General features: G+C 74.2%; 111 protein-coding genes and 1 pseudogene (2 of these 112 running past the window's edge). 36 read left to right on the top strand and 76 right to left on the bottom strand.

Annotated features, from left to right (window positions below):
• Nucleotides 1–42, bottom strand: partial view of an alternative ribosome rescue aminoacyl-tRNA hydrolase ArfB gene (gene arfB, locus BLT72_RS04520; protein WP_091410549.1) — the beginning only. Its footprint begins 411 nt before the window's first position; only the first 42 of its 453 coding nucleotides appear in the window; its start codon is at nt 40–42; its stop codon lies beyond the left edge, outside the window.
• Between the two features lie 61 nt (nt 43–103).
• Between arfB and BLT72_RS04515 the strand changes: the two genes are divergently transcribed.
• The 3 genes from BLT72_RS04515 to BLT72_RS04505 all read left to right on the top strand — a co-directional run bounded on the left by BLT72_RS04515 (nt 104) and on the right by BLT72_RS04505 (nt 3311).
• Nucleotides 104–940: an Fpg/Nei family DNA glycosylase gene (locus BLT72_RS04515; protein ID WP_091410547.1), complete on the top strand. Its 837-nt coding sequence runs from the start codon at nt 104–106 to the stop codon at nt 938–940.
• Between the two features lie 81 nt (nt 941–1021).
• Nucleotides 1022–2539: a M15 family metallopeptidase gene (locus tag BLT72_RS04510; RefSeq protein ID WP_091410545.1), complete on the top strand. Its 1518-nt coding sequence runs from the start codon at nt 1022–1024 to the stop codon at nt 2537–2539.
• Between the two features lie 10 nt (nt 2540–2549).
• The gene (locus BLT72_RS04505) at nt 2550–3311 is read left to right on the top strand and encodes a hypothetical protein (protein WP_091410543.1); all 762 of its coding nucleotides are present in this window, start codon (nt 2550–2552) and stop codon (nt 3309–3311) included.
• Nucleotides 3312–3625: 314 nt separating this feature from the next.
• On the opposite strand, the gene BLT72_RS04500 is transcribed toward BLT72_RS04505, so the two are convergent.
• Nucleotides 3626–5056, bottom strand: a complete 1431-nt coding sequence (locus BLT72_RS04500) for an RNB domain-containing ribonuclease (RefSeq protein WP_091410541.1) — start codon at nt 5054–5056, stop codon at nt 3626–3628.
• A gap of 62 nt (nt 5057–5118) precedes the next feature.
• Nucleotides 5119–5952, bottom strand: a complete 834-nt coding sequence (locus BLT72_RS04495; RefSeq protein WP_091410539.1) for a zinc ribbon domain-containing protein — start codon at nt 5950–5952, stop codon at nt 5119–5121.
• A gap of 158 nt (nt 5953–6110) precedes the next feature.
• On the opposite strand from BLT72_RS04495, the gene BLT72_RS04490 reads away from it, so the two are divergent.
• Entirely contained in the window at nt 6111–7379 is a 1269-nt protein-coding gene (locus BLT72_RS04490; protein WP_091410537.1) for a multidrug effflux MFS transporter, read from the top strand.
• A gap of 39 nt (nt 7380–7418) precedes the next feature.
• On the opposite strand, the gene BLT72_RS04485 is transcribed toward BLT72_RS04490, so the two are convergent.
• Entirely contained in the window at nt 7419–7994 is a 576-nt protein-coding gene (locus BLT72_RS04485) for a histidine phosphatase family protein (RefSeq protein ID WP_091410535.1), read from the bottom strand.
• Nucleotides 7991–8884, bottom strand: a complete 894-nt coding sequence (locus tag BLT72_RS04480; RefSeq protein WP_091410533.1) for an acyltransferase domain-containing protein — start codon at nt 8882–8884, stop codon at nt 7991–7993. Before BLT72_RS04480 ends, BLT72_RS04485 begins: the two co-directional genes overlap by 4 nt.
• Nucleotides 8885–8959: 75 nt before the next feature.
• Here BLT72_RS04480 and BLT72_RS04475 point away from each other — a divergent pair, with 75 nt between their 5' ends.
• Complete coding sequence (locus tag BLT72_RS04475) at nt 8960–10453, top strand: aminopeptidase P family protein (RefSeq protein WP_091410530.1); 1494 nt, start codon at nt 8960–8962, stop codon at nt 10451–10453.
• Nucleotides 10454–10469: 16 nt separating this feature from the next.
• Here BLT72_RS04475 and BLT72_RS04470 read toward each other — a convergent pair whose 3' ends face one another.
• From BLT72_RS04470 to BLT72_RS04440, 7 genes are all read right to left on the bottom strand, one after another.
• Complete coding sequence (locus BLT72_RS04470) at nt 10470–11471, bottom strand: Rossmann-fold NAD(P)-binding domain-containing protein (RefSeq protein WP_091410527.1); 1002 nt, start codon at nt 11469–11471, stop codon at nt 10470–10472.
• Nucleotides 11471–12526 carry an aldo/keto reductase gene (locus tag BLT72_RS04465; RefSeq protein ID WP_091410524.1) on the bottom strand — a complete coding sequence of 352 codons (1056 nt, stop codon included), beginning with the start codon at nt 12524–12526 and terminating at the stop codon, nt 11471–11473. The genes BLT72_RS04470 and BLT72_RS04465 overlap by 1 nt, the downstream gene beginning before the upstream one ends.
• Nucleotides 12527–12599: 73 nt before the next feature.
• Entirely contained in the window at nt 12600–13010 is a 411-nt protein-coding gene (locus tag BLT72_RS04460) for a RidA family protein (RefSeq protein WP_091410522.1), read from the bottom strand.
• A gap of 29 nt (nt 13011–13039) precedes the next feature.
• On the bottom strand, nt 13040–13549 hold the full coding sequence (locus BLT72_RS04455; protein WP_091410520.1) for a YflT domain-containing protein: 510 nt from the start codon (nt 13547–13549) through the stop codon (nt 13040–13042).
• Nucleotides 13550–13708: 159 nt separating this feature from the next.
• Nucleotides 13709–15217, bottom strand: coding sequence for a D-alanyl-D-alanine carboxypeptidase/D-alanyl-D-alanine endopeptidase (gene dacB, locus BLT72_RS04450; protein WP_091410518.1), 1509 nt, complete (start codon nt 15215–15217; stop codon nt 13709–13711).
• Nucleotides 15218–15309: 92 nt separating this feature from the next.
• On the bottom strand, nt 15310–16002 hold the full coding sequence (locus BLT72_RS04445) for a VOC family protein (protein WP_231930327.1): 693 nt from the start codon (nt 16000–16002) through the stop codon (nt 15310–15312).
• Nucleotides 15989–17704 carry an IlvD/Edd family dehydratase gene (locus BLT72_RS04440; RefSeq protein ID WP_091410517.1) on the bottom strand — a complete coding sequence of 572 codons (1716 nt, stop codon included), beginning with the start codon at nt 17702–17704 and terminating at the stop codon, nt 15989–15991. The genes BLT72_RS04445 and BLT72_RS04440 overlap by 14 nt, the downstream gene beginning before the upstream one ends.
• A gap of 116 nt (nt 17705–17820) precedes the next feature.
• Here BLT72_RS04440 and BLT72_RS04435 point away from each other — a divergent pair, with 116 nt between their 5' ends.
• From BLT72_RS04435 to BLT72_RS04420, 4 genes are read left to right on the top strand one after another with little or no spacing between them, the layout of a single operon-like run.
• Nucleotides 17821–18840, top strand: coding sequence for a zinc-dependent alcohol dehydrogenase (locus tag BLT72_RS04435; RefSeq protein ID WP_091410515.1), 1020 nt, complete (start codon nt 17821–17823; stop codon nt 18838–18840).
• Nucleotides 18841–18899: 59 nt separating this feature from the next.
• Nucleotides 18900–20201 carry a magnesium transporter MgtE N-terminal domain-containing protein gene (locus BLT72_RS04430; protein WP_091410512.1) on the top strand — a complete coding sequence of 434 codons (1302 nt, stop codon included), beginning with the start codon at nt 18900–18902 and terminating at the stop codon, nt 20199–20201.
• A 58-nt stretch (nt 20202–20259) separates the two neighbouring features.
• Complete coding sequence (locus BLT72_RS04425; RefSeq protein WP_091416683.1) at nt 20260–20754, top strand: DUF1003 domain-containing protein; 495 nt, start codon at nt 20260–20262, stop codon at nt 20752–20754.
• A gap of 24 nt (nt 20755–20778) precedes the next feature.
• On the top strand, nt 20779–21957 hold the full coding sequence (locus BLT72_RS04420; RefSeq protein WP_091410510.1) for an Mrp/NBP35 family ATP-binding protein: 1179 nt from the start codon (nt 20779–20781) through the stop codon (nt 21955–21957).
• A gap of 47 nt (nt 21958–22004) precedes the next feature.
• On the opposite strand, the gene BLT72_RS04415 is transcribed toward BLT72_RS04420, so the two are convergent.
• From BLT72_RS04415 to BLT72_RS04390, 6 genes are all read right to left on the bottom strand, one after another.
• Nucleotides 22005–22433, bottom strand: a complete 429-nt coding sequence (locus BLT72_RS04415; RefSeq protein WP_091410508.1) for a sec-independent translocase — start codon at nt 22431–22433, stop codon at nt 22005–22007.
• Nucleotides 22434–22435: 2 nt separating this feature from the next.
• Nucleotides 22436–23953: a S1C family serine protease gene (locus BLT72_RS04410; protein ID WP_091410506.1), complete on the bottom strand. Its 1518-nt coding sequence runs from the start codon at nt 23951–23953 to the stop codon at nt 22436–22438.
• 4 nt (nt 23954–23957) lie between these two features.
• Nucleotides 23958–25460 carry a zf-HC2 domain-containing protein gene (locus BLT72_RS04405; protein ID WP_091410504.1) on the bottom strand — a complete coding sequence of 501 codons (1503 nt, stop codon included), beginning with the start codon at nt 25458–25460 and terminating at the stop codon, nt 23958–23960.
• Nucleotides 25457–26143 (bottom strand): RNA polymerase sigma factor SigE, encoded by a 687-nt coding sequence (gene sigE / locus BLT72_RS04400; RefSeq protein ID WP_091410502.1) that lies wholly within the window; start codon nt 26141–26143, stop codon nt 25457–25459. The genes BLT72_RS04405 and sigE overlap by 4 nt, the downstream gene beginning before the upstream one ends.
• Nucleotides 26144–26549: 406 nt before the next feature.
• Nucleotides 26550–27437: a 4-hydroxy-tetrahydrodipicolinate synthase gene (dapA, locus tag BLT72_RS04395; protein ID WP_197677199.1), complete on the bottom strand. Its 888-nt coding sequence runs from the start codon at nt 27435–27437 to the stop codon at nt 26550–26552.
• A gap of 44 nt (nt 27438–27481) precedes the next feature.
• The gene (locus tag BLT72_RS04390) at nt 27482–27709 is read right to left on the bottom strand and encodes a biotin/lipoyl-binding carrier protein (RefSeq protein WP_091410497.1); all 228 of its coding nucleotides are present in this window, start codon (nt 27707–27709) and stop codon (nt 27482–27484) included.
• Nucleotides 27710–27795: 86 nt separating this feature from the next.
• Here BLT72_RS04390 and BLT72_RS04385 point away from each other — a divergent pair, with 86 nt between their 5' ends.
• A complete protein-coding gene (locus tag BLT72_RS04385; RefSeq protein ID WP_091410495.1) occupies nt 27796–28455 on the top strand; it encodes an O-methyltransferase in 660 nt (219 codons plus the stop codon).
• A gap of 69 nt (nt 28456–28524) precedes the next feature.
• On the opposite strand, the gene glgC is transcribed toward BLT72_RS04385, so the two are convergent.
• Entirely contained in the window at nt 28525–29751 is a 1227-nt protein-coding gene (glgC, locus tag BLT72_RS04380) for a glucose-1-phosphate adenylyltransferase (RefSeq protein ID WP_091410492.1), read from the bottom strand.
• Between the two features lie 124 nt (nt 29752–29875).
• Here glgC and glgA point away from each other — a divergent pair, with 124 nt between their 5' ends.
• A complete protein-coding gene (gene glgA / locus BLT72_RS04375; RefSeq protein WP_091416680.1) occupies nt 29876–31054 on the top strand; it encodes a glycogen synthase in 1179 nt (392 codons plus the stop codon).
• A 141-nt stretch (nt 31055–31195) separates the two neighbouring features.
• On the opposite strand, the gene BLT72_RS04370 is transcribed toward glgA, so the two are convergent.
• Nucleotides 31196–31363 (bottom strand): DUF3117 domain-containing protein, encoded by a 168-nt coding sequence (locus tag BLT72_RS04370; protein ID WP_091410491.1) that lies wholly within the window; start codon nt 31361–31363, stop codon nt 31196–31198.
• Between the two features lie 128 nt (nt 31364–31491).
• On the opposite strand from BLT72_RS04370, the gene BLT72_RS04365 reads away from it, so the two are divergent.
• Nucleotides 31492–32286 (top strand): enoyl-CoA hydratase/isomerase family protein, encoded by a 795-nt coding sequence (locus tag BLT72_RS04365; RefSeq protein ID WP_091410488.1) that lies wholly within the window; start codon nt 31492–31494, stop codon nt 32284–32286.
• A 3-nt stretch (nt 32287–32289) separates the two neighbouring features.
• On the opposite strand, the gene BLT72_RS04360 is transcribed toward BLT72_RS04365, so the two are convergent.
• The 5 genes from BLT72_RS04360 to dapE all read right to left on the bottom strand — a co-directional run bounded on the left by BLT72_RS04360 (nt 32290) and on the right by dapE (nt 35673).
• On the bottom strand, nt 32290–32856 hold the full coding sequence (locus BLT72_RS04360; RefSeq protein WP_091410486.1) for a DNA-3-methyladenine glycosylase I: 567 nt from the start codon (nt 32854–32856) through the stop codon (nt 32290–32292).
• A complete protein-coding gene (locus BLT72_RS04355; RefSeq protein ID WP_091410483.1) occupies nt 32853–33335 on the bottom strand; it encodes an SRPBCC family protein in 483 nt (160 codons plus the stop codon). Before BLT72_RS04355 ends, BLT72_RS04360 begins: the two co-directional genes overlap by 4 nt.
• On the bottom strand, nt 33332–33718 hold the full coding sequence (locus BLT72_RS04350) for a DivIVA domain-containing protein (RefSeq protein WP_091410480.1): 387 nt from the start codon (nt 33716–33718) through the stop codon (nt 33332–33334). Before BLT72_RS04350 ends, BLT72_RS04355 begins: the two co-directional genes overlap by 4 nt.
• A 39-nt stretch (nt 33719–33757) precedes the next feature.
• A complete protein-coding gene (locus tag BLT72_RS04345; protein WP_091416676.1) occupies nt 33758–34471 on the bottom strand; it encodes an LOG family protein in 714 nt (237 codons plus the stop codon).
• A 128-nt stretch (nt 34472–34599) separates the two neighbouring features.
• Nucleotides 34600–35673: a succinyl-diaminopimelate desuccinylase gene (dapE, locus tag BLT72_RS04340; protein WP_091410476.1), complete on the bottom strand. Its 1074-nt coding sequence runs from the start codon at nt 35671–35673 to the stop codon at nt 34600–34602.
• A 65-nt stretch (nt 35674–35738) separates the two neighbouring features.
• Here dapE and dapD point away from each other — a divergent pair, with 65 nt between their 5' ends.
• Entirely contained in the window at nt 35739–36683 is a 945-nt protein-coding gene (gene dapD / locus BLT72_RS04335) for a 2,3,4,5-tetrahydropyridine-2,6-dicarboxylate N-succinyltransferase (protein WP_091410474.1), read from the top strand.
• Between the two features lie 2 nt (nt 36684–36685).
• Nucleotides 36686–37543 (top strand): hypothetical protein, encoded by an 858-nt coding sequence (locus BLT72_RS04330; RefSeq protein WP_091410472.1) that lies wholly within the window; start codon nt 36686–36688, stop codon nt 37541–37543.
• A 21-nt stretch (nt 37544–37564) separates the two neighbouring features.
• Here the strand turns inward: BLT72_RS04330 and dapC are convergent, their stop codons facing one another.
• Together dapC and fdxA are read right to left on the bottom strand one after the other, a co-directional pair.
• Nucleotides 37565–38656: a succinyldiaminopimelate transaminase gene (gene dapC / locus BLT72_RS04325; protein WP_197677198.1), complete on the bottom strand. Its 1092-nt coding sequence runs from the start codon at nt 38654–38656 to the stop codon at nt 37565–37567.
• Nucleotides 38657–38681: 25 nt separating this feature from the next.
• Nucleotides 38682–39008 carry a ferredoxin gene (fdxA, locus tag BLT72_RS04320; protein WP_091410470.1) on the bottom strand — a complete coding sequence of 109 codons (327 nt, stop codon included), beginning with the start codon at nt 39006–39008 and terminating at the stop codon, nt 38682–38684.
• 144 nt (nt 39009–39152) lie between these two features.
• Between fdxA and BLT72_RS04315 the strand changes: the two genes are divergently transcribed.
• On the top strand, nt 39153–40121 hold the full coding sequence (locus tag BLT72_RS04315; RefSeq protein WP_091410469.1) for a GNAT family N-acetyltransferase: 969 nt from the start codon (nt 39153–39155) through the stop codon (nt 40119–40121).
• A 108-nt stretch (nt 40122–40229) separates the two neighbouring features.
• Here BLT72_RS04315 and BLT72_RS04310 read toward each other — a convergent pair whose 3' ends face one another.
• From BLT72_RS04310 to BLT72_RS04255, 12 genes are all read right to left on the bottom strand, one after another.
• A complete protein-coding gene (locus BLT72_RS04310) occupies nt 40230–42023 on the bottom strand; it encodes a VanW family protein (RefSeq protein ID WP_091410467.1) in 1794 nt (597 codons plus the stop codon).
• A 92-nt stretch (nt 42024–42115) separates the two neighbouring features.
• Nucleotides 42116–43036: an N-acetyl-1-D-myo-inositol-2-amino-2-deoxy-alpha-D-glucopyranoside deacetylase gene (mshB, locus tag BLT72_RS04305; RefSeq protein ID WP_231930326.1), complete on the bottom strand. Its 921-nt coding sequence runs from the start codon at nt 43034–43036 to the stop codon at nt 42116–42118.
• A 37-nt stretch (nt 43037–43073) separates the two neighbouring features.
• Nucleotides 43074–44099 (bottom strand): ABC transporter ATP-binding protein, encoded by a 1026-nt coding sequence (locus tag BLT72_RS04300; protein ID WP_091410464.1) that lies wholly within the window; start codon nt 44097–44099, stop codon nt 43074–43076.
• Complete coding sequence (locus tag BLT72_RS04295) at nt 44096–45172, bottom strand: ABC transporter ATP-binding protein (RefSeq protein ID WP_172826176.1); 1077 nt, start codon at nt 45170–45172, stop codon at nt 44096–44098. Before BLT72_RS04295 ends, BLT72_RS04300 begins: the two co-directional genes overlap by 4 nt.
• Nucleotides 45173–45255: 83 nt before the next feature.
• The gene (locus BLT72_RS04290; protein WP_091410460.1) at nt 45256–46206 is read right to left on the bottom strand and encodes an ABC transporter permease; all 951 of its coding nucleotides are present in this window, start codon (nt 46204–46206) and stop codon (nt 45256–45258) included.
• Complete coding sequence (locus tag BLT72_RS04285) at nt 46199–47119, bottom strand: ABC transporter permease (protein WP_091410458.1); 921 nt, start codon at nt 47117–47119, stop codon at nt 46199–46201. The genes BLT72_RS04290 and BLT72_RS04285 overlap by 8 nt, the downstream gene beginning before the upstream one ends.
• Nucleotides 47120–47237: 118 nt before the next feature.
• Nucleotides 47238–48881 carry a peptide ABC transporter substrate-binding protein gene (locus tag BLT72_RS04280; RefSeq protein ID WP_091410455.1) on the bottom strand — a complete coding sequence of 548 codons (1644 nt, stop codon included), beginning with the start codon at nt 48879–48881 and terminating at the stop codon, nt 47238–47240.
• A 202-nt stretch (nt 48882–49083) separates the two neighbouring features.
• On the bottom strand, nt 49084–50559 hold the full coding sequence (locus BLT72_RS04275; protein ID WP_091410454.1) for an aminobutyraldehyde dehydrogenase: 1476 nt from the start codon (nt 50557–50559) through the stop codon (nt 49084–49086).
• Entirely contained in the window at nt 50556–51425 is an 870-nt protein-coding gene (locus BLT72_RS04270) for an ABC transporter permease (protein WP_091410452.1), read from the bottom strand. The genes BLT72_RS04275 and BLT72_RS04270 overlap by 4 nt, the downstream gene beginning before the upstream one ends.
• The gene (locus BLT72_RS04265; protein ID WP_231930323.1) at nt 51425–52363 is read right to left on the bottom strand and encodes an ABC transporter permease; all 939 of its coding nucleotides are present in this window, start codon (nt 52361–52363) and stop codon (nt 51425–51427) included. Before BLT72_RS04265 ends, BLT72_RS04270 begins: the two co-directional genes overlap by 1 nt.
• A complete protein-coding gene (locus BLT72_RS04260) occupies nt 52360–53520 on the bottom strand; it encodes an ABC transporter ATP-binding protein (RefSeq protein ID WP_091410450.1) in 1161 nt (386 codons plus the stop codon). The genes BLT72_RS04265 and BLT72_RS04260 overlap by 4 nt, the downstream gene beginning before the upstream one ends.
• Before the next feature lie 7 nt (nt 53521–53527).
• Entirely contained in the window at nt 53528–54745 is a 1218-nt protein-coding gene (locus tag BLT72_RS04255; RefSeq protein ID WP_197677197.1) for a polyamine ABC transporter substrate-binding protein, read from the bottom strand.
• A 189-nt stretch (nt 54746–54934) separates the two neighbouring features.
• On the opposite strand from BLT72_RS04255, the gene BLT72_RS04250 reads away from it, so the two are divergent.
• Together BLT72_RS04250 and BLT72_RS04245 are read left to right on the top strand one after the other, a co-directional pair.
• Entirely contained in the window at nt 54935–55498 is a 564-nt protein-coding gene (locus BLT72_RS04250; protein ID WP_231930322.1) for an Lrp/AsnC family transcriptional regulator, read from the top strand.
• Nucleotides 55495–56919 carry an aspartate aminotransferase family protein gene (locus tag BLT72_RS04245; RefSeq protein WP_091416659.1) on the top strand — a complete coding sequence of 475 codons (1425 nt, stop codon included), beginning with the start codon at nt 55495–55497 and terminating at the stop codon, nt 56917–56919. The genes BLT72_RS04250 and BLT72_RS04245 overlap by 4 nt, the downstream gene beginning before the upstream one ends.
• 19 nt (nt 56920–56938) lie before the next feature.
• On the opposite strand, the gene pepN is transcribed toward BLT72_RS04245, so the two are convergent.
• Nucleotides 56939–59425: an aminopeptidase N gene (gene pepN / locus BLT72_RS04240; protein WP_231930320.1), complete on the bottom strand. Its 2487-nt coding sequence runs from the start codon at nt 59423–59425 to the stop codon at nt 56939–56941.
• Nucleotides 59426–59456: 31 nt separating this feature from the next.
• The gene (aceB, locus tag BLT72_RS04235; RefSeq protein ID WP_091410448.1) at nt 59457–61076 is read right to left on the bottom strand and encodes a malate synthase A; all 1620 of its coding nucleotides are present in this window, start codon (nt 61074–61076) and stop codon (nt 59457–59459) included.
• A 91-nt stretch (nt 61077–61167) separates the two neighbouring features.
• On the opposite strand from aceB, the gene BLT72_RS04230 reads away from it, so the two are divergent.
• On the top strand, nt 61168–62364 hold the full coding sequence (locus tag BLT72_RS04230) for a GNAT family N-acetyltransferase (protein WP_172826020.1): 1197 nt from the start codon (nt 61168–61170) through the stop codon (nt 62362–62364).
• 141 nt (nt 62365–62505) lie between these two features.
• Complete coding sequence (locus tag BLT72_RS04225; protein WP_091410445.1) at nt 62506–62784, top strand: WhiB family transcriptional regulator; 279 nt, start codon at nt 62506–62508, stop codon at nt 62782–62784.
• Here BLT72_RS04225 and BLT72_RS22675 read toward each other — a convergent pair.
• The 3 genes from BLT72_RS22675 to BLT72_RS04210 form a co-directional block, all read right to left on the bottom strand.
• Nucleotides 62735–63391 carry a hypothetical protein gene (locus BLT72_RS22675; RefSeq protein ID WP_197677196.1) on the bottom strand — a complete coding sequence of 219 codons (657 nt, stop codon included), beginning with the start codon at nt 63389–63391 and terminating at the stop codon, nt 62735–62737. The two genes, BLT72_RS04225 and BLT72_RS22675, sit on opposite strands and share 50 nt — an antisense overlap.
• 141 nt (nt 63392–63532) lie before the next feature.
• Complete coding sequence (locus tag BLT72_RS04215; protein ID WP_091410441.1) at nt 63533–64564, bottom strand: zinc-dependent alcohol dehydrogenase family protein; 1032 nt, start codon at nt 64562–64564, stop codon at nt 63533–63535.
• 349 nt (nt 64565–64913) lie between these two features.
• The gene (locus tag BLT72_RS04210) at nt 64914–65258 is read right to left on the bottom strand and encodes a DUF1905 domain-containing protein (protein ID WP_172826019.1); all 345 of its coding nucleotides are present in this window, start codon (nt 65256–65258) and stop codon (nt 64914–64916) included.
• Between the two features lie 107 nt (nt 65259–65365).
• On the opposite strand from BLT72_RS04210, the gene BLT72_RS23415 reads away from it, so the two are divergent.
• The gene (locus tag BLT72_RS23415) at nt 65366–65878 is read left to right on the top strand and encodes a GNAT family N-acetyltransferase (RefSeq protein ID WP_342587388.1); all 513 of its coding nucleotides are present in this window, start codon (nt 65366–65368) and stop codon (nt 65876–65878) included.
• Nucleotides 65879–65983: 105 nt separating this feature from the next.
• On the opposite strand, the gene BLT72_RS04200 is transcribed toward BLT72_RS23415, so the two are convergent.
• The 3 genes from BLT72_RS04200 to BLT72_RS04190 form a co-directional block, all read right to left on the bottom strand.
• Nucleotides 65984–66418, bottom strand: coding sequence for a hypothetical protein (locus BLT72_RS04200; RefSeq protein WP_091410439.1), 435 nt, complete (start codon nt 66416–66418; stop codon nt 65984–65986).
• A 22-nt stretch (nt 66419–66440) separates the two neighbouring features.
• Nucleotides 66441–67514 carry a redox-regulated ATPase YchF gene (ychF, locus tag BLT72_RS04195; protein WP_091410437.1) on the bottom strand — a complete coding sequence of 358 codons (1074 nt, stop codon included), beginning with the start codon at nt 67512–67514 and terminating at the stop codon, nt 66441–66443.
• 87 nt (nt 67515–67601) lie between these two features.
• Complete coding sequence (locus BLT72_RS04190; RefSeq protein ID WP_091410435.1) at nt 67602–68885, bottom strand: M18 family aminopeptidase; 1284 nt, start codon at nt 68883–68885, stop codon at nt 67602–67604.
• 84 nt (nt 68886–68969) lie between these two features.
• On the opposite strand from BLT72_RS04190, the gene BLT72_RS04185 reads away from it, so the two are divergent.
• Nucleotides 68970–70592, top strand: a complete 1623-nt coding sequence (locus tag BLT72_RS04185; protein WP_091416651.1) for a DNA recombination protein RmuC — start codon at nt 68970–68972, stop codon at nt 70590–70592.
• Between the two features lie 36 nt (nt 70593–70628).
• Here the strand turns inward: BLT72_RS04185 and BLT72_RS04180 are convergent, their stop codons facing one another.
• On the bottom strand, nt 70629–72170 hold the full coding sequence (locus tag BLT72_RS04180; protein WP_091410434.1) for a DUF7507 domain-containing protein: 1542 nt from the start codon (nt 72168–72170) through the stop codon (nt 70629–70631).
• An 87-nt stretch (nt 72171–72257) separates the two neighbouring features.
• Nucleotides 72258–73259 carry a 4-hydroxy-3-methylbut-2-enyl diphosphate reductase gene (locus BLT72_RS04175; RefSeq protein ID WP_091410432.1) on the bottom strand — a complete coding sequence of 334 codons (1002 nt, stop codon included), beginning with the start codon at nt 73257–73259 and terminating at the stop codon, nt 72258–72260.
• An 81-nt stretch (nt 73260–73340) separates the two neighbouring features.
• Between BLT72_RS04175 and xseA the strand changes: the two genes are divergently transcribed.
• On the top strand, nt 73341–74573 hold the full coding sequence (gene xseA, locus BLT72_RS04170; RefSeq protein ID WP_091410431.1) for an exodeoxyribonuclease VII large subunit: 1233 nt from the start codon (nt 73341–73343) through the stop codon (nt 74571–74573).
• The gene (locus BLT72_RS04165) at nt 74570–74797 is read left to right on the top strand and encodes an exodeoxyribonuclease VII small subunit (protein WP_091410429.1); all 228 of its coding nucleotides are present in this window, start codon (nt 74570–74572) and stop codon (nt 74795–74797) included. Before xseA ends, BLT72_RS04165 begins: the two co-directional genes overlap by 4 nt.
• A gap of 14 nt (nt 74798–74811) precedes the next feature.
• Here the strand turns inward: BLT72_RS04165 and BLT72_RS22975 are convergent, their stop codons facing one another.
• The 9 genes from BLT72_RS22975 to BLT72_RS04125 all read right to left on the bottom strand — a co-directional run bounded on the left by BLT72_RS22975 (nt 74812) and on the right by BLT72_RS04125 (nt 81544).
• Nucleotides 74812–75081 carry a helix-turn-helix domain-containing protein gene (locus tag BLT72_RS22975; RefSeq protein WP_231930318.1) on the bottom strand — a complete coding sequence of 90 codons (270 nt, stop codon included), beginning with the start codon at nt 75079–75081 and terminating at the stop codon, nt 74812–74814.
• Nucleotides 75078–75809: an AraC family transcriptional regulator gene (locus BLT72_RS04160; protein WP_231930317.1), complete on the bottom strand. Its 732-nt coding sequence runs from the start codon at nt 75807–75809 to the stop codon at nt 75078–75080. Before BLT72_RS04160 ends, BLT72_RS22975 begins: the two co-directional genes overlap by 4 nt.
• 70 nt (nt 75810–75879) lie before the next feature.
• Nucleotides 75880–76434 (bottom strand): DUF4245 domain-containing protein, encoded by a 555-nt coding sequence (locus tag BLT72_RS04155; protein ID WP_091410427.1) that lies wholly within the window; start codon nt 76432–76434, stop codon nt 75880–75882.
• Between the two features lie 154 nt (nt 76435–76588).
• Complete coding sequence (locus BLT72_RS04150; protein ID WP_091410426.1) at nt 76589–77401, bottom strand: SDR family NAD(P)-dependent oxidoreductase; 813 nt, start codon at nt 77399–77401, stop codon at nt 76589–76591.
• A 43-nt stretch (nt 77402–77444) separates the two neighbouring features.
• On the bottom strand, nt 77445–78341 hold the full coding sequence (locus tag BLT72_RS04145) for an SDR family oxidoreductase (RefSeq protein ID WP_091410424.1): 897 nt from the start codon (nt 78339–78341) through the stop codon (nt 77445–77447).
• Between the two features lie 50 nt (nt 78342–78391).
• Nucleotides 78392–79342 (bottom strand): SDR family NAD(P)-dependent oxidoreductase, encoded by a 951-nt coding sequence (locus BLT72_RS04140; protein WP_197677194.1) that lies wholly within the window; start codon nt 79340–79342, stop codon nt 78392–78394.
• Nucleotides 79343–79380: 38 nt separating this feature from the next.
• On the bottom strand, nt 79381–80166 hold the full coding sequence (locus BLT72_RS04135; RefSeq protein WP_091410421.1) for a DUF3618 domain-containing protein: 786 nt from the start codon (nt 80164–80166) through the stop codon (nt 79381–79383).
• Complete coding sequence (locus BLT72_RS04130; protein WP_091410419.1) at nt 80163–80603, bottom strand: phage holin family protein; 441 nt, start codon at nt 80601–80603, stop codon at nt 80163–80165. Before BLT72_RS04130 ends, BLT72_RS04135 begins: the two co-directional genes overlap by 4 nt.
• Nucleotides 80600–81544, bottom strand: coding sequence for a hypothetical protein (locus tag BLT72_RS04125; protein ID WP_091410417.1), 945 nt, complete (start codon nt 81542–81544; stop codon nt 80600–80602). Before BLT72_RS04125 ends, BLT72_RS04130 begins: the two co-directional genes overlap by 4 nt.
• 379 nt (nt 81545–81923) lie before the next feature.
• Here BLT72_RS04125 and BLT72_RS04120 point away from each other — a divergent pair, with 379 nt between their 5' ends.
• Both BLT72_RS04120 and BLT72_RS04115 read left to right on the top strand, forming a co-directional pair.
• Complete coding sequence (locus BLT72_RS04120; protein ID WP_091410416.1) at nt 81924–82826, top strand: sigma-70 family RNA polymerase sigma factor; 903 nt, start codon at nt 81924–81926, stop codon at nt 82824–82826.
• An 873-nt stretch (nt 82827–83699) separates the two neighbouring features.
• A complete protein-coding gene (locus BLT72_RS04115) occupies nt 83700–85094 on the top strand; it encodes a class II fumarate hydratase (RefSeq protein ID WP_091416648.1) in 1395 nt (464 codons plus the stop codon).
• A 246-nt stretch (nt 85095–85340) separates the two neighbouring features.
• On the opposite strand, the gene BLT72_RS04110 is transcribed toward BLT72_RS04115, so the two are convergent.
• From BLT72_RS04110 to phoH2, 5 genes are all read right to left on the bottom strand, one after another.
• Nucleotides 85341–85754 carry a VOC family protein gene (locus BLT72_RS04110; RefSeq protein WP_091410414.1) on the bottom strand — a complete coding sequence of 138 codons (414 nt, stop codon included), beginning with the start codon at nt 85752–85754 and terminating at the stop codon, nt 85341–85343.
• Between the two features lie 80 nt (nt 85755–85834).
• Nucleotides 85835–87346, bottom strand: a complete 1512-nt coding sequence (gene arfA, locus BLT72_RS04105; RefSeq protein WP_091410411.1) for an arabinosylfuranosidase ArfA — start codon at nt 87344–87346, stop codon at nt 85835–85837.
• 97 nt (nt 87347–87443) lie between these two features.
• Nucleotides 87444–88484: a LacI family DNA-binding transcriptional regulator gene (locus BLT72_RS04100; RefSeq protein ID WP_091410410.1), complete on the bottom strand. Its 1041-nt coding sequence runs from the start codon at nt 88482–88484 to the stop codon at nt 87444–87446.
• A gap of 109 nt (nt 88485–88593) precedes the next feature.
• Nucleotides 88594–89409, bottom strand: coding sequence for an aggregation-promoting factor C-terminal-like domain-containing protein (locus tag BLT72_RS04095; RefSeq protein ID WP_091410407.1), 816 nt, complete (start codon nt 89407–89409; stop codon nt 88594–88596).
• Between the two features lie 75 nt (nt 89410–89484).
• Nucleotides 89485–90783, bottom strand: a complete 1299-nt coding sequence (phoH2, locus tag BLT72_RS04090; protein WP_091410405.1) for an RNA 5'-3' helicase PhoH2 — start codon at nt 90781–90783, stop codon at nt 89485–89487.
• A 267-nt stretch (nt 90784–91050) separates the two neighbouring features.
• On the opposite strand from phoH2, the gene BLT72_RS04085 reads away from it, so the two are divergent.
• Nucleotides 91051–91599, top strand: a complete 549-nt coding sequence (locus tag BLT72_RS04085; protein ID WP_231930316.1) for a GyrI-like domain-containing protein — start codon at nt 91051–91053, stop codon at nt 91597–91599.
• Nucleotides 91600–91640: 41 nt separating this feature from the next.
• Here BLT72_RS04085 and BLT72_RS04080 read toward each other — a convergent pair whose 3' ends face one another.
• A complete protein-coding gene (locus tag BLT72_RS04080) occupies nt 91641–92306 on the bottom strand; it encodes a response regulator transcription factor (protein WP_091410401.1) in 666 nt (221 codons plus the stop codon).
• A 139-nt stretch (nt 92307–92445) separates the two neighbouring features.
• Here BLT72_RS04080 and BLT72_RS04075 point away from each other — a divergent pair, with 139 nt between their 5' ends.
• Nucleotides 92446–92724 (top strand): GlsB/YeaQ/YmgE family stress response membrane protein, encoded by a 279-nt coding sequence (locus tag BLT72_RS04075; protein WP_091410399.1) that lies wholly within the window; start codon nt 92446–92448, stop codon nt 92722–92724.
• Nucleotides 92725–92898: 174 nt separating this feature from the next.
• On the top strand, nt 92899–94227 hold the full coding sequence (locus BLT72_RS04070) for an FAD-dependent oxidoreductase (RefSeq protein WP_091410397.1): 1329 nt from the start codon (nt 92899–92901) through the stop codon (nt 94225–94227).
• On the opposite strand, the gene BLT72_RS04065 is transcribed toward BLT72_RS04070, so the two are convergent.
• The 4 genes from BLT72_RS04065 to BLT72_RS04050 all read right to left on the bottom strand — a co-directional run bounded on the left by BLT72_RS04065 (nt 94220) and on the right by BLT72_RS04050 (nt 98597).
• A complete protein-coding gene (locus BLT72_RS04065; RefSeq protein ID WP_091410394.1) occupies nt 94220–95122 on the bottom strand; it encodes an NAD(P)-dependent oxidoreductase in 903 nt (300 codons plus the stop codon). The genes BLT72_RS04070 and BLT72_RS04065 overlap by 8 nt on opposite strands.
• A gap of 9 nt (nt 95123–95131) precedes the next feature.
• Nucleotides 95132–96619 carry a four-carbon acid sugar kinase family protein gene (locus BLT72_RS04060; protein WP_091410393.1) on the bottom strand — a complete coding sequence of 496 codons (1488 nt, stop codon included), beginning with the start codon at nt 96617–96619 and terminating at the stop codon, nt 95132–95134.
• Nucleotides 96620–96627: 8 nt separating this feature from the next.
• Entirely contained in the window at nt 96628–97578 is a 951-nt protein-coding gene (locus BLT72_RS04055; protein ID WP_091410391.1) for a sugar phosphate isomerase/epimerase family protein, read from the bottom strand.
• A gap of 71 nt (nt 97579–97649) precedes the next feature.
• The gene (locus BLT72_RS04050) at nt 97650–98597 is read right to left on the bottom strand and encodes a 3-hydroxyacyl-CoA dehydrogenase family protein (RefSeq protein WP_091410389.1); all 948 of its coding nucleotides are present in this window, start codon (nt 98595–98597) and stop codon (nt 97650–97652) included.
• 152 nt (nt 98598–98749) lie between these two features.
• On the opposite strand from BLT72_RS04050, the gene BLT72_RS04045 reads away from it, so the two are divergent.
• Both BLT72_RS04045 and BLT72_RS04040 read left to right on the top strand, forming a co-directional pair.
• On the top strand, nt 98750–100003 hold the full coding sequence (locus BLT72_RS04045) for a kynureninase (RefSeq protein ID WP_231930315.1): 1254 nt from the start codon (nt 98750–98752) through the stop codon (nt 100001–100003).
• Between the two features lie 5 nt (nt 100004–100008).
• Entirely contained in the window at nt 100009–101181 is a 1173-nt protein-coding gene (locus BLT72_RS04040) for a WD40 repeat domain-containing protein (RefSeq protein WP_091410387.1), read from the top strand.
• Nucleotides 101182–101193: 12 nt separating this feature from the next.
• On the opposite strand, the gene BLT72_RS04035 is transcribed toward BLT72_RS04040, so the two are convergent.
• Nucleotides 101194–101985, bottom strand: coding sequence for an isoprenyl transferase (locus BLT72_RS04035; protein WP_091416641.1), 792 nt, complete (start codon nt 101983–101985; stop codon nt 101194–101196).
• Between the two features lie 162 nt (nt 101986–102147).
• On the opposite strand from BLT72_RS04035, the gene trhA reads away from it, so the two are divergent.
• Nucleotides 102148–102879 carry a PAQR family membrane homeostasis protein TrhA gene (gene trhA / locus BLT72_RS04030; protein WP_091410385.1) on the top strand — a complete coding sequence of 244 codons (732 nt, stop codon included), beginning with the start codon at nt 102148–102150 and terminating at the stop codon, nt 102877–102879.
• Between the two features lie 15 nt (nt 102880–102894).
• On the opposite strand, the gene BLT72_RS04025 is transcribed toward trhA, so the two are convergent.
• Nucleotides 102895–104892, bottom strand: a complete 1998-nt coding sequence (locus BLT72_RS04025; protein ID WP_091410383.1) for a thioredoxin domain-containing protein — start codon at nt 104890–104892, stop codon at nt 102895–102897.
• A 219-nt stretch (nt 104893–105111) separates the two neighbouring features.
• On the opposite strand from BLT72_RS04025, the gene BLT72_RS04020 reads away from it, so the two are divergent.
• Together BLT72_RS04020 and BLT72_RS23470 are read left to right on the top strand one after the other, a co-directional pair.
• Nucleotides 105112–105930: a class II glutamine amidotransferase gene (locus BLT72_RS04020; RefSeq protein ID WP_091410381.1), complete on the top strand. Its 819-nt coding sequence runs from the start codon at nt 105112–105114 to the stop codon at nt 105928–105930.
• An 87-nt stretch (nt 105931–106017) separates the two neighbouring features.
• Nucleotides 106018–106224, top strand: a pseudogene (locus BLT72_RS23470) (glutaminase); the annotation flags it as partial.
• A gap of 180 nt (nt 106225–106404) precedes the next feature.
• On the opposite strand, the gene BLT72_RS04010 reads toward BLT72_RS23470, so the two are convergent.
• Nucleotides 106405–106908, bottom strand: a complete 504-nt coding sequence (locus BLT72_RS04010) for a MarR family winged helix-turn-helix transcriptional regulator (RefSeq protein ID WP_197677193.1) — start codon at nt 106906–106908, stop codon at nt 106405–106407.
• Between the two features lie 168 nt (nt 106909–107076).
• On the opposite strand from BLT72_RS04010, the gene BLT72_RS04005 reads away from it, so the two are divergent.
• On the top strand, nt 107077–107433 hold the full coding sequence (locus tag BLT72_RS04005; protein WP_197677192.1) for a nuclear transport factor 2 family protein: 357 nt from the start codon (nt 107077–107079) through the stop codon (nt 107431–107433).
• Nucleotides 107434–107465: 32 nt separating this feature from the next.
• On the opposite strand, the gene BLT72_RS04000 is transcribed toward BLT72_RS04005, so the two are convergent.
• From BLT72_RS04000 to mca, 3 genes are all read right to left on the bottom strand, one after another.
• Nucleotides 107466–108596 carry a CPBP family intramembrane glutamic endopeptidase gene (locus BLT72_RS04000; RefSeq protein WP_157720295.1) on the bottom strand — a complete coding sequence of 377 codons (1131 nt, stop codon included), beginning with the start codon at nt 108594–108596 and terminating at the stop codon, nt 107466–107468.
• 130 nt (nt 108597–108726) lie between these two features.
• Nucleotides 108727–108999, bottom strand: coding sequence for a hypothetical protein (locus BLT72_RS03995; protein ID WP_091410376.1), 273 nt, complete (start codon nt 108997–108999; stop codon nt 108727–108729).
• Nucleotides 109000–109027: 28 nt separating this feature from the next.
• Nucleotides 109028–109972 (bottom strand): mycothiol conjugate amidase Mca, encoded by a 945-nt coding sequence (mca, locus tag BLT72_RS03990; RefSeq protein ID WP_091410374.1) that lies wholly within the window; start codon nt 109970–109972, stop codon nt 109028–109030.
• A 99-nt stretch (nt 109973–110071) separates the two neighbouring features.
• Between mca and BLT72_RS03985 the strand changes: the two genes are divergently transcribed.
• Together BLT72_RS03985 and greA are read left to right on the top strand one after the other, a co-directional pair.
• Nucleotides 110072–110467, top strand: a complete 396-nt coding sequence (locus BLT72_RS03985; RefSeq protein ID WP_157720294.1) for a DUF4307 domain-containing protein — start codon at nt 110072–110074, stop codon at nt 110465–110467.
• 70 nt (nt 110468–110537) lie between these two features.
• The gene (gene greA / locus BLT72_RS03980; RefSeq protein WP_091410370.1) at nt 110538–111047 is read left to right on the top strand and encodes a transcription elongation factor GreA; all 510 of its coding nucleotides are present in this window, start codon (nt 110538–110540) and stop codon (nt 111045–111047) included.
• An 81-nt stretch (nt 111048–111128) separates the two neighbouring features.
• Here the strand turns inward: greA and BLT72_RS03975 are convergent, their stop codons facing one another.
• Both BLT72_RS03975 and BLT72_RS03970 read right to left on the bottom strand, forming a co-directional pair.
• Entirely contained in the window at nt 111129–111533 is a 405-nt protein-coding gene (locus BLT72_RS03975; protein ID WP_091410368.1) for a DUF2089 domain-containing protein, read from the bottom strand.
• A protein-coding gene (locus tag BLT72_RS03970) for a hypothetical protein (RefSeq protein WP_231930314.1) crosses the window boundary here: on the bottom strand, nt 111530–111864 show its 3' portion. 649 nt of this gene lie beyond the right edge of the window; only the last 335 of its 984 coding nucleotides appear in the window; its start codon lies off the right edge, out of view; the stop codon is at nt 111530–111532. Before BLT72_RS03970 ends, BLT72_RS03975 begins: the two co-directional genes overlap by 4 nt.

Here is a 111864-nt window from a genome sequence, read left to right as displayed (position 1 = left end):
CACGAAGTCCGCGGTCACCTCGAGCGGTCCGTCGGCAGCCATGCCCGCGAGCCTAGCCAGCGCACGCCGACCGCTCTTGCCCGTGCCGGGCAGACTGACGGCCGTGCCCGAGCTGCCCGAGGTCGAGAGTGCCCGCGCCACCGTGGAGCGGGCCGGGCTGCACCGCCGCATCGTCCAGGTCGACGACACCGACACCTGGGAGTGCCGGCCGCACCCGCCCGGCGAGATCCGCGCGGCCCTGCTCGGCCGCTCGCTGACCGGCGCCTTCCGCCGGGGCAAGTCGATGTGGTGCGAGACGTCGGGCCTCGGCCGGTCGCGCACGCCGGGGCCCGTGCTGGGGCTGCACCTGGGGATGAGCGGCCGGATCCTGGTCACCGGCCCTGACGGCACGCTGACCGAGGGCGGCGACTGGCTCGGCGGCCGCTACGGCCAGGGCGGGGAGGAGCCCGGCCGGAAGGCCGTGTGGGACCGCTTCACCCTGACCTTCGCCGACGGCGGCACGTTGCGGCTGTTCGACAAGCGACGGCTCGGCCGGGTCCGGCTCGACCCGGACACCAGCGCGCTCGGCCCGGACGCCGAGCTGGTCGACGCGGCGGAGCTGGCCGCCCGGCTCCGGCGCGGCCGGTCCCCGGTGAAGGCTCGCCTGCTGGACCAGTCCGTCGTCGCCGGCGTCGGGAACCTGCTGGCCGACGAGACCCTGTGGCAGGCGCGGCTGTCGCCCCGCCGGCCGGTGGACGAGCTGACCGACGCCGAGCTGGACCGGCTGCACGACGCGCTGCACACCGCGACGCGGGCGGCGATCGACCAGGGCGGGGTGCACACCGGCGAGGTGATCCCCTTCCGGGGAGCCGGCCGGCACTGCCCGCGGTGCGGCGCGGAGATGGTCCGGGACACCGTCGGCGGACGCACCACCTGGTGGTGCCCGGCCGAGCAGCGCTGAGCGCTCCCCGTGACCGCTGACCCGTCCCGGCGGCACGGGTTACGATCCTCGGACTCGGGTCCCGCTAGCCGAAGGCCTCCCATGCAGTTGCAGCCCTCCCCCGGGCGGCGGCGCGTCGCGCTGCTCGCCACCGCCCTCGCCGGACTGCTCGTGCTCGCGCCCTCGGGTGCCCACGCCGACACCCCCGCCCCGGCCCCGGCCCCGGCGCTGACGCCGACCGCTAGCCCCAGCCCGTCGGGGACCCCGACGAGCGGCACGCCCGGCTCCGGGTCCCCCACGCCGTCGGCGTCGCGGTCCACGCCCAGCACCACCCCCGGCGCCACGCCGTCGACGACCCCCGCTCCGCCCGTGGCCGCGAGCCCGGCGCCCACCGGCGCGGCGAGGCCCGCACCCGCCCGGCCCGCCGCCGCGGCACGCGCGGCGGCCGGGGACGTCGCGGTCAGCCTCCGGGTCAGCCCCAGCGGCAGCCCGGTCGCCGGGCGCTTCTTCCAGGACGTCGGTCGCTACGCCTTCACCGGCACCGCGACCGCGCTGCCGGCCGGCAGCAGCATCGCCGTCTACCAGCGTCCGGCCAGCCGCACGACGTGGACCCGCGTCTCCAGCGCGGCCGTGGTGGACGGGTCCTTCTCGTCCGCGCGACCGGTCACCTCGATGGGGTCGTTCGTCTTCGTGGCCACCACGGGTGGCGCGCCCGGCAGTGGCGACGAGGTGCGCAGCGCCGAGGTCCGCGTGCAGGTCGTCGACTCGACCGTCAGCCTCGGCAGGCCCCCGGCCAGGGTGGACTCCCTCAAGAACCCCACGCTGAACGGGTCCGTCGTGCCGGCGCGCCAGGGCGTCGACGTGCACCTCGACGTGAAGGTGGGCAGCCGGTTCCGGCTCCACACCACGGCGCGGACCGACGCCGCCGGACGGTTCAGGGCCACGTTCTCCTACGGCCAGGGCAAGCTCGCGGGCTACCCGGTGCGGGCCACCACCAAGGCCCCGAACCGGGACCGCTGGGAGATCAGCGGCAGCCGCACGGTCCAGCGCGTCGCCGTGCTCAACGCCGTCGTCCACAAGACCACGGCCGCCGAGGTGGCCAAGACGTACCGCAAGGGCTGCCCGGTCGGCCGCTCGAAGCTCAGCACCATCACCATGAACTACTACGGCCGGGACAAGGTGATGCACCGCGGGATGCTGGTCATCCGGACCGACCTCGTGGCGGAGATCGAGCGCAGCTTCGGCAAGGGCCTGAGCGCCCGCTTCCCCATCGCCAAGATGAACAACCCCAACGTCTACGGCGGCAACGACCCGAAGCAGATGGCGGCGAACAACACCAGCGGGTTCAACTGCCGCAAGGTGGTCGGCAACCCGTACGCGCAGTCCCCGCACTCCTACGGGATCGCCATCGACGTCGACACCGTGCAGAACCCGTACCGCGACTCGACGGGCAGGTGGTGGCCGGCCAACGGGAAGTCCTACATCGACCGCACCCCGCTGCGCTTCGGCATGCTGGGCACGAAGTCCGCGCTGACCAGGCAGCTGCGCTCCGACGGCTTCTTCTGGGGCGGTCTGTGGAACCCGGGCCGGGACTACCAGCACTTCGAGTACCGGCGATGAGCGACCGCCGGTGAGCCGCCGGGGACGGGCCGCGCTGGCGGCGGCGTCGCTCGTGCTGATCGCCGGCTGCACGGCGGGACCGGCGGGACCGGCGGGACCGGCGGGACCGGCGCCCGCCCCACGTCCGTCACCGGCTCCGGCGTCGGCGTCGGGGCCGGCGACGGCGGCCTACAGCACCGCCGACCCGGCGCCCGAGCCCACGACCACCAACACCCTGCCGCCCCCGCCCGCACCCAGCGGGCCCGCGCCCTCGACGGCCGGCGACCTGGCGGCAGCGGCTCTGCCCGTGCCGGCCGGCTGGCGGACCGTCGCGCTGGAGGGCAGCACCGAGGAGGGTTTCGAGGGCAACGGCAGCTGGGTGCACGCCCGGGACCCCCGCTACGCCGCCCAGGACGCGATCACCATCGGCTGCGCCGACGTGACCCGCGACGACTACCCCGACCCGGTGGCCGCCCTGGAGGGCAACTACACCGACGGCGACGGCGCGCCGGGGGTGGGGCTGGCCCTGGACTTCGCCGACGAGGCGGCCGCGGCCGCCTACTGGGAGCGCTACACCGCGCAGGTCGCGGCGTGCCGCACCCTGGACGAGCCGGTGCGGACCGCGCTGGTCGAGGGCCTGCCGGGTCTCGTCGACCGCCGCACCTACCCCGACGGCGAGTGGACCGAGGTCGGCCGGCGCAGCCGGGCGCGGGTCACCCTCGTCATCCTCAGCGACCCCGGCCACCGGATGAGCCGGGCGCAGGCCCGGCTCCTTCTCGACCAACTGGCCTGACCCGCCCGGACGGTGCGCGGCCCGCTCCCCAGGCCGGGCGCGGTCCTGCGCGCCGTCGCCGCTCTGTCCACTATTGGACATGTCCGACAGTGGACAACCCGGTTGCTTGAAGCGTCGGTTCGTGCTGCGTAGTGTTCTTCTCAGCGGGGCGAGGGGATGAACCCCCGAGCTTCCTCTCGCCCCGCCCTCCTCCGCCCGTCGGAGCTCCGCTCCGGACCGACGGGCCCCTGATCTGGCGTCTCTGGGGAGGGACAGCCTGCAGCCCCCGCCCGCCAGGCGGGGGCTGCGCCGTTCCCCGGACCCGGGCCCGCCGCTCAGCCGGCGCGTTCGAAGACGACGGCGCCCGTCGCGAGGTCGGCCGAGACCAGCCGCACCTCGATCTCCTGCCCGAGCGGCAGCCCCTCGCCCCGGACCCGGGCCTCGACGGCGGGGTCGGCGACCACCACGGTGCCGTGCCGCCGCTGCTCGTCTACGTCGACGACCGTGGCCGTGAACACTTCCCCGACCCGGGGCGCGAGGAGGACCACCTCGACGAGGTCCAGCACCGCCCGCTCGTACTTCTTGGCCCGGCGGTCGGCGACGGCCATCTCCTGCGGGAGCGCCGGCAGCGCCTCGCGCACCCAGCCCGGCACCGGGGTCCCGGCGCAGAGCGAGAGGCACACCTCGCCGACGTAGCGGTCGACCAGCCGGCGCAGCGGCGCCGTGCAGTGGGCGTAGTCGGTGGCCAGTGCGGAGTGCTCGGCGTCGGGCGGCACGTCGCCGTCGAACGCGCGGTAGCCCGCGCCGCGGAAGAGCGTGGTGCACGCGTTGAGCATGGCTGCGTGCGCGGGACGGGCGGGGTCGAGGCTCCGCACGAACTCGGGGTAGTCCAGCTCGGCCGGCCAAGTGATCCGCAGCGCCTTCGCGGTGGCCCGCAGCGTGCGCAGCGCCCCCGGGCCGGCCGGCGGCATGCTGCGGACGACGCCCACCTGGCCGTAGAGCATCAGGTGCGCGGCCGCCATCCCGGTGAGCAGCGAGATCTGCGCGTTCCAGCCCTCGACCGGCAGCGGGGCGCGGAACTCCAGCCGCCAGCCGCCCTCGTCCGGCACGATCTCCTGCTCGGGCAGCGGCAGGCTGACCCCGCCGCGCTCGCGCTCGCGCTGCTCACGCCAGCGGCCGACCTCCGCCAGCAGGGCGAGCGCCTCCCGCGGCGAGCCGCCGTCGATCTCGGCCTGCGCCTGGGCGTAGTCGAGCTGCTCGCGGCTGCGGACGCGGGCCCGGACCACCTCCGCGTCGGTCATCCGGCCGTGCGCGTCGAGCCGCAGCGTCCACAGCAGGGCCGGCCGCAGCTGGTCGGGCAGCAGGCTCGCCGCCCCCTCGCTGAGCACGGGCGGGTGCAGCGGGATCCGGCGGTCGGGGGCGTAGAGGGTCATCCCGCGGCGGTGGGCCTCGCGGTCGACCGGGTCGCCGGCCCGGACGAAGCCGGCGACGTCGGCGATGGCGTAGGAGACGACGAAGCCGTCCCCGTCCCGGGCGAGGTGCAGGGCCTGGTCCAGGTCCCGCGCCCCCGGGGGGTCGATGGTCACCAGCTCGAGGTCGGTGCGGTCCAGCGCGGGCAGCGACGCGGCGGCCACGGCGGCCTGCGCGGCGTCGACGACGTCCGCCGGGAAGGCCTCCGGCACCTCCAGCTCGGCCCGGATGCGGGCGAGGCCGGCGGCCAGCTCGGGCGGCACCACCCCGGGCAGGTCGACCTTGCGGGCAGGCATGGGCTGACCCTACAAGGACGGCCGCCCGCGCCGACCGGCGCCGGCGGCGACCGCGCCGGGGCTCAGAGCCCCGACTCGGCCGTCCGCACCAGGATCCGTCCGCACTCCTCGCAGCGCAGCACCTCGTCGGCCGGCGCCGCGGAGAAGCCCCGCAGGTCCGCGGCGTTGATGTCGAGCTGGCAGCCGGTGCACCGGCGCCGGCGGAGCTCGGCGGCGCCGACGCCGGAGTGGCTGGCGCCGATCTTGTCGTAGAGCGTCAGCAGCGCCGGCGGCAGGACGCCGGCGATCTCGTCCCGCACCTGCTGGCGGTCCGCGGCCTGGGCCGCGAGCTCACGCAGCTGGGTCGCCCGCTTGGCCTCGAGCGTGGCCAGCTGCCCGTCGATCTCCGCGGCCTCCCGGCGCAGCCGCTCCCGGTCGGAGGTGGCGGTCTCGAGCTGCTCCATGACGGCGAGCTCGGCCTCCTCCAGCGTGTCGATCCGCCGCTTGAGGTGGGCGACCTCGTCGACCAGCGAGCTGAGCGCCTTCGGGTCGGCGACGGAGCCGTCGGCGATCCGGTGCTGGTTGCGGTTCAGCCGCTCGCGGACCGGCTCCAGCTCGTTCTCCGCGCGGTCCTGGTCGCGCTGCAGGTCCGACACCGCGGTGTCGGCACCGACGAGGTCCGAGGCGAGCCGGCGGCGGGCGTCCTCCAGCCGGGCGATTTCGGCGTGCTCGGGCAGCGTGCGCCGCCGGTGCGCCAGCTGGGCGAGGGCGGTGTCGACCCCCTGCAGGTCGAGCAGGCGCTGCTGGTCCCCCTGGTCGGCTCTGATGGTGTGCTCCCTCCGTGCGCGGCGACCCGCACGGGTCCCGCTGGCCGCCCAGCCTATCCGCGGGGGTCCCGCGCCCGGGCAGCACCGCACGAGATCGTGGCGGTGCTCCCGGAATGAACCGGCGGATGGTGGAGTTCACCCATCAGGTCCACCTCCCCGGCTGCCGGGGACGAGGGCCACCTGCTCTCCTTGGTCACACCGTCGTGCGCCGTCAGACGAGCTCCCGAGCTCTACCGAAGGACGCCCGCATGACCTCCGTCGCCGAACCGCTGACCACCACCGACGCCGTCACCACCGCCGGCACGCCCGCCACCCGCTACGTGGGCCGTCGCTACCTCCAGCTCGTGCTGGTGCTGGGCGCGCTCAGCGCCATCGGCCCGCTGACCATCGACGCCTACCTGCCCGCGCTCCCGGCGCTCAGCGCGCAGATGGGTGCGACCGACTCGCAGGCGCAGCTGACCATCACCGGACTGCTGCTGGGCCTCGGCCTGGGCCAGCTGCTGGTCGGCCCGCTGTCCGACGCCGTCGGCCGCCGCAAGCCGCTCCTCATCGGGCTGGCGGCGCACGGGGTGACCTCGCTGCTCTGCGCGGTGGCCCCGTCGATCACCATGCTGGCCGTCACCCGCACCCTGCAGGGCCTGGCCGGTGCGGCCGTGGCCGTGGTCTCGATGGCCGTGGTCCGCGACCTCTTCAGCGGCATCAAGGCCGCCCAGCTGCTCTCCCGGCTGATGCTCGTCGTGGGCGTCGCGCCGATCCTGGCGCCGTCGATCGGCAGCGCGCTGCTGTCCTTCACCTCGTGGCGCGGGATCTTCGTCGTGCTCGCCGCGGTCGCCGTCGGCCTCTTCGTGCTGGCGCTGGTCGCACTGCCGGAGACGCTGCCCGTCGTGCGCCGCCAGCCGAGCAACGTCCTGGGCTCGCTGCGGGCCTACCGGGGGCTGTTCACCGACCGGCTGTTCGTGATCATGGTGCTGGTCTCCGGCCTGATGTTCGCCACCCTCTTCGCCTACATCTCGGGTGCGCCGTTCATCCTGCAGGAGCTGTACGGGCTCAGCCCGGCGCAGTTCGGGGTGGCCTTCAGCGCCAACGCCCTCGGCCTCGTCGTGATGACCCAGGTGAACCCGCTGCTCATCAAGCGCTACAGCCCGGTCCGGGTGCTGCTGGCCTCGGTCACCATCTCCACGGCCGGCGCCGCCGCCCTCGTCGTCACGACGGCGACCGGGTTCGGTGGCTTCCTCGGCTTCATGGTGCCGCTGTTCTTCGTGGTCTCGGCCGCCGGCCTGTCGTTCCCGAACGCCCCGGCCATCGCGCTGAACCGGCACGGCGAGGCGGCCGGCAGCGCCGCCGCCCTGCTGGGGTCGGCGCAGTTCATGATCGGCGGGGCCATCGCCCCTCTGGTCGGTGCCCTGGCCAACGGCACCCCGGTGCCGATGGCGGGCGTCATCCTGGGGGCCAGCACGCTCGCCCTCGTGCTGTTCCTGACCGCCCGGCGCGCGCTGGACTCCGTCTCCTACGAGTGACGTGCCAGCCCGCCCCCTGAGCCCGCAGAACGCCGGGTCTCAGGGGCGGGCGTTCCAGCGCTCGAGGGCCGGCTGACCCTTCTCCTCGCCCAGCACCGAGACGGTGCTGGTGTCCAGGGGGAAGTGCACGCCGAGGGTGAGGTCGAAGCCGAGCCAGCGCATCGCCAGCGCCCGCAGGCTGTGGCCGTGGGCGAAGCAGATGGCCCGCTCGACGCCGGAGTCCCGGACCCGCTGGACGACGCGGTCGAGCCGGTCCGCGACCTGCTGGGCCGTCTCCCCGCCCGGGGCCGGGTGGCTCCAGATGGTCCAGTCCGGCACGTCCTCCTGGATCTCCGGGCTCGTCAGGCCCTCGTAGTCGCCGTACGCCCACTCCGCCAGGTCCTCGTCCAGCCGCGGCTCGTGGGCGCCGGTGAAGCCGGCCAGCGCGGCGGTGTCGCGGGCGCGGCGGCGGGGGCTCGACAGCACCAGCCCGAAGTCCGCGGGGTGGAGGTGCCCGACCAGCGCTTTCGCCTGCTGCTCACCGCGCTCGGTCAGCGGCAGGTCGGTCACCGACGTGTGCCGGCCGTTGGCGCTCCACTCGGTCTCGCCGTGCCGGACGACGTACAGCTCGGTCACCGGGCCACCGCTGCCGCCATCGGCAGCCGGCCGTCGCGGACCGACCAGCGGCCGCCGGACGCCCAGCGGTCGAGGATGGCCCGCTGGAGGCTGGTCTCCCGGGGCAGCGCAGCCCGGTCCACCACCCCGCGACGGGCGAAGCAGAAGAACAGCGCGTCGTCGTCCCCGGGCATGGGCTCACCGTACAGGCGCCACCGGGACTGGAAACGGGCCATGTTCGACGCCGGGTCGAGGGCGGCGGCCAGGGCCGGGTCGAGCAGCCAGCTGCGGCACCAGAAGTCCGTGACCGGGCGGTCGGGGAAGTGCGTCGGGAAGAACTCCGCCGCCCGGGCGAACGACGCGTCGACGGCCGCCGGGTCCAGCGGCCCGGAGCGCGGGATGTGGGTGGAGCAGACCCGGCCCTCCGCCAGCACCTCGAGGTTGAACTGCAGCCGGCCCAGCCAGTACAGCGAGCCGCTCCAGGTGTGCGCCAGCCAGCCGTGGGTGTGCAGGCCGAACACCCCGAAGGTCAGCCGGTGCACGAGCAGCTGCTGTCCCAGCTCGCGCAGGGTGGCCGCGCTCACGTCGTCGGGGACGCCGCGGCTGCGGTGGAACGCGACCAGGTCGGGCTCGGTGACGACCAGCGCCCACAGGGCCAGCACGCCGACGCCGTACCGGTCGGCGTCCCCGTCGTAGCCCGGGAACGGGTCGCGGTCGGGCTCCCCCGGGAAGCGGCCCACCGTCCGCCGCAGCGCCTCCGCCAGCCGGTCCACCTCGGCCACGGCGGCGGGGTCGCGGGCGACGACCGCGGCGCTGCGGACGGCGTCGGCCACGTCGTCCGGGCGCAGCCCCAGGCGGGCCAGCCGGTCGTCCAGATCGGGGGCGTCGAGCACCGTGCGCGCGTCCTGCATCCGCCCACCCTAGGGACGCCTCAGCCGGCGCCCGTGACCGGGACCGGCGTCGGGGCTGGTGCGATGATGAGCGCCATGAGCGACCGCCAGCCCACCCTGCCCAACCGCCAGACCCCGTTCTCCGAGGCGTTCAAGCAGTTCATCGCCCAGGGTTGGGCCCCGCACGACCCGGTGCTGCCGGCACCGCTGCCCGCGGCCGGGCCCGCCCGCGCCCGGCGCGACGCCGTCAGCGCCCAGTTCCCGGGCGAGCGCCTGGTGGTGCCGGCCGGTGGGCTCAAGATCCGCTCCAACGACACCGACTTCCGGTACCGGCCGCACTCGGCCTTCGCCCACCTGACGGGACTGGGCACCGACCGCGAGCCCGACGCCGTCCTGGTGCTGGAGCCGACGGACGCCGGGCACGAGGCCACGCTGTACTTCAAGCCGCGCGCCCCACGCGACTCCGCCGAGTTCTACGCCGACGCCCGCCACGGCGAGATGTGGGTGGGCAAGCGGCCCTCCCTGGAGGAGCTGGCCGCCCTCTGCGGGGTGGACTGCGCCCCCGTCGAGGAGCTGCCCGACCGGATCCGCAAGGACGCCGGCACGATCCCCGTCCGGGTGGTGACCGGGGTCGCCGACGGCGAGCTGGCCGAGGTGCTGGCCGAGATCCGGGCCGGGCTCGACGCCGAGGCCGCCGAGGCCGTCGCCGCCGCCGACACCGAGCTGGTCGTCGCCCTCAGCGAGCTGCGGCTGACCAAGGACGGCTACGAGATCGAGCAGATGCGCGAGGCGTGCCGGCAGACCGCCGACGGGTTCGCCGCCGTCGTGGCCGACCTGCCCGAGGCGGTCCGCCGCGGCCGGGGCGAGCGCTGGGTCGAGGGCGTCTTCGGGCTGCACGCCCGGCACGTCGGCAACGCGGCCGGCTACGACACCATCGCCGCCTCCGGCGAGCACGCCTGCACGCTGCACTGGATCCGCAACGACGGCGACCTCCGCCCGCAGGACCTGCTGCTGCTCGACGCCGGCGTCGAGCTCGACAGCCTCTACACCGCCGACGTGACCCGCACGCTGCCCGTCTCGGGCACCTTCTCCCCCGCCCAGCGGCGCGTCTACGAGGCCGTGCTGGAGGCCCAGGAGGCCGGGATCGCGGCGGCGCAGCCGGGCGCGACGTTCTCCGACGTGCACAAGGCGGCCGTGGCCGTCATCGCCCGGCACCTGGAGGCGTGGGGTCTGCTGCCCGTGACGGCGGAGGAGTCGCTCGGCGAGGAGGGTGGCCAGCACCGCCGGTGGATGGTGCACGGCACCTCCCACCACCTGGGGATCGACGTCCACGACTGCGCGCAGGCCCGCAACGAGCGCTACCGGCAGGGGACGCTCGAGGCCGGCATGGTGCTGACCGTCGAGCCCGGGCTCTACTTCAAGGGCGACGACGAGCTGGTGCCCGACGAGCTGCGCGGCATCGGGGTCCGGATCGAGGACGACATCCTCATCACCGCGGACGGCAACGAGAACCTGTCCGCCGGCCTGCCCCGGACCGCCGACGACGTCGAGGCCTGGATGGCCGACGTGTGGGCGGGGCGCCGGGCCTGACCGCCGGCCGTCCCCCTCAGCGGCGCCAGGCGCGGAGGATGCCCTGCTCGCGCTCGACGAAGTCGGCCGCCTCCGTGGAGCCGGCGGCCTCGGCCGCGCGCCAGGTGTCGTGCGCCGTCTCCACCGCGGGCCGGAAGGCCAGCCCGGCCGCCGCGGCCCGGCGCGAGTCGACCGCGTCCTGGCAGATCTGGTCCTCCGGGTACCAGAGCGGCCGGTCCTCCTCGTCGACGTCGATCAGCTGGCCGCGGAGCAGCTTCTCGTGCGGGACGACGACCAGCTCGACGTCGTCAGGTCCGGCCCCGACCGCCTCCAGGCACGCCCGGAGCACCTCCGCCAGGGTGTCCGGCCGGCCCGGGCCGACGGTGTTGAACGTGCCGCCCCGGCCCGCCTCCAGCATCGCCGTCGACCACCGGGCGATGTCGCGGGCGTCGGAGTACTGCACGGTCCGCGACGGGTCGCCCGGCACCAGCACCCGGCGCGGGAGCCGGCCGTCGCGGGCCCCGGCGAGCCGCAGCGGCCAGTAGCTGAAGCGGGTGGTCCGGGGGCCGACCATGATCCCGACCCGCGGGAACAGCGCGACGCCGTCGAACTCCTCGGTGACCGCGGCCTCGCCGGCGAGCTTGGCCAGCGAGCGCTCCTGCAACCGGTCGGTGCCCGGCTCGACGCCCGCCGCGCGCACGGGCGCGTCCTCGTCCGGCACGGCCGGCCCGCCCGGTGCGTAGACGCTCATCCCGGACACGTAGGCGTAGCCGCCGACCGCCCCGGACAGCAGCCGGGCCGTCGTGCGGAGGGCGGGTGCCCCGGGCGTCGTGTCGTTGAAGGTGTCGAAGACGCCGTCCCACTCCCGGCCCCGGAGCGCCGACAGGTCGCCCTGCCGGTCGCCCTGCAGGACCTCGACGCCGTCGACCGGCGCCGTCCCGGAGCGGCTGAGGACGGTGACCTCGTGACCGGCGGCCAGCGCCTCCGCGACCGCGTGGTAGCCCAGGAACCCGCCGCCACCCAGGACCAGCAGCCGCATCAGTCGTCCCACCCGGCGACCGGGGCGCCGGTGACGGCCGCCTGCCGCAGGTCGTCGTCGGAGAAGAGCGGGTAGGGGAACGCCGGCTCCGGCGCGCTGGCACGGTCCAGCCGGGAGGTCTGCTCGGGGCTCAGCTCCACCTCCAGGGCCGCGACGTTCGCGGTCAGCTGGTCCTCGGTGCGGGCCCCGACCAGGACGGTGCCGACGCCCGGCCGCCGGGTCAGCCAGGCCAGCGCCACCTGCGCCGGCGGGCGCCCGACCTCGGCCGCGACCTCCCGCAGCACGTCGAGGACGGCGAAGTTCCGCTCGGTGAACTTGGAGTCGCCGAACGGGTTGGGCCCGCCGAGGCGTCCGTCCGCGGGCTGCGGCGGCGTGCCCCGCTCGTACTTGCCGGCGAGGAAGCCGCCGGCCAGCGGGCTCCACGGCACGACGCCCATCCCCAGCGCGCGGGCGGCCGGCACGTGCTCGCGCTCCACCGTGCGCTCGACGAGGGAGTACTCGACCTGCAGGCCCACCGGAGCGGGCAGCCCGTGGGCCTGCGCCAGCGTGGCGACCCGGGTGGCGAACCAGGCGGGCAGGTCCGAGAAGCCGTAGTAGCGGATCTTGCCCGCCCGCACGAGGTCGGTGAGGGCCTGCAGCACCTCCTCGGCGGGGGTGACCCGGTCCCAGACGTGCAGCCAGTAGAGGTCGACGTAGTCGGTGCCGAGCCGGCGCAGCGACCCCTCCAGGGCCCGGACCAGGTTCTTGCGGCCGGCCCCGCCGGCCAGCGGGTTCGCCCCGTCGGACCGGAAGCCGTACTTGGTGGCCAGCACCACCCGGTCCCGGAGACCGCGCTCGGCCAGCAGCCGGCCGAGCAGCTCCTCGCTGCGGCCGCCGGAGTAGACGTCGGCGGTGTCGACGGCGTTGCCGCCCGCGTCGACGTAGGCGTGCAGGATCCGCGCGGACGCGTCGTCGCCCGAGCCCCAGTCGTCGTTGCCGAGCGTCATGGCGCCGAGGGTCAGCGGGCTGACGGGGAGGCCGGACCGGCCGAGGGTCCGCAGGGAGGTCAGGGGCACGGGCCGATCGTGCCACCGGGCACCGCACCGGACCAGGTCGGGCCGTGACCGCCCTCGACGCGGTGCCGGCGGTTCAGGCCCGGTCGTCCCCGTCCGCGGCGACCACGGCGTCCGCCTCGATCTCGACCAGCAGCGCCGGGTCGATCAGCCGGGAGACCTCGACCATCGTGGCGGCGGGCCGGATGTCGGCGAACACCTCGCCGTGCACCTGCCCCACCTCGGGCCAGCGGTCGATGTCGGTCACGTAGATCCGGGTGCGGACGACGTCGGACAGCCGCGCGCCGGCCTGCTCGAGGGCCAGCGCGACCCGGCGCAGCGCCTCCCGGGTCTGGGCGGCGACGTCGTCGCCCCCGACCGCTCCCCCGCCGTCGGCAGCGGCCGTGGTCCCGGCGACGAGCACGAGGTCGCCGACGCGCACGGCGCGGGAGTAGCCGACGACGTCCTCCCAGGGCCCGCCGGAGGAGACCAGGCGCCGTCCGCTCATCCGGTCACCGTGCTCGTGGTCCTGGTCGCCTACTCGAAGGCGGCCGCGCGGGCGCCGGGCAGTTTCAGCAGCATCTCCCGCGCCTGGGCGGCGGCCTTGTGCTCGCAGAGCACCTCGTACTTGGTGGCGACGGTCTGCGTCACCGAGGTGAAGTCCCGTCGACCCCGCGACATGGCGTAGCCGATGGCGGCGAAACCCATGCCGAGCAGGACCCCGATGGCCAGCGACGACAGCAGCAGCACCAGGAAGCTCTGCACACCGGGCACGAAGATCAGCAGCACCAGGGCGACCAGCAGACCGGTGGACACGCCGGACTGGACCCCGCCCAGCAGGACGGTGCTCCAGGTGCGCCGGCCCAGCACCCGCTCGACCGACTTCAGGTCGGTCCCGACGATGGCGAGGTTCTGCACCTCGAACTTCTCGTCGGCGAGGTAGTCCACGGCCTTCTGCGCGTCGGCGTAGCTGGAGTAGATCCCGACCGACTGGGGGAACTGCAGCTCGAAGATCGAGCCGAGGGTGCGTTGCTGCGGGATGCTCATGGGCTCTCCAGGCTTCGAGGGAGTGCGAGGGGTCGACCCCTCGGGGGCACTGCGGCTGTCCGCACCAAATCTAGCCCCCGCACCAGGAGCGCAGCGAGATCAGGATGGCCCCGGGGGCCAGGAGCCCCGTCGCGTCCGCGTGGAGCGAGGACAGACCCCTCAGCGCCAGCCCGCCAGGGTCACGACGAGGGTGTTCTCCACCGGTCGCGGGGAGGCGCCGCGGTGGTTGCTGATCATGGCGAAGACGTAGCGCCGGCCGTCGCGGCCCCGGACGTACCCGCTGAGCGCGGTGACCCCGGTGAGCGTGCCGGTCTTGGCGTGGGCGTTGCCGGCCGCCCGGGTGCCGTTCATCCGCGCCCGCAGCGTGCCGCCGACCATCCGGCGGCGGTCCCCGGCCACCGGCAGCGCCCGGTCGAAGGCGGCGAACCACGGCTCCCGCCGCACCTTGACCAGGGTGGTGGCCAGCGCGCGGGCGGTCACCGTGTTGCGCCGGGTGAGGCCGGAGCCGTCGGTCAGCGCGACCCCGCGCATCGGCACGCCGAGGCTGCGCAGGTAGGCCCTGGTGATCTTGAGCCCGGCCGGCCAGCTGCCCGGCCGGCCGGACCGGGCCGCCATCGCCTTGGTCAGGGCCTCGGCGTGCATGTTGTTGCTCAGCTTCAGGAAGGGCACGAGGAGGTCCGACAGCTTCATCGAGGTGTCCCGGGCCAGCCGGGTCCGCTGGCTGGTCAGGGCGGTGACCACCAACGTCTCGCCCTCGACGGCGACGCCGGCCCTGGCCAGCTCGGCGCGGAACACGGCGGCCGCGTACAGCTCCGGCCGGTGCACCGTGATCAGCGTGCTCGCCCGGCCGCGGCCCAGCGGCACCCGGCCCGAGACGGTGATCGTGCCCGAGCCGTGGCTCCGCCGGGCCGAGAACGTGCTGGAGCTGGAGGAGGAGCCGGTCGTCGTCTTGTTGACGATCTTCACGTACCGCGCCGCCGACGCCGGCGTCGTGGTGATCCTGGCCTTGCCGCCGCGCTGGCCCGGCGCGTAGTTCACCAGGACCGTCCCCGCGTCGAGGTCGGCGTTCGGCGCCACCGTGAGCGCGGAGATCTCCGCCGCGTAGTAGTCGTCGGCGTAGCCGGTGGACCAGCCGGGGTTGTAGCGCTGCGCGTCGAAGAAGGTGACGTCCACGGCGAGCGGCCCGGCGACCCGGGTGATGCCCGCCTTCCGCACCTGCCGGGCGAGGGAGCGGTAGTCCTGCTCCCGGGTCGTCGGGTCGCCGTAGCCCTTGAGGTAGAGCCGGCCCCGGACCGTGCCCTTGACCACCGGGCCGCGGCGGAAGACCTCGGTCGTGAAGCGGTAGGACGGGCCGAGCGTGTGCAGCGCGGCGGCGGCGGTCAGCGACTTGGTGTTCGAGGCGGGGATCAGCGCCCGGCCGCCGGAGCGGTCGTACAGCGTGGCCCCGCTGGTGGCGTCGAGCACCACCGTGGCGCTGGACGCCTGCCGGACGCGGGAGTCCGACATCACCGCGGTGAGCTTGCGCGCCAGGGCCGGGTCGGGCGAGGCGGCGGCGGCCGGGGTGGCGGTGCCGGCAGCCAGGGCCACCGCGGCCGCCCCGGCGACGAGCACGGCGAGCAGCCGGCGCGCGCCGGCACGGGTGGGCGGGGACGGACGGCTGGTGCGCACGGACACTCCTGTGGTCGACCCCGAGGGCCCTCACGGTATCCAGGGGTGTCAACCCCGTCGCCGCCCGGCGCAGGCCGGCCGGCCCGCGCCGGCTACTCGACGTCGACGCAGAACTCGTTGCCGTCGGGGTCGGCCAGCACGTCCCAGCGGATGTCGTCGTCCGCCGCCCGCAGCAGGGTGGCGCCGGCCGCGAGGGCGTCGCGGGTGTCGCCCCAGAGGTCCCAGTGGATGCGGTTCTTGACGGTCTTCGGCTCCGGGACGACCTGGAACACGAGGTCCCACGGCATGCCCGGGACCCCCTCCAGCCAGCAGAAGTCGCCGCCGTCGGCCGGGTGCTCCACCCCGACGCCGAACAGGTCCCCCCACCAGCGGGCGATCCGCTCCGGGTCGGGGCTGTCGACCGCCAGCTCGTACAGCCGGTACCGCGGCAGCCGGTCAGGTTCCCGGACGAACGCGCACAGCTCGCCGCCCTCCGGGTCGGTCATCAGGGTCCAGCGGAAGCTGTCGGCGTCGACCACCTGCGCCCCCAGCCCGACGAGGTCGTCGACCGCGCGGACGTGCACGTCGAGGTGCACCCGCTGCTTCACCGTGACCGGCTCCGGCACCTGGTTCACCCACAGCGTGTGCTCGGGCACCCCGTCGACCAGCAGCGCGTTGTCCCCGCGCCGCTCCGCCGCCAGGCCCAGGGCGCTGGCCCAGAACCCGCTCATCCGGCCGGCGTCCACGGCGTCGACGCACAGGTCCTTGTACCGCAGCCGTCCGGCCGGCACCTCAGTGCGACTCACGGCTCACCTCCGATCCGCTCCGGCCGACCAGGAAGTCGAGATCGGCCCCGCGGTCAGCCTGCAGCACGTGGTCGACGTAGAGGCGCTCCCACCCGCGGAGCGGCTGGGCGTAGGCGGCGGTGGAGGCCTCGGACGGCAGCCGCGCCGCCCACACGTCCGGGTCCACCTCGGCGTCGAGCGTCCGGGCCGGCACGTCGAGGACGACGACGTCGCCGGTCCGCAGCCGGCCCAGCGGCCCGCCGGCCGCCGCCTCGGGTGCGACGTGCAGCACCACCGTCCCGTAGGCGGTGCCGCTCATCCGGGCGTCGCTGATCCGCACCATGTCGCGGACCCCCTGCTGCACCAGCCGGCGCGGGATGGGCAGGTTGCCCACCTCCGGCATCCCGGGGTAGCCGCGCGGTCCGCAGCCGCGGAGCACCAGCACCGAGTCGGCGGTGACGTCCAGGTCGGGGTCCTCCAGGCGGGCGTGCGCGTCCTCGATGCTGTCGAAGACGACGGCCGGCCCACGGTGCACCAGCAGCGCCGGTGACGCGGCGGCGGGCTTGATGATCGCGCCGTCGGGCGCCAGGTTCCCGTGCAGCACGGCGATCCCGGCCGCCTCGATCAGCGGGGCGTGCCGCGGGGTGATGACGTCGGCGTCCCAGACGGGCTGGTCGGCCAGGGTGTCGACGAACCGCTCGCCCGTCACCGTCACCGCCTCCGGTGCCAGCAGGTCCGCGACCTCCGCCAGCGCGGCCCGCAGCCCGCCGGCCCGGTGGAAGTCGTCCATCAGGTGCCGGCCCGAGGGCTGCAGGTCGACCAGCAGCGGCACGGCGTGGCCGATCCGGTCGAAGTCGTCCAGCTCCAGCGGGACGCCCAGCCGGCCGGCCAGGGCCAGCAGGTGCACGACGGCGTTCGTCGAGCCCCCCACCGCGGCCAGCGTGACGATGGCGTTGTGGAAGGCCGCGGCGCTCAGCACGGCGCTCGGCCGGTGGTCCCGGTGCACCAGGTCGACGGCCAGCCGGCCGGTCGCGTGGGCGAGGGTCAGCAGCCGGGCGTCCGCGGCCGGGGTGCCCGCGAAGCCGGGCAGGGTCATGCCCAGCGCCTCGGCCAGGCAGGCCATCGTCGACGCGGTGCCCATGGTGTTGCAGTGGCCCTTGCTGCGGATCATCGACGACTCCGAGGCCGTGAACTCGCGGGCGGCGAGCGTGCCCGCCCGGACCTCCTCCGACAGCCGCCAGACGTCGGTGCCGCAGCCGAGCGGCTGGCCCCGGAAGGTGCCGGTCAGCATCGGGCCGCCCGGCACGACGACGGCCGGCAGGTCCACCGACGCCGCCGCCATCAACAGGGCGGGGATCGTCTTGTCGCAGCCGCCCAGCAGCACGACGCCGTCGACCGGGTTGGCCCGCAGCATCTCCTCGATGGCCATGGCTGCCAGGTTGCGCCAGAGCATCGCGGTCGGGCGCACCAGCGTCTCCCCCAGCGACATCACCGGCAGGTTGTGCGGCACCCCGCCGGCCGCCCAGACTCCGGCCTTGACCGACGCCGCCACCTCGTCCAGGTGGGCGTTGCACGGGGTGAGGTCGGAGGCGGTGTTGGCGATGGCGATGTGCGGGCGGCCGTCGAAGGAGTCCTCCGGCGTGCCCCGCCGCATCCAGGCCCGGTGGATGTAGGCGTCCCGGACGTTGCCGCCCGCGTCGCTGTACCAGGCGTCGCTGCGCATCCCCGCACCCTAGTGGGGTCCGGGCCGGTCCGGGGCGGCCGGCACGACGACCGCCGGGCCCCGGCGTCGGGACCTCGGCCGGCACCGTGCCCCGGCGCGGCCCCTAGGATGCGCGCATGCGGGCCCTGCTGATGACCGCCCCTGGCCGGGCCGAGGTGGGCGAGGTGCCCGCGCCGCGCGCCCACGGCGGTGAGGTCGTGGTCGAGGTGGAACGGGCCGGCGTCTGCGGCACCGACGTCGAGCTCTTCCACGGCAGCCTGGCCTACATCGCCGACGGGGCGACCCGCTACCCGATCCGGCCCGGCCACGAGTGGTGCGGCCGGGTCCGCGCGCTGGGCGCCGGCGTCGACCGCGGCTGGCTGGGCCGCCGGGTGGTCGGCGACACCATGCTGGGCTGCGGTCGCTGCGCGCGCTGCCGGGCCGGCCGTCACCACGTCTGCGCGGACCGGACCGAGATCGGCGTCCGCGGTGACCAGCCCGGTGCGCTGGCCGAGCGGCTGGCCCTGCCCGCGTCGGCCCTGCACCCCATCCCGGAGGAGCTGACGCCGGCGGCCGGCGCCCTGGTGGAGCCGGGCGGCGGCGCGCTGCGGGCCGTCCGCGCCGCGCACCTCGAGGGCGGCGAGCGGGTCCTGGTGCTGGGCGCGGGGACGATCGGGCTGCTGGCCGCCGCCTTCGCCGCTGTGCACGGGGCCTCGGTGGTGGTGGCGGACCCGCGGCCGGAGGCGCTCGCCCTCGCCGCCCGTTTCGGGGCGGAAGGCGTCGACCCCGCCGACCTCACCGAGGAGTCGGCCTTCCGCGCGGTCATCGACGCCAGCACCGGCGCTCCCAGCCCGGCGGCGGCGGTCCGGCTGGCCGAGCCCGCCGGCCACGTCGTGCTGATCGGGCTCGCGGCCACCCCCAGCACGCTGGACAGCCGCGACCTCGTCTACAAGGACCTGCGGGTGACGGCGGTGCTCGGCGCCTCCTCCGGGCTCGAGGGCGCGATCGCCTGGTACACCGCCGGCGAGGTCGTGCCCGACCCGCTCGTCGCGGCCGTGGTCGGGCTCGACGGCGTGCCCGCGGTGCTGGCCGGCGAACGGCCGGCCGGTGCCGGGCCGGGACCCAAGGTGCACGTCGACCCGCACCGGCGGGCCTGACGCGCGGCCGGGTCCGGGCCGTTCCGGGGGCACGGTCGCGGCTGGTTGATAATCGTCGCGTGGCACCCTCCAGCGCGACCTCGGTCTTCATCTCCCGCATCCGGGGTCTGCCGGTGCTCGACGGGGCCGGGGACCAGGCCGGGAAGGTCCGCGACGTCGTCATCCAGCGGCGGGCCGCCGGCCGACCGCCCCGGGTGAAGGGCCTGGTCGTCGAGTCCTTCGCCAAGCACCGCATCTTCGTCCCGATGGCCTGGATCACCCGCGTCGACGCCGTCCAGGTGGTCATCACCGGACCGGTCAACACCCGGCGCTTCGAGCGCCGCGAGTCCGAGATGCTCGTCATCGACGACCTGTTCGACCTCACCGTCCAGCGGCTGGACCAGCCCGGCCCGGCCGTGATCTTCGACGTGGCGATGCGCTCCGTGCGCAGCCACGACTGGGTGCTGTCGGAGGTGGCGCTGCGCGAGGTGGTCAAGGCGTCGCGCTTCGCCCGGCGCGGGCACACCGCCATCGTCGACTGGTCCGAGGTCGACATGCTCCGGGTGGAGCACGCGCAGGGCACCGAGCAGCTCATCGCGGCGATGGAGGACATGAAGCCGGCCGACGTGGCCCGGGAGCTGCACGACATGTCCCCGGAGCGGCGGACCGAGATCGCCTCGGCGCTGGACGACGGCCGGCTCGCCGACGCGCTCGAGGAGCTGCCGGAGGACGAGCAGGTCGCGCTGATCACCGTGCTCGACACCGACCGGGCCGCGGACGTGCTCGAGGAGATGGACCGGGACGACGCCGCGGACCTGATCGCCGAACTGGCCCCCGAGCTGGCCGAGATCCTGCTGGCCCGGATGGAGCCCGAGGACGCCAAGGACGTCCGCCGGCTGCTCAACTACGCCGAGTTCACCGCGGGCGGGATGATGACGCCCGAGCCCCTCGTCCTGCCGCCGGACGCGACGGTCGCCGAGGCGCTGGCCCGCGTCCGGGACGCCGAGCTGACCCCGGCGCTGGCCTGCATGGTCTACGTCTGCCGCTCGCCGCTGGAGACCCCGACCGGCCGCTTCATCGGCGCCGTGCACTTCCAGCGGCTGCTCCGGGAACCTCCCTCGACCCTGGTGTCGTCGCTCCTCGACAGCGACCTGGAACCGCTGACGGCGGCGGCGAACCTGCACGAGGTGAGCCGCTACTTCGCCACCTACAACCTGGTCAACGCCCCGGTCATCGACGCCGAGCACCGCTTGATCGGTGCGGTCACCGTCGACGACGTGCTGGACCACGTCCTGCCCGAGGACTGGCGCGGCACCCAGCTGGACTCCCAGTCCGCCGTCAGCCCCGCCGCCGGCCGCGAGGTGAGCCGTGGCCAGGGCTGACCGGGCCTCGCAGCGCCTCAACACCCCCGGGGCCCGGCGCCGGTTCGAGCTGCCGAGCATGGACTTCGACCGGGACGCCTTCGGCCAGTTCGCGGAGGGCTTCGCCCGGTTCATGGGCACGGCCCGCTTCCTGGCCTGGATGTCGGTCATCGTCGCCGTCTGGGTGCTGTGGAACGTGCCGATCGGGCCGGACCGTCCCCGGTTCGACCCCTTCCCCTTCATCTTCTTGACCCTGGTGCTGTCGTTGCAGGCCTCCTACGCGGCGCCGCTGATCCTGCTGGCGCAGAACCGTCAGGAGGCCCGGGACCGGGTGGGCCGTGACGCCGACCGGGAGCAGGCGGCGCAGAGCCGGGCCGACATGGACTTCCTGGCCCGGGAGATCGCCAGCCTGCGGAACTCGGTCGGCGAGCTGGCCACCCGCGACTACGTCCGCTCCGAGCTGCGGTCCGAGCTGCGGTCGATGCTGGCCGAGCTGGACGCCGCGGAGGACGGTCGCGACGGCCACCAGGGCCGGCTGAGCAGTCCCACCCACCCGGACCGGCGGGAGCGCTGACGACGCTCGCCTAGGCTGGGGGGCATGCTCGACGCCCAGACGCCTGTTCTCGACCACCCCCTGCTGCCCCCGGTCCGCGAGGCCCTCACCCGCGTCGACGACCCCGAGATCAAGAAGCCGATCACCGAGCTCGGGATGGTGGCCGCGGTCGAGGTGGACGCCGCCGGTCACGTCCGCGTCGAGGTGCTGCTGACGGTGTCGGGCTGCCCGATGAAGGACACGCTGACCCGTGAGGTCACCGCTGCGGTGTCCGCCGTCGAGGGCGTCACCGGGGTCCGGGTGGACCTCGGGGTGATGAGCGACGCGCAGCGGGTGGCGCTCCGCGAGCAGCTCAAGGGTGGCCAGACCGACCGCGAGATCCCGTTCGCCCTCCCCGGCTCGCTGACCAAGGTGATCGCCGTCGCCTCGGGCAAGGGCGGCGTCGGCAAGTCCTCGGTGACGGTCAACCTCGCCCTGTCGCTGGCCGCGGCCGGGCGGAGCGTCGGGCTGCTGGACGCCGACATCTACGGCCACTCGGTGCCGGCCATGCTCGGCATCGCCGACGCCAAGCCCACCTCGGTGGAGGACATGATCCTGCCGGTGCCCAGCCAGGGGCTCAAGGTGATGTCGATCGGCATGCTCAAGCCGCGGCGCGACCAGGTGATCGCCTGGCGCGGGCCCATCCTCGACCGCGCGCTCACCCAGATGCTGGCCGACGTGTACTGGGGGGACCTGGACTACCTGCTGCTGGACCTGCCGCCCGGGACCGGTGACGTGGCCATCTCGCTGGGCCAGAAGCTGCCGAACGCCGAGGTCCTCGTGGTCACGACGCCGCAGGCCGCGGCCGCCGAGGTGGCCGAGCGGGCCGGCACGATGGCGTCGATGATGAACCAGCGCGTGATCGGCGTGGTGGAGAACATGTCCTACCTGGCCGTCACCTGCCCGCACTGCGGGGAGGAGCAGCGGCACGAGGTCTTCGGCCACGGCGGTGGCCAGGACACCGCCGACGGGCTCACCACCCGGCTGGGCTACGACGTCCCGCTGCTGGCGCAGATCCCGCTCGACCCCCGGCTGCGGGCGGGCGGCGACGAGGGCCTGCCCGTCGTCAGCACCGCCCCCGACCAGCCGTCGGCGCGGGCGCTGGCCGAGCTGGCCACCGGGCTCGACCGGCGCGGTCGCGGCCTGCTGGGCCGCCAGCTGGGGCTCGCCCCCGCCGGTCGCTGACGACGGCTCCGCCCGGCTCCCGGGAGTCCCGGGGCGGGCGGTCCGGCTCAGGTCGCGTCGGAGTCGAACGGGGTGAGCACGCGGGCCGGGCCGGCCGCGGCCCCGGCCATCTCCGGCTCCTCGCCCTTGACGCCGTTGATCGCGTCGGCGACGTCGGAGGGCTCCCCGCTCACCGTCGCGGACACGTCGCTGATCTCGGCCTTGACGTCGGCGACGATGGGCTGGACGTCGTCCAGCAGGTGCTTCTGGATGAACGACTTGGGGTTCAGGTCCCGCAGGTCCACGTCCTCGAACCCGGGGCCCAGCTCCTTGGTGATCTGCTCCTGGGCGGTGCCGGCGATGGTCCGGACGTACTGGACGACGCGGGCCGCCTTGCGGGCCAGGTCGGGCAGCCGGTCGGGGCCGAACAGCACCACGGCGATGACCAGCAGGAGCAGGAACTCGGGCCCGTTGATGTCGAGCAGCATCGGCGTCATGCTCACCCCTCCTTGCTGCCCAGCGTGACCCTGGCCGACCGGTCGGCCGAGCCGCGAGTGTAGTCGAGCACGACCGCCTGGCCCGGCCGTCGCGTGCGGATCGTGACGATCAGCTCCTCCATGGTCCGCACCCGCTGGTCGTCGATCCGGGTGACCACGTCCCCCTGCCGCAGCCCCGCGTCGTCGGCGGGGCCGCCGGACTCGACGGTCTGCAGCTGGACGCCCGAGCTGGTGTCCTGCACGGTCGCCCCGATGACGGGGTAGCTGGCCTTGCCCTTCTCCGCGAGCTGCCGGCCGATCTGGCGGGCCTGGTCGACGGGGATGGCGAAGCCGAGCCCGATGTTGCCGGTCTGGCCCTGGCTGGACCCGAGGGTGAGGATCGCGGAGTTCACGCCGATCACGCGTCCGGCGGCGTCGACCAGCGGCCCGCCCGAGTTGCCGGGGTTGATCGGGGCGTCGGTCTGGATGGCGTTGATGTAGGCGGTCGGGGCGTCGGCGTCCGAGCCGCCGTTGACGACGACGGGCCGGTCCTGCGCGCTCACGATGCCCTGGGTGACGGTGCCGGGCAGGCCCAGCGGGGCGCCGACCGCGATGACCGGCTGGCCCACCTCGATGGCCTCGGAGTCACCGAACGGCAGCGGCTCGAGGTCCTCGGAGGCCCGGACCTTGATGACGGCCAGGTCGTAGGAGGGGCTGCGGCCCACCAGGGTGGCGTTCTGCCGACGGCCGTCGGAGAAGACGACGCGGATCCGGTCGCCGTCGGCGGCCCCGGCCACGACGTGGTTGTTGGTCATGATCCGGCCGGCGGTGTCGAGCACGAACCCGGACCCCGTCGAGCTGCCGGTCTGGATCATCACGGTGCCGGGCAGCACCCGCTTGGCGACCTCGACGGTGTCCGCCTGGGCCGGCGGCGCCGGCAGCGGGCGGGCGCTGCCGCTGGTGCCCGGGTCGGCCGGGGCGCTGGTCGCGACCGTCGGGCCGGCCGTGCCGCGGCCGGCGAGCAGCGAGCCGCCGTAGCCGGCCGCACCGCCGACCAGCAGGGCGGTCAGGGCGGCGAGGGCGAGGACCGGCCACAGCCGGCTGCGGCGCCGGGCCGCAGGGCCGGGGAGCGCCGTCGAGCCGGCGCCCGCTGGTGGGGAGAACGGCGGCGGCGGCCCCCAGGCCTGCGGACCGGACGAGGACGGCGGACCCCACGGGGGCGGTGCTGCGGCGTAGGGGGACGGCACGGGAGCCTGGGTCGGCTGGGTGTCGAAGCCGGGCCCGCGCGGCGTCCAGGCGTCCGGGCGGCTCCACTCCCCCACCGGCAGCGGTGCGGTGTCCGCGCCGGCGTCGGTGTCGGCGTGCGGGTCGGTCGCGGCGGTCTGCGGCGTCGCGCCGGGCAGCGGCGGCGGGGCCGGCTCCGGGGCGGGCGGGCGGCCGAACGGGGCCCAGTACTGCTCGTCGGGAGGCGGACCCTGCGGTGCGGGGTCTCCGGGGCGGGGGCCGCCGGAGCTGCTGCCCGGCGGGGTGTTCTCGCCCAATGACCTAGCCCTTCATGTCGGCCAGCAGCGTTCCCCAGCCCTCGCGGATGCGCCCCATCGTAGTGCGCTCCTGCGACGGCTCGTGGGGCAACGAGGCCACGGCGGCGGCCAGCAGGGTGCTGGGTCCGTCGGTGGCCACGGTGAAGACCCGGTCCCCCGACTGCCAGCTGGCCAGGCTGGCCGGACCGGTCCGGGTCCAGGCCCCGAGGGTGGTGTCCCACGACGAGCCGTCCGGTCCGGTGGCGAGGGCGCCGCGCTGCTCGTGCACGCTCACGGTCGAGACGCCGTCGCTGTAGACCAGGTGCACCGCACCCGGCTCGGCCGCCCCGTCGCTGCGCAGCCGGACGAGCGCCAGCCCGGCCAGCCGCTCGTCGCAGGACCAGCCCTCCTGGGCGAGCGCGGGCGCGTTCGAGAGGGTCAGCGTCGTGCTGGCCGCGACCACACCGGCACGCTGGGGCAGGGGGGCCAGCTCCGCGGCGGGCGGGTCCACCTCGACCACGGCGAAGCCGGCCGCGACCAGCGGCCCACCGTCCGCGTCGAACGTCTGCTGGGCCAGCAGCAGGCCGGTGGCCTCGTCGACCCACCAGCGGGCGGCGGGGGTGCCGTCAGCGCGGGTGGCCTGGACGACGGCGGCGGGGCGGCCCGCGGCCTGCCCGTCGGACCAGCCCTCGAGCCGGTGGTGGGAGGCCAGCAGGTCCACGGCGCTGTCGTCGGGCAGCCGACCCGGTCCTGGGGCGGGGGTCGTGCTGCTCGCGACCGCGTCGCCGTCGGCGTCGAGGACCTCGGCGGTGCTGCCCTGGCCCGGCACGGCACGGACCAGGACGGTCGCGGCCACGGTCCCGGCGGCGCTGCGGGAGCGGACGTCCTGGACGCCCCGGTAGCCGACCTGGTCGACCGCCCGCAGGGCGCGGCGGAGCACGCCGGCCGCGGTGACGGCGTCGATGGTGCGGCTCCCGGTGACGGCCGGCGCCCGCCCGCCGACCGGGGCGCGACCGGTGAGGTCGGCCGGGTCGGCGCTGACCACCGCACCGACGGCCGGGTCCACGAGCGGGAGCTGGGCGAGGGTGGCGCCGAGGTCGGCCTGCGCCCGCACCGCCGGGTCGGCGACGGGGGTGAGGGCTGCGGCGGGCGCGGCCACCCAGCCGAGGGCACCGGCCCCCACGACACTGGTGCCGACGGCGAGCGCGGCGGCCGCACGGAGACGGCGGACCCGGCGACGGCTGGTCAGCGTGCCGCGGCGGGTGCGGCGGAAGGGCCGGCACCACAGCGGCGCCCGCGCCTCCGCGCCGGCGATGAGGACCAGTCGCTGCGCGAGGTCGTGCGGGGCCTCGGACGAGGTCCGGCGCCGCAGCGACTCCCGGAGCCGACGGAGCTCGGCGACGTCGTCCCGGCAGGGGGTGCAGTGCACCAGGTGCACGAGCAGCCGCTCCCGGCGCGCGGGCGGCAGCGAGCCGTCGACGAGCGCGGAGCGGTCCTCGGCGAGGGGACGGCAGGGCCGGCGGGTCACCCGACGCGCTCCCGTTCCGCCCGGCCGCGACGCTCGCCGCGGGCCGGTGCGGCCTCGCCCCGCTCCACCTCCACACCGAGGTACCGGCCGCGCTCCCCGGTGGGGCGGCGGTGGGCCAGGGCGGCGCGGAGCTGCGAGCGCCCGCGGTGGATGCGGCTGCGGACGGTGCCGATCTTGATGTCGAGGACCTCGCTGATCTCGTCGTAGCTCAGCCCCTCGATGTCGCAGAGCACGACGGCCGCCCGGAAGTCCGGGGACAGCGCGGCCAGGGCGGCGGCGACGTCGTGGTCGAGGTCGGCGTCGGCGAGCTGCTCGGACGGGGTGGGCCAGCTGCTGGGCAGCCGCTCCTCGGAGCCGTCGGCCATGCCGTCGAAGCGGATCTTCTGCCGGCGGCGGGCGCCGTCCAGGAAGAGGTTCGTGGTGATCCGGTGGATCCAGCCCTCGAAGGTGCCGGGCTGGAAGCGGTGCAGGGAGCGGAAGACGCGGACGAAGACGTCCTGCGTCAGGTCCTCGGCGTCGTGCGCGTTGCCGGTCAACCGGTAGGCCAGGCGGTACACGCGGGCGCTGTGGTCGCGGACGACCTCCTCCCAGGTGGGCGGGGTCCAGACGGGTGGCTCGGCGTCGGAGGTCGCGTCGACCGGCGGCTGCCACTGCTCCGGGTCGGGAGCGGGCCACTGAGCCATGGGGACGACCTCCTTGCGGCCGGGACGGCCACGTTCGGGCCTTCCAGTCTGACCCTCGTTCCTGGCATCCCGCTGGCCGAAGCCTGTGAACGACCTGTGCACCCGTCCCACCTCCCGGTGGCAGAACGCCGTCCAGGACCGGGGCGTTCCCGTCCCCCGCGGTGTCGGTGCCCGGTGGGACGATCTTCCCGCTCGGCGGCCGGCGTCGCCACCCTGCCGCGCGCCGGGCGGAGCCCGTCCCCCACGTCACACCCCGTCGGTGGACTTCACACCCCGGGCAACGGGGGCGGGGACCACCGCAGGGGTGTGAAGTGGGGGACGGACCGGGGCGGGGCGGGGGGGTGGGGCGGGGCGGGCACTGACGGGGGCGACGCGGCGTCGAGCGGGGCGTGGGCGCCGCCCGGGGTCAGACCGGCAGGCCGGCAGCCTCGAGGGCGCGGGCGAGGGCGGCGGTCTCCTCGGCGGTGGCGGGCACCAGGGGCGCGCGCAGGCCGCCGACGGGACGGCCCTGCAGGGCGAGCCCGGCCTTGACGAGGATGACGCCCTGGGTGGCGAAGACGCCGGTGAAGATCGGCAGCAGGCGGCGGTGCCACGCCAGCGCGCCGGCGACGTCCCCGGCGAGGTAGGCCTCGATCATCGCCCGGGTGCCCAGCGCGCTGAAGTGGGTCGAGGTGCCGACGACGCCGACGGCCCCGACCGCGAGCAGCGGGAGGGTCATCGGGTCGTCACCGGAGTAGTAGGCCAGGCCCGTGGCCGCGACCACGGCCGAGCTGGCGACCGGGTCGCCGGTGGCGTCCTTGACCGCGATGACGCGCTCGTGCTCGGCCAGCCGCAGCAGGGTGTCGCGGGCCAGCGGGACGGCGGCGCGGCCAGGGTGGTCGTACAGCATGACGGGCCGGTCGGTCGCGTCGGCGACGGTCCGGAAGTGCTCCAGCAGCCCGGCCTGCGGCGGACGCGAGTAGTACGGCGTGACGACGAGCAGGCCGTGCGCGCCCACCTCGGCGGCCTGCCGGGCCAGCTCGACGGTGTGCGCGGTGGAGAAGGTGCCGACCCCCGTCAGGACGGAGGCCCGGTCGCCGACGGCGTCCAGGACGACGCGGAGCAGCTCGGCCTTCTCGGCGTCGGTGGTGGTCGGGGACTCCCCCGTGGTGCCGCTGATGACCAGCCCGTCGTTCCGCAGGTCGTCGACGAGGTAGGTGGCCAGCGCGGCGGCCGCGTCCAGGTCCAGGGCGCCGTCGGCCCGGAAGGGCGTCACCATGGCGGTCAGCAGACGGCCGAACGGCGGCGTAGGCATGGTCGTCATCCTAGGGTCAGCGCACCCCGGCGGGGTGGAGCCGCTCAGCGCCCGTCGGGGGCGATGACCACCAGCGGGTCGCCGTCGTTCACCACGTCACCGGCGGCGACGACGATCTCCGCCACCGCGCCGGACACCTCGGCCAGCACCGGGATCTCCATCTTCATCGACTCGAGGATGACCACCGGGTCCTCCGCGCTCACCCGCTGGCCGACGGCGACCTCCACCTTCATCACGGCGGCCACCAGCTCGGCGACGACGGTATGGCTCATGAGCCCCATCGTAGGGTGAGCGACGCCTCGTCCGGACCGCCCGGCGGCGGAGTGGAGGCGGTCCGGATGTCGCTAGGGTGAGGCCCGTGACCGCGTCAGGCAAGACCTCCCCCAAGACTGCCCCGAAGCCGGCGACCTGGGCCTACGCCGAGGACTTCGTCGTCGAGCCGGAGGCGGCCACGGCCGCCCGCGAGGCCGCCGTCCCGCTGGGCATCACCTCCGTCGGGCGCGGCTCCGCCGCGACGCTGACACTCCTGGCCCGCGCCGTCCAGGCCCGCCACGTGGTGGAGATCGGCACCGGCGCGGGCGTGTCCGGGCTGGCGCTGTTCGCCGGCATGCGGCCCGACGGCATCCTGACCAGCGTCGACACCGAACCGGCCCACCAGCAGGCGGCGCGGAAGGCGTTCCTCTCGGTGGGCGTGCCCACCCAGCGGTTCCGGCTGATCAGCGGGGACGCGCTGAACGTGCTCCCCCGGCTGAGCGACGGCGCCTACGACCTCGTCTTCGTCGACGGCGACCCGATGGAGTACCCCGAGTACGTCGAGCAGGGCATCCGGCTGCTGCGGCACGGCGGGCTGATCGCGCTCGACAACGCCCTGCTGGGTGACCGCATCGCCGACCCGGGCCAGAACGACGAGGAGACCGAGTCGGTCCGCGCCGCGCTGGAGCTGCTCCGCGACCACGAGGACCTCGTCACCACCCTGCTGCCCGTCGGCGACGGGCTGCTGGTCGCCGCCAAGCGCTGAGCCGGCTCGCGCCCTGAGCCTGTCCCCGCGCCCTGAGCCGGCCGCGGTGGTCGGCCCAGGCCGCGGCGGTCAGCTCTTCTCGACCTTGACACCCTTGCCGACGACGGTGATCCCGGCCTCGGAGACGGTGAAGCCCCGGTCGAGGTCGTCCTGGCTGTTGACGCCGATCTTGGCGCCGTCGGCCACGACGACGTTCTTGTCGAGGATGGCGTTGCGGACGATGGCCTTCTGGCCGATCCGCACGTTGCTGAGCAGCACGGACCGGTCGACCTTCGAGTTCTCGGCCACCCGCACGTTCGGGGACAGCACCGAGCTCTCGATCGAACCGCCGGAGATGATGCAGCCCGGGCTCACCACCGAGTCCAGGGCGAGGCCGCGCAGGGTGAACTTGGCGCCGGGCATCTGGACCGGGTAGGTGGAGATGGGCCAGTCGAGGTTGTAGAGGTTGAAGACGGGGTCGACCGACACGAGGTCCATGTGGGCCTCGTGGTAGGCGTCGATCGTCCCGACGTCGCGCCAGTAGGCCCGGTCCCGATCGGTCGTGCCCGGCACCTCGTTGCTCATGAAGTCGTAGACCTGGGCGTCGCCGGCGTTCACGAACGCCGGGATGATGTCCCCGCCCATGTCGTGCCGGGACGTCTCCAGCGCGGCGTCGCTCGTCAGGGCGTCGATCAGCGCCCGCGTCGAGAAGATGTAGTTGCCCATCGACGCGAACGAGGACTCCGGGTCGTCGGCCAGCCCGGGCGGGTCGGCCGGCTTCTCCAGGAACCGGTCGATCTTGGCGTCGGTGCCGGCGTCGATCACGCCGAACGCGCTCGCCTGGTTCCTCGGCACCCGGATCGCCGCCACCGTGCAGCCCAGGCCGCCGGCGATGTGCGCGTCCAGCATCTGCTCGACGTCCATCCGGTAGATGTTGTCGGCGCCGAACACCACGACGTAGTCGGGCTGCTCGTCCCGGATCAGGTTCATCGACTGGAAGATCGCGTCGGCGCTGCCCTGGTACCAGCGCGGGCCCAGCCGCTGCTGCGCGGGGACCGGGGTGACGTAGTTGCCGAGCAGCGTGGACATCCGCCAGGTGAGGGAGATGTGCCGGTCGAGCGAGTGCGACTTGTACTGGGTGAGCACGGCGATCTGCCGCATCCCGGCGTTGACGAGGTTGGACAGCACGTAGTCGATCAGCCGGTAGGTCCCGCCGAAGGGGACCGCGGGCTTGGCCCGGTCCATCGTCAGCGGCATCAGCCGCTTCCCTTCTCCACCGGCCAGGACGATCGAGAGCACCTTCGCACGCGCTGCCATGGGGAGAAACCTAGGGTGTGGCTCCGGACACCGACAAGGGGGCCCTCCCCGGGATCGTGCTCCTGACCAGCGCGGAGGCCGCTGTGCGACGATGCGCAGCATGAGGCCTGCCAGCGACGACCGGTTGTCCATCTCCCTGCTCACCCGGGAGTACCCACCGACCATCTACGGCGGCGCGGGCGTGCACGTCGCCCAGCTGGTCCCGCAGCTGCGGAAGCTCGTGGACGTCGACGTGCAGTGCATGGGCGAGCCGCGCGAGGGCGCCACGGCGCACCCGGAGACCTACCCGCCGGGGGCCAACGCGGCGCTGCGGGTGTTCGGCGCGGACCTGGCGATGGCCGCGGCGGTGCCGGACGTCGACCTCGTGCACTCCCACACCTGGTACGCCAACCTGGCCGGGCACCTGGCGGGGCTGTTCCACGACATCCCGCACGTGGTGAGCGCCCACTCCCTCGAGCCGCACCGGCCCTGGAAGGCCGAGCAGCTGGGTGGCGGCTACCAGCTCTCCTCGTGGGCCGAGCGGACCGCCTTCGAGGGCGCGGACGCCGTGATCGCGGTCAGCGAGGGGATGCGCTCCGACACCCTCGACTCCTACCGCGACCTGGACCCGGCGAAGGTGCACGTCGTCCGCAACGGCATCGACACCGACGAGTTCGCCCCCGACCCCGGCACGGACGTGGTGACCGGGCTGGGCATCGACCTGGACCGCCCGTCCGTGGTCTTCGTGGGTCGGATCACCCGCCAGAAGGGCCTCATCCACCTCGTCCGGGCCGCCGAGCAGCTCGACCCGGGCACCCAGCTGGTGCTGCTGGCCGGCGCGCCGGACACCCCGGAGATCGCCGCCCAGATCGGCGAGGCGTTCGCGCAGGTGCAGGCCCGCCGCGGCGACGTCATCTGGGTCGAGGAGATGCTCCCCCGCGCCTCGGTCCGGCAGGTGCTGTCGCACGCCACCGTCTTCGCCTGCCCCTCGGTGTACGAGCCGCTGGGCATCGTCAACCTGGAGGCGATGGCCTGCGAGACCGCCGTCGTCGCGTCCGCGGTGGGCGGGATCCCGGAGGTCGTCGTCGACGGCGAGACCGGCTACCTCGTCCCCTACGACCCGGCCCAGGCCGGCGACCCGGCCTTCGTCGCCTCGTTCGAGACCGCGCTGGCGGAGCGGATCAACGCCCTGACCGCCGACCGGTCCACCGCGGACGCCTTCGGCCTCGCCGGCCGGCAGCGCTGCATCGACGAGTTCAGCTGGGCCAAGATCGCCGCCGAGACCGTCGACGTCTACCGGCAGGCCCAGCGCGCGCACGGCTGAGCAGGACCACGACCCGGTCCGCGTCCGAGCGGAGCGCGGACCGACGAGCCCGCCCAGCGCAGACGACGAGGGTCCCGCTGCACTCAGCAGCGAGACCCTCGTCGTCGGTTCCTCACGGGCGGTGCGCCCGTGCGGTCTGGCCTATCCGACCACTTCCTTGAGCGCTCCGGCGAGCTCCTGCGCCTCGCCCGCGTTGAGCTCCACGACGAGCCGGCCGCCACCTTCCAGCGGCACACGCATGACGATCCCCCGTCCTTCTTTGGTGACCTCCATGGGGCCGTCACCAGTCCGCGGCTTCATTGCAGCCATCGCGCATCCTTCTCTGTCGTGATCCGGCGTTTGTGTCCATTGTCGCAGCATCGCCGCCGTTCCCGCCGCGTCGGGGGCCCGTCCGCCGCGCGTCGGGGGCGTCGGAACTGGACCGTTACAGTGCGGCCATGACGACGTCCGGCCTGCGGCTCGAGGTGTCCGACGGGGTCGGCACCCTCACCTTCGACCGCCCGGAGGCGCTCAACGCGCTCGACCTGGCGACCAAGACCGCGCTGCTCGCCGGCCTGGGGGAGCTGGCCGCCGACGAGGGCGTCCGGTGCGTCGTCCTGACCGGGACCGGCCGGGCGTTCTGCGTCGGCCAGGACCTCCGGGAGCACGTCGCCGGGCTCACCGCCGGCACCCCCGAGGACGTCTGGCGCACCGTGCCGGAGCACTACAACCCGATCGCGCTGGCCCTGCACACGCTGGACAAGCCGGTCGTCGCGGCCGTCAACGGGGTGGCGGCGGGCGCGGGCGCGTCGCTGGCCTTCCTCGCCGACCTGCGGGTGGTCGCGGCCTCCGCCAGCTTCACCCTCGCCTTCGCCGGCGTCGGGCTCAGCGCCGACACCGGCGCCTCGTGGACGCTCCCCCGGCTGGTGGGGCCCACCCGCGCCCTGGACCTGCTGTACAGCGGACGCCGGGTGGGTGCGGAGGAGGCGCTGGCCATCGGACTGGCGACCGAGGTGGTCGCCGACGAGGACTTCGCGGAGCACGTGCAGCAGCTCGCCGCCCGGTTGGCGGCCGGGCCGACCCTGGCCTTCGGCACCATGCGGCGAGCCGTCGCGGCGGCCGCCGGGCAGCCGCTGGCCGCCGCCCTGGAGACCGAGGCCGAGGGGATGCGCCGCACCGGCGCCTCGGCCGACCACCGGGCGGCCGTGGAGGCGTTCCTGGCCAGGCGCCCGGCGTCGTTCAGCGGTCGATGACGCTCAGCCCTCGATGACCACGCTGCAGCCCTGGACGTGGTCGTCGACCAGCCCGACGGCCTGCATCAGCGCGTAGGCGGTGGTCGGCCCGACGAACCGGATCCCGTGCGCCTTCAGGGCCTTGGCCAGCGCCGCCGACGCCGGGGTGCTCGCCGGCACCTGGTCGGGGGCGGGCCGCGGTCGGTCCGGCTGCCGGTAGCCCAGCACGAGCTCGGCGAACTCCGCCCCCAGGGCGTCGACGACGCGGGCGTTGGCCACCGCCGCCTCGATCTTCGCCCGGTTGCGGACGATGCCCGGATCGGCCATCAGCCGCTCGACGTCGGCCTCGCCGAACCCCGCGACGACGGCCGGGTCGAAGCCGGCGAACGCCTGCCGGAACCCCTCCCGCTTGCGCAGGATCGTGATCCAGGCCAGCCCGGACTGGAAGGCCTCCAGTGTCAGCCGTTCGTAGAGCCCGCTGACGCTGGTGACCGGTCGCCCCCACTCGTCGTCGTGGTAGGCCAGGTAGTCGGGCGCCCCCAGCGCCCAGGCGCAGCGCAGCCGGCCGTCCGGGCCGGGCAGCACGCTCACGCCCGGCGCTCCGCCCGCGGCACCTCGGCGACCGCGGCCAGCCGGCGCAGGCTCCAGCCGAGACCGAGCCGCATCAGCGGCAGCGCGAGCCCCACGAGCCGGTTGGGCAGCGGCCCACCCGGGACGGTGAACAGCTCCACCGCGCGCACCCGTGTCCGGCCACCGTCCGCGGTCAGCCGGAAGACGCCCTCGCCGGTGAAGCAGGGGCCGAGGTGCAGCACCTCGAGCTCGGCGACGCCGTCGGCCGGCGGGGACCAGCCCGTGACGACGAAGCGGTCGAGCAGTCCGGCGGGGAGCCGGCCCAGCCAGAACCCGGACAGCGCCGTGACGCGCACCCCGAGGCCGGCGTCGCGCGCGCTCAGCACCCGCAGCGTGGTGAGGGGGATCCAGCGCGCCTGGCCGTACCAGTCGACCAGCTCGTCCCAGACCCGCTCGAGCGGGGCGCCGACCTCGGTGGCGACCTCCAGGCGGGTGCTCACGCCGGCCCGACGAGCGGCGGCGGGGCGGGCGGCGGCGACCCCGGCTCCAGCCGCCCGTCGGCCAGGACCGGGCCGGTCCGGAACCCGTCCGTCGCGGGGCCGGTCCGGTCGGGCCCGGTCAGCTGCGCGATCCGGGCGTCCCGCTCGGCGATCTCGGTGGCCAGCCGTTCCAGCAGCTCGTCCACCTGGCCCATCGCGTAGCCGCGGAGGGCGGTGCCGAAGCGGGCTCCGCGGACGTCGTCGGCCCCCAGCGGACCCTCAGGCAGCTGCTGGCGGAAGACGTCCTCGACCGGGTCCCTGCTCATCTCACCCACGCCTCCCGCTGCTGCCACCGCCGCGACCCCGAGGGCGGCGACGGCCACCACGGCGATGATCCACTCCATGTCCTGATCGTGCCAGACGGCACCGACAGGACGCCGTCCTCAGCCGCCCGAGCGGCCGGCGGCGACCAGGGCGACGGCCTCGTCGAGGTCGTCGGTCAGCTGGAGCAGGTCGAGGTCGCGCTGGGCCACCGAACCGTGGCGCAGCGCGGTGTCGCGGAACCAGTCGAGCAGCCCCTGCCAGTAGGACGAGCCGAACAGCACGACCGGGAAGGACGTCACCTTCTGGGTCTGGACCAGGGTGAGCGCCTCGAACAGCTCGTCGAGGGTGCCGAAGCCGCCGGGCATCACCACGAACCCCTGCGCGTACTTGACGAACATCGTCTTGCGGGCGAAGAAGTAGCGGAAGTTGATCCCGAGGTTCACGTGGCGGTTGAGCCCGGACTCGAAGGGCAGCTCGATGCCGAGGCCGACCGACACCCCGCCGGCCTCCGCGGCCCCCTTGTTGGCGGCCTCCATGATCCCGGGCCCGCCGCCGGTGATCACGGCCAGGCCGGTCTCCGCGAGCCGGCGACCGAGCTGCTCGGCGGCGGCGTAGCTCGGGTCGTCCGAGGACGTCCGGGCGGAGCCGAAGACGGCGACGGCCGGGCCGAGCTCGGCCAGCGTGCCGAAGCCCTCGACGAACTCGGACTGGATGCGGAGCACCCTCCAGGGGTCGGTGTGCAGCCAGCTGGCCGAACCCTGGCTGTCCAGCAGCCGCTGGTCGGTGGTGGTGTCGGGCACCTGCTCGCCCGCGCGCAGCACCGGCCCCTGCATGTAGCGCTCTCGCTCGTTCAGCACGCCGTCAGCCTAGGTCGCGCCCGCGCCCGCAGTGCCTCGGCAGCGACGCGTGAACCGGTGGTGACCGGACGCACCACCCGTGCAGGCGTTCCGCCGGGGCGGGGTCAGGACAGCCAGCGGACCAGGGCGTCGCGGCAGGCGACGACCTCGTCGCCCGGGCAGAACTCGTCGTCGGCGTGGGCCTTGCCGGGATCGCCGGGGCCGAAGTTGACCGCCGGGACGCCGCGGGCGCTGAACCGGGCGACGTCGGTCCAGCCGAACTTGGCGCTGGGCTCGCCGCCGACGGCGGCCAGGAACTCCGCGGCCGCCGGCTGGTCCAGCCCGGGCCGGGCGCCGGGCGCGACGTCGGTGACCCGGACCGGGAAGCCGTCGAGCACCTGCCGGACGTAGGCCTCCGCCTGCGCGGGCGACTTGTCGGGGGCGAAGCGGTAGTTGACCTCGACGTCGCAGCGGTCGGGGATGACGTTGCCCGCGATGCCGCCGCTGATCCCGACGGCGTTGAGCCCCTCCCGGTAGGTCAGCCCGTCGACCACGACCTCCTGCGCCTGGTGGGCGGCGAGGGCCTGCAGCACCGCGCCGGCGTCGTGGACGGCGTTGTGCCCCTTCCAGGACCGGGCGGAGTGGGCGGCGACGCCGGTCAGCTCGACCACCACCCGCATGGTGCCCTGGCAGCCGCCCTCGATGCGCGCGTTCGACGGCTCGCCCAGCACGGCGAACACGCCGTCGAGGTGCTCCGGGTGCTCCGCGGCCAGCCGGTTGAGCCCGTTCCTGGCCTCCTCGACCTCCTCGTTGTCGTAGAAGAGCCAGGTGACGTCGCGGCTCGGGGCGGTCAGCGCCACCGCGGCCGAGAGCTGGGCCGCCACCCCGCCCTTCATGTCGCAGGCCCCGCGGCCGTGCACCAGGGTCCGGCCGTCCTCCTCGGTCACCCGTGACGGCACGTTGCCGGCGATCGGGACGGTGTCCAGGTGGCCGGCGATGACGACGCGCTCGGCGCGGCCCAGCTCCGTCCGGGCGACGACGACGTTCCCGGTCCGGCTGACCCGCAGGTGCGGGTAGGGGGTCAGCGCCTGCTCGACGAGGTCGGCGACCGCCTGCTCGTCGCCGCTGACCGAGGGCACGTCGACCAGCCGGCGGAGGAGGTCGACGGGGTCGCCCTCGAGGTCCAGGGGGGTAGCCATCCCGGCACCCTACGCGCCGCCCGCGGGCTCAGGGGCCTGTCAGGCCCCCCGGTACGCTTCCCGCCATGACCGACGCCGCCGCCGCCGCCGCCCGCCCCGCCTGGGGCTGGGGACTGGCCACCGTGCACACCTCCGGGCAGGTGCTGGACACCTGGTTCCCCTCCCCCGCGCTCGGCTCGCCGGGTGCCGAGGAGGCACCGGGCTCGCTGCGCTCCGCCGAGTCCGCCGACGAGGTCCGCGGCACGCGCACCGAGGTGGTGCGGGTCGTCGCCGACCTCGACGCCGCTCCCGCCGGCGCCGCCGACGTCTACCTCCGGCTGCACCTGCTCAGCCACCGCCTGGTGACGCCGCGCAGCATCAACCTGGACGGCGTCTTCGGCCTGCTGCCCAACGTCGTCTGGACCAGCGCCGGCCCCTGCGCCGTCGAGGGCTTCGAGACCGTCCGCGCCGCGCTGCGGGCCCGGCACGGCCACGTCACCGTCTTCGGGGTCGACAAGTTCCCCCGGATGGTCGACTACGTGCTGCCGGCCGGCGTCCGGATCGCCGACGCCGACCGCGTCCGCCTGGGGGCCCACCTCGCCGCCGGCACGACCGTCATGCACGAGGGCTTCGTCAACTACAACGCCGGCACCCTGGGCAGCTCGATGGTCGAGGGCCGGATCTCCGCCGGGGTGGTGGTCGGCGCCGACTCCGACGTGGGCGGCGGCGCCTCCATCATGGGCACGCTGTCCGGCGGCGGCACCGAGGTGATCAGCCTCGGCGAGCGCTGCCTCGTCGGCGCCAACGCCGGGATCGGCATCGGGCTGGGCGACGACTGCGTCGTCGAGGCCGGGCTCTACGTCACCGCCGGCACCAAGGTCACGCTGCCGGACGGCCACGTCGTGAAGGCCCGCACCCTGTCCGGAGAGCCGAACCTGCTGTTCCTGCGGAACTCCGTCACCGGGGCCATCGAGGTCCGGCGTCGCCAGGGCGTCGGGGTGGAGCTGAACCAGGCCCTGCACGCCAACTGAGCGTGGCCACCCGACCGACGGCCCTCGGGCTGGGCTGCCTCGTCGTCGCCGTGGTGCTGGTGGCCGCGGCCGCCGTGGCGGGCTTCACCGCGCTCCGCGACCGGGGGGCGACGCCGCCGGTCCCCGGGCAGCAGCGCTGCGTCGCGACCGCCGGCGACCGCTCGGTGGCCCTCGACCTGGAGCAGGCGCGGCTCACCGCGATCATCGTCGGGCTGTCGGTGCGGCGGGGGCTGGCGCCGCGCGCCGCCTCCATCGCGATGGCGACGGTCTACCAGGAGACCGGCATCCGCAACCTCGACGGCGGCGACCGCGACTCGGTGGGCCTCTTCCAGCAGCGGCCGTCGCAGGGCTGGGGCTCGCCCGAGGAGCTGCAGGACCCCTACTACGCGACCGGGAAGTTCTACGACGCCCTGGTGAAGGTCGACGGCTGGCAGAGCGGCGACATCAACGACGTCGCGCAGGCCGTGCAGCGCAGCGGCTACCCCGAGGCGTACCGCGACCACGAGGCCGACGCCCGGGTGCTGGCCAGCGCGCTGACCGGCCAGTCCGCCGCGGCGTTCAGCTGCCTGGACCGGCAGGAGGCCGACGGGGACGCCGCAGCGCTCGCGGACTCGCTCACCCAGACGTTCGGGGAGGTCCGCCCGGCGCGGGAGGGCCGGGTGGTCACCGTCCAGGCCCGCAGCGACGCGCTGGCCTGGGCCTACGCCGGCCACGCCGTGGCGAACGCGGCGTCCTCGGGGGTCGTGGAGGTGCAGACGCTGGGGCGGGTGTGGCGGGCCAGTGGCCAGGACCTGCCGCGCTGGGCCGAGGCGGCCACGCCGGCGCCCCGGCCGCGCACGGTCACCATCACCGTGCGCTGAGTCCCGGCGACCCGGCCGGGCTCAGCCCAGCAGGCGACGGGCCGCCGCCCCGACGCGCTCGTCGGTCGCGGTCAGCGCCACCCGGACGTGCCGCCCGGCGGCGGTGCCGTAGAAGTCGCCGGGGGCCACCAGGACGCCGTGACCGGCGAGCAGCTCGACGGAGTCGCGGCCGTCCTCGTCGCGGGTGGCCCACAGGTACAGCCCGGCCTCGGAGTGCTCGACCCGGAAGCCCGCGGCCTCCAGCGCCGGCCGGAGCACCTGCCGGCGCGCGGCGTAGCGGGCCCGCTGCTCGGCGACGTGGGCGTCGTCGGCCAGCAGCACGGTCATCGCGTCCTGGACCGGCCGGGGCACGATCATCCCGGCGTGCTTGCGGACGGCCAGCAGCTCGGCCACGAGCGCGGGGTCACCGGCGACGAACCCGGCCCGGTAGCCGGCGAGGTTGGACCGCTTGGACAGCGAGTGCAGGGCCAGCAGCCCGTGGTGGTCGCCACCGCTGACGGACGGGTGCAGCACCGAGACCGGCTCCGCCTCCCAGCCGAACTCGCCGTAGCACTCGTCGGAGGCGACCACGGCCCCGCGCTCCCGGGCCCAGGCCACGCGCTCGGCCAGCACCGCGGGCGCCAGCACCTCACCGGTCGGGTTGGACGGGGAGTTGAGCCAGACCAGGGCCGGGCGCTCGTCGCCGAGCACGGACAGGTCGTCGACGGCCCGGGTCCGGCAGCCCGCCATCGTGGCGCCGACCAGGTAGGTCGGGTACGCGGTCGTCGGCAGCACCACCAGGTCCTCGGGACCGAGGCCCAGCAGGGTGGGCAGCCAGGCGACGAGCTCCTTGGTGCCGATCACCGGCAGGGCGGCCGCCGGCGGCACCGTCGCCCCCCAGCGTCGCGCGAGGTAGCCGGCCATGGCGTCGCGCAGCTCGGGCGTGCCGGCGGTCTGCGGGTAGCCGGGGCTGTCCGCCGCCCCGGCCAGCGCCTGCCGGCCGAGGGCCGGGGTGGGGTCGACGGGGGTGCCGACCGAGAGGTCGACCAGGCCGTCGGGGTGGGCGGCGGCGCGGGCCTTGGCGGCGGCCAGGGTGTCCCACGGGAAGTCGGGCAGCCCGGCCGCCAGGCTCACGACGCGTCCCCGGTGCGGGCAGGCCTCACTCGGCCTGCTCCTGCGGGGGGAGCGCCTCGATGAGCGGGTGGTCCTTCTCGATGACGCCCATCTTGGCGGCGCCACCGGGCGAGCCGAGGTCGTTGAAGAACTCGACGTTCGCGTTGTAGTAGGGCTTCCACTCCTCGGGCGTGTCGTCCTCGTAGAAGATCGCCTCCACCGGGCAGACCGGCTCGCAGGCCCCGCAGTCGACGCACTCGTCGGGGTGGATGTAGAGCATCCGCTTCCCCTCGTAGATGCAGTCGACGGGACACTCCTCGACGCAGGCCCGGTCCTTCAGGTCCACACAGGGCTGGGCGATGACGTACGTCACGAGGTCACTCCTAGGTCGTCCCGGCGGGTCAGGCCGGAGGTCGTGCCGGATCTGGGCGGTGCGGCGGCGGGCCGCGCTCGCCCGCCTAGTATCGCCTCCCCGGGCGCAGGCCCTCCACTGAGGCTGACCTACGGAACGGACGCCATGCCCGCTGACGACCCCCTCGCCCCCGCCGCCCCCGGCCAGCGCTGGGTCGTCCGGCACCGGCTGCCGGACGGCTCGGCGACGGACGTCACCGGCTGGGTGGACCAGCTCGCCCCGGGGCACGTGCACCTCGGCACCGCCGACGGGCAGCGGCACGTCGTCGACCGGTCGACGGTGCTGGCGGCCCGCCGCGCCCCGGCTGCCGCGGGTGGGCCGCCACCGGAGCGGACCAGCGCCGACGAGCTGGAGCACCTGTCGGTCCCCGGCTGGCTGGCGCTCGCCGAACCGCTCGGGGAGTGGACGCTGCGCGCGGGCGGCGGCTTCACGGGTCGGGCGAACAGCTGCCACGCGGTGGGCGACCCCGGCGTCGACGTCGCCGAGGCGGCCCGGCGGGTGGTGGCGCACGCGGCGGCGCACGGCATCCCCCCGCTGGCCTCCGTCGTCGACGGCGGCGAGCCGGAGGCGGCCCTGCGGGGTCTCGGCTGGGTGGACGCCTACGTCCCGACCGACGTGCTGGCCGTCCGGCTGGCCGACCTGCTGGGGACCGCCCCGCCCGACGCGCGGGCCCGGGTCACCCTCGACCTCGAGGTGGGGTGGTGGAACGCGTACGGCGAGAGCCGCCCGAACGACGCCGACCCGGGCCTGCTGCGGCTCGTGCTGGCCGGGCACCCACCCCGCGCGTTCGGCTCCACCGGTGACCCGGCCCGGCCCACGGCGATCGGGCGCGGGCACCTCAGCGGGGCGTGGCTCGGCTGCGCGGCCCTGTGGACGCGCCCCGAGGACCGGCGGCAGGGGCTGGCGACGGCGGTGCTGCGCCGGCTGGGGCACTGGGCCGCCCGGCACGGGGCCCGCTACGCCTACCTGCAGGTGGCCACCGCCAACGCCGAGGCCCACGCGGCCTACGAGCGGCTCGGTTTCCGCCGGCACCACGCCTACCGCTACCTCGCGCCGCCTCGCACCGCGGCCTGAGCCACGCACCGGGGCCTGAGCCGAGCACCGCGCCCTGAGCCTGTCGAAGGCCCTTCGACGAGCTCAGGGAACGGAGCCACTCGACAGGCTCGGGGAACGGAGCAGGGCTCAGCCGCAGCGGATCCGGTCGGTCGGGCCGTAGCGCCAGGAGAAGTTCTCCCGCTTGGCGACCTCGCCGTCGCGGTAGAACAGCCGCGCGTAGGTGACGTCGAAGCCCTGCGCCGGTGCCTGCGGCTCGCAGGAGCCCGAGGTGTCGGTGAGGTCGCGGCCGCTGGTGAAGTTGGACTTGGCGGGCGTCGTCGACTCGACCTTGTCCCAGGTCTTGGTCGACCACATCTTCACCGTGATCGAGCCGCGGCTGCTGCCGGTGGCCTTCACCGTGCCGGCCTGGACCAGGATCCCGTACTTCGTGTCGTTGGTGAAGCGGAGGTCCAGGTCGGGCCAGGCGACCGTCGCCTCGCGGCCCGGCGGGTACCGGTCGATGTAGAGGGTGTGGGGCTGGTGCTCGACGTCCTTCAGCCCGGCGAAGAACATCGCGTTGTAGGTGGTGGTGGCGCTCTGGGAGACGCCGCCGCCCAGCTCGCGCTTGAACTTGCCGCCCGAGATGATGAAGCCCTCGGTGAAGCCGTTGGCCGCGGTGCGCTCGCCGACCACCTCGTTGAGCGAGAACGTCTCGCCCGGCTTCAGCACCGTGCCGTTGATCAGCTCGGCCGCCCGGCCGATGTTGACGTTGCGGTACTCGGCGTAGGGGAAGTAGGTGGTGTACTCCCCCGTCACCTCCCTGATGCCGAGCTTCTCGGCGTCGGCGGTGGTGAACTCCGCCTTCGCCCCGCCGAGCTCGACGTCGGCCGTCCGCTCGTCGCCGGACCTCGTCAGCACGGGCTCGACGGCGGCGGCCAGCGCCTTGGCGCTGACCGTCGTGCCGTCGACGGCGGGCACGACCACCGGCTTGCCGCCCGAGATCTTCACGGTGGCGTCGCGCGGCCTGCTCAGCTCGACCTCGTCGACGGCGTCGTCGGCGGCCTCGCGCAGGGCGCCGGCGTCGAGGGAGGGCTGCAGACCGCCGTCCTGGGCGCGGAACGTGAGAGCCTTCGCGATCATGGCCGGCGTCACCGTGAAGTCGCCGGCCCCGCCCGCCTCGACGGTCACCGGACCGGAGACGGCCGGCTCCGCGTACTCCGCGCGGACCTTCTCGGCCTCCGCCGTGGTGACCAGCGGCGCGCTGACCTCGGCCGGCAGCTCCACCGGCTGAGCGCCCAGGTAGCCGTCGTGGACCGCCTGGACGGCCCCCTCGCGGTCCACCGCCAGCCCCTCCGCCGCCTTCGTGAGCTCGACGTCGGTGCCGTCGTAGGCCAGCCGGGCGTCGGCTGGTTCCCGGTCCAGGCCCTCGGCCGTGGCGGCGACGGCGGCCGCGAGAGCGCCCTCGTCGACGGCGGCGACCGCCCGGGTGGGCGAGCCGCCGGTCAGCACGCGCCAGATCGCGCGGGGGTCGAGGCTGCGTCCGCCCGCCGCCCGCAGGCTGGCGTCGACGTCGAGGGCCAGGCCGGCCTCGCGCGGGTCGAGGCTGGCGTCCTGGCCACCGGCGCGCAGCTCGAGGGGCGCGGTCGAGCGCGGGCCCAGCTCAGCCGTCAGCCGCTCCGCCGCCGCGGCGGTGCTGAGCCCGCCGACGTCGACGCCCGAGACCACGGCGTTGCGGGGCAGCCGGTCCCCGGCGACCAGGTACCCGACGACGTAGAGCACCAGCAGCACGGCGGCGAGCCCGCCGAGCGCGAGCAGGGCGGTGCGCCGGCCCCGTCCGTGGCCGCCGGCCGGGTCCTGAGCCGGGCCCGGGCCCGGGCCCGGCACGGCCGGTCGGGTCGTCGTCTCGTCGAGGCCGGGGTCGTCGGGGATGGTGCTGCTCAAGGTCTACCTCGGGTCGGACGGCGGGCGGGCGCCCCGCATCCTACGTGAGCGCCCTGACCAGACCCGCCCTGCGGCGAGCCCGCCGGCCCGGGTCAGACCAGGCCGACGAAGAGGTCGTCGGCCGGGGCGCCGGTCTCGGGGAAGGGCGTCCCGGCCACGAAGCGGTAGTGCTCGGTGGCCCACATCGCGTGGCCGAGCACCGCCGTCCCGGCGAAGAAGGGTCCGTCCTCGGTGATCTGCGTGGCGTGCGCCCGCATGGCGGCCAGCTTCGCCGCCACGTGCTCCTCGCTGGTGATCTCGGCCACGATGCCCTCGTCCTCGGGACCGGTGTCCGGGTCGTCCGGCTCCAGGCCCCAGTCGGCGAAGCTCTCGGTGTCGCCCGCGGCCCGGAGCCGGGCCACGGCCTCCCGCAGCCGGGCGCGGCTCATCGTGTTCCACAGCACGCGCGGGATCGACCACGCCGCACCGAGGTCGGGGCGGTAGGACGGCATCCCGGCCAGCAGGTAGCCGTACATCGCGACCCGGTGGGCCTGCACGTGGTCCGGGTGGCCGTAGGCGCCGTCCTCGTCGTAGGTGACCAGCACGTGCGGGCGCCGGTCGCGGATCAGCGGCACGAGCTCGTTGGTCGCCTCGAGCAGGTCGGCCGTCCAGAACGTGCCGTCGCGGAGCACGTCGCGGGCGACGGCCTTCCGCTGCTCGTCGTAGGCCATGCCGGAGTCGCGGAACCGGTAGTCCCCGCCGAGGCGGACGAAGTCGGTGATGCCGAGCGCCGCCATGGCCCGCTCGAGCTCGGCCAGCCGGGTGGGGCCGAGGTCGTCGTCGTGCTCGGCCCCGAGGTGCTCGAGCTCGGGGACGAGGACCTCGCCCTCCTCGCCGAGGGTGCAGGTCACCAGGGTGACACCCGCGCCCTCCGCGGCGTAGCGGGCCATGGTGACCCCGTTGCCGATCGTCTCGTCGTCGGGGTGGGCGTGGACCAGCATCAGCCGCCGGTCCGCCGTCGCGGTCGCAGTCACGGCCCACACCCTAGACCGAGCGGGACACCGTCCCGGGCTAGACCGGGCGGGACTCCGTCCCGACCAGCGCGAGCGGGGCCGCGTAGTGGCAGGCGGAGTCGTGCGCCGACACCCCGTCCGGCCGGGCCTCCAGCAGCGGCACGTCGGTGGTGCAGCGCTCCTGGGCCTTGAAGCACCGGGTGTGGAAGCGGCAGCCGGACGGCGGGTTGGCCGGGCTCGGGACGTCGCCGACCAGCTTGATCTGCTTCCGGAGCCCGCGCAGCGTCGGGTCGGGCACCGGCACCGCGGAGAGCAGCGCCTGCGTGTAGGGGTGCGTGGGCCGGTTGTAGATCTGGTCCTCGTCGCCGATCTCCACCATGCTGCCCAGGTACATCACCGCCACCCGGTCCGAGATGTGCCGGACGACCGACAGGTCGTGGGCGATGAAGACGTAGGCCAGCCCCAGCTCGTCCTGCAGCCGCTCGAGCAGGTTCACCACCTGGGCCTGCACCGAGACGTCCAGCGCGGAGACCGGCTCGTCGCAGATCAGCACCTTCGGGTTCAGCGCGACCCCGCGGGCGATGCCGATCCGCTGCCGCTGGCCGCCCGAGAACTGGTGCGGGTAGCGGTTGATGTGCTCGGGGTTGAGCCCGACGAGGTCGAGCAGGTCCTGGACGCGCCGCCGCCGGCCGCCCTTGGGGACGACGTCGGGGTGGATCTCGAAGGGCTCACCGATGATGTCGCCGACGGTCTTGCGGGGGTTCAACGACGTGTAGGGGTCCTGGAAGACGATCTGGATGTCGCGGCGGAGCCGGCGCATCGCGCTGCCGCGCTGGGCGTACATGTCGACGCCGTCGAAGGTGAGCTTGCCGGCCGTCGGCTCCTCGAGCCGCATGAGCATCCGCCCGAGGGTCGACTTCCCGCAGCCCGACTCGCCCACGACGCCCAGCGTCTCGCCCCTGCGCAGCTCGAACGAGACGCCGTCGACCGCCTTGACGTGCCCCACGGTCCGGCGCAGCACGCCCGCCCTGATCGGGTAGTGCTTGACCAGGCCCTCCGCCTGGAGGATCACCTCGTTGCTCATGCCGTCCCTCCGTCGACGCCGGTCTGCACGCCCGGCTCGGTGGCCCCGTCGTCCACGAGCACCTCGCCGTCGATCTCCCGCCTGGTCTGCTGGGCCGTGCCGGCGAGCACGTCCTCGGCGAAGTGGCAGGCACTGCGCCGGTGGTGGCCGATCACCCGCAGCTCCGGGGGCGGGTCCACGCGGCAGACGTCCTGGGCGTACCGGCACCGGGGGTTGAACGAGCAGCCGGCCGGGATCCGCATCAGGTTCGGCGGCAGGCCGCCGATCGCCGCCAGCTCCTGCCCCTTCTGGTCGAGCCGCGGGATGCTCTCCAGCAGACCCTTCGAGTACGGGTGCGCGGGGCGTCCGTAGAGGTCGAAGACGTCCGCGTGCTCGACGATCCGTCCGGCGTACATGACGGCGATCCGGTCGGCGACGTCCGCGACCACGCCCAGGTCGTGGGTGATCAGGATGAGCCCCATCCGGCGCTCCTCCTGCAGCTCCTTGAGCAGGTCCATGATCTGGGCCTGCACGGTGACGTCGAGGGCGGTGGTCGGCTCGTCGGCGATCAGCACCGCCGGGTCGAGGGCGATGGCCATCGCGATCATGATGCGCTGCCGCATGCCGCCGGAGAACTGGTGCGGGTAGGCCTTGACCCGCTGCCGGGCGCCGGGGATCTGCACCCGCTCCATCAGCCGGATGGCCTGCTCCTGGGCGTCGGACTTGTTCAGCCCGCGGTGCTTCCGGAACATCTCGGCGATCTGCCAGCCCACCGTGAAGACCGGGTTGAGCGAGCTCAGGGCGTCCTGGAAGACCATCGAGATCTCCGGTCCGCGGACCTGGCGCCGCCGCTCCTCGGGCATGGTCAGCAGGTCCTCCCCGCAGTAGCAGATCTCGCCGCCGGTGACGAACCCCGGCGGGGAGTCGAGGATGCCCATCACGGCCTGCGCGGTGACGGACTTGCCCGACCCCGACTCACCGAGGATCGCGAGCGTCTCGCCCTCGTGCAGGGCGAACGAGACGCCGTTGATCGCCTTCGCGACGCCCTCCCGGGTGCGGAACTCCACCTGGAGGTCGGCGACGTCGAGCAGCAGGCCGTCCTGGGCCTGCCAGCGCTGCTGCTGACCGGCCTCGAGGCGGTCGGGGGTGACGGCGGAGGACACGCGGGCCTCGTTTCTCAGCGGAGCTTGGGGTCGAGGGCGTCGCGGACCGCGTCGCCCAGCATGATGAACGCGAGCACGGTCAGGGACAGGAAGATGCTGGGGAACAGCAGCATGTGCGGGGCCACCCGGATCAACCCGATCGCCGACGCGTCGGAGATCGCGGTGCCCCAGGAGATCGCCGGCGGCTGCAGCCCGATGCCCAGGAAGGACAGGGTCGCCTCGGCGGCGATGTACACGCCCAGGTTGATCGTCGACACGATGATCACCGGGGCGAGGGCGTTGGGCAGGATGTGCCGGAAGATGATCCGGCTGTTGTTGGCGCCCAGCGCCCGGGCCGCCTGCACGTAGTCGTTCGGCTTCACCTGCAGCACGCTCGAGCGCATCAGCCGGGCGATGTTGGGCCAGCCGAGCAGCGCGATGAACGCCACGATCTTCAGCACCTGCAGGATCAGCGGGGTGTCGAGGTCGTTCGGGAAGGTGAAGAGGAACAGGATGCCGCCCAGCAGCAGCGGCAGGGCGAAGAAGATCTCCCCGATCCGGGCCAGCAGGGCGTCCAGCCAGCCACCCCGGTAGCCGGCGACGAGGCCGACGGCCCCGCCGAGCAGCGTCGTCGCCAGGGTCGACAGGACACCGACGAGGATCGAGGCGCGGGCGCCGTAGATCGTCCGGGCGTAGACGTCGTAGCCCTGGCTGTCGAAGCCGAACAGCCCGCCGCTGAGCGACGGCTTCTCGCGGGCCCGGTTGAGGTCGGCACTGGTCGGGTCGGTCGAGGTGAACAGCTGCGGCACGGCCGCCATCACCACGAACAGCAGGATCAGCACCGCGGCGATCCAGAACAGGGGGTTGCGGCGGAGCTCGCCCCAGGCGCTCGCCCACAGGGAGTGCCCGCGGACGGCGCCGGCCGGCTGGACCGTCGCCGCCTCCTGGGCGGGTCCGCCGCCTCCGCTCAGGCTGACGTCAGTCATTGCTGATCCTCGGGTCCAGGACGCCGTACAGGATGTCGACGAGCAGGTTGGCCAGCAGGAAGATCACGACGAGCACCGTCACCGCGCCGACGACGGAGGTGCCGTCGCGCTGGGCGATGCTGCGGAAGATGAAGCCGCCGACGCCGTTGATGTTGAAGATCCGCTCGGTGACGATGGCGCCGCCCATCAGCGCGCCCAGGTCGGCACCGACGAAGGTGATCACCGGGATGAGGGAGTTGCGCAGGGTGTGCACGCCCACGATGCGGCCCTGGGTCAGGCCCTTCGCCCGGGCGGTCCGCACGTAGTCGGAGCGGAGGTTCTCGGCGACGTTGCCCCGGGTCAGCCGCGCGACGTAGGCGACCGAGGTCGAGCCCAGCACCAGGGCGGGCAGGATCAGCTGGTCGATGGTGCCCTGGGTCGCGGTGATCGGGAACCAGCCGAGCTGGACGCCGAACACCAGCTGGGCGAGGGCACCGATGACGAAGATCGGGATGGAGATGACGACGAGGGTGCTGACCAGCACGAGGTTGTCCAGGAAGCCACCCCGCCGGATCCCCGTCAGCACGCCGGCGACCACGCCCACGACCAGCTCGAACGCCACCGCCATCAGCGCCAGCGTGATCGTGGTCGGGTACCGCTCGATGAGCTCGGCGGCGACGCTGTTGCCGAAGAAGTTGGTGCCGAGGTCACCCTGGAGCAGCTTGCCCATGTAGAAGCCGTACTGGACGAGCAGCGGCTGGTCGAGGTGGTACTCGGCGGTGAAGGCCTGGGCGTAGGCCGGGGAGCAGGGCCGCTCACCGCACCGCCCGGAGAGGGGGTCGCCGGTGGCGAACACCATCGCGAAGATCAGGAACGTCGTCCCGAGCGCTACGGGGATCATCTGCAGCAGCCGGCGGATGATGAACTTGCCCATGGGTCTCCCCTCGTCTCAGTCAGGTTAGAAGACAGGACGCGCGCCGCGCCCGCCACCCTGCTCGCCCCCGAGCAGGGGTGAGGGGGCCGGCGCGAGCGCCGGCCCCCTCGACCACAGGTCAGACGTGCTTGATGGCGGTGAGGTCGACGACCCCGAAGGCGTTCATCTTCACGTTCGTGACGTTCGTGGAGTAGCCGGCCTGGAAGGACCGGTTCCACAGCGGCGCGGTCGGGAAGTCCGCGGCCAGGGTGGCCTCCGCCTGCTGGTACAGGGTGTTGGCCTCGTCGACCGACGGCGCGGCCGCAGCCTGGGCCAGCTCGTCGTCGAACTTGGCGCTCGAGTAGCGGGCGTAGTTGGAGTCCGCCCCGGTGCCGTAGATCGGCGCCAGGAAGTTCTCGATCGAGGGGTAGTCCTGCTGCCACGCGTTGCGGAAGATGCCCTTGATCTCGTCGTTCTCGAGCTTGTTGTTGTAGGTCGCGAAGTCGACGACGGGGGTGGCGACGACCTCGATGCCGAGGGTGTTCTTGATGGAGTTGGCGACCGCCTCGCTCCACTGCTTGTTGTTGGCGCCGTCGGCGTTGTAGCTCATCGTCAGCGTGCCGTCGTAACCACCGGCCGCCGTGAACATCTCCTTGGCCTTGGCGGCGTCGAAGGTGCAGGCCTCACCGCACTGGCCGGCCTTGTAGCCGTCGACCGTGGGGGGCACCCAGCCGTCGGCCTTCTGCACCGAGCCGTTGAAGATCTGCTTGATGATCAGGTCGCGGTCGATCGCCATCGAGATGGACTTGCGCAGCTCCGGGCTGGCCTTGAGCTTGTCGTCGGCCGGGGAGAACGTGACCCACGTGTTGCCGCCGACCGGCTGGTCGATGAAGCGGTTCTCCAGCTCGGTCTTGTAGGCGTCGCCCACGAGCCGGTCGGACGGGACCTGCTCGACGTAGTCCAGCTGGTTGCCCAGCAGGTCGTTGTAGGCCGCGGTCGGGTCGGAGTAGATCCGGTAGTTGACCTTGTCGACGCTCGGCTTGTACTGGCCGCCGTAGTTCGGGTTCTTCTCGAGCACGATGTTGGTCGCGGTGTTCTCGGTGATCATGAAGGGGCCGGCGCCGATCGGGGCCTTCTCCTGGTCCTTCGCCCCGGTCCCGGTGAAGAACGAGTCCGGCAGCGGTGCGAACGCGCTGTAGCCGAGGCGCACGGGGAGGTTCGAGACCTTCTCCGTGGTCTGGATGGTGAAGGTGGCGTCGTCGACGACCTTCAGGCCGGTGAGGGTCTTGGCCTTGTCCACGCCCTTGCAGTCGGTCGTGTTGATGTCGGCGTAGCCCGCGAAGGGGGTGAAGAAGTAGTTGGCGTCCTGGCCGTTGGCGCAGTTGGCGGAGTAGTTCCAGGCGTCGACGAAGTTCTTGGCCTTGACGTCGGTGCCGTCGGAGAACTTGTAGCCGGCCTTCAGCTTGACGGTGAAGGTCTGGTTGTCCGTGGTCTCGATGCTGTCCGCGATGTCGTTCTCGGGGGCCGCGGTCTCGGTGTTGTAGTGCACCAGCCGGGCTGCGATGGCGTCGAGGACGTTGCCGCCGCAGGTCTCGCTCGTCAGACCGGGCAGCAGACCCTTCTGAGGCGTGCAGCCCTGGATGGAGATCTCACCTCCGGTCGTGCCGGCGGCCTGGCTCGAGCCGGCGTCCGGTGTGGTGCTGCCTCCGCCACCGCACGCGGTCGCCAGCAGGGCGATCGACGTGAGGGATGCGGCGGCCAGTGCGCGAGTTCGTGCTCGCATGGTCTACCTCCAGGAAGTTGCGCTCTCGTGGTGCGCGGCGAGGGTGGGTCGGATCCCGACCCACACGATGGACAAGTCTTAGGTGACAAAACTGCTAACTGCAAGTTGTGTCGCCGTCACCCGCTGGACACGCAACATGATTGTGACGTCGCCTCCGGGGACGACGAAGCCACGCCCTACCCGCGAGTAGCTTCCGTCCGGCTCAGGGCGTGGGGTCGGCGAAGACCGTCCGGTGCCAGGCCTTCCGGGCCGCCCCGGAGCGGTCCAGGGCGACGTGCTTGACGGTGGTGTGCTCGGCCAGCGCGTAGGCCGACATGTCCTTGCCGAAGCCGGACGCCCCCACCCCGCCGTGCGGCATCTCCGAGAAGATCGGGATGTGGTCGTTGACCCAGACGGTACCCGCGTGGAGCTCGGCCGACGCCCGCAGCGCCCGACCGAGGTCGCGTGTCCAGGCCGAGGCCGCGAGGCCGTAGGGGCTGTCGTCGGCCAGCGCGAGGCCCTCGTCGTCGGTGTCGAAGCCCAGCACCGCGAGCACCGGGCCGAAGACCTCCTCCTGCACCAGCGGGGAGCGCTGGTCCGCTCCCGTGACCAGCGTCGGGGCGGACCAGAAGCCCGCCGCCAGGTCGCCGCCGGGCAGGGCCGCGCCCGCCCGGACCGTGGCGCCGTCCGCCCGGGCCGCGGCGACCATCCCGGCCACCTTCTCGCGGTGCCGGGCGCTGGACAGCGGTCCGAGGTCGGTGCCGGGGTCGCACGGGTCGCCCAGCCGGATCCCGGCGTAGAGGTCGGCGACGCCCTCGACGAAGGCGTCGAGCAGCGAGTGGTGCACGTAGGCGCGGGTCGCGGCCGTGCAGTCCTGACCGGAGTTGATCAACGAGCCGGCGACGGCACCGTGCACGGCGGCCTCGAGGTTGGCGTCGTCGAAGACCACGAAGGGGGCCTTGCCGCCCAGCTCGAGGTGCACGCGGGCGCCCCGCTCCGCGCAGACGGCCATCACCTGCCGGCCGACGGCCGTGGAGCCGGTGAACGAGACCATGGCCACCCGCGGGTCCCCGACGAGGGCCCGACCCGCCTCCGCGCCGGTGCCCGCGACCACCTGCAGCACGCCGTCGGGGAAGCCCACCGCCGTGGCGGCGTCGGCGAGCAGGACCGCGGTCAAGGGGGTGATCTCGGCGGGCTTCAGCACCACGGTGTTGCCCGCTGCCAGGGCGGGCAGCACCTTCCAGCCGGCCATCTGCAGCGGGTAGTTCCAGGGCGCGACCGAGCCGACCACCCCCAGCGGCTCCCGCCGCGTCATCGACGTGTGGTCGGGGGAGTACTCCCCCGCCGCGCTGGCGTCCAGCACCCGGGCGGCGCCGGCGAAGAAGGCGGTGTTGTCGATGGTGCCCGGGACGTCGAACCCGGTGCTGAGCCGCAGCGGTTTGCCGGTCTGGGCGGTCTCGACCGCCGCCAGCTCGTCGGCGCGGCGGCGCAGCTCGGCGGCGAGCGCGTGCAGCAGGTCCGAGCGCTCACCCGGCGTCGTCCGCGACCAGGCCCCGAAGGCGGCGGCGGCCCGGCCGACCGCGGCGTCGACGTCGGCCGCGGTGGCCAGCGGGTAGCGCACCAGGGTCCGGCCGGTCGCCGGGTCGAGGACGGCGAAGTCCTCCCCGGAGCCGCCCCTCGGGACGCCGGCAACGCTCACCGGGCGGCTCGCCGGTCGCCGATCGCCCGGCCGGCGATGGTGACCACCAGGGCGATCAGCAGCATGGCCGTGCCCACCACGTTGATCTGCGGCGGCAGAGCCTTCTTCGCGGCCCCCCAGACGTACATCGGGAAGGTCACCTCCGAGCCCGAGTTGAAGTTGGTGATGATGAAGTCGTCGAACGACAGCGAGAACGACAGCAGCGCGGCCGCGACGACGCCGGGCAGGATCAGGGGGAAGGTGATCCGCCAGAACGTCTGCCAGCGGTCGGCGTAGAGGTCCTGCGCCGCCTGCTCCAGCCGCGGGTCCAGGCCCACCAGCCGGGCCTTGACCGTGACGACGACGAAGCTCATGCAGAACACGGTGTGGGCGATGAAGATCGTGGCCTGGCCCAGCGGGAAGCCCATCCCGACGAACAGGACGAGCAGCGAGGAGCCCGCCACCACCTCGGGGGTGGCCATCGGCACGAAGATCAGCACGTTCGCGAGGCCCTTGCCGCGGAACTCGTGGCGCACCAGGGCGAAGGCCGCGAGGGTGCCGAGGACGACCGCGGCCAGCGTCGACAGCAGCGCGATCTTGATGCTGAGGACCAGCGAGGCGCACAGGCCCTCGACGCTGCACGGGTTGGCCCAGGCGTCGACGGAGAACTCGTTCCAGGTGTAGTTGAACGAGCCCTCGGGGGCGTTGAAGCTGAACACCACGACGACGACGATCGGCACGAAGAGGTAGGCCAGCGCCGCGAGCCCGACGAAGGTGACCAGGTGGTCGCGGACCCAGCGGCTGGCGCGTCCCCGCCGACGGGGGGCGGGCGGGGCCGGGTCGGCCGGGGAGCCGGGCCGCGCGGCGGGACGGGTGAGCACAGCCATCAGACGAGGTCCTCCGTACCCGCGCGGCGCACGTAGTAGACGACGAGCGCGACGATCGCGACCATCAGAGAGATCGAGAGGGCCGCGGCGTGGTTGTAGTCGCGGACCCGCAGGAACAGTGCGTCGATGACGTTGCCGGCCATCGACTCGCGCATCGAGCCGAGGAACGTGGCGTTGACGTAGTCCCCGGTCGCCGGGATGAACGTCAGCAGGGTGCCGGAGACCACGCCGGGCAGGGACAGCGGCCAGGTGATCTTCCAGAACCCCTGCCAGGCGCTGGCGTAGAGGTCGCCCGACGCCTGGATCAGCGACCGGTCCTGCCCGGCCAGCGACGCGTACAGCGGCAGCGTCATGAAGGGCAGGAAGTTGTAGGTGAGGCCCAGGATGACCGCCAGCGGGGTGGCCAGCACCCGGCCGTCACTGGTCAGCCCGACGCCGTCGGTGAGGAAGAGGACACCGCTGCCGCGGAGCGCCGCGACCACCCAGCCGTCGTCGGCCAGCACCGTCGTCCAGGCCAGCGTGCGGATCAGGAAGCTGGTGAAGAACGGCGCGACGATGAGCACCAGCAGCACGGGCCGCCACCGGTCGCCGACCTTGAACGCGATCGTGTACGCCAGCGGGTACGCGATGAGCAGCGCCAGCACCGTCGCGGTCGCGGCGTAGAGGAACGAGCGCAGGAACTGCGGCCAGTAGTCGACCCAGACCGCGACGTAGTTCCCGAAGGCCCAGTCGAAGGTGTAGCCCTCCTCCAGGCCGCCGGAGGTCAGCGAGCTGTTGAGCTGGCTGAGCAGCGGGAGCAGGAAGAACACCACCAGCGCCAGGCCCAGCGGGAGCAGCAGGAAGTACGGCGTCAACCGGCCCGAGCGGGTGGCCGCCTCCGGCGCCGGGCCGGCGGTCTGGCCCAGCACCGGCCCGGCCGGTGCGCCCGCCACGCTCACGAGGCGGTCTCCGCGGCGTCCGCCTCGATCCAGGCGCCCTCGTGCAGCCCGAACGTGTGGTCGGGGTGCCAGTGCACGCTGACCCGGTCGCCCACCCGGCGCAGCTCGGTGGAGCTGTTCTGGCTGAACACCGTCAGCTCCTCCTCGGGGTCGGCGAGGGACTGCACGACGTACTGGGTGGAGACCCCGATGAAGGAGGCGTCGATGATCTGGCCGTCGATGGTGTTCGTGCCGGCCGGGGCGTGCCCGAGCTCGGCCATCGAGATCTTCTCCGGGCGGACGCCGGCCTCGACGGCCGTGCCGGTGGCGCTCAGCCGGGCCGCCGGCATGGTCAGCCGGACCCCGTGGAAGTCCAGCACGACGGTGGTGGCGTCCCGGCTGGTCACGTGGACGCTGAGCAGGTTCGACTGGCCGAGGAAGCCGGCGACGAACGCGGTCCGGGGGTTCTCGTAGAGGTCGACGGGCGCGCCGATCTGCTCGACCCTGCCCTTGTTCAGCACGGCGATGGTGTCGGCCATCGTCATGGCCTCCTCCTGGTCGTGCGTCACGTGCACGAAGGTGATGCCCACCTCGGTCTGGATCCGCTTCAGCTCCAGCTGCAGCTGGCGGCGGAGCTTGAGGTCCAGCGCGCCCAGCGGCTCGTCGAGCAGCAGCACCTTCGGCTTGTTGACCAGGGCGCGGATGACGGCGATCCGCTGCTGCTGGCCACCGGACAGCTGGGTCGGTCGCCGCTTCGCCAGGTGCTGCATCTCGACCAGCTCGAGCATCTCCCCCACCCGGGCGTCGATGTTCTTCTCCTTGCGGCGCCGCAGTCCGAAGGCCACGTTCTCGAAGATCGTCATGTGCGGGAACAGCGCGTAGCTCTGGAAGACGGTGTTGACGGGCCGCTGGTGCGGACGGAGGTGAGCGATGTCGGCACCGCCGATCCGGATCTCGCCCGCGGTCGGCTCCTCGAGCCCGGCCACGAGGCGCAACGTCGTGGTCTTCCCGCAGCCGGAGGGCCCCAGCAGGGCGAAGAAGCTGCCCTCGGGGATGGTGAGGTCGATGTCGTCGACGGCCGCGAACGTCCCGTAGTGCTTGCGCAGGCCGCGGATGTCGAGGCCGTTGTCGCTCTGGGTGGCGCCGTCGGTGCGCGGCGGCGTCTGGGTGGCGGTCATCGGCGGGTCACGCGCCGGTCAGCTTCGCGAAGGCTCGGTTGCATCGGTTCTCCTCTTCCTCGGTCAGGCCCATGAAGACCTGCGCCTTGCTCAGCGTCTGCTCGTCGGGGAACACCAGGGGGTCCTCGAGCAGCTCGGGGTCGTAGTCCGCCATCGCCTCGGCGACCCCGGTCACCGGGGTGATGTAGTTGATCCAGTCCTCGGACTGCGTCGCGATCTCGGGGTCGAAGTAGTGGTTCACCAGCGCCTCGGCGTTCTTCTTCCGCGGGCTGCGGATGGGCGCGACGAAGTTGTCGCTCCAGATCGTGCAGCCGGCCTCGGGGACGACGAAGCCCAGCTCGGGGCTGTCGGCCTGCAGGCTCACCACGTCGCCGGTCCAGCCGACGCAGGCGGCGACGTTGCCCTGCGCGAGGTCGGACCCGTAGTCGTTGCCGGTGAAGCGGCGGATCTGCCCGGAGTCGACGGCGTCCTGCAGCTTGGCGATCGCCTTGTCGAACTGCTCGAAGGTGAAGTCCTCGATGCTGTAGCCGAGGTCCATCATCGTCAGCCCGACGGTGTCCCGCATCTCGGTGAGGAGGGTGACCTTCCCGCGCAGGGCCGGGTCGGTGAGCAGCTGGTCCATCGACGTGATCTCGCGCCCGCCGGCGGCCGCGGGGTTGACCGCGATGCCCGCCAGACCCGACTGCCAGGTGATGGAGTACTTCCGGCCGGGGTCGAAGCTGACGTCACGCAGCTCGGGGCGGAGGTTGGCCAGGTTCGGGATGTTGGCGTGGTCGAACTCGGTCAGGAAGCCGAGCCGGATCAGCTTGCCGACCATCCAGTCGGTCACGACGAAGAGGTCGGCGCCGATCGCCTGGCCGCCGGTGAGCTGCGGCTGGATCTTCGCGAAGTACTCGTCGTTGTCGTTGACGTCCTCGGTGTAGGCCACCTCGATGCCGGTCTTCTCGGTGAACCGCTGGAGCGTGGTGGGCTCGTCGGAGTCCTCCTCCGCGACGTCGATGTAGAACGGCCAGTTCGACCAGTTGAGCGTCTTGTCGGTGTCGGAGACGTCGGCGACCGGCGTGTACTCCGTCACCTTGATGCCCGGCACGCCGCACGCGGCCAGCGCCGCCGCCGTCCCGGCGAGGCCCGCGCCCCGCAGGAAGCCCCGGCGTCCGAGCGGCACCGCACCCCGCAGCCGTCGTCCCGGTCGCAGGCCGCCGCCGGCCGTGCCCGATCCGCTCACCCGATCTCCTCGTCGTCTGCCACTCCCCCGCGGGCTGACCACCGGCGCGACACCACTCCCGCGTGGTCGCCACCGACTCGTACGTTTATCGCAGCCAGAATGCCTGATGGCAAGCGATTCGGTGTTGCATTCGTGTTTCTGCTGCGGATCCCCTTGCCGACGCCGACGGGGCCTTGACATGATCGAGGGGTGACCACCCTCGGCGCCGGGCGCCTGGACCCGGGCCAGCGCAGGCCCGAGGCCTTCGCGGGACCGCCGGCAGCGCTCGCGCCGGTGCCCGCCCGCGGCGACGGCGACCGCGCGCCCGTCCAGCTCGACGCCATCAGCAAGGCGATCGTCGAGCAGCTGCAGCAGGACGGCCGCCGCTCCTACGCCAAGATCGCCGCCGCCGTGGGGCTGTCCGAGGCCGCCGTCCGGCAGCGGGTCGCCCGGCTCACCGAGGCCGGGGTGATGCAGATCGTCGCCGTGACGAACCCGCTCCAGCTGGGCTTCCGCCGGCAGGCGATGCTCGGCATCAAGGCCGAGGGCAGGCTCGACCCGATCGTCGAGGCGCTGAGCGCCCTGCCCGAGGTCGACTACGTCGTCGTCACCGCCGGCTCGTTCGACGTGCTCGCCGAGGTGGTGTGCGAGGACGACGACCACCTGCTGGCGCTCCTGGAGGACCAGATCCGCACCATCCCCGGTGTCCGCGCGACCGAGTCCTTCGTCTATCTCAAGCTGTCCAAGCAGACCTACCAGTGGGGGACCCGATGACCAGCCCGAACCCGACGCTCGACGGCGTCACCGACCACTACAGCGCCGACGAACCGGTGCACGAGGGGCGCAGCGGGAACGCCGCCGACCACCTGTGGATGCACTTCACCCGGATGTCCGGCTACGCCGACAAGCCGGTCCCGACGATCGAGCGCGGTGAGGGCGCCTACATCTGGGACACCAACGGCAAGAAGTACCTGGACGCCCTGTCCGGCCTGTTCGTCGTGCAGGCCGGCCACGGTCGCGCGGAGCTGGCCGAGGCGATGGCCGCGCAGGCGCGCAAGCTCGCGTTCTTCCCGATCTGGTCCTACGCGCACCCGGCCGCCGTCGAGCTGGCGGACCGGCTCGCGGCCGAGGCGCCGGGCGACCTCAACAAGGTCTTCTTCTCCTCCGGGGGCGGTGAGTCGGTGGAGACCGCCTGGAAGGTGGCCAAGCAGTACTTCAAGCTGACCGGCCGACCGGGCAAGTACAAGGTGATCTCGCGGGCCATCGCTTACCACGGCACCACGCAGGGCGCCCTCTCGATCACCGGCGTCCCGCCGTTCAAGGCGCCGTTCGAGCCGCTCGTCCCGGGCAGCCACCGGGTGCCGAACACCAACTTCTACCGGGCGCCGGACCTGGTGTCGCACGACGAGAAGGTGTTCGGCCGCTGGGCGGCCGACCGCATCGAGGAGGCGATCCTCGCCGAGGGCCCGGACACCGTCGCGGCCGTCTTCGTCGAGCCGGTGCAGAACGCCGGCGGCTGCTTCCCGCCGCCGCCCGGGTACTTCGAGCGGGTCCGCGAGATCTGCGACCAGTACGACGTGCTGCTCGTCTCCGACGAGGTCATCTGCGCCTACGGCCGGCTGGGCACCATGTTCGGGGCGCAGAAGTACGGCTACCAGCCCGACATCATCACCAGCGCCAAGGGCCTCACCTCCGGCTACTCCCCGCTGGGCGCCGCGATCATCTCGGACCGGATCTTCGAGCCCTTCGGGAAGGGCGACACCGTCTTCCCGCACGGCTACACCTTCGGCGGGCACCCGGTCTCCTGCGCGGTGGCGCTGGCCAACCTCGACCTCTTCGAGCGGGAGGACCTGCTGGGCAACGTGCAGCGGAACGAGAACGCGTTCCGCACCACCCTGGAGAAGCTGCTGGACCTGCCGATCGTGGGCGACGTCCGCGGCGACGGCTACTTCTACGGCGTCGAGCTGGTCAAGGACAAGAACACCAAGGAGACCTTCGACGCCGCCGAGTCCGAGCGCATCCTGCGCGGCTACGTCTCGGGCGCCCTGTACGAGAACGGGCTCTACTGCCGCGCCGACGACCGGGGCGACCCCGTCGTCCAGGTGGCGCCGATGCTCACCTCCGGCCAGGAGGTCTTCGACCAGATCGAGCAGACGCTGCGGCACGTGCTCACCGAGGCCTGGAAGCTGGTCTGACCGGGGCGGCTCGGGGGCGTCAGCCCGCGAACCGCTCCAGGGAGGCGACGGCGCGGCGCAGCAGGTCGAGCCCGTCGACCACCTCGCGCCGGACCGGGTCGGGCAGGTCGCCGGCCAGCGCCCGCTCGGCGAGGGCGACCGTGCGCGCGTCGGCCGCCAGGTGGGGGAAGGCGAGGCCGGCGACGCGGCCCAGGGCCCAGCCCCGGCGGAACTCCGCCGTCGCGCCGATCTCGGCGAAGTAGCGTTCGACGTAGGGCGCGGTCAGCTCCTCCTGACCGGCCCGGAAGAACCCCTCCGCGGTCGCGTAGACCTCGTAGGCGCTGACCTCCGACGGCTGGGTGAGCAACCGCCAGGCCTCCTCCTTCGCGGCCGCCGTCGGTCGTGCGGCGCGGGCCCGGGCGGCGTGCACCGCGGCCGAGGACGAGCTGTCCTGCGCCAGGGTCCGGTCGAGCACCGCGTCGTCGCCGGTCAGCTCGACGAGCCGCTCGACGACCGTCCAGGTGAGCTCGCTGTCCAGGGCCAGACCCGGTGGCAGGTCGTGGCCGGCGGCCCAGGCGCGGAGCCGGTCGACGTCGGCGGACGAGGCCACCGCCTGCCGGAAGCCCGCGAGCTGCCGGTCGGAGCCGGCCGGGCTGCTGTCCACGACGGCGAGCGCCAGCGCGTGCAGCCGCGCCAGCCGTTCCGGCCGTTCCGCGACCGGGCTGTACGGGCCGGCGAGGGCGCTGGTGGCGCCCAGCACCACGGTGACGAGCACCTCGGGCTGGACCCCGGCCAGGGACGCGGTGACCAGGTCGAGCGCGACGGCGGGGTCCAGGGTCGCGTCCCGGACGGCGTCGCGGACCGCGTTGTGCACGACGACGAGCACGGCCTCGTCCTCGACCGTCGGCAGCACGGCGGCGACGTCGGACCAGCCGTCGGCGCCGAACCGGACCCGTGCCCAGGTGGCGTCCGTGCCGTCCGGGACCACGAGCACCGTGCCGTCCGGGACGGCGATCGGCGCCGCGTCCCCGCGCAGCACCAGGTCCACGAGCGGGGTGACCGCACCCGCGGCGTCGACCCCGGCGACCGTGAGGGCGTGCGGCCGCGGCGAGGGTCCGCCGTCGGGCCCCGTGACGGTGACGACGGCGCCGGTCGCGGCCGGGGCGACGTCCAGCGTGTCCATCCCCGCGGTCCGGAGCCAGGCCGCCGCCCAGGCCTCGAGGTCGACGGCGCCGGCATCGGTCCAGCAGGCGATGAGCTCGGCGAACTCCGCGTTGCCGAAGGCGTGCCGGGTGAAGTAGGTGCGCAGCCCGGCCACGAACACGTCGTCCCCGAGGTAGGCGACGAGCTGGCGCAGCACCGCCGCCCCCTTGGCGTAGCTGATGCCGTCGAAGTCCTGCAGGGCGGCGGCCGCGTCGACCGCCCCCGTCCCGGCGACCGGGTGGGTGCTGGGCGCCTGGTCGGCCACGGCGCCCCAGTTCTTGCGGCGGATGCCGAACTCGGTCCACACCGGGTAGCGGGTGGCGTCGGTGCAGCAGCGGTGCCCCATGTACTCGGCGAACGACTCGTTGAGCCACAGGTCGTCCCACCAGCGCATGGTCACGAGGTCGCCGAACCACTGGTGCGCCATCTCGTGCGCGATGACGCTCGCCCGGCCCGCCCGCTCGGCGTCGGTGGCGCGGCCGCGGTAGACGAAGCTGTCCCGGAAGGTCACGCAGCCGGGGTTCTCCATGGCGCCGGCGTTGAAGTCGGGCACGAAGGCCTGGTGGTACTCCCCGAAGGGGTAGCGGACGCCGAAGAGCCGGTGGTAGAAGTCGAAGCTGCGGGCGGTCACCTCGACCAGGTCTGGCGCCTCGGCCTCGAGCTCGCGGCGCAGCGACGCCCGGACGTGGAAGCCCAGCTCGATGCCGTCGTGCTCGGCCGTCACCGACGCGTAGGGGCCGGCGACCAGGGTGACGAAGTAGGTCGACAGCGGCTCGGGCGGCACCAGCGTCCAGCGCCCGGGGCCGGCGGGCTCGCTGGGTCCGTTGCCCAGCACCGTCCACTCCGGCGGCGCGGTGACGGCGAAGCGGTAGCGGGCCTTGAGGTCGGGCTGGTCGAAGCAGGCGAACCAGCGGGGGGCGGCGTCCAGGAAGGACATGGCGTAGAGGTAGGTCGCGCCGTCGGCAGGGTCGACGTGGCGGTGCAGGCCCTCGCCGTCGCTGGAGTACGCCATCCGGCCCGCGACGACCAGGGTGTTCTCCGCCGCCAGCCCGTCGAGGGCGAGCCGGCCCGCCTGCCACCGCTCCGGCGGGACCGGCCGGCCGTTCAGCGTGGCCTCGGTGAGCTCCTCCCCGCGGAAGTCCACGAAGGTCTCCGGCGCGCGGCTGGAGAACCGCAGCGTCGTGCGCGAGCCGAAGGTGGCTGCGTCGGGTGCCGTCAGGTCCAGCTCGACCTCGACGGCGTCGACGGTCAGGGCCGCCGCGCGCGTCTCGGCCTCGGTGCGGCGCAGGCTGGGGTAGCGGCGGGTGGGCGACGGGGTCGTCACGGGGTTGCTCCTCGTCGCCGGGACGTCCGCGTCAGCGGACGGCTCCGGCGAGGTAGTGGTCGTAGGCGTAGGTGGTGAAGAACTGCGGCCAGTCCGGCGTCAGGCAGGTGACCTCGACGACGTCCTGGGCCGCGTCGACCAGGCGGGTGGTCCGCTCGTCCGCGCCGGAGCGCAGCCGGTCGGCCTCCTCGCCGAGCAGCGCGCGCACCAGCCCGGTGGTGATCGTGGTGCCGTCGTCGGTGGTCGCGCCGTGCCGGATCCAGTGCCAGAGCTGCATGCGGGAGATCTCGACGGTGGCCGCGTCCTCCATCAGGTGGTCGATCGCGACGGCACCCGCGCCGCCGACCCACGCCGCCAGGTACTCCAGGCTGACCCGGATGTTGGTGCGGACCCCCGCCAGGGTGATGGCCCCGCCGGCGCTCGCGACGTCGAGCAGGTCGGCCGCGACGACGTCGACGTCGTCCCGCTGCTTCTCCAGCTGGTGGGGACGGTCGCCCAGGACCGCGGTGAAGGCGTCCGTGCAGGTCTGGACGAGGGCCGGGTGCGCGACCCAGGAGCCGTCGAAGCCGGCCCGGGCCTCCCGCGTCTTGTCGGCCGTCGTCTTGTCCAGGGCCGCCGCCGTCGCCTCCGGATCCGCCTTGCTGGGCACGAAAGCGGCCATCCCGCCGATCGCGTGGGCGCCGCGCGCGTGGCAGGTCTTGACCAGCAGGCTCGCGTAGGCGGCCATGAACGGCGAGGTCATCGTGACCTGGCTGCGGTCGGGGAGCAGGTGGTCGTCGTCCTCGGCGAAGTTCTTGATCAAGGAGAAAATGTAGTCCCAGCGGCCGGCGTTGAGCCCGGCGGAGTGGTCACGGAGCTCGTAGAGGAACTCCTCCATCTCGAACGCGGCGGGCGTGGTCTCCACCAGGCACGTGGCCCGGATCGTCCCGTAGGGGATCTCCAGCCGGTCCTGGGCGGTGGTGAAGACGTCGTTCCACAGCCGCGCCTCGAGGTGGGACTCCATCTTGGGCAGGTAGAAGTAGGGGCCCGCACCGTTGGTGATCAAGGTCTGGGCGTTGTGGAAGAAGTAGAGGCCGAAGTCGACCAGGCCGGCCGGGACCGGCCGCCCGTCCAGGGTCAGGTGCCGCTCGTCGAGGTGCCAGCCGCGCGGACGGACCATGATCGTCGGCGTGGTGGGGCCGACCTCGTAGCGCCGGCCGTTGCCGTCGGTGAAGTCGACCTGGCGGCGGATGGCGTCGTAGAGGTTCACCTGGCCGTCGACGACGTTGAACCAGGTGGGCGCGGTGGCGTCCTCGAAGTCGGCCATCCAGGCCTTGGCGCCGGAGTTGAGGGCGTTGATCGTCATCTTCCGCGACGTGGGGCCGGTCATCTCGGTGCGCCGGTCCTCCAGGCCGGGTGCAGGCGGCGCGACCCGCCAGCCGCGGTCCTCGCGGACCGAGGCCGTGTCGGCCAGGAAACCCAGGCCGGCGCCGGGGTGCCCGGCGGCGTAGCGGTCGGCGCGGGCCTGCAGCAGGGCGTCGCGTCGCGGACCGAAGCGGCGGGTCAGCTCGGCCACGAAGTCGAGGGCGTCCGCGGTCAGGATCTCGTCGAAGCGGGGTAGCAGCTCCCCGTGCACCTCGAGCGCGGCCGCGGGCGGAGTGGGGGTGGACATGCGGGCTCCGATCTCCGGGCGGACGACGCCGTCGGGACGCCCAGTCTGGCAGCCGCCGTGCCGGGAGGGCGAGGACGGGCATGATGAGGCGATGACACCGACTGTCCGCCGCCTCGGTCCCGACGACGCCGAGGTGTCCCGCCGCCTCGGCTGGGAGGCGTTCGGCTTCCCCTCCCCCGTCCCGGAGGGCGCACCCGGGCCGGACGGTCCCGGCCAGGCCCGCTTCGGCGCGTTCGACCAGGACGGCGCCCTGGTGGCGCGGATGGTGGACCGGAGCTACCACTCCTGCTTCGGCGGGGCGCTGGTGCCCACCAGCGGGATCGCCGGCGTCACCGTGGCGGCGGAGGCGCGCAGCCGTGGGGCGCTGACCCCGCTGTTCCACACCACCCTCGGGCACGCCCGGGAGCGCGGAGCGGTGATCTCCACGTTGTTCCCGACCGCGCCAGGCATCTACCGGCGCTTCGGCTACGAGCTGGTGGCCGACTTCGCCACCGTCCACGTGCCCACGGCGGCCCTGGCCGCGGTGGCCACCCCGACCTCGACGACGACCCGCCGAGCCCGGGTCGAGGACCTCGAGGCCGTCCGGGCCGTCTACGACGCCTGGGCGCTGGAGCAGGACGGCCCGCTGCACCGGCGCGGCGTGAGCTTCGACGACAGCGCCGCCGAGGTGTTCGAGCACACCGGCGTCACCCTGGCCGTCGACGAGGCCGGGGCGGTGGTCGGCTACGCCTCCTGGAACCGCGGCCAGGGCTACGGCGAGCAGGCAGCCCTGGAGGTGAGCGACCTCATCGCCCGGACCGTCGACGGCTACCGGGCCCTGCTGCGCGTGCTCGGCAGCTTCGCCACGGTGACGCCGACCACGAAGATCGACACCTCCGGCGACGACCTCGCACGTCTGGTGCTGCCGTCGCTGGCCTGGGCGGTGCACGACAGCTCGCCCTACATGCTGCGCGTCCTCGACGTCCCGGGCGCCCTGACCGCCCGGCGGTACGCCCCGTCGCTGCGGACCTCGCTGGACGTGGCGGTGACCGGTGACCTGCTGGGCTTCGTCGACGGCGCCTACCGGGTGGAGGTGGCGGACGGGGAGGCGCGCTGCACCCGCCTGGACCGGCCGGCCGAGGACGTCCGGACCCTCAGCACCCGCGGGCTGTCGCTGCTCTACGCCGGAGCCCAGTCCTCGGCCAACCTCCGGGCCAGCGGCCACCTGACCGGCGGCGACCGGGCCGAGGACGCGGACTGGGACGCCCTCTGCGGCGGCCGGCAGCGGCACATCCGCGACTACTTCTGACCGGAGCGGCGGAACCTGAGGATGCGGTTGAACTCTTGAGCCAAGCCTGAGGCTGATCCGCGCCCGCCTGCAGTCCTTCTGGAGGTGCGGCTCCGAACCTAGTTCACACAGAGCTCGGGGCCACACAGGAAGGACTCCCCCATGACCGTCATGTACCGCGAAGACTGGGCCACCGCCGCCAACTGCCGGGGCACCGGCGACGTGCTGTTCGCCGAGGGGGCCGCCCAGCGCCGGGTGCGGGTCCTCTGCGAGGACTGCCCGGTGCGCCGGGAGTGCCTCGCCGAGGCCCTCGACGACCGCATCGAGTGGGGGGTCTGGGGTGGCATGACCGAGCGCGAGCGCCGCGCCCTGCTGCGCCGCCGGCCCGACGTCACGTCCTGGCGCCAGGTGCTCCTCGACGACGCCGCCACCACCCGCTGACCCGTCCTCCCGCACCGGCCCGGCGTCCGAGCTGCAGCTCCCGCCGGTCCCCCAGCAGCACCCGGCGCGCTCCGGGTGCGGCACCTCCGGACCCGTCGTCGCCCGCCTCGTCGGGACGCGGCACCCGGTCGGCCGCCCCCAGCGGCCCCAGGTCCGGCCCCGTCAGCGCCGCCACGTCGAGGACGGGCACCTGATCAGTGGGGTAGACCCCCAGCGGCGGCGGCTCCGAGCCCGTCGCCCGCAGGACCGGGCCCAGCAGCTCGCCCCGGTCCAGCACGTACGCCGCAGCGCCCAGCTCGAGCGGCGCCCCGTCCCGCCGGTCGTCGGTCTCCGCCGGCGCGAGGACGTCGTCCTCCCACCCCAGCCACCGCGACCCACCCTGGTCGGCCAGCGCCGCCTGGCCGCGGCGTCGACGTGGGTGGAGGGCAGCTCGCGGACGAGCGTGCCGGCCCGCGGAGCGGGCAGCGGGGTCGGAGCTCGGCTCAGCCGTGCGCCCGCCCGACCACCCGGGTCCGACGGCGTGGCCCGACCGGGCGGACAGCGCCCCCGCCCGCCTGGGCTCCAGGCGTGGCGGGGGTGCTGCGCTGCGTCCCCCCTGTGCGGGCATCGCGGCTCCACCGGTGTGCAGCAGGTCAAGTTTACGTAGTAAAGAGGTTCGGCGCGGGCAGTTGATCATCATCGACGGCGCCGACCTGCGCCGACGGGCGAACCCGTCCGGCCCGCCCGGCCCGGACGGAGGGTCGGCCGGTCAGGGGACGAGGGCGATCTTGCCCGAGCGGCCGGCGTCGGCGAGCCGGTAGGCCTCCTCGGCGTCGGCGAGGGGGAAGGTGTCGGAGACGACGACCTCGGGGTGCAGGCCCCAGACGGGCAGCCGGGCGACGAGCTCGCGCATGTGCTCCAGGCTGGTGACCCAGGAGCCGATGATCGTGATCGAGGGGTGGATCAGCGTCGGGCTGACCTCCGGCACGGTCAACCCGTTGCCCTCGCCGATGAGGACCACCCGGCCGCGCTGGCGGACGAGGGCGATGGCGGTGCCGCGGCCCGGTTCGCTGCCGGAGCAGTCGACCGCCACGTGCGCACCGCCCCCGACGACCGCCCGGGCGGCCTCGACGTCCTCGGGCGCGAAGGCCGCGTCGACGGCCCCGAGGCGCAGTGCCAGCTCCCGCCGCTCCGGGCTGGGGTCCACGCCGACCCGCGGCACGGCCCCGAGCTTGCCGCCCAGCAGCCCCGCCGCCAGGCCCACCGGCCCCAGGCCCACGACGGCGAGCCCGTCGCGCCCGCTCACCTGCGCGCGGACCAGGCCCTCGTAGGCGGTGCCGAAGCCGCAGGCGACGCAGGCGCCGTCCAGGAACGTGACGAAGTCCGGCAGCACGATGCAGTCCCGTTCCTCCGCCCGGATGAGGTCGGCGTGACCGCCGTCGCGCTGCCAGCCGTAGGCGGCGCGCTGCGGGGCGGAGCAGCTGATCTGGTAGCCGCGCACGCAGTCGTCGCACTGCCCGCAGCCGCTGATGTGGTAGACGCAGACCCGGTCGCCGACCTGCAGCCGGACCGTCCCCGGGCCGACGGCGACGACCTCGCCGGCCGGTTCGTGGCCGGCGACGACCCCCTGGTACATCTCGGCCGGGTCGCCCTGGGCGTGCTCGCGGTAGATGGCCCGGATGTCGGAGCCGCAGATCGTCGAGGCGCGCATGGCCAGCAGCACCTGGCCGGGTCCCGGCTCGGGGTCGGGCACCTCACGGATCTCGGTGGTGGAGTTGCCGGGCAGGTGCACACCGCGCATGGAGAAGGCTCCGCTCGGGTCAGGGGCGTGGACTGGTCGGCCTCATCGTGCTGCATGCCGGTGCACCGCGGGTCCACCGGCCCGCCGGAGACCCCGCCCGGCGCCGCCGTCACCGCCGTCCCTCCGACGACCCGAGGACGTGGGGCAGCAATCGGGAGGGCTGCGCTGTTGAACCCCCTCGACCGTGGACCGGTGCTGCACGGCTCACGCCGACCCGGCCTCCGTGGTACCCAGCCCGGGGGGGCTCACCTGTTCGGTCGACCGCCAAGGGATCGACGGCCCGGGACCTCGCGGCCGGGACCGACCCTGGGCGGCCCGGCGCAGGCCGGGGCGCGAGGCGCCTGCGCGGCTAGCCGCGTGCGGCGGCCCTCAGGCGGGCCGTCAGGTGGACGGTCACCTGGTCGCCGTCGCTCTTGCCGATGGCGCGCCGGACGGTGGCCGCGACGGGCAGCTTGTGGGTGCCGTCGCCGAGCGCCATGAACGAGCTGCGGAAGGGGAACCCGTCGACGGTGCCCAGCACCTTCACGAGACCCCGCGTGCCGAAGATCGCGGCCGAGTCCGGGAGCTGCACACAGGTCCAGGTGTCCCCGTCGCGCACCTTGCCGAGGGTGGCGGTGAACACGAGGTCGAGGGGCTCGCTGCGCCCGTCCACCGGGCTGTCGCCTCCGGGGACGCCGTTGGTCGTCGTCGTCATGGGAGGTGGACCTGGGCCGCCCGGGGGACTCATCGGGGTGAGGACGCCGAGGCCTCGACCGGGCCCGCGGAGTCTCGGCCGGGAGGTCCGCGCGGCGGCGGGAGACCGTGCCCGTCAGCTCGGGCCGGCCGCTATCGTCGTCGGATGAGCGACCCCGCGTCCGGCTGCGCCGTCGAGCCGGTCACCGCCCGGGACCCGGAGGTCCAGGCTCTGCTGGAGGCGCTGACCGCGGAGCTGGCGGGCGCCGGCTACACCGAGGACCAGACGTTCGGGGTACTCCACCGAGCAGCTCGAGCAGAGCGACGTGCGCCTGGTCGGGGCCCGCGTCGGCGGGCTCCTCGTCGGCGTGGGGCGGCCTCGAGGTGCAGGACCAGGGCGTCGGGGAGCTCAAGCGCTTCTTCGTCCGACCCGAGCAGCGGGGCACCGGCGTGGCCGACGCGCTCATGGCGGCACTGCTGGCCCGGGCCGAGGCCTCCGGGGTGCAGCTGCTGCGTCTGGAGACGGGCGACCGGCAGGCGGCGGCACGGAGGTTCTACCGACGCCACGGCTTCGCGCAGGTCCCGCGGTTCGCCCCCTACGAGGCGAGCGCGACGTCCGTCTGCCTGCAGCGGGTGCTCTGAGCGCGCGGCGGGACCCGCCCGGTCGGCGCCCCGGGAGCGCAGCGACCGCGGGCGGACCCACGACCACCGCCCCTCAGCCGGCCGGGCGCCGGGAGCGGTCGGGGGTCAGCTGGACTCGTCGACCTCGCAGCCGCAGTGGCCGAGCCCGTGGGCCGTCGGGAACCGGCACGCGAGCGGGATCCCCGGACGCCACTTGGCCGAGCGGGCCTGCGGGTGCTTGTAGTTGCCGTCGCTGCCCACGGTCAGCACCTTGACGATGCAGATCGGGCACCACGCGGTCTCCTCGCTGAAGGGCCACTCCTTCGGGGGCGTCCCGGTCGTGGTGTCCTCCTCGACCGCGCGGATCCAGGCCTCGTCCGCCTCGGCGTCGGTCAGCGGCGTCAGGGCGGCCGCGTCGTCCGCGTACTTGCGGAGGGTGCGGCAGCCGGCCAGGTGCAGCTCGCGCGCGGCCCCGCCCTTCGACTCGGCGTTCGCGACGACCGGCTCGCCGGTCACCCGGTAGACGCGCCCGCGGAACAGGGTCTCGGCTTCGATCGACATGCTCTCTTCGACTCCTCGTCGTTCAGACATTGAAACGGAACTCCACCACGTCGCCGTCGGCCATCACGTAGTCCTTGCCCTCGAGGCGGACCTTCCCCCGGGACTTCGCCACCTGCAGGGAGCCGGCCTCGACGAGGTCGTCGAAGCCGACGATCTCGGCCTTGATGAAGCCCTTCTGGAAATCGGTGTGGATGACGCCGGCCGCCTCGGGCGCGGTGGCGCCCTTGGGGATCGTCCAGGCCCGTGACTCCTTGGGCCCGGCGGTCAGGTAGGTCTGCAGGCCGAGGGTGTCGAAGCCGACGCGGGCCAGCACGTCGAGGCCCGGCTCGGTGATGTCCATCTCGGCCAGCAGCTCGCGCGCCTCGTCGGGCTCCATCTCCACCAGCTCCGACTCGATCTTGGCGTCGAGGAAGATCGCCTCGGCCGGCGCCACGGTGGCCCGCAGCCGGTCGAGCAGCGCGGTGTCGGAGAGCTCGTCGGTGTCGCAGTTGAACACGAAGATGAAGGGCTTGGCCGTCAGCAGGAACAGCTCCCGCAGCGGCTCGCGGTCCAGCCCCGCCGCGTGGACGCCGCGACCGGCGTTCAGCACCTCGGTCGCCTCCTGGACGGCGGCGATGGTGGCGAGCTTGTCCTTGTTGGTGCGCGCCTCCTTCTCCAGCCGGGGCAGGGCCCGCTCCAGCGTCTGCAGGTCGGCGAGGATCAGCTCGGTGGCGATCGTCTCGATGTCGCTGGGCGGGTTGACGGCCCCGTCGACGTGGGTGACGTCGGCGTCGCGGAAGACCCGGGTCACCTGGCAGATGGCGTCGGCCTCCCGGATGTGGGAGAGGAACGCGTTGCCCATCCCCTCACCCTGGCTGGCCCCGCGGACGATGCCGGCGATGTCGACGAAGCTGACGGTCGCGGGGACGATCCGCTCGGAGTGGAAGATCGCCGACAGCGTCGCCAGCCGCGGGTCGGGGACCCCCACCACGCCGACGTTGGGCTCGATGGTGGCGAAGGGGTAGTTCGCCGCCAGGACGTCGTTGCGCGTCAACGCGTTGAAGAGGGTCGACTTGCCGGCGTTGGGCAGACCGACGATCCCGATAGTGAGGGCCATTCGGACAAGCCTAGAGGGTCCGGCGGACCGCTCGGACCGCATCGCCGCCCGCGGCGCAGCCGCCTCGCCGGTGGCGCACCGCTGCGCTCAGCCGCCGAGGGCGAAGAACGCCCCGACAGCGCGGCTGAGGGACCCCGGGTCCTCCGTGCCGGCCAGCTCGCGGGCCGAGTGCATGGAGAGCAGCGGGGTGCCCACGTCGACGGTGGCCATGCCCAGCCGGGTGGCGGTGAGCGGGCCGATCGTGGAGCCGCAGGGGATGGCGTTGTGGGACACGAACTCCTGGGTGGGCACGCCGGCCCGGCGGCAGGCCCGGCGCCACAGCGCGGTCCCGGTGGCGTCGCTGGCGTAGCGCTGGTTGGCGTTGAGCTTGAGCAGCGGGCCGCCGTTGAGCACCGGCTGGTTGGCGGGGTCGTGGCGGCCGGCGTAGTTCGGGTGCAGGGCGTGCCCGGCGTCGGCCGAGAGGCAGACGGAGCGGGCCAGGGCGCGGTGCTGCTCGTCCGGGGTGGCGCCCAGCGCACCGAGCGTCCGGCTGACCACGTCCGCCAGGACCGGGCCGGCGGCGCCGGAGCGCGAACCGCTGCCCACCTCCTCGTGGTCGAAGGCGGCGACCAGCTCGATGTGCTCGCTGCCCTCGCTCGCCAGCAGGGCGACGAGCCCGGCGTGCACGCTGCTGAGGTTGTCGAGCCGCCCGGAGGCGAAGAACTCCCCGTGCGGACCGAAGACGGCGGGCGCGGCGGTGTCGAAGGCCACCAGGTCGTAGCCGTCGATCTCGGCGCGCGTGCAGCCGGCGACCTCGGCCAGGTGGTCCAGCACGGACAGCCCGCGGTGGCCGACGCTCCAGACCGGGGCGGTGTGCTGCTGCTTGTCCAGCCGCAGCCCCTCGTCGTTGACCGCCCGGTCCAGGTGCACCGCCAGCTGCGGGATGCGCATGATCGGCCCGGTCCGCAGCAGGCGGACCGAGCCGTCGGACAGCGCGACCCGGCCGGCCAGCCCCAGCTCGCGGTCCAGCCACGAGTTGAGCAGCGGCCCGCCGTAGACCTCGACGCCGAGCTGCTGCCAGCCCCAGGCCCCGAGGTCGGGGCGGGGCTTGAGCTTGAAGGTCGGGGAGTCGGTGTGCGCGCCGAGCACCCGGAAGCCGGTGGTGGGGCCGGCGCCGTCGGGCACCCGCCAGGCGATCAGGGCGCCGTCCCGGACGAGGAAGTGCCCGCCCGGTGAGGAGTCCCAGGCCGCCGCCTCGTCCTGCTCGACGAAGCCCGCGGCGACCAGCCGGCGCGCCCCCTCGGCCGCCGCGTGGTAGCTGGACGGCGAGGCCTGGACGAACGCGGCCAGGTCGGCGACGTGGTCCGTGGCGCGGGGCGGGGACGGGCTCATGGCCTCCACGCTAACGGCGCCCGGAGCGGGGCCCGCCGGGCGGCCTCCCGGCTTTTGTCAGTGCGCCGCTGCAAGATCGAGGACATGGACGGGTTCGTGGTGGTGGCGTTGGTGTGCGGGTTGGTGCTGGGCCTGCTCGTGGGCGCGGTGGTGGCCCTGCAGGTCGCGCGCGCCCGCCGCGAGGTGCTGGTCGCCCAGGACGACGCCCAGCTGGCGCAGGCCCGCACGGAGCTGGCCCTGGCCCAGTCCGAGGCGGCCGCCGCCCGCGGTGAGGCCGCCCAGGCCCGGATGGAGACGGCGCAGGTGCGCTCCGAGCACGCCCAGGCGCGGACGGAGACGGAGCGGGCGCGGGCCGACCTGGCCGAGGTCAGGGCCGCGTCGTCGACCGAGGCCGCCGAGGCGCGGGCGGAGGCGTCCGCCGCGCAGGCCGAGGCCGCCGAGGTGTCGGCGGCGGTCGCCCGCGCCGTGGCGGAGCGGGACGCGGCGGTGCAGCGCGCCCAGGAGGTCGCCGCCGACCGGGCGGCGATGCTCGACCACTTCAAGGTGCTGTCGGCGGAGAGCCTGGAGCGCCAGGGCCGGAGCGCCGACGCGCAGGCCGAGCACCGGCTCAAGGCGACCGAGCAGCTGATGCTGCCCGTCCGGGAGAGCCTCGACCGCTTCAGCAGCCGGCTCACCGAGGTGGAGAAGGAGCGGGTCGCGATGTCGACCGACCTGCGGATCCAGGTGCAGACGGTGCAGCAGACCGGGGAGACGCTCCGCCGCGAGACCAGCGCGCTCGTGACGGCACTGCGCAAGCCGCAGGTGCGCGGCTCCTGGGGCGAGGTGCAGCTGAAGCGGGTGGCCGAGCTGGCCGGCATGGTCGAGCGCTGCGACTTCGACCTGCAGAACACGACCCGGGCCGACGACCGCACGATGCGCCCCGACATGCGGGTGCACCTGGCCGAGGGCAAGCACCTGTTCGTCGACTCCAAGGTGCCCCTCAGCTCCTTCCTCGAGGCGGCGGAGACCGACGACCCGGACCTCAAGCGGGAGGCCCTGGCCCGCTACGCCCGGCACGTCCGCACCCACGTCGACCAGCTGTCGTCCAAGCAGTACTGGAAGGCGGCGGAGACCCCGGAGTTCGTCGTCCTCTTCCTGCCCAACGAGCAGTTCTTCACCACCGCGCTGGAGCAGATCCCCGACCTCTACGACTACGCGGCGCACCGCGACGTCGTGCTGGCCACCCCGACGACGCTGATCGGCATGCTCCGCGCCGTCGCCTACGGTTGGAAGCAGGCCGCGCTGGCCGAGAGCGCCGCCGAGGTGTTCAAGCTGGGACGCGACCTGCACGAGAAGCTCGGCCTGATGGGCAACCGGTTCGACAAGCTCGGCCGCGCCCTGCGCACCTCGGTGAACGCCTACAACGAGACCATCGCGACGGTCGAGGGCACGGTGCTCGTCCGGGCCCGCAAGTTCCGTGACCTCAAGGTGAGCGAGAAGGAGCTGGTGACCCTCTCCCCCGTCGACGAGCCGGTCCGCCAGATCCAGGCGGTGGAGCTGGTGGACGACGCCGTCAAGGTCGAGCCGCTGGTCGGCCGGGGCAGCCGGCGCCGGGCCCACGCGGTCCCGGAGGCGGCGGAGCTGGTGCGGCCGGAGCCGGACCTACTGGAGCTGGTGGAGAGCACCGCGCCCGACGTCGCCGACGAGCAGGACCGGGCGTCGTCCTGACCGCCTGACCTGCCGGCGGTCCCCGTCGGCGCGGGGTCAGCGCGGCCGGCGCGCGCGCAAGGCCACGACGGCGCCGCCGCCGGCCGCCGCCAGCAGCCCGGCCAGCGCCGGGACCGGTCCCGGCCCGCCCGAGTCGGCCAGCCCCTCCGCCCGAGCGGACGGTTCCGGTGTCGCAGCGGACGCCGTCGGCTCCGGCTCCGGCCGCGAGGTCGGGGTGTCCTCCGGCGCCGGCGCGGGCGGCTCGACCAGCCGGGTCAGCGGGAGGGCCACCGTCGTGCGGGCGACGACGTCGTCCCGGCGCGTCGCCGTGGTCCCGTACGGCTGCTCGGCCCGCCCTCCGGCCCGGACCTCGGCCCGGCCGCGGCGGGCGTCGCCGGGGGCCACCACGAACGCGCCCGTGCAGACCAGCTCCGCGCCCGGGGCGAGCCGGGCCGGGCGGTCCGGCGCACACCGGACGCCGCTGAGCTGGGGGCGCACCGCGTCGAGGCCGACCCGGGTCAGCGTCACGTTCCCGGCGTTGGTCACGGTCACCGTCGCCCGCACCCGGGCCCCGGCCGCGGGTCGTGCGGGTGCGGTGGTCAGCGCGACCGCCAGCCGGGGCCGGGCCCGCACCTCGACCGTGGCCGGTCCGATGGCGAGGAGGTCGTCGGACGGGTCGTCCGGGTCACCGGACGGCGCCTCGGCCCGGGCCTCGGCCGCCGTCTCCAGCGCCCCGAAGTCGAGGTCGTCCTGGGTGACGAGGACGGTCGCGGTGCAGGTCAGCCGGGCGCTGGGGGCCAGGGCCGCCCCCAGGGCGGGGCTGCAGGAGAGCTGGTCGGGCGGGACCCGGACGTCGGTGAGGGTGACGCCCTGGACGGGCACGTCGCCCGCGTTGCGCACGCGGTAGGTGTAGCGGACCGGCTCGCCCAGGCGGGCGACGCGGGTGGGGCTGGACTCGGTCTGCAGGCTCAGCACGAGCCGGGGCGGGGGCGGCGGGTCGACGAGCGCGAGCAGGTGGTCCTCGACCTCCCCGGAGGCGGACGGGCCGTCGGGCAGCTCGGCCTCGTCCGCCGCGGTCGCGATCCGCAGCCGGACCAGGCTGTCCCCCGCCGCCGCCGCGCGGGCGTCCCAGCGGAGCTCGGCCGTGCGAGCGCCGGCCGGGACGTCGACGCAGGCCCGTTCGCTGGTGCGGAAGGCGCGGTCGAGGTCGAGGTCCACCCAGCCGCACAGCCGGGCCGGCACCGTCACCCGGCTGACGGCGACCACCAGGCGGAGGGTCGTCAGGCGGCCGACCGGCAGGGGCGGGAGCGCGGCCAGGGCGTCGTCGTCGTCGCCGTCGGCGGACTCCGACGCCTTGGTGCTGGAGCCGGTGTCGGGGTCGAGCCGGTCGGCGGAGACGGTCGCGCCGAGCCGCGGACCCGTGACCAGCGCGCGGGCGGGGTCCCCGGAGCCCGCATCGACGTCGACGGGCGCGTCACCGTAGTCGTAGCCGGGCGCCGCCAGGGCGGGCGACCCTCCGGACGCGAGCAGGGCGAGGCCCAGTGCCGCCGCCACGGCCAGGGCGCGCAGCGGCGGGCGCGGCACAGCGGGCTGGGACATGGGCTCGGCCTCCTGAGCCACCCCCGAGGTGGACCGGCTCCCGGCCGAGACTAGCGACTGCCGGGCCGGCCGCCCACGGTCGGGAGGTCAGTCGCGGACGGCGCCCTTGCGCAGGTCGCGCCGGAGCTCCGGGGGCAGGGCGAAGACGAGGGACTCCTCGGTGAGCCGTTCCTCCTGGGCCACCGGGTAGCCGTGCTGCACCAGCAGCTCCAGGACGCCCTGAACCAGGTCGTCGGGGACCGAGGCGCCGCTGGTGACGCCGACCGACGCGACGCCCTCGAACCAGGCGGGGTCGACCTCGCCGGCGTTGTCGACGCGGTGGGCGGCCTTCGCGCCGGACTCCAGGGCCACGTCGACGAGCCGGACGGTGTTGGAGGAGTTGGCCGAGCCGACGACGATGACCAGGTCGCTGCGGGCGGCGATCTGCTTGATGGCCAGCTGGCGGTTGGAGGTGGCGTAGCAGATGTCGTCGCTGGGCGGGTCCATCAGCTGCGGGAACTTCTCGCGCAGCCGGCCGACCGTCTCCAGCGTCTCGTCGACGCTGAGCGTGGTCTGGCTGAGCCAGGCCACCCGGCTCGGGTCCTTCAGCTCGACCCCCGCGACGTCGGCCGGTGACTGGACGAGAGTGATCTGGTCCGGGGCCTCGCCCGTGGTCCCCTCGACCTCCTCGTGGCCGGCGTGCCCGATGAGCAGGATCTCCAGCCCCTCGCGCGCGAACCGGCGGGCCTCGTGGTGCACCTTGGTGACGAGCGGGCAGGTCGCGTCGATCGCCTTGAGGTCGCGCTCGGCGGCCTGGGCGTGCACGGCCGGCGACACCCCGTGCGCGGAGAACACGACGGTGGAGCCCGGCGGCACCTCGTCCAGCTCCTCGACGAAGACCGCGCCGCGCGCCTGCAGGTCCTCGACGACGTGGCGGTTGTGGACGATCTGCTTGCGGACGTAGACGGGGGCGCCGTAGGTGTCGAGCGCCTTCTCCACCGTCACCACGGCCCGGTCGACGCCGGCGCAGTAGCCGCGCGGGGCGGCCAGGAGGACCTGACGGCCGCCGGTCGCGGGCGTGCTCAGGCCGGGGCTCGCGGTCTCGGTCATGCCGCCCAGTCTAGGCGGTGGGGTCCGCCGCCCCGGCCCGTCGCGGCGTCGCGTGCAGCACACCGGGCATAGGCTCCTCCGGTGCCCCTGGAGTCCTCACCCGAGAACCCCCAGCCGCTCCGCAAGGTCACCCACCTCGTCCGCGGCTGGATCGAGCGGCTCGGTCCGGTGTGGGTCGAGGCCCAGCTCATCGAGATCAACCGCCGCTCCGGCAGCCGCACCATCTTCCTCACGCTGCGGGACAAGCTGGCCGAGGTGTCGGTCTCGGTGACCGTCTCCCCCACCACCCTCGACGGCGCCGGGCCGCTGACCGAGGGCGCCACCGTGGTCGCCCGCCTCAAGCCGTCCTACTTCGAGGGCTCGGGCCGGTTCTCCTTCTACTGCGACGCCATCACCCCCGTCGGCGAGGGCCGGCTGCTGGCCCGGCTGGAGCAGACGAAGCGGCTGCTGCAGGCCGAGGGCCTGTTCGACCGGGCTCGGAAGAAGCCGCTGCCGTTCCTCCCCCGGGCCATCGGGCTGGTCACCGGAGCCGGCAGCGCCGCGGAGAAGGACGTCGTCGAGAACGCGCGCCGCCGCTGGCCCGCCGTCCGGATCGAGACCCGCTACGCCCTCACCCAGGGCCCGCAGGCCGGGGAGCAGCTGATCACCGCGCTGGGCCAGCTGGACCGGCACGGCGACGTGGACGTCATCGTCATCGCCCGCGGCGGCGGATCGCTCGAGGACCTGCTGCCCTTCTCCGACGAGGGCCTGGTCCGAGCCGTCTTCGCCTGCACGACCCCGGTGGTCAGCGCCATCGGCCACGAGAGCGACAACCCGATCCTCGACCTCGTCGCGGACCTCCGCGCCTCGACGCCGACCGACGCCGCCAAGCGCGTCGTGCCCGACGTGGCCGACGAGCTGGCCAAGATCGGTCAGGCCCGGACCCGGCTGGAGCAGGCGATCGGCACCCGGCTGCGGCACGAGCAGGAGCGGCTGGACGCCCTGGCGACCCGGCCGGTGATGACGGACCCCACCGCCACCTTCGTCGTGGGGCACGAGCAGCTGCAGCACCTGCGCGAGCGCAGCCTGCGCGCGCTCACCAGCCGGTTGGAGCACGAGCGCACCGGCGTGGCGCACCAGCTGGCCCGGGTCCGCGCCATGTCGCCCAAGGCGACGCTCGAGCGCGGCTACTCGATCCTGGTGGGCCCGGAGGGGCACGCCATCACCTCGGTCACCGACGTCGACGAGGGCGACGACCTGCTGGCCTACCTGCTGGACGGCCAGCTGGTGCTGGAGGCCCGCGACGTCCGACCCGGAACGCTAGGAGCAGCATGAGCGAGGCAGCGAGCCGTCCCGAGGGGGACGCGCTGACGTACGAGCAGGCCCGCGAGGAGCTCGTCCAGGTCGTGCAGCGGCTGGAGTCGGGCGGCGTGCCGCTGGACGAGTCGCTGGCCCTGTGGGAGCGCGGCGAGCACCTGGCGGCGGTCTGCCAGCAGCGGCTCGACGGCGCCCGCGCGAAGGTGGACGCGGCCCGCGCCCGCACCGGCACCCCGGGCTGACGCGGCCGTCGCCCTCAGGCCGAGAGCTCGAGGTCCGCGGTCGACGGCCGGGGCGCCACGAACCGGCGCCGGTAGTCGACGGGGGCCAGGCCGATCTCACGCCGGAAGTGCTCACGCAGCACCACGGCGGAGTTGAACCCCACCCGGGCGGCGATCTGCTCCACCCCGAGGTCGGTCTCCTCCAGCAGCCCCCGGGCGGCGAGGATCCGCTGCTGCGTCAACCAGCGGTGCGGGGTGGTGCCGGTCTCGGCGCTGAAGCGGCGGGCGAACGTGCGGTCGCTCATGGTCGCCCGGCGGGCCAGCGAGCTCGCGGTGTGCGGCTCGGCCAGGTGGTCGAGCACCCAGGCCAGCAGCGGCGACAGGCTGTCGGCGGTGCAGGTGGGGATCGGCATCTCGACGAACTGCTGCTGACCGCCGTCGCGCTGGGGGGCACCACCATCCGGCGGGCGATCTTGGTGGCCACCGCCGTCCCCAGCTCCCGGCGCACGAGGTGCAGGCAGGCGTCGATGCTCGCCGCCGTGCCGGCGCTGGTGATGAGGTCGCCGTCGTCGACGAAGAGGGCGCGGGGGTCGATCAGTGCCAGGGGGTGGGCTCGCGCCAGCTCGGCGACGTGCCGCCAGTGCGTCGTGCAGGCCCGGCCGTCGAGCAGGCCGGCCGCCCCCAGCACGAACGAGCCGGAGCACAGGCTGAGCACCGTGGAGCCGGCCGCGTGGGCCGCCCGGATGACGTCCAGCACCTCGGCCGGGTAGTCCGCGGCCGGCCGGACCGCCGTGGCGGAGACGATGACGAGGTCGCTGCCCGCGACGGCGTCCAGCCCGTGGCCGGCGGTGACGGACATCGACGCCCCGGTGTTCGTGGTCAGGGGGACGCCGGGCTGCTGCGCGCAGACCCGGAGGTCCACCGCCGGGACGCCGTCGTCGGTCCGGTCCAGGCCGAAGACCTCGACCGCGACGCCGAACTCGAACACGGCGACCGGTTCGACGAGCACGACGCTCACCCGGGACAGAGGCACGCGGAGAAGCCTATGGCAGAGATCTTGCCCGACCGGCCACCCCTGCCATCCTGGACAGGCGCCCGGCGGGTCAGCCGGTGGTCAGGGTGGAGGCGAAGCTCTCCAGCTCGCCGTAGGGCAGGTCCCCCACCACGACGGTCGTCACGTCCGCACCGCCCAGCACCAGGGAGCGGGTGCGCTCGTCCTCGCTGATCCGCCGCTCCCAGGTGGTCCCCGCCACGTCGCTCGTGCCGTCCGGCAGGCCCTCGCGGGTCTTGTCCTCCACGAGGGCGCGAGGCTCCAGGTCGCCCTGGGCCAGCTCGACGTAGGTGTTGCTCGCGTCGAGGAAGCCGAGCTGCCAGAGGTTCCGCGGCGACGGGTCCCCGTTCAGGTAAGACCGGCCCTCCGGCACCCACGTCACCTGGGTCGCCCGCCACGACGGGGGCACGGCCCGCGGGGCCAGCACCGGGAACGGGGCCTGGTCGCGGGCCTGCGCCAGCACGGGGGTCCAGTCCAACGTGCGGACCGGCGGCTCCGCCGGGGTCCGGGTGAAGAAGTAGGTGATGACGATCACCGGGATCAGGAGGACGAGCAGCGAGCGCACCATGTCGCCGGTGGAGGCGGTTCTCGACGACGCACGGGCCACGGCCTCATCCTCCCAGACGGCGCCAACTGCGCCGGTCCCTCGTGCGGTGAGCCCGTCGACGGGCCTTCGACGGGCTCAGGCCGCGGAGAAAGCCTCAGGCCGTGGAGGACGGGCTGAGGCCGCGGAGGACGGGCTCAGGCCGCGGACACGAGGCTCAGCGCCCCGCCTCCTCGTCGTCCTGCGGCTCGGCCATCACCCGGTGCAGGGCCGCCTTGGCCTTGTCCGGCAGCACCTTGGCGGCCAGCTCCTGGGCCTTGGTCATCGCCGAGGCGGCGACCACGCGGTCCTTCCCGGCCATCAGCGCCGCGTAGCCCTGCTGGGCGACGTCGGCCGGGTCGTCCTTCGGCCCCTGGCCGATCCGGGTGTCGTCCATCTCGGCGCGGTGGAAGAAGTTCGTGTCGGTCGGACCGGGCATCAGCGAGGTGACCGTCACCCCGGTGTCCCGCAGCTCGTCCTGCAGCGCCTCGGCCAGGGACTGCACGAAGGACTTCGAGGCGTTGTAGACCGCCTGGAACGAGCCCGGCATGGTCGAGGCGATCGAGGAGGTCAGCAGCAGCCGGCCGGCGTCGCGCGCCACCATGTCCGCCAGCAGCAGCCGGGTCAGGTGCACCGTCGAGGCCACGTTGAGCTGGACGACCTCGAGCAGGTCGGCCGGGTCGGCGTCGACGAACGCCCCGCCCCGGCCCACGCCCGCGTTGACGGCGGCGGCCGCGACCGGCTGGCCGGTCGCGATCGCCGTCTCGTACAGGGCCTGCACGCCGTCGGCGGTCCGCAGGTCGACCGGGAAGGTCTGCACCTCGACACCGGCGGTGCGGCACCGGACGGCGACGGGCTCCAACCCCTCACCGCCCGGGCCGTCCTCGGCCGTGAGCAGCAGGTCGAAGCCGTCCGCGGCGAAGAGGAGCGCGAGCTCCGCGCCGATCCCGCTGGAGGCTCCGGTGACGACGGCAAGTCCTGCACTGGTCATGTCTGTCCTTCGGTCCGGGGGGCGCGCGGGGATGCGGCCTGGATCAGGGGGTGGGCATCCCGCCGTTGACGTGCAGGGTGGCGCCGATGACGTAGCTGGACTCGGCGGAGGCCAGGAACACGTAGGCCGGTGCCAGCTCGGCCGGCTGGCCGGGACGGCCCAGCGGGGTCTGCTCGCCGAACGCGGGCAGGTCCTCGGGCGGCTGGCCGCCGGCCGTCTGCAGCGGGGTCCAGATGGGACCGGGCGCCACGACGTTCACGCGGATGCCCTGCGGCGCCAGCTGCTGGGCCAGGCCCTTGGAGAAGTTGTTGATGGCCGCCTTGGTGGAGGCGTAGTCCACCAGGGTCTCCGAGGGCTCGTAGGCCTGGATGGAGGAGGTGTTGATGATGGTCGAGCCGGGCTGCAGGTGCGGCAGCGCCGCCTTGGTCACCCGGAACATCGCGTAGACGTTGGTCTTGTAGGTCTCGTCGAACTGCTCGTCGCTCACGTCGGCGAGGGCCTCGACCGACTGCTGCTTGCCGGCGTTGTTGACGAGGATGTCCAGGCCGCCCAGCTGCTCCACCGCCTGCGCGACGAGCTCGGTGCAGTAGGCGGCGTCCTTGAGGTCCCCGGGCAGCAGCACCGCCTTCTGGCCCGCGTCGGTGATCAGGCCCTTGATCCGCTGGGCGTCCTCCTCCTCCTCGGGCAGGTAGCCGATGGCGACGTCGGCACCCTCGCGGGCGAACGCGATCGCCGTCGCGCCGCCGATGCCGGAGTCGCCGCCCGTGATCAGCGCCTTGCGCCCCACCAGCCGGCCGAGGCCGCGGTAGCTCGTCTCACCGAGGTCGGCCTTCTCCTCGAGGTCGGCGTCGAGACCGGCGCCCTCCTGGTACTGGGCGGTGGGGTCGATCCCGCTGTAGAGCTTCGTCGGGTCGGCAAAGGTGTACTGGTCACGCGACATGGGGGTCTCCTGGGTGTCGGTACGGGAGCGGGGAGGACGAGCGAGGGCGGTCAGGCGCGCGGGTGCTGGTTCCAGCGGTCGGCCGAACGACGGCCGAGGGTGGTGACGACGCGCACGAGGGCGCTGGGCAGCGGCCGCAGCCGCTCCTCCACCTGGTAGCCCTGGACGGTGTCGGTGCCGCTGGGCGGCGGGCCGCTGGGCAGCAGCCGCGCGGCCAGCCCGAGCAGGGCCGCCGTGGTGGTCGGCGCCAGGCCGTTCACCCGCGAGGCCACCTTGGTGAGGACGCTCAGCAGCACGTAGGCGCGACCGGCGAGCACGCCGTCGACGATCCGGGCGGCGGCGCGCTGCGGGTCCATGGCGATGCCGGGCAGCGTGGCCGACGGGGCGAACCAGGCGTACTCGGCGCCCTGCCGGCCGGTGAACTCGGCGCGGAGGTGCGAGCCGGTGCGCATCAGACCGGGGGCGACGGTGGTGACCTTGACGCCGGTGCCCGCGAGCTCGGCGCGGAGGCCGGCCGAGAAGCCGACCGCGCCGAACTTCGCGGTGCTGTACGGGAGCAGGTGCGGGACGGGGACGAGCCCGCCGATGGAGGTGATGACGCCGATCCGGCCGTGGCCGCGGGCCCGCATGGGGCCGCTGACGGCGAGGGCGACGTTGATCGGGCCCCAGAGCATGATGTCGATGGCCTCGGCGAAGTGGTCCCGCGTCAGCGAGGCGAGCGGGCCCACCTGGATGACCCCGGCGACAGCGAAGGCCACGTCGACCGGGCCGTCGGTCGCCTCGACGTCGGCGACGAGAGCCTCCACGGCGGCGGCGTCAGCGACGTCGCAGACGGCGGTCCGGACGGTCAGGCCCTCCGACTCGAGGTGGTCGCGCGCGGCCGCCAGCTCGTCCGCCGAGCGGGCGCAGATGACGAGCCGGTGACCGCGGCGACCGAGCTCCCGGGCGATGAGCAGGCCGAGCCCGCGGGACGCCCCGGCCACAAGGGCCAGGGGCGCCACCGCGGGCGTCGACTGCGGTGCTGCGACCGGGTTGGTGCTCAGGACTTCGCCGCGTCCTGGACGTTGCCCTTGGCCTGCTGGGCCTGGCCCTGCACGTCCGAGGCGGCCGAGGTGCCCTCGTCCTGGACCGTGGTCTTGGCCTGCTGGGCCTGGTCCTTGACCTCTTCGACGGCGTACTGGCCCTCGTCCTTGACGGCGCCGACCGCCTCGGTGGCGGTCTCCTTCACCGTCTGAGCAGCCTCCTGGAGGGGCTCCTTGAGGTTGCTCGCGACGTCCTTGGCGGCGTCGGTGATGCCGGCCTTGAGCGGCTCGGCCTTGTCCTTCACCGTGGTGGCGAGCTCGCGCTCCTTGGTGCTGGCGGGGATCAGCGAGCTGATCAGCAGGCCGGCGCCGAAGGCGACGAGACCGGCGGCGAGGGGGTTGCCCTGCGTCTTCTGCCGGGCGAGGGCCGGGGCGTCGCTGACGGTGTCGCCGGCCGAGGACAGGGCACCGCGGGCCGAGGCCGCCGCACCCTGGGCCGAACCGGCGGCGCTGCCGCCGGCGCCGTGGACGGCGTCGGTGGCGCCGTGCACCTTGTCGGAGACGGTGTCGGTCACGCCGTGCACCGTGTCGACCACGGAGTCGCGGACGTCGTCGGCGGTGCCCATGATGCGGTCCTTGAGGCCGAGGCCCTTGTCCTTGACGTTGTCCTTGACCTTGTCCACCTGCCGGCGGGCGATGGTCTTCGGGTTGGCCTCCTCGGCCAGCGCGTCGACGTCGTTGCTCAGGTTGGCGCGGGTCCGCTCGATCTCAGCGCGGATCTCTTCGGGGGTCTGGCTGGTCACAGGTTCTTCTCCTCTTGGCCTTTGAGTGCGTTCGGGATCTTGCCCAGCGAGTCGGTGGTCTCGGGCACGCCGCGCACCTGGTCGAGGGCCTTCTTGCCGACGACCGCGAGGATCGCGGCGATGATCGCCCAGATCACCGCGACGATGAGCGCGGACCAGCCGAAGCCGATCTCGTTCCCCAGAGCCCGCCACAGCGAGATGGACAGGAACATCAGGACGAAGAAGCCGGCGACGGCGGCACCGGCGAGCAGGCCGATGCCCTTGCCGGCCTTGGACGCGGACTGGGAGACCTCGGCCTTGGCCAGGGCCACCTCCTGCCGCATCAGCGTGCTGAGGTCGCGGGTGACGTTGCCGAGCCGCTCACCGAGGGTCAGCTCGTCCCCGGTCGTGGTCTGCGGCTCGATCGACGACGAACCCGAGGTGTAAGGCGTCGTCATCGGGGCGTGTCACCCCGCGTCGGGTCGACGTAGGTGACGGTGTCGTCGTAGGTCACGGTGTCGTCGTAGGCGCGGGTCGCCTCGTAGCCGGTGGTGGCGGTGGTGCCGGTGGTGGCGCCCGGCGTGTAGCTGCCGGTCTCGTAGCCACCCGCGGTGTAGCTGCCCGCGTCGTAGCCGGTGGCCGCCTGGGTGGTGCTGTAGCCGGTGGTCGGCGTGGTGGCGCTGTAGCCCGACCCGAGAGCCGGAGCCTGCTGGGCCTCCTTGGCGTCCTTCGCCTCGGCGGCGAGGCTGCGGGTCAGTCGACCGACCACGACACCGGTGAGCAGCGAGACGCCGAGGAAGACGCCCGGACGGCGGCGCGCGAAGTTGCGGACGTCGGCGAGCAGGTCGCTGGGCTCGCTGTTCTCGATCCGGTGGGCGAGCTCACCGACGCGGCGGGAGCCCTGCTTGGCGAGGTCGGCGAGGGGGCCGCCCTTGTCCGTGGAGGACGCCATCGTGCCGAGCTCGTCGGCGAAGGAGTGCACGAGCGCACCGAGGCGCTGCTGCTGGGCGCCGGCCTGGCTGCTCAGCTCGGTGCGGCCCTGGTCCAGGAGGTCACGGAACTGGCCCGTGGCCTCCGCGGTGATGTTCCCGACCTGCTCCTTGGCGGTCTCGGCGACCTGCTGGCCGGAGGCGAGCGCGGTGTCCTTGACGGCACCGGCCTGCTCCTTGGCCACGCCGGCGACGTGCTGGCCGCGGTCCACAGCGGTGTCCTTGAGGCCGGCGGCCTCGTCCTTCGCGGTGTCCTTGGCGGTGCTCGCGGTGCTGCTGGTGCTGGACTGGCCGGTGGTCGGGGCGTAGATGTCCGTGCCCGCCTCGGTGGTGCCCGCGGGCTCCCACGTGGTCACCGGCTCGTCGAACTGGTTCTGCCCCTCGGAGGGGACATACGGTGACTGAGTCACGCGATCTCCTATCGACTAGATCCGCGGCGCCGCGAGTACGCGACGCCATCCGCTATCTCATACCCAAACCCTTTACGGCGTAAACACCCCTGCTCGCGCAGAAGTGCCACGGTGGCCCTCGAGGCCGCCGCAGCCGTGTCGGACGACCGAGCGGCTGTTGTCTCAACCGCCCGGCCACGGCACAGGACTGGCCCGGGCGTCACCCTGTGCTGAGGGCCCTGCTACCCGCGGGAGCCGCGCTCGAACCCTCCGGCGCGACCGGCGGCGCCCCGCCCCGCCCGGGCGCACCCCCCGCTATGGCGTACGCCACAGGACGCGCTATGGTCGGTCCAGCGGTTGAGCAGTCTGCCGACATCCCCACCTCCCTGTAGGCGGTCCCATGTCGAGCACCATCTCCACCTCCCGTTCCCGATCCCGCGCCCTGGTCGACCCGGCCCCCGTGGCCCTCGACGACGTCTCCGAGCCCGCCGCCCAGCCGGACGAGCTGGACGACGTCTACGAGCCCACCGAGCGCAACCCGCAGCTGCGGCGCGAGCGCTCCGCGGAGCTGACGGCGCAGCTGCTCGCGGCCGACGAGGCGGGCGGCCGGGTCATCCGGCGCCGGCTCGTGCTGCTCCACCTCGACGCCGCCGACGGCGTCGCCCGGCACTACGCCGGCCGCGGTCAGGACCACCAGGACCTCGTCCAGGTGGCCCGGGTCGGCCTCGTCGAGGCCAGCGTCCGCTACGACCCGTCGCTGGGTTCGTTCCTGGGCTTCGCGCTGCCCACGATGATGGGCGTCATCCGCCGCCACTTCCGAGACCGTGCGTGGTCGGTCAAGCCGCCGCGCTGCATCCAGGAGCACGCCGCCGTCATCGCCCGCGCCCGTGAGGACCTCACGCACGAGCTGCTGCGCTGGCCGACCATCCCCGAGCTCGCGCAGCACCTGGAGCTCAGCGAGTCCGAGATCCGGGCCGCGCGCCAGGTCGACGGCTGCTTCCAGGCGGCGTCGCTCGACGTGCCGGTGGGCCAGCGGGCGGAGTCGCTCGGGGAGAGCCTGTCGGAGGTCGAGAGCCGCTACGACCACGTCGAGACCGCTCTCACCCTGCAGCCCGCCTACCAGCAGCTCAGCGAGCGGGACCAGCGGCTGGTCTACCTCCGCTTCTACTCCGAGCTCAGCCAGCGCGAGATCGCCGAGGAGTTCGGCGTCAGCCAGATGCAGATCTCCCGGTGGCTGGTCCGGGTGCTGCGCTCCCTGCGCCAGTACCTGAGCGACGACGAGAGCTTCCAGCTCGCCAGCTGACCGAAGCGATCCCGGCCGTCGGCCACCACCACGAACGCCGTCGAGGCACCTCCCCCGTCGGAGGTGCCTCGACGTGCATCCGGGCCGCGACCCGGTGATGGGGACGGCGCCGGCCGCCGCTCCGGCACCATGGGCGACGTGGACGAGCTGCGCACCCTGGGACACGGCGCCGGGCCGCACGGCGAGACGCTGCTCCGCGAGCGTCGCCGGCCCGACGGCACGGTGGTCCACGAGCTGGTGGTCAACGGGGTGTTCGCGATGGACAGCACCGAGACGAGCAGCGAGCTGGAGCTGGCCGGCTTCGCCGCCGGCGCGCGCGGGGCCGTGCTGGTCGGCGGCCTCGGCCTGGGCTACACCGCGGCCGCGGTGCTCGAGCACGTGCCGGGACCGTCCCGGGTCGACGTCGTCGAGCTCGACCCGCACCTGGTCGGCTGGGCCCGGGCGGGGGTGACGCCGCTGCTCGCCCGGGTCGCGGGCGACCCGCGGACCCGGCTGCACGTCGGGGACGTGGCCGCGACCCTGAGCGGCGGCGGAGCCGCCACCGGGCCGTGGGACGCCGTCCTCCTCGACGTCGACAACGGCCCGGACTTCCTCATCCACGCCCACAACGCCGGTCTGTACGAGGAGGCGACGCTCAGCGCGGCGCGGGCCGCCCTGACTCCGGGCGGGGTGCTCGCGCTGTGGTGCCAGGGGCCGGCTCCGGCGCTGCTGGCGCGGCTGCGGCGGCTCGACGGCTCGGCCCGCGAGCACCGCTACGCCGTCGAGCGGGAGGGCCGGCGCTTCTCCTACGTCGTGCTCACGCTGCGGCGGCCGGCGTCGGTGGGTGCCGGTCCGGGTGGGGCCGCGCTCGCGCGCCCAGGGCAGAATGAGCGCATGGCTGAGGACTTCCGCATCGAGCACGACACCATGGGCGAGGTCCGGGTCCCCGCCCAGGCCCTGTGGAAGGCGCAGACCCAGCGCGCGGTCGAGAACTTCCCGATCTCCGGGGTGCCGATCGACCCGGCCCTGATCGCGGCCCTCGGCCAGATCAAGGGTGCCGCGGCCCTCACCAACGCCCGGCTCGGCGTCATCAGCGAGGAGCGCGCGGCCGCCATCGTCGAGGCCGCGACCGCCGTGGCGGCCGGAGCGCACGACGCCCAGTTCCCGATCGACGTCTTCCAAACCGGGTCGGGCACCTCGAGCAACATGAACACCAACGAGGTCATCGCCTCGCTCGCCTCTCCGGCCGTGGCCGACGGCGTGCACCCCAACGACCACGTCAACGCCTCACAGTCCAGCAACGACGTGTTCCCCAGCGCGATCCACATCGCCGCCACCCAGAGCCTGGTCCAGGACCTCGTCCCGGCGCTGCAGCACCTCGAGCGCTCGCTGGAGGCGAAGGCCACCGAGTTCGCCGCGGTGGTCAAGAGCGGCCGGACCCACCTCATGGACGCCACCCCCGTGACCCTCGGCCAGGAGTTCGGCGGCTACGCCGCGCAGGTCCGCTACGGCGTCGAGCGCGTGCAGGCGGTCCTCCCCCGCGTCGCCGAGCTGCCGCTGGGCGGCACCGCCGTCGGCACCGGCATCAACACCCCGCCCGGGTTCGCCGCGTCGGTGATCGGGATCATCGCCGAGCAGAGCGGGCTGCCGTTCACCGAGGCCCGGAACCACTTCGAGGCCCAGGGCGCCCGCGACGCCCTCGTCGAGGCCTCGGGCGCGCTGCGCACCATCGCCGTCGGGCTCAACAAGATCGCCAACGACATCCGGTGGATGGGCTCGGGCCCGCGCGCCGGGCTCGGCGAGATCGCGCTGCCGGACCTGCAGCCGGGGTCGTCGATCATGCCGGGCAAGGTCAACCCGGTGCTGTCGGAGGCCATGACCCAGGTCTGCGCCCAGGTCATCGGCAACGACGCCGCCGTCGCCTTCTCCGGTGCCGCCGGGGCGTTCGAGCTGAACGTCATGCTGCCGGTGATGGCGCGCAACCTGCTGGAGTCGGTCCGGCTGCTGGCCAACGTCAGCCGGCTCTTCGCGGACCGGTGCGTCGACGGCATCACCGCCAACGTCGAGCACTGCCGCTTCCTGGCCGAGTCCTCGCCCTCGATCGTCACCCCGCTCAACAAGTACATCGGCTACGAGAACGCGGCCGCCGTCGCGAAGGCGGCGCTGAAGGAGAACAAGACGATCCGCGAGGTGGTGATCGAGCGCGGCTTCGTCACCGAGGGCCGGCTCACCGAGGACCAGCTCGACGCCGCCCTCGACGTCCTCTCGATGACCCGCCCGGCCCTCTGACGCCGGGCCGGCGGGCGCCCCACCCGCCCCACCCGCGCCGTCGGCCTGCCGGGCCCCCCGGGCCGCCGCCTGTCCCCCACTTCACACCCCTGCGGTGGTCCGCGCACCCTCTGCACGGGGTGTGACGTGCACCGGAGGGGTGTGAAGTGGGGGACCCGAGTGAGCCCGGGTCGACCGGGCGGGCGCGTCGGGCGGGCGCGTACGGCGGGCGGGTAGGTGGGTCGGGCGGGTGGGTCGGTGCCGGGCTCAGCCCTCCGGGACCGCGATGTTGGCCATCCAGCTGACGCCGAACTTGTCGGTGCAGGCGCCGTACTCGTCGCCCCACATCTGCTTCTCCAGCGGCATGGTCACCGTGCCGCCCTCGGCCAGGCCGGCGAAGAAGCGGCGGAGGTCGTCGACGTCGTCACCGCTGAGGCACACGGTGATCGCGCTGCCCTCGGCGACGTCCATCCCGGGCGGGGTGTCGGCGGCCATCAGGGTGTAGCCGCTCGGCGTCTCGAGCTGGCCGTGCATCACGTGGCCGGCCGCGTCGCCGTCGGCCATGCCGTACTCACCGAACGTGTTGATGGTGAGCTCGCCGCCGAACACCTGCTGGTAGAACTCCAGGGCCGGTCGGGCGGTGTCGCGGAAGCTCAGGTAGGGGGTGAGGAGGGAGGCCATCGCTGCTCCTAGGTCGCGGGTCTGGGACTCCGGACTCTAGTGAGCGACGGCCTCCCCCGCCGGGGGAACGCGGCAGTTTCTCAGCCGAGGGCGATCGCGGTCCAGGAGACGGCGGGCAGCTCGACGGTGAGCCGGCCGTCGGCGACCGTGACGCTGTCGTTCGGCCGCACCCCCACCCGCTCCTGGTCCTCCAGGGTGTTCTTCGCGTAGATGTCGTCGTCGGCGAGGGTGTGGGTCTCCAGCACCGACACCGCGCTGAGGTGGCTGACGTCGACGGTGACCGTGGTGGCCGCGTCGAGGCTGCGGTTCACCAGGAAGATCGCCGTCCGCCCGCTGGCGGCGTCGTGGGTGGCGACGGCGTCGACCAGCGGCACCTCGCCGTAGACGGCCGTCTGGTAGGTCTCGGTGCTCAGCTTGACGTCCAGCGCCTCGCCGACCGCCAGCCGGGAGGTGAGGGCGAAGGGGAAGAAGGTCGTCTGCCGCCAGGTGTCCCCGCCGGGCTCGGTCATGATCGGGGCGATGACGTTGACCAGCTGGGCCAGCGACGCCGAGGTGACCCGGTCGGCGTGCTTGAGCAGCGAGATCATCAGGTTGCCGAAGACCACGGCGTCGAGCACGGAGTAGATGTCCTCGAGCAGCCGCGGCGCCGTCGGCCACTGCTCGATGTCGGTGATCTGGTCGACCTCGTGGTAGCGGGTGTTGTACCAGACGTTCCACTCGTCGAAGGAGATCTTGATCCGCTTCTGGCGGCCCAGCGTCGCCCGGACCGTGTCGGCGGTGGCCACCACGGACTCGATGAAGTGGTCCATGTTGGTGGCCGAGGCGAGGAAGCTGGCGGTGTCGCCCTGCAGCTCCTCGTAGTAGGCGTGGCAGGAGATGTAGTCGACGTCGTCGTAGGTGTGCAGCAGGACGGTGTGCTCCCAGGCGCCGAAGGTCGGCATCTTCGCGCTCGAGCTGCCGCAGGCGACCAGCTCCAGGTCGGGGTCCAGCTGGCGCATCGCCTTGGCCGTCTGCGAGGCGAGCTTGCCGTAGTCCTCGGCGTTGCGGTGGCCGAGCTGCCACGGCCCGTCCATCTCGTTGCCCAGGCACCACATCTTCACCCGGTAGGGCTCCGCGTGCCCGTTGGCGACGCGGGCGTCCGACAGCGCCGTGCCCGAGCGGATGTTGGCGTACTCGAGGACGTCCACGGCCTCCAGCACGCCCCGCGTGCCGAGGTTGACCGCGTACATCAGCTCGCTGCCGACCTGCGCGCACCAGCCGGCGAACTCGTCCAGCCCCACCTGGTTGGACTCGGTGGAGTGCCAGGCCAGGTCCAGCCGGGCCGGCCGCTGCTCGCGGGGGCCGACGGAGTCCTCCCAGCGGAAGCCGGACACGAAGTTGCCGCCCGGGTAGCGGATCGCCGAGACGCCGAGCTCCCGGACCAGGTCCATGACGTCGGTGCGGAAGCCCTCGGCGTCGGCGGTGGGGTGGCCCGGCTCGTAGATCCCGTCGTAGACGCAGCGGCCGAGGTGCTCGACGAAGGAACCGAAGACCCGGCGCGAGACGGGGCCGACGGTGAAGTGCGGGTCGAGCGTGAGCTCAGCAGCAGGCATGATGTCCTCTTCGACGGAGTGCGAGGAGCGGCGCGACGCTCCTCCGACGTTCTAGGTAAACGTTGTAGAACAGTCTGGCCGAGGCCGTCGGCCAGGGTCAAGCCGGGCGGGTGGCGCCGGCGACGACCGGGCTCGAGGACTCGCGCACGACCACCCGGAACGCGGTGAGGTGGTCCCGCGGCGGCAGCTCGGCGGAGCCGGCGTCGATCCGCTCCTTGAGGTAGCGGACCGCCACCTCGGCGATCTCCTGCCGGCCGGGGTCGACGGTGGACAGGGTCGGCAGGCTGTACCGGGTCTCGTCGAGGTCGTCGAAGCCGATCAGCGCGACGTCCTCGGGGACCCGACGCCCCGCCTCCTGCAGGACGCGCATGGCTCCGAGGGCGAGGGCGTCGTTGAAGGCGACCACGCCGTCGAAGGTCAGCCCTCGGCTCAGGGCGTCCCGGACGGCGGCCGCCCCGGTGCTGCGGAACCAGCCGTCGACGCCGACGACGAGCGCGGGGTCGACGGGCACGGCGGCCGCGGCGTGGGCCTGCCGGTAGCCCTCCAGCCGCAGTGCGGCCGACCCGGGCGCCGGACCCGTCGTCGTGCCGAGGGCGACGAGCCGCCGACGCCCCTGGTCCAGCAGGTGCGCGGTCGCCGCGCGGGCGCCCTCGGTGTTGCGCATGGTCACGTGGTCGGTGGGGCCGTGCAGGACGCGCTCCCCCAGCAGGACGAGCGGTCGTGGCACGGCGGCCAGCACGTCGTGGTCCTGCTCCCCGAGCGCGAGGGCGCTGAACAGGATGCCGTCCACCATCCGGGCCCGGGTACCGCGCAGCAGGTCGAGCTCGCGCTCCCGCTCACCCCCGGACTGGGCGATGACCACCGACAGGCCCTGCGCCTCCGCCGCCCGCATCACGGTGTCCGCCAGCTCGGCGAAGTAGGCGTTGCGCAGGTCGGGGATGACGAGGCTGATCAGCCCGGTCCGCCCCGAGCGCAGCCCGCGCGCCGTCAGGTTCGGCGTGTAGCCGAGCGTCGCGATGGCGTCGAGCACCCGCTGCTTCGTCGCGGGCCTGACGTGGGGGTAGTCGTTGAGGACGTTGGACACCGTCTTGATCGACACCTCGGCCAACCGCGCGACGTCGTGGATCGTCGGGGCCATGCACGGAAGGCTAGGGGGTCACGCGGGTGCGGACCGCCACCACGAGGAACGGCGCGGCCCACCGCCCACGACCGGACCGCGCGGAGCGCGGACCCAGGGCTCGTGCTGCCTAGTACCAGCCGTTGGCGCTCTTGAAGCTCCAGGCCTGGCAGGGGCTGCCGTAGCGGTCGTCCATGTAGCCGACCGCCCAGATGATCTGGGTGGCGGGGTTCGTCCGCCAGTCGCTGCCGACGCTGGCCATCTTGGAGCCGGGCAGCGCCTGCGGGATGCCGTAGGCCCCGGAGCTGGCGTTGGTGGCGTCGATGTCCCAGTTGCTCTCGCGGATGATGATGTTGTTGAAGCAGCTGAACTGGTCGGCGCCGTAGCCGAACTTGTTCTGCAGGACCTGCTTCGCGATCTCGCGCGGGTCGGTGGTGCCGGCCTCGTAGCCCTGCGCCGCCACCCGTGCGCGGCGGGCCTTCTCGGCGGCCTCGGCCGCCGCCTTCGCCCGGGCGGCCTCGGTCTTCCGCCGTGCCGCCTCCGCCTTCGCCTCGGCCTTCGCCTCCGCCTTGGCCCGGGCCTTCGCCTCGGACCTGCGCTGCTGCGCCGCCGCGGCCTTCGCCTTCCGCTGGGCCACGATCTTGGCCTGCTGGTCGGCCACGGCCCGGCTGCCGGTGCTCAGCGCGAGGCTGCGCTCGACGGCCTGGTCGACGGCGGCCTCGAGGCGCTCCCGCTCGGCGCTCCGGTTGGCCGCCGCCTCGCGGACGGCCCGCTCGGAGGCCACGGCGGCCGGGTCGGCAGCCGGCTGGCTGGCGGACGTCACCGGGACCGGGACGGCGATCGCCGTCCCGGTCGCGGCAGGGCTGCCGAGACCGGCGACCGCGGCGCTGACCGCCAGAGCGGTGCAGCCGAGGCCGATGGCGGCATGGTGGACGAGGCGACGCACCGGTCAACCATGCCACACCGTCGTTACCGAAGTGACATCTTCGGTGGCGCCAGGTGAGGAGTTGCCACTCCGTGATCAGACCGGGATGTCCTCCAGCATCTCGGTCACCAGCGCGGCGATGGGTGAGCGCTCGGAACGGTGCAGCGTGACGTGGGCGAACAGCGGGTGGCCCTTGAGCTTCTCCACGACGGCGACGACGCCGTCGTGCCGGCCGACCCGCAGGTTGTCGCGCTGGGCGACGTCGTGGGTGAGCACGACGCGGGAGTCCTGGCCGATCCGGCTCAGCACGGTGAGCAGCACGTTGCGCTCCAGGGACTGGGCCTCGTCGACGATCACGAACGAGTCGTGCAGGGACCGGCCGCGGATGTGGGTCAGCGGCAGCACCTCGAGCAGCCCCCGCTCCATCACCTCCTCGATGACCACCTTGGAGGTGATGGCGCCGAGGGTGTCGAACACCGCCTGGGCCCAGGGCGCCATCTTCTCGCCCTCGCTGCCCGGCAGGTAACCGAGCTCCTGGCCGCCGACGGCGTAGAGGGGCCGGAACACGACGACCTTGGCGTGCTGGCGCCGCTCCAGCACCGCCTCCAGGCCGGCGCACAGCGCCAGCGCCGACTTGCCGGTGCCGGCCCGGCCGCCGAGCGAGACGATCCCGACGCCCGGGTCCAGCAGCAGGTCCAGCGCCACCCGCTGCTCGGCCGAGCGGCCGTGCAGGCCGAAGGCGTCGCGGTCCTTGATCAGCTTGAGCTGCTTGCCGGGCGTCACCCGGGCCAGGGCCGAGCCGCTGCCGCCGAGCAGGACGACGCCCGTGTGGCAGGGCAGGTCGCGCGCCTCCTCGAGGTCGACGACGCCGTGGTCGTAGAGGTCGGAGACGTGCTGCGCGTCGACCTCGAGCTCGGTCATCCCCGTCCACTCGGTGGACACGGCCAGCTCGGCGCGGTACTCCTCGGCCCGCAGGCCCACCGCCGACGCCTTGACCCGCATGGGCAGGTCCTTGGAGACGAGGGTGACGTCGCGGCCCTCGGCGGCGAAGTTCAGGGCGACGGCCAGGATCCGCGAGTCGTTGTCACCGAGCCGGAACCCGTCCGGCAGCGCCGTCGGGTCGGTGTGGTTGAGCTCGACGTGCACGGTGCCGCCCTGGTCGTTCACCGGGAGGGGCGCGTCCAGCCGGCCGGCGCTGACCCGGAGGTCGTCGAGGTACCGCAGCGCGGTACGGGCGAAGTACCCGAGCTCCGCGTGGTGCCGCTTGGCCTCCAGCTCGGTGATCACCACGATCGGGAGGATCACGTCGTGCTCCGCGAAGCGCCGCAGGGCGTGCGGGTCGCTCAGCAGGACGGAGGTGTCGACGACGTAGGTGCGGCGCGAGGATCCAGACACGGGTCTGCCCTTCTGAGGGCCGCACGCGGGACCGCGTCCGGCCCCACGGTCAAGTGGTGAGCCGGAGTCGTCCCCGGGCCGCGGTCGACCCGTTCGTCGTGCCCGTCGTCAGACGGTGCATGCATCGCCTCCCGCACGGGCCGCTTCCCCACGGCCCGTACTGCGGACGCTACGGCCGAGGCGGGGACCGCCTGCCACGCCACGCCGCTTCTTCACGCGACCGAAACCCGCCCGACGCCCCGCCGTCGACCGGCGGGCGGGCGCCCGATGAGTTCGGCCAGCCTGCCGGGTCTGAGCGGCATGGACCAGACCAGCACGACGCTCACCAGCCGCTTCCGCGTGGTCGAGGAGGAGCAGCAGCCCTACGTCGCGGTCACCGGCGAGGTCACCATGGACACCATCCCGGCCCTCGCCGACCGCTTCGGCGAGGTGTTCGGCTGGCTGGCCGGGCAGGGCGTCGAGACCGTCGGACCGCCCTTCTTCCGCTACCGGGTGATCGACATGGACCGTCGGCTGGTGCTGGAGGCCGGCGCCCCGACCGCGACCGTCCTGGACGGTGAGGGGGAGGTCCGACCCGGGGTCCTCCCGGCCGGCCGCTACGTCACGACCACCTACCTGGGCCACCCGGCCGACCTGGTGCAGGTGACGGGCGACCTGCTGGCCTGGGCCGAGGCGCAGGGCCTGGCCTTCGACGTGCGACCCGGCGACGAGGGCGAGGTCTGGGGGGCCCGGCTGGAGTGGATGGAGACCGACCCCGACGACGAGCCGGACATGAGCCGCTGGCAGACGCGGCTGGCGTTCCGGCTGGCCGGCTGAGCGGCCCCCCGTCGCCGGGGCCACCGGGGTGACCCGGCGGCCTAGGGGCCGCCCCGCCAGTGGTCGATGCGGTGGTGGTCCGGGGTGAAGCCGTGCCCGACGCCCCACAGCACCGCCTGCGTGCGGCTGCCCGCCCCGATCTTGCGGTAGACGGTGCGGATGTAGGACTTCACGGTGTTCGGGCTGAGGTAGGTCAGCGCGGCCACCTCGGCGTTGCTCTTGCCCTGCGTGATCAGCGCCAGGATCTCCGCCTCGCGGTCGGTCAGCCCTTCCGTCCGGCCGGGCCAGTCGAGCCCGGTGGCCGTCCGCGTCCGGCCCGGCACCTCGGTGAACACCTGCTCCCCCGCGTGCACCCGCTCGAGCGCGTCGACGAGGTCGCGGGCCGGCAGCGCCTTCGAGAGGTAGCCGTGCACCCCGGCCTTGCGCGCCGTCTCGACGAGGTCCGGGTGGAAGTTCCAGGTGTAGACGACCACGTGCCGTGCGCGCGGGTTCTCGACCAGGACGCGGATCTCGTGGTGGTCGGCCTCGGGCTGGGCGAAGGAGTCGTAGAGGACGATGTCGACGCTGTCGCTGAGGCCCTTGTTGGTGTCCAGCTCGGCGATCACCACCCGGCCCCGGTACTGCTCGAGGATGCTCGCCACGCCGATCACCACCACGTCGTAGTCGTCGACCAGGGCGACGGTGATGGGGGCGGGGGTCGGGTCCATGAGGGCGACACTAACCCACCTAGGGGTGTAGTGCACCAGCCCTGGGGGTGGTTGATTAGGACGTGCGGGACACCCACCCGCCGGCCCGGACCCCGGGCCGCCTCGCGTCCTCCGGGACGTACCCACAGAAGGGCACATCATGCTGGGACTCATCCTGAGCATCATCGTCGTCGGCCTGATCGCCGGCGCGCTCGCGCGCCTGCTGGTGCCCGGCCGGCAGGACCTGTCGATCCCGATGACCATCCTGCTCGGCATCATCGGCTCGTTCGTCGGCGGCTTCCTCGGCTACCTGATCTTCGGCCGGGACTCCGGCAGCGGCTTCCTGCAGCCGGCCGGGATCATCGGCTCGGTCATCGGCGCCGTCATCGTCCTGCTGATCTGGACCCGCGTGGCCGGACGGCGTACCGCGCGCGTCTGAGGACCGGGAGCGTCCGGGGCACCCCGGCGCCCCTGACGCTCCACCGGCGTGGCGGTCACCGAGTGCGGGCGGTGACCGCCACGTCCCGTCTCCGGGAACTCCCTTGACCCACCTCCGGCGTGGGGAGGAGGGTCGGGGGGTGCACCGGCGGCGCCGCCGGAGGACCGGGGCGGCATGGACATCGCGATCATCGGGGCAGGACCCACCGGCTTGTTCCTGGCGGCCGGCCTGGCTCGTCGGGGACACGGCGTCACCGTCGTCGACCGGGACGCCGGACCCGGTGCGGACGGCCGCTGGCCGCGGCGGGGCGTCATGCAGTTCCACCACGCGCACGCCTTCCGCGCCCAGTGCGTCAGCGCCCTGGCGGCCGAGCTCCCGACGGCGCTCGCGCTCTGGACCGAGGCGGGCGCCGAACCGGTGACCATCGCCCTCCCCGACGGCCAGGACCGGCCGGTCGGGATGCGCTCCCGCCGGCAGACCTTCGAGACCGCGCTGCGGGCGGCCGCGCTGGCCGAGCCGGGCGTCCGGCACCGGTCCGGGCACGTCGACCGGGTGCGCGTGGAGGGCGGCCGCGCCGTGGGCCTGGACCTCGGCGACGACCTCGTGCGCGCCGACCTGGTGCTGGACGCCTCGGGACGGTCGGGCCGGGCCACCGCCGAGCACCGGCTCCCCACCACCGCCGGTGGCGACTGCGGCATCGCCTACGTCGACCGGCAGTACCAGCTGCACCCCGACGCGGAGCCCGGGCCGATGGTCAACCCGCTCGCCTGGCAGGCCGACCTGGACGGCTACCAGGTGATCCTGTTCCCTCACGAGCGCGGCATCTTCTCCGTGATCGTGGTCCGACCGACCGCGAGCCGCGACCTGCTGGGGCTGCGGTACGGCGCGGCGTTCGACGCCGCCTGCCGGGCCATCCCCGGACTGGCCACCTGGACCGATCCCGACCGGGCGCGACCCCTCACCGACGTGCTGCCCGGTGGCCGGCTCTACAACCACTACCGGCCGCAGACCCGGCCGGACGGCCGGCTGGCCCTCCCGGGCCTGGTCCTGGTGGGCGACGCCGTCTGCACCACCACGCCGAACTTCGGCCGCGGGGTGGCGCTGAGCCTGCTGCAGGCCCAGCAGCTGCTGGCCCTCGTCGACCAGCACGGCGCCGACGTCGACGCCCTGGGGCGCTCCTTCGACGCCTGGTGCGAGGTCGGCATGCGTCCGTGGGTGGAGGACCACGCCCGGATGGACGACGCGCTGCGCCGACGCTGGGAGGGGGAGGACGTCGACCTCGACGCGCCGATCCCGTCCGATTTGGTGATGGCCGCGGCCGCGGTGGACCCCTCGATCGGCGCCGCCGTCGGACCCTACGCGGCGATGGTGGCCGGTCCCGACGTGCTCGACCAGGTGCAGCCGCAGGCGCGGGCGGTGTACGCGAGCGGCTGGCGTCCTCCCCTGGCGCCGGGACCCGGCCGGGCCGAGCTGGCGGACGTCGTCGCGCGCGCCCTCAGGTAGCCGGGTCGGCCGGTCCGGCGTGCGGCGCGAGCACCGTGATGACGCTGGAGTCGTCCCGGGCGGCCAGGCCCTGGGCGCGGCCCAGCAGGAACAGCTGCTCGGCCGCGGCCGCCACCGGCGTCGCGAGCCCGGCTGCCCGGGCCGCGGTGCCGACCAGCCCGAGGTCCTTGACGAAGATGTCCAGCCGGCTGCGCACCTCCGCGCCGCCCTCGTCGCCGGCCTGCCGCATCCGCGGGCCGCGGTCGCCCAGCATGAAGGACGCCGCAGCCCCGGCCTGCAGGGTCTCCAGGGCCAGCCCGGTGTCCAGCCCGAGGGCCTCAGCCAGCGCCAGCGCCTCCGCGGCGGCGGCGATGTGGACGCCGCAGAGCAGCTGGTTGACCGTCTTCATCGCCTGGCCGTCGCCGGCGTGCGGACCCACCCGGGTCAGGGTCGAGGCCATCGCCTCCAGCACCGGCCGGGCCGCGGCCCAGGCGGCGTCGTCGGCGCCGACGACGACCAGCAGGTCGCCCTGCCCGGCCCGCACCGGGCCGCCGGAGACCGGGGCGTCCACGAGCAGCAGCCCGGCCCCGGCCAGCCGGGCGGCCACCGCCCGGACGGCGTCGATGCCGACGGTCGAGGTCAGCAGCACCACCGAGCCCGCGGCCAGCACCTCCACGACGCCGTCGTCGCCCCACAGGGCGTCGTCGAGCTGGGCGGCGTCGCGCACCGCCAGCAGCACGACGTCGGCCCCGGCCGCGGCCGCCCGGGCCGAGGTGGCGGTCCCGTCGACGCCCGCCCCGGTCCGGCGGGCCGGGTCGGGGTCGTAGCCGCGGACGGTGCAGGTGGCCGCGAGGTGACGGGCCATCGGCCGGCCCATCGCCCCCAGACCGAGGACGGCGACGGTGACGGTGGACATGGGGCTCCTTCAGGTGGTGAGGGTCGGCGCGCCGGACGGACCGCGCTCCGCCCGGTCGGCGAGCGCGGCGACGACGTCGGCCAGGCTCTCGTCGCCGCCCACGTTCCCGGCGAAGACGACGTAGGGGATGCCGCGGGCGGGGCCGTCGACCGGCTCCCAGAGGGAGACGATCCCGGGCAGCACCGGGCCCCGGACCATGGCGCGGGTGATGCCCAGGCCGCGGGCGGCGACGTCGGAGGACGTGATGCCCCCCTTGGCGACGACGAAGCGCGGCGGGCGCACCGTGAGCACCTGCCGGACCACGGCGACGAGGGCGCTCGACACCTCCCGGGCCAGCGCCAGGGCCGCGTCCGCGCCGTCGACGACGGCCAGCCGCCGGCTGGTGCTGACCACGACGTCGCCGACCCCGAGGGCGGCGGACGCCTGCCCGGCCAGGTCGGCCACGTGGGCGGCCAGCGCGGCCCCGGACACCCCGGCCCCCTGCACCGTCGCCACGTCGAGCTCGAGCCGGACAGGGTGCCGGCGCTCGAGCAGCCGGTCCAGCTGGCGGGTGGTCAGGGCGACGTGGGAGCCGACGACGACCAGGCCCCCGACGGCGTCCTGGGCGGGTCCGCCGGCCCTGACTGCCGCCAGCTCGGCCGGCTCGAGCGGCGGGTGCGGCCGCTGTCCCACCAGGGCGCGCGGGAACGGCGGCCCCGCACGCACGACCAGCCGGACGCCGTGGCGCTGCACCTCCAGCACCGCCTCGGCGAGCAGCCGCAGGTCGTTCTCCTCCACGGCGTCGCAGGCCAGCACGGCTCCGTCCCGCAGCCCGGTGAGCGCGGCGACGACCGCGGCCGGGTCGGTGCGCAGCACGGTGAGGTCCAGCACGCCCACCGCCGCCGCCGCGATCCGACCGGCCGACTTCTCCGCCACCCACGCCCGCAGGTCGGAGGCCCGGTAGCCGAAGGTGGCGTCGCGGGCGAACTCGGTCTCCCCCACCGGTGCGTAGACGCCGTCGGCGCCGGCCCAGTGGACGCCGCCGACGGTCACCCGGCCGGCGTCGCCGAAGGCGGGCACGAGCAGCACGCCGTCCAGGGGCTCGCCGGTCGCCTCCCGCACCGCCGCGGCGAGGACGTCGGTCTCCAGCGGGAAGTGGCCGCGCAGGGTGGAGTCGGAGCGGGAGACGAAGCAGAGCTCGACCCCGCGCCCGGCCGCCACCGCCAGGGCGGTGCGGGCCACCTCGCGGTTCCGCGCTGCGGCGTCGGACGGCGCCAGACTGCGGCTGTTGGTCATCACGTAGACCGCCGGCCGGTCCTGGTCGAAGGCCCAGGCCAGGGAGGCCGGCGACCAGTCCAGCAGCACCGGCAGGTCGGCCACGGACTGCGTCCCCGTCGGGTCGTCGTCGAGGACCAGGAGCACCCGCCCGCTCGCCCGGACCCGGGCCGCCAGCCGGTCGACGTCGACGGCGGGACCGGCCGGCCGGCCGGCCAGCAGCTCGTCCAGCGTGGGGCTCATCGCCGCCCTCAGTCGAGCAGGGTGGCGAGGACCTCGCGGACGTAGGCCTGGTTCTTCGCGATCACCCCGAGGCTGTCGCTGCCGTAGTGCTCGCAGAGGAACGCCCCGCGGAACCCGAGCTCCAGGGCCCGCGCGATGGCGGTGCGGTAGTTGATCAGCCCCATGTCCATCGGCACCGGGAAGGTCGTCACGGTGCCGGTGGCCGGGTCCTCGTCGCGCAGGTAGTTCTTCACGTGCCAGTAGTTGGCGTGCGGCAGCACCTTCTCCAGCATCTGCGGGACCGGCTCGATCGGCCGGTGCAGCCGGATGAAGTTGCCGATGTCGGGGTTGAGACCGCAGGCCGGGTGGTCGACCTCCGCCAGGAACGCGACGGCGGAGTCGCAGGTCCCGACGTAGGTGTCCTCGTACATCTCGAGGGTGATCTGCTGGCCGTTCGACGCGGCGTGCTCGGCCAGCTCCCGGATCCGGGACGCGGCCAGCGCCCGCACCTCGGGCGACTCGTCGTCCTGCCAGCCCGGCTCCAGCCAGAACCAGAGCGCCTCCGCCTGCGCCGGGGTGAACGCCTGGAAGAACCCGAAGCTGACCAGCGGGACGTCCAGCGCCGCAGCCCGGTCCAGCAGCCGGTGGCTGTAGGCCAGGTACTCCTCACCGCGCTCGGGGTCCATGACACTGCGCCGTGAGGTGGAGACCGCCGGGATGGTCAGCCCGGCGTCGGCCAGCACGGCGCGGAAGTCCTCGAGCCGCGCGTCCTCGAGGTCGCCGACCCGCACCCAGGTGTCGGTGGGGTCCACCTCGGTGAACCCCATCCGCCGCACCAGCCGCAGCTGGCGCGCCCACTCCTCGGGGTCGGCGTCCTGGATCGGGCCGCCGCGGGAGTCGGTGCTGCCGAACGCGAGCATCGCGGCCGCGACGGGCCAGGTCTCGGCGGTCCAGGTCGGCGGGGCGGGGGTCGTCGTCATCGAGGTCTCCACAGGTCGGGCGGCGGGTCGGCAGGGGTGGGTTCGGCGGCGGTGCTGGTCCGCCGGGGCGGTCAGCGGGGCGCGGGGCCGAGCTCGCGCAGGAGCTGGCCCAGCCGGGCGTAGGCGCGGTTGCGGTAGGCCACCAGGGGCGCCTGGTCGCCGGCCGGGGTGACGAAGCCACCGTCCTTCTTGACGCCGTACTTCCCCGCCTCCACCAGCTCGGTGAGCATCGTCGGCGTCGCCAGCCGCTCGCCGTAGTGCTCGGACAGGGTGCGGAACCCGGCGGCGTAGACGTCGAGGCCCGCCATGTCGGCGATGGCGAACGGGCCGAAGAAGGGCAACCGGTAGCCGAAGGTGGTCCGCACGATGGTGTCCACGTCCTCGGCGGTGGCGACGCCCTCCTCGACCAGGTTGACCGCCTCCCGGAGCAGCACGTACTGCAGCCGGTTGAGCACGAAGCCGGCCTGGTCGCTGACCCGGGCGCTCAGCTTGCCGGTGCGGGCGACGACCTCCTCCGACGCCACGACGGCGGCCTCGTCGGTGCCGGCGTGGGCGATCAGCTCGACGCCCGGGATGAACGGCGCGGGGTTGGAGAAGTGCACACCGAGGAACTGGGCGGGGCGGGTCAGGTAGGCGGCCAGGCTGGCGATGGGCAGCGTGGAGGTGTTGCTGCCGATGACGGTGCCGGGCCGGGCGACCGCCTCGATGTCGCGCAGCACGGGGCCCTTGACCTCGGGCACCTCCAGCACGGCCTCCTCGATGAAGTCCGCGCCCTCGACGGCCTCGGCCAGGCTGCCCGCGGCCCGCAGGTTGGCCTGCACCAGCGCCGCGGAGCCCGGGTCGAACAGACCCTGCTCCTCGAACTCGGCGGCCTCGGCGAACAACCGGTCGCGGTGCCGGAGGGTGGTGTCGGGGTCGGCGTCGGTGATGGTGACCTGGAAGCCGGCCATGGCCAGCACCTGGGCGATCCCGCCGCCCATGTAGCCCGCTCCGACGACGGTGACGTTCTCGATGCTCACGGCTGCACTCCCCCGACCGGTCTGGGGCCCGGCGGCGGCGCCGGTCCCGGCCGCGCCGGCAGGTGGTCGGTCCGGCGGCGGTCAGGGCCAAGGTAACGCCCGGCCCGGGCGCTCCCGCGGCCCGGTGCGGCGCGAGGTCGTACGGTGGCCGCGTGATCGGTCAACGCGCCCCGCTGGTGACGTCCTCCTGGACCGACCGCGCCGCCGCCCTGGACGCGGCCGACCCGCTCCGCGCCCACCGCGACCGGTTCCTCACCGGCCCCGACGACGACGTCGTCGCCTACCTCGACGGCAACTCCCTCGGCCGGCCGCTGGTCGCGTCGGCCGGGCGGATCGAGGACTTCGTGCGGACCCAGTGGGCCGGCCGGCTGATCCGCGGCTGGGACGAGGGGTGGCTGGACCTGCCGCTGGAGGTCGGGGACCGGATCGGCCGGATCTGCCTGGGCGCCGCGGCCGGCCAGACCGTCGTCGGCGACTCCACCACGGTGCTGCTCTACAAGCTGGCACGGGCCGCCGTCGAGCTCCGGCCCGGCCGCGACGAGGTCGTCGTCGACACCGACAACTTCCCCACCGATCGCTACGTGCTGGAGGGCATCGCCGCCGAGCGCGGCCTCACCCTGCGCTGGGTCGAGTCCGACCGCCACTCCGGCGTCGAGCCCGCCGACCTGGCCCCGGCGCTGTCGGAGCGGACCGCGCTGGTGGTGCTCAGCCACGTCGCCTACCGCTCGGGCCACCTCGCCCCGGCCGCCGCCCTGACCCGGCTCGTCCACGACGTCGGCGCCCTCGTGCTGTGGGACCTCTCCCACTCGGTCGCGTCGGTGCCGCTCGAGCTCGACGCCTGGGACGTCGACCTCGCCGTCGGCTGCACGTACAAGTACCTGAACGGTGGCCCCGGCGCACCCGCCTTCGGCTACGTCGCCCACCGCCACCTGGAGGAGTTCCGCCAGCCGGTGCAGGGCTGGCTGGGCCGGGCCGACCCGTTCGAGATGGCCGCGGGCTACCAGCCGGCCGCGGGCATCCGGCGGGTGCTCAGCGGCACCCCGCCGGTCCTCGGCATGCTGGCCCTGCAGGACATGCTGGACCTGCTGGAGGAGGTCGGGATGCCGGCCGTCCGGGCCAAGTCGGTGGAGCTCAGCGCCTTCGCGGCCGCGGTGGCGGAGGACTGGCTCGGCCCCGCCGGCGTCACCCTGGCCACCCCGGCCGAGCCCGACCGTCGCGGCGCGCACCTCACGCTGGAGCACCCGGGCTTCCGTGCGCTGACGCCCCGGCTCTGGGCCCGCGGCGTGATCCCCGACTTCCGCTCCCCGCAGGGCCTGCGGCTGGGCCTGAGCCCGCTGAGCACGTCGTTCGCCGAGGTGCTGGCGGGGCTCGCCGCCGTCCGGGACCTGCTGGCGGACCGGACCTGACGCCGGTGCCCGAGGACGACCCGGCCCGGGGACCCGCCGAGGTGCTGGACACCGGGGCCGACCGGGGCTGGTCCCGGGCGCGGCGCCGCGGCGTGTCCCTCCTGGTCCTGGTCGCCCTGCTCACCACGGCCGTCGTCGTGCTGCTCGACCGGTCCGCGCCCGCGTCCTCGCCCGGGCCGTCAGCCACCGCCCCGCCGGCCGGCACCGCGGACGGGCCACCGGGACCACCGGTGGTGCTGCGCCGGTCCGGGCCGGTGCCGGCCGGTCTCGACGAGGGCACCCTGTACGCCCGGAGCGCCGACACGGTGTTCCGCGTCGACCTGGGCACCGGACGGGTCACCGCCACGCCCGCCGCGGTGCCGGCGCCCGGCCCGGTCAGCTTCGTCCCCGGACCGGCCGGCGTCCTCGTCCGCCCGGTCGAGGACGGACCCGGGCTGCTGGTCCCCGACGACGGCGCCGCCCGGCCCCTCCGCGGGCTGCTGAGCGCGGGTGCGCAGGTGCTGCCCGCCGGCCGGGGGCGGCTCTGGGTGAGCGAGCTCATGGACGGCCGCAGCTCGACGCTCGCACTGACCTCGTTCGACGGCACCCCGACCGGGACCTCGGTGCGGGAGAACGGCTACTTCCTGCCCGACGGCACCGGCGGCCTGCTGCTGGTCGACTCGGGCGGGGTGTACGAGCGCGTGCGCGGCAGCTGGCGCCGGCTCGCCGTCGGGACGGCCCTGGCCAGCGGCCGCCACCACCAGCTCCTCGCCAGCTGCTCCGGTGACGTGTACTGCGAGTCGTTGACCCTCGTCCTCCGCGACCGCGCGCGCCGGGAGCAGCACGCGGTGCTGGAGGGCACCGACATCCCGCTGCCGGGCGGCGGGAGCCTGTCGGCCGACGGCCGGTACCTGGCCACCCTCGCGGCCGAGGACCCCGACGCCGACGGCAACGGCCGGGCGCTGGTGGTGGAGCTGGAGACGGGTCGGGTGGTCAAGCAGATGGTGGTGCCCGCGACGTCGCCGGACGTGTCGGCGGTCACGGCCTGGTCGCCGGCCGGGCCACGGCTCGTCGGGCTGGACCAGGGTCAGCTGTTCGTGCTGGACGCCGCCACCGGGCGGACCACCCGGCCCGACCTCGGTCTGCCCGCCGGCACGCGGCTGGTGCAGCTGGCGCTGCGGTCGGCCACCGCACCCTGAGCGCGGGCGCCGTCAGCGGCCGAAGCGCCGCTCGCGCTCGCCGTAGGACCGCAGCGCCCGGATGAAGTCGACCTTGCGGAAGTCGGGCCACAGCGCCTCGCAGAAGTAGAACTCGCTGTGCGCCGACTGCCACATCAAGAAGCCGGAGAGCCGCTGCTCGCCCGAGGTGCGGATGATCAGGTCCGGGTCGGGCTGGCCCTTGGTGTAGAGGTGCTCGGCGATGTGCTCGATGTCGAGGGTGCGGGCCAGCTCCTCGATCGGGGTGCCGTTGCGGGCGTGCTCGGCCAGCAGCGAGCGGACGGCGTCGCGGAGCTCGTGCCGGCCGCCGTAGGAGATGGCGATGTTGACCACCATCCCGGGCAGCTCGGCGGTGTCCCGCTCCGCCCCGCGCAGCAGCTCGGCGGTGCTCGCGGGCAGCAGGTCCAGGGCACCGAAGGGGTGCAGCCGCCAGCGCAGGGAGTCGGCGAGGTCGGTGACCATGCCCTCGATCACCTCGAGCAGCGGCTCCAGCTCCTCGGCGCTGCTGCGGGAGAAGTTGTCGGTGGAGAGCACCCACAGCGTGACGACGGGTATGCCGATCTCGTCGCACCACTCGACGAACTCCTTGAGCTTCTCCGCCCCGGCCCGGTAGCCGGCCACCAGCGGCTGGCCCGGAGCGTTGTCGCGGGCCCAGCGACGGTTGCCGTCGGCGAGGACGGCGACGTGCTGCGGCAGCTGGCTGCGGTCCAGCTCGGCGACCAGCCGGTGCTCGTAGGTGGCGTACAGCAGGCCGGAGGGATGCAGGCGGTCCACGAACTCGCGCATCCGGTCCAGGCGAGCCACGTCCTCCAGCGTATCCGCCGCGGCCGTGCGGCCGCGGACGCCTCGCACAGGCTTCCGCTCCGGCTCGTCCCGTTGCCGGCACCCCCGACGGCTGACGTCGGTCCCAACCTACGGTTGCGTAACCACGGCTCGTAGATTGGTGGGGTGACGCCGTCCTCAGGAGCAGCCGCGCGCCGTCGGGAGAACCGCCCGCCGGCCCCCGCCGACGCGGGGCACGAGCCCATCGCCGACGTGCTGGCCCTGGCCAAGCCCCGGCTGCGGGGGTGGTTGCACGCCTGCACGGCGCCGCTGGCGCTGGCCGCGGGCGTCGTCCTCGTCGTGCTGGCCCCGACCTCGACGGGCCGGGCGGGCGGAGCGGTGTTCCTCGCCGCGTCGGTGCTGCTCTTCGGCACCAGCGGGCTGTACCACCGGCGGACCTGGAGCCCCCGGGGCGAGGCCGTCATGCGCCGCCTCGACCACGCCAACATCTACGTCTTCATCGCCGCCAGCTACACCCCGATGGCCCTGCTGATGCTGACGGGTGGCTCGCGGGTCCTCCTGCTGGCGCTGATCTGGGGCGCCGCGCTGGGCGGTCTGGTCTTCCGGCTGTTCTGGCTGGACGCCCCGCGCTGGCTCTACACCGCGCTCTACGTCGTCATGGGGTGGGCGGCGGTCGGCTGGATGGGCGCCTTCTACGCCTCCGGCGGGCTGGCGGTGCTGCTGCTGATCCTGCTCGGCGGGCTCTTCTACACCGGCGGCGCGGTGGTCTACGCGCGCCAGCGCCCCGACCCCTCCCCCGCCTGGTTCGGCTACCACGAGATCTTCCACACCGGCACGGTGCTGGGGTTCGTCAGCCACTACGTGGCCATCTCCCTGCTCACCTACGCCGCCCGCTGACCCGCGCCGCCGGTCTCAGGTCTGCAGCTGGGCGACCAGCTCCTCGGGGCTGGTGACCGGCAGCCGGCAGACGAAGTGCCGGCAGACGTAGGCCGTCGGCCGGCCGTCGCGGGCCTGCCGGTCGGCCAGCAGGGCGAACCCGTCGTCGTCGCCGAGCCCCGCCACGACGACCGAGCCCGCCGGCACGTGCCGGTGCGCCGTGCTCACCAGCGTGTCCCGGTCGGGTCCGGCCGGACCGACCACCGCGACCTGCACCGGGATGCCCCGCAGCCGGCTGACCGCGTCGGCCAGCAGCCAGCCGGCGTAGCGCGGCGCCTGGCGCACCAGCCCGCCCGCCGAGGCCGCGGCCCGGTCGGCCCGCTCGGCCCAGGCGTCCTCCCCGGTCAGCTCGGCGAAGAGCCGGAGCGCGTGCACCGCGGAGCTGAGGCCCGACGGCGTCGCGTTGTCGGTGGGGTCCTGCGGCCGGGCGAACAGCCGCTCCGCGTCCGCGGCGGTGTCGAAGAACCCTGCGCCGTCGTCGTCGAAGAGCTCCAGCACGTCCTCGAGCAGCTCCCGCGCCCGCGCCAGCCAGACCGGGTCGCGCAGGGCCGCGGCGAGCCGGGTGGCCGCCAGGGCCTGCGCGGCGTAGTCCTCGAGGATGCCGGGCGCCCCGCCCACCACGCCGCGGCGGGAGGTGCGGCGCAGCCGGCCGTCCTGGCGGTGCAGCCGCCAGACCAGCGCGGCCGCGTCGCGGGCGTGCTCCAGCCAGTCCGGCCGGTCGAACACGGTCGCCGCCTGCACCAGCGCGTCGACCAGCCAGCCGTTCCAGGCGGCCACCACCTTGTCGTCCCGACCCGGCCGCGGCCGCTCCTCCCGGGCGGCCAGCAGGGCCGCGCGCACCCGTGCCCACCGCTCCGGATCGGGGTCGGCGAGCAGCTGCAGGGTGGAGGCGCCGCGTTCGAAGGTGCCCGCGTCGATGACGGACAGCGCCCCGGCCGCCCAGGTGCCGTCGTCGTCGCCGAGGACGGCGCGCAGCTGGGCCGGCGTCCAGACGTAGAAGGCGCCCTCGTGCAGCCGGCCCTCGCCGTCGGCGGAGTCGGCGTCCAGGCTGGCCGCGAAGCCGCCCTCCTCGGTGCGCATCTCCCGCACCAGCCACGCGACCGTCTCCTCGACGACCCGGGCGGCCAGCGGGGACCCGGTCCGCCGCCAGCCGTGGGTGCAGACGCCGAGCAGGAGCGCGTTGTCGTAGAGCATCTTCTCGAAGTGCGGCACCACCCAGGCGGCGTCGACGCTGTACCGGGCGAAGCCACCGCCCAGCTGGTCGTAGAGGCCGCCCCGGGCCATGGCGTCCAGGGTCCGCCCGGCCATCAGCGTCGCGTCCTCGCCGCCCTCGCGCAGCAGCGCCTCGAGCGCCATCGACGGCGGGAACTTCGGGGCGCCGCCGAAGCCCGCGTGCAGCGGGTCGAAGTCGGCGCGCAGCAGCGCCATCGCGTGGTCGAGGTCCTCGGGACCGACCTCGCCCGGCATCGCGGTGACCGCCCGCTCGGCCAGCTGGCTGACGATGCTGCCGGCGCTGGTCAGGACCTCCGACCGCCGGTCGCGCCAGGCTGCGCCGACGGCCTCCAGCAGCTCCCCGAACGCGGGCAGCCCGTGCCGCGGGGTGGGCGGGAAGTACGTGCCGGCGTAGAAGGGCTGCCGGTCGGGGGTAAGGAAGACCGTCATGGGCCAGCCGCCGTGCCCCGTCAGCGCCTGGGTGGCCTGCATGTAGACGGCGTCGACGTCCGGCCGCTCCTCGCGGTCCACCTTGACGGCCACGAAGTGCTCGTTGACCACCGCGGCGAGCTCGGGGTCCTCGAAGGACTCGTGGGCCATCACGTGGCACCAGTGGCAGGCGGCGTAGCCGATGGACAGCAGGACGGGCCGGTCGGACTCCCGCGCCGCGGCGAAGGCGTCGTCACCCCACTCGTACCAGTCGACCGGGTTCTCGGCGTGCTGGAGCAGGTAGGGGCTGCGTGACCACCTCAGACGGTTCATCCGTCCTCCACCTCCCCGTCCCGTGCGCCGTGACGGCTCTCCGCCGCCATCTTGGCAGAGCGCTGACAGGACCCGCCGGTGGTGCCAGTGCTCGGGCACGGGACCGGCGGCGAGGGCGGCGCGGCGTGACCGGGCCCCGGGAGCGGTCGGCGCGGTTCACCCGATCTGCGTGAACCCGTCGGGCCGCCGCGGTGGTGGACTGGACCCATGTGCCGATGGATGGCGTACTCGGGGGACCCGGTCCTCGCCGAGGACCTGCTGTTCCGCCCCGACCACTCGCTGATCGACCAGAGCCTGCACTCCCGGCTGGGCGCCACGACGACCAACGGGGACGGCTTCGGGATCGGCTGGTACGGCGAGGGCGCCGAGCCGGCCGTCTTCAAGGACATCGACCCGGCCTGGAACGACCAGAACCTGCGCGAGATCGCCGGGCAGATCCGGACCCCCGTGCTCTTCGCCCACATCCGGGCGTCGACCGGGACACCGGTGCAGCGGTCCAACTGCCACCCGTTCCGGCACGGCCGCTGGCTGTGGATGCACAACGGCGCGCTCCGCGGGTTCCACCAGATCAAGCGGGACCTGCTCCTGGCGGTCGAGCCGTCCCTGTTCCCCGACATCGAGGGGTCGACCGACTCCGAGGCGCTGTTCTACCTGGCGCTCACCTTCGGCCTGGAGGACGACCCCTTCACGGCCGTCGCCCGGGCCGTCGGCTTCGTCGAGCAGGTCGGCCGCGCGCACGGGGTCGAGCACCCCGTGCAGATGACGGTCGCGACCACCGACGGGGAGTCGGTGTGGGCCTTCCGCTACTCCAGCGAGGGACGGACCCGGTCGCTGTTCTTCTCGACCGACGTCTCGACCCTGGTCCAGCTGCACCCCGAGGCCGCGGTCCTGCGGGGTCTGGGGGCGGAGACACGGCTGGTCGTCTCCGAGCCCCTCGGCGAGCTGGCCGGGGCCTGGAACGAGGTCCCGGAGTCGTCGGCCGGCGTCGTGCGCCCGGGCCAGGACGAGATCCGGCCCTTCGAGCCCGTCCGGCCCTGAGGTGGGGAGAGCCCTCCGGCGTCCAGCCCTCCCGCACGCCGAACTCCAGGGGGCACGCCCTGCCGCGCGTGCGGGACACGGTTGGTCGTGCGGGGTGCCCCGTCGCTCCACGAGACACCCCCGACCGAGGGGGGCCTGGTGACGGGTGAGCGGGTGGTGGCCGCGGGGGTCTGCGGCCGGGTGCTGGCGGTGATGGCCACGGCCGGTCTGCACGAGCTGTCGGGGGACTGGCTGTACGAGATCGGCATGCCCGGCAAGAGCGGGGTCAGCGGCGGGATCGTGACCGTCTCGCCCGGCAAGGGGGCCTGGCGACCTCCTCTCCTCCGCTCGACGCCGCCGCGAACAGCGTGCGCGGCCAGCTCGTCACCAAGTACCTGGCCGAGCGGCTCGGGCTCAACCTCTTCGCCTCCCGGTCGGCGGAGGAGCCGGGGTGATCGCCGGCGCCCTGAGCCACCCGTCCCTCGAACCGGCTCCTCAGGCCTCGTCCGACAGGCCGGAGAGCCGGTGCTGCGGCTCGCCCGGGACGGGGAGCGTGCCCGTGCGCAGCACCTGGTCGTGGATCTGCTCGAGCGCGGTGCGCAGCGGGCCCAGCAGCTCCGCGTCCAGGCCCTCGAAGAACATCCGGCCCACCAGCGCCGCGTGCCCGGGCGTCGCCGCCCGCAGGGCCGCGCGGCCCGCGGCCGTCAGCACCGCGTCGGTGGCCCTGCCGTCCACCCGCGACGGCGTCAGCCCGACCAGCCCGCGCCCGGCCATCCGCCGCAGGTGGTGGGAGACCCGGCTGCGCTCCCACGCGATCCGCGCGGCCAGTGCCGTCAGCTGCAGGCGGCCGTCCGGTGAGTCCCCCAGCGCGTTGAGCACGTGGTAGTCGGGCAGCGAGAGGTCGCTCCCGGTCTGCAGCTCACGGTTCATCTCGTAGTTCAGCCGCAGCATCACCCGCATGTAGGCGAACCACGTCTCCTGCTGCTCGTCGCTCAGCACCGGCCCCCCTCTCCCGAACATGGTGACATGTCATGTAAATTGCCGCCTGGCTCGTCCGGGGACGCCCGGGCCTCCCGTCCACGTACCCAGCGAGGAGCGGGCGCTCCCCCGTCGTCGATCCCCGGCGCCGGCGGCCACCGCTGCACCCCTCGACCCTGAGGAGACCCGATGACCAGGACGCCCACGGAGCTCATGCACGGCATGGTGCTGGCCGTGTTCGGCGAGCGCGACGCGGCGGCCCGCGACGCCGCCATCGCCGAGACGTTCACCGAGGACGTCGTCCTCTCCGACCCGGACGACGTCGTCCGCGGCCACCGGGAACTCGCCGCCAAGGTGCAGGGTCTGCTGGACGAGGCCCCCGGCTTCGTCTTCCACACCGTCGGTCCGACCCACGAGCACCACGGCCTCGCCGTCCAGGCCTGGGCCTTCGGTCCGCCCGGGGCGCCGCCGGTGGTCACCGGGCTGGACGTGGCCACGGTGCGGGACGACCGGCTCGCGACCGTCCACACCTTCCTGACCAGCTGACGCACGGGGCGCCGGCCGAGCCCCGGCCGGGGTCAGCCGGGCAGCACCGCCGGCGCCAGCGGTGGCCCGCCGGCGGGGCGGGCCCGGCGCTCGACGCCGGCCCGGCGGGCAGCCCGGAGCACCAGCAGCGCGGCCAGGGTCAGCACCACGAGGCTGGTCAGCAGCGCGACGGGCGAACCGCTGGAGTCGGCGCTGACGAAGGACTCCTCGTACCCGCCGACCGTGGTGGTGGCGATCCCGAGGAGCACGTTGTTGACCACGTGCAGGGCGATGCCCGCCTCGAGCCCGCCCGGGCGCCGGTTCAGGGCGCAGGCCGCGACGCCGAGCGCGGCGATGTCGAGCAGCACCCAGGGGTCGAGGCTGCCGTGCACGAGGGCGAAGAGGCCGGCGGAGACGACGGTGCTGACGCCCCAGGCGACGCCCGGGTGCGCGAACCAGACGGCGACGTCCTGCACCAGCCAGCCGCGGAACAGGTACTCCTCGCCCGCGGCCTGGAACGGGGTGACGACGAGGGCCAGGACCAGCAGCAGCGGCCACGGCTCCGGCCGCCCGGAGGCCGGCGGGTCGAGGACGAAGCCCAGGCCCAGGTAGACGACCCACACCGGGAGGACGGCGAGCAGGCAGCGCAGCAGCCAGCGCCAGCGCAGCCGTCCGGTGACGCTGGAGACGAAGCCGGGCCGGACGTGGTGCACCACGCGGGTGGCGACCAGCACGACGGGGATGAGGGCGGCCAGGGTCAGGTCGGTGACCAGCTGGGCGCCCGGCCCGAAGCCGTCGAGGTCGACGCCCGCCGCCAGGGCGTCGTCGAAGGGCTGGTCGCTGAGGGCCGCGTGCACCAGGTCTCCGCCGAGGAAGATCGCCGTCCAGACGACCCCGACCAGGCCGAGCAGGAGGAGCAGCGACACCAGCGGACGCCACCAGCGGGCCCGCGGACCCCGGAGCAGCTGGTGGTGCTCGAGCGGGGCCGACGGGAGGGCGGTCGCCACGGTGCCGCCGACCGGACGGGACAGCGCCCCGCCGGGGCTGGCCAGCCACGACGGCGAGGAGGTGGCGGGGACGGGCGGCGTCGGCCCGGACCACGGCTCCGGCCAGGACGGCACGGGGTCCCAGTGCGCCGCCGGCGACGGGGCGAGGTCACCGGTGGGCGGCGGGGGCACGGGCACGCCGCTCAGCATCACACCCCAGGACGCGCGGACGGGCGTCCGCGACCCAGTCGTGACCTCGGGGGGCCGGACCTCGGGGACCCCGCACGGGGACCACGAGGCTGCACTCGGGACTCCGCACCTCGAAGGCTCAGGTGCGGGCGCGCCCGTCCGGGGCGGGCGGGCTGCCGGCGTCGCCCTCGACGGGCCGCTCGTCGACCACGTCCGAGGCGGGATCCGTCACCGGCTCGTCCGGCTGCAGGCCGACGGGCGTGGCCGGCTCGGGGAAGTTGGCGTCGACGCGGCGGAACTGGCGGCGCATGCTGCGGAACAGCAGCACCATGACCAGGGCGATGCCGATCGTGATGAGCAGCGGGGTCCAGCCCGGCTTCACGACGTTGGGGTCCAGGTCGAGCAGGATCATCGTCGGGTCCCTCCCCTCCGCGTCGTCGTCACCCCTGCACTGTACCCGCGGGCACCGCGGCCCCAGCGGCTCCGACCGGCACCGCGATGCCGGCGAACAGGTCGTCCTCCGGCAGCTCGGTGGGGACCTCCGAGCGCACGAGCTGCCAGTCCTCCGTCGGCCATGCCTGGCGGTGCACCTCCAGCGGGACCGAGAACCAGGAGCCCTCCGGGTCGACCTGCGTCGCGTGCGCCAGCAGCGCCTTGTCCCGGGTCGCGAAGTACTCCGCGCACGGCACCTTCGTCGTCAGCCGGGCGTCGTGGTCCGGGTCGGGCTTCCAGTCCGCGAGCCGCTCGGCGTACGGCGACTCGAGCCCGCGGGCGGTCATCGCCTGGTCGAGCGCCTCGATCCGCTGCCGGTTGAAGCTCAGCTGGTAGTACAGCTTCTGCACCTGCCAGGCCGGCCCCAGCTCCGGGTGCGCGGCCGGGTCGGCGGCGGTCGCGGCGGCGGCGACGCTGATCTTGTGGCACATGATGTGGTCGGGGTGCGGGTAGCCGCCGTTCTCGTCGTACGTGGTCAGCACGTGCGGGCGGAACTCCCGGATCAGCCGGACCAGCGGCAGGGCCGCCTCGTCGACGGCCATCAGCCCGAAGCAGCCCTCGGGCAGCGGCGGGAGCGGGTCCCCCTCGGGCAGGCCCGAGTCGACCCAGCCCAGCCAGACCTGCGTGATCCCGAGGATCGCCCGCGCCCGGTCCATCTCCTCGCGCCGGATGCTCGCGATGTTGGCCAGCACGTCCGGGCGGTCCATGGCCGGGTTGAGGATCGACCCGCGCTCCCCACCGGTGCAGGTGGCGACGACGACGTCGACGCCCTCGGCCACGTAGCGGGCCGTCGTGGCGGCCCCCTTGCTGGACTCGTCGTCGGGGTGGGCGTGCACGTGCAGCAGGCGCAGCCGCTCGCCGGCCGCGTCCACGCGGAGCGCGGGAGAGGTCATGGCGTCATGCTGTCACGAGCCCCGGAGACCCCCGCCGAGCGCTCCCCGGCCGAGACGGCGGCCCCCGCCCGGCCCCCGGGGGGCGGGCATCATGGAGCCGTGACCGACGCCGCCGACCGCCTCGCCCGCCGCTACCCGCCGCCGCGGGTGCCGCGCGCCGTGGTCGTCGCGCTGGTCGCGGCCGGGACCGCGCTGGGTCTCGGCTGGCTGGTCTGGGCCGCCCTCGCGCACGCGACCCCGGCGGTGACCGCCCAGGTGTCGGCCTTCGAGATCGTCTCCGACACCGCGATCAAGGTGACGATGACGGTGCAGCGCGCCGACCCGTCGCAGGCCGCGTCCTGCCGGGTGATCGCCCAGTCCACCGACTTCCAGCCCGTCGCCGAGCAGGAGATCGCGGTCCCGGCCAGCACCGTCCCGCTGGCCGACCTGCACGTCGAGCTCACCACCCTGCGCCGCGCCACCTCGGCCTCGGTCAGCGGCTGCCGGCTCAGCTAGGCGGTCCCCGTCCGACGACCGGGTGTCGCGGGACCCGGACGGCGAGGCACCCCGGGGCTAGACTCCGGGGATGTCAGAAACCGCGACCCACACGATCTGGTTGACCCAGGAGGCGTACGACAAGCTCCAGGGTGAGCTCGACCACCTGTCCACCGCGGGCCGCGCCGAGGTCTCGCAGAAGATCGCCCGGGCCCGTGAGGAGGGTGACCTCCGCGAGAACGGCGGCTACCACGCCGCCCGCGAGGAGCAGGGCGTCCAGGAGGCCCGGATCCGGCAGCTCAGCGACATGCTGCGCCGTGCGCAGGTCGGGGAGTCTCCCAGCAACGCCGACGAGGTGGGCCCGGGGACCCAGGTGACCATCGCCTTCGACGGCGACGAGTCCGACACCGACACCTTCGTCCTCGGCTCCCGGGAGCTGCTGGGCCTCGACGACAGCGTCGACACCAACGTCTACAGCCCGCAGTCCCCGCTCGGCTCGGCGATCCTCGGCAAGAAGACCGGGGAGACCGCGTCCTACGCCGCCCCGAACGGCCGCTCGATCGACGTGACCATCGTCAAGGTGGAGCCCTTCACCAGCTGAGGGAGCACGATCCCCGGGCCTGTCGAGACGATCCCTGAGCCTGTCGAAGGGCCTCCGACAGGCTCAGGGCGCATCCCGCGCTCAGAGGGACGCCAGCAGTGCCGCGGCCTCGTCGGGGCTGAGGGCCCCGCTGGCCACCTCGGCCAGCACCTGCTCCCGGGTCGGCGTGGTCGGCGCCGCCTCGGCCGGCTCGGCGAGGCCGAGCTTCTCCAGCAGCTGGTTGAAGCGCAGCCGTGCCGTCGGGTAGGAGACGCCGAGGTGCTTCTCCAGGTCGCGCAGGTTGCCCCGCGAGGCGAGGAACACCGTGAGCATCTCGGTCTCGGCCTCGTCGAGGGCGCAGAAGGCGCACGAGGTGAAGACGCCGGCCAGCTCGGTGCCGCAGGAACCGCAGCCCAGCCGGGTGACGGCCAGCCGGTCGCCGCACACGGGGCAGTCGCTGGGGGCGCGGTGCTCGTGCACGGCGCCGCGGCGGGGGCGCTCGCTCATGCGCCCGCCCCCTCGGGCTTGACCGGGTCGGAGCCGACGCGCACCTGGGCGTGGCCCATCACCACCTCGACGTCCAGCTTCGCGCTGCCGTTGCCCATGACGACCTCGTCGCCGGCGCCGCTGTGCCCACCGCTCCAGCTGATCCTGCCCAGCTGGGACTCCCCCGTGACGGTGACGTTGGAGTCGTCGTGCAGCGTGATGGACAGCGAGCCCGACTCGGCCCGGATCCGGTTGCGACCGGTCTTGATGGCGCCCTTGATGGTGGCCGAGCCCGCCTGGACCAGCGCGTCGTTGATCTCGGTGACATCGAGCAGCTTGGCGCCGCCGGCCG

It is taken from the genome of Friedmanniella luteola (assembly GCF_900105065.1).
GTDB classification, from domain to species: Bacteria; Actinomycetota; Actinomycetes; order Propionibacteriales; family Propionibacteriaceae; genus Microlunatus; species Microlunatus luteolus.
This window is presented reverse-complemented; position numbering and strand designations above follow the sequence as displayed.

Coding starts and splice junctions, on each gene's coding strand:
- BLT72_RS04510 (WP_091410545.1), top strand. CDS start 1,022: ATGCAGTTGCAGCCCTCCCCCGGGCGGCGGCGCGTCGCGCTGCTCGCC.
- BLT72_RS04500 (WP_091410541.1), bottom strand. CDS start 5,056: ATGCCTGCCCGCAAGGTCGACCTGCCCGGGGTGGTGCCGCCCGAGCTG.
- BLT72_RS04490 (WP_091410537.1), top strand. CDS start 6,111: ATGACCTCCGTCGCCGAACCGCTGACCACCACCGACGCCGTCACCACC.
- BLT72_RS04480 (WP_091410533.1), bottom strand. CDS start 8,884: ATGCAGGACGCGCGCACGGTGCTCGACGCCCCCGATCTGGACGACCGG.
- BLT72_RS04475 (WP_091410530.1), top strand. CDS start 8,960: ATGAGCGACCGCCAGCCCACCCTGCCCAACCGCCAGACCCCGTTCTCC.
- BLT72_RS04470 (WP_091410527.1), bottom strand. CDS start 11,471: ATGCGGCTGCTGGTCCTGGGTGGCGGCGGGTTCCTGGGCTACCACGCG.
- BLT72_RS04460 (WP_091410522.1), bottom strand. CDS start 13,010: ATGAGCGGACGGCGCCTGGTCTCCTCCGGCGGGCCCTGGGAGGACGTC.
- BLT72_RS04455 (WP_091410520.1), bottom strand. CDS start 13,549: ATGAGCATCCCGCAGCAACGCACCCTCGGCTCGATCTTCGAGCTGCAG.
- BLT72_RS04440 (WP_091410517.1), bottom strand. CDS start 17,704: ATGCGCAGCGACGCCTGGTACAGCGACGCGGGCGGCAACGTCCGGGAC.
- BLT72_RS04435 (WP_091410515.1), top strand. CDS start 17,821: ATGCGGGCCCTGCTGATGACCGCCCCTGGCCGGGCCGAGGTGGGCGAG.
- BLT72_RS04425 (WP_091416683.1), top strand. CDS start 20,260: ATGGACTTCGACCGGGACGCCTTCGGCCAGTTCGCGGAGGGCTTCGCC.
- BLT72_RS04420 (WP_091410510.1), top strand. CDS start 20,779: ATGCTCGACGCCCAGACGCCTGTTCTCGACCACCCCCTGCTGCCCCCG.
- BLT72_RS04415 (WP_091410508.1), bottom strand. CDS start 22,433: ATGACGCCGATGCTGCTCGACATCAACGGGCCCGAGTTCCTGCTCCTG.
- sigE (WP_091410502.1), bottom strand. CDS start 26,143: ATGGCTCAGTGGCCCGCTCCCGACCCGGAGCAGTGGCAGCCGCCGGTC.
- dapA (WP_197677199.1), bottom strand. CDS start 27,437: ATGCCTACGCCGCCGTTCGGCCGTCTGCTGACCGCCATGGTGACGCCC.
- BLT72_RS04390 (WP_091410497.1), bottom strand. CDS start 27,709: ATGAGCCATACCGTCGTCGCCGAGCTGGTGGCCGCCGTGATGAAGGTG.
- glgC (WP_091410492.1), bottom strand. CDS start 29,751: ATGGCAGCGCGTGCGAAGGTGCTCTCGATCGTCCTGGCCGGTGGAGAA.
- BLT72_RS04370 (WP_091410491.1), bottom strand. CDS start 31,363: ATGGCTGCAATGAAGCCGCGGACTGGTGACGGCCCCATGGAGGTCACC.
- BLT72_RS04365 (WP_091410488.1), top strand. CDS start 31,492: ATGACGACGTCCGGCCTGCGGCTCGAGGTGTCCGACGGGGTCGGCACC.
- BLT72_RS04350 (WP_091410480.1), bottom strand. CDS start 33,718: ATGGAGTGGATCATCGCCGTGGTGGCCGTCGCCGCCCTCGGGGTCGCG.
- BLT72_RS04345 (WP_091416676.1), bottom strand. CDS start 34,471: ATGCAGGGGCCGGTGCTGCGCGCGGGCGAGCAGGTGCCCGACACCACC.
- dapE (WP_091410476.1), bottom strand. CDS start 35,673: ATGGCTACCCCCCTGGACCTCGAGGGCGACCCCGTCGACCTCCTCCGC.
- dapD (WP_091410474.1), top strand. CDS start 35,739: ATGACCGACGCCGCCGCCGCCGCCGCCCGCCCCGCCTGGGGCTGGGGA.
- BLT72_RS04315 (WP_091410469.1), top strand. CDS start 39,153: ATGCCCGCTGACGACCCCCTCGCCCCCGCCGCCCCCGGCCAGCGCTGG.
- BLT72_RS04300 (WP_091410464.1), bottom strand. CDS start 44,099: ATGAGCAACGAGGTGATCCTCCAGGCGGAGGGCCTGGTCAAGCACTAC.
- BLT72_RS04290 (WP_091410460.1), bottom strand. CDS start 46,206: ATGACTGACGTCAGCCTGAGCGGAGGCGGCGGACCCGCCCAGGAGGCG.
- BLT72_RS04285 (WP_091410458.1), bottom strand. CDS start 47,119: ATGGGCAAGTTCATCATCCGCCGGCTGCTGCAGATGATCCCCGTAGCG.
- BLT72_RS04280 (WP_091410455.1), bottom strand. CDS start 48,881: ATGCGAGCACGAACTCGCGCACTGGCCGCCGCATCCCTCACGTCGATC.
- BLT72_RS04270 (WP_091410452.1), bottom strand. CDS start 51,425: ATGGCTGTGCTCACCCGTCCCGCCGCGCGGCCCGGCTCCCCGGCCGAC.
- BLT72_RS04260 (WP_091410450.1), bottom strand. CDS start 53,520: ATGACCGCCACCCAGACGCCGCCGCGCACCGACGGCGCCACCCAGAGC.
- BLT72_RS04245 (WP_091416659.1), top strand. CDS start 55,495: ATGACCAGCCCGAACCCGACGCTCGACGGCGTCACCGACCACTACAGC.
- aceB (WP_091410448.1), bottom strand. CDS start 61,076: ATGTCCACCCCCACTCCGCCCGCGGCCGCGCTCGAGGTGCACGGGGAG.
- BLT72_RS04230 (WP_172826020.1), top strand. CDS start 61,168: ATGACACCGACTGTCCGCCGCCTCGGTCCCGACGACGCCGAGGTGTCC.
- BLT72_RS04225 (WP_091410445.1), top strand. CDS start 62,506: ATGACCGTCATGTACCGCGAAGACTGGGCCACCGCCGCCAACTGCCGG.
- BLT72_RS22675 (WP_197677196.1), bottom strand. CDS start 63,391: ATGCCCGCACAGGGGGGACGCAGCGCAGCACCCCCGCCACGCCTGGAG.
- BLT72_RS04215 (WP_091410441.1), bottom strand. CDS start 64,564: ATGCGCGGTGTGCACCTGCCCGGCAACTCCACCACCGAGATCCGTGAG.
- BLT72_RS04210 (WP_172826019.1), bottom strand. CDS start 65,258: ATGACGACGACGACCAACGGCGTCCCCGGAGGCGACAGCCCGGTGGAC.
- BLT72_RS04200 (WP_091410439.1), bottom strand. CDS start 66,418: ATGTCGATCGAAGCCGAGACCCTGTTCCGCGGGCGCGTCTACCGGGTG.
- ychF (WP_091410437.1), bottom strand. CDS start 67,514: ATGGCCCTCACTATCGGGATCGTCGGTCTGCCCAACGCCGGCAAGTCG.
- BLT72_RS04190 (WP_091410435.1), bottom strand. CDS start 68,885: ATGAGCCCGTCCCCGCCCCGCGCCACGGACCACGTCGCCGACCTGGCC.
- BLT72_RS04185 (WP_091416651.1), top strand. CDS start 68,970: ATGGACGGGTTCGTGGTGGTGGCGTTGGTGTGCGGGTTGGTGCTGGGC.
- BLT72_RS04180 (WP_091410434.1), bottom strand. CDS start 72,170: ATGTCCCAGCCCGCTGTGCCGCGCCCGCCGCTGCGCGCCCTGGCCGTG.
- BLT72_RS04175 (WP_091410432.1), bottom strand. CDS start 73,259: ATGACCGAGACCGCGAGCCCCGGCCTGAGCACGCCCGCGACCGGCGGC.
- BLT72_RS04165 (WP_091410429.1), top strand. CDS start 74,570: ATGAGCGAGGCAGCGAGCCGTCCCGAGGGGGACGCGCTGACGTACGAG.
- BLT72_RS22975 (WP_231930318.1), bottom strand. CDS start 75,081: ATGAGCGACCGCACGTTCGCCCGCCGCTTCAGCGCCGAGACCGGCACC.
- BLT72_RS04150 (WP_091410426.1), bottom strand. CDS start 77,401: ATGACCAGTGCAGGACTTGCCGTCGTCACCGGAGCCTCCAGCGGGATC.
- BLT72_RS04145 (WP_091410424.1), bottom strand. CDS start 78,341: ATGTCGCGTGACCAGTACACCTTTGCCGACCCGACGAAGCTCTACAGC.
- BLT72_RS04130 (WP_091410419.1), bottom strand. CDS start 80,603: ATGACGACGCCTTACACCTCGGGTTCGTCGTCGATCGAGCCGCAGACC.
- BLT72_RS04120 (WP_091410416.1), top strand. CDS start 81,924: ATGTCGAGCACCATCTCCACCTCCCGTTCCCGATCCCGCGCCCTGGTC.
- BLT72_RS04115 (WP_091416648.1), top strand. CDS start 83,700: ATGGCTGAGGACTTCCGCATCGAGCACGACACCATGGGCGAGGTCCGG.
- BLT72_RS04110 (WP_091410414.1), bottom strand. CDS start 85,754: ATGGCCTCCCTCCTCACCCCCTACCTGAGCTTCCGCGACACCGCCCGA.
- arfA (WP_091410411.1), bottom strand. CDS start 87,346: ATGCCTGCTGCTGAGCTCACGCTCGACCCGCACTTCACCGTCGGCCCC.
- BLT72_RS04100 (WP_091410410.1), bottom strand. CDS start 88,484: ATGGCCCCGACGATCCACGACGTCGCGCGGTTGGCCGAGGTGTCGATC.
- BLT72_RS04085 (WP_231930316.1), top strand. CDS start 91,051: ATGAGTTCGGCCAGCCTGCCGGGTCTGAGCGGCATGGACCAGACCAGC.
- BLT72_RS04080 (WP_091410401.1), bottom strand. CDS start 92,306: ATGGACCCGACCCCCGCCCCCATCACCGTCGCCCTGGTCGACGACTAC.
- BLT72_RS04075 (WP_091410399.1), top strand. CDS start 92,446: ATGCTGGGACTCATCCTGAGCATCATCGTCGTCGGCCTGATCGCCGGC.
- BLT72_RS04070 (WP_091410397.1), top strand. CDS start 92,899: ATGGACATCGCGATCATCGGGGCAGGACCCACCGGCTTGTTCCTGGCG.
- BLT72_RS04065 (WP_091410394.1), bottom strand. CDS start 95,122: ATGTCCACCGTCACCGTCGCCGTCCTCGGTCTGGGGGCGATGGGCCGG.
- BLT72_RS04060 (WP_091410393.1), bottom strand. CDS start 96,619: ATGAGCCCCACGCTGGACGAGCTGCTGGCCGGCCGGCCGGCCGGTCCC.
- BLT72_RS04055 (WP_091410391.1), bottom strand. CDS start 97,578: ATGACGACGACCCCCGCCCCGCCGACCTGGACCGCCGAGACCTGGCCC.
- BLT72_RS04035 (WP_091416641.1), bottom strand. CDS start 101,985: ATGCGCGAGTTCGTGGACCGCCTGCATCCCTCCGGCCTGCTGTACGCC.
- BLT72_RS04025 (WP_091410383.1), bottom strand. CDS start 104,892: ATGAACCGTCTGAGGTGGTCACGCAGCCCCTACCTGCTCCAGCACGCC.
- BLT72_RS04020 (WP_091410381.1), top strand. CDS start 105,112: ATGGCGTACTCGGGGGACCCGGTCCTCGCCGAGGACCTGCTGTTCCGC.
- BLT72_RS04005 (WP_197677192.1), top strand. CDS start 107,077: ATGACCAGGACGCCCACGGAGCTCATGCACGGCATGGTGCTGGCCGTG.
- BLT72_RS03995 (WP_091410376.1), bottom strand. CDS start 108,999: ATGATCCTGCTCGACCTGGACCCCAACGTCGTGAAGCCGGGCTGGACC.
- mca (WP_091410374.1), bottom strand. CDS start 109,972: ATGACCTCTCCCGCGCTCCGCGTGGACGCGGCCGGCGAGCGGCTGCGC.
- greA (WP_091410370.1), top strand. CDS start 110,538: ATGTCAGAAACCGCGACCCACACGATCTGGTTGACCCAGGAGGCGTAC.
- BLT72_RS03975 (WP_091410368.1), bottom strand. CDS start 111,533: ATGAGCGAGCGCCCCCGCCGCGGCGCCGTGCACGAGCACCGCGCCCCC.